We start from the raw sequence: 115,343 nt of genomic DNA, 5'->3' as shown, positions 1-115,343 counted from the left end.
GCCGTCGCCCGCCACCGTGGTGCTCAACCTGCTCACACTGGTGGCCGCGCTGCTCACCGTGGCGCTGACCGCCTCGCACGCCGGGCTCACCGGCTCCGCCGCCGTCGTGTCCGTGGCGCTGTTCCTGACCGCGGGTCTGCTGCCCAGGGCCGCGGGCCAGATCGCGGTGCTCGTGCCCTCGGGACCCGACGTCAGCGCGCCCGCGCTGGACGACGGGACCGTGGCCACCGTCGTCCACCGCAGCAACGCGCTGCTCACCCTGCTCAGCGTGGTGAGCGGGGTGTTCCTCGCGGCGGCCCTGCTCACCCTGAGCGCCTCCCACGACGTCTACGCCCTCGTGCTGGCGGGCTGCGTCAGCGTCGGACTGCTGCTCCAGGCCGCCACCGTACGCGTACTGAGCGCGGTGGTACCGCAGTTGGCCGCCGGGGTGCTGGGGCTCGTGGCGCTGACCGTACGGGTGCCGCTGTACGCGTTCGACTCGCGGCTGGCGGGCCCGCTGGCCGCCTTCGGCGTGGGCGCCGTCCTGGTCGCCTGCGGACTCTTCCTCGCCTTCGGCGCGGCTCTGCGGCCCATCGAGCCGGACCGCCCGACCTGGCCCGCGGCCGTCACCAGCGTTCTGTTCGTGGCCGCCGTACCGCTGGCCGCCGGGGTGTTCGGCCTCTTCGGCTGGCTGGCCGACCTGGGGAGCGGCCTGTGACCGAGCGACCCGCGACCCGGCACGTCCGCCCCGTGACGCGCTCCTCGACTCGCCCCTCGACCCGCCCCGTGACCCGGCCGGCGACCCCCGGGAGCGCCCGGTGAAGGCCGCCGCCCAGCGCGTGGCGCCGGGCAGTTGGGGCGGCCACCGCACCATCGCGGCGGCCGTGCGGAGCGCGGACACCGGCGCCGTCATCACCGTGCAGGCGGGCACGTACAGCGAGAGCCTGCTGCTTGACAAGGATGTCACCCTGGTCGCGAAGGGCGCCGTACGGCTGGTCGCCGTCCGCGGCCCGGCCGTCACCGTGCACGCGGGCCGCGCCGAGATCCGCGGCTTCACCCTCGTGTCCGCCGTGCCCCGCGAGGCCGCGCTGCTGGTGCGCGCGGGCGAACCGGTGCTGCGGGACTGCGAGATCACCGGCGGCCGGATCGAGGTCGCGGGCACCGCCGCCCCGCTGCTGAGCGGCTGTTCGGTACGGAAGGCCGAGGGCGCGGCGGTCCGGCTGACCGGCACCAGCCGCACCACACTGGAGAATCTGACCGTCGGCGGCTGCGTCGGCGACGGCCTGGTGGTCGAGGACGAGGCGCGCGCCGAGTTGACCGACGCCCTGGTGGACGGCGCCAGCGGGCGCGGCGTCCTGCTCACGGGCGGCGCGCACGCGACGCTGACCCGCTGCGACGTCCGCGGCAGCGGCGGCACCGCCGTCGTGGTCGAGGGACACGCCACCGCGGCGCTGCGCGACTGCCGCCTGCACGAGACGGGCGCCGCGGGCGTCTGGGTCCGCGAGACGGCGGGCCGCCTGACCCGCGCGGCCTCCGGCACGGGTCACCGGCCCCTCGCCCACGGCGAGGACGCCGAACCGGCCGCGCCCGCCACCGGATCCGCCGCCCGCCCGGGCCACGACACCCCGGGCGTACGGCTGCGCGATTGCGAGATCTTCCGCACCGAGGGCGCCGGCGTACTGGCCGACGGCAGCAGCTCCGTCCTGCTCGACGGCTGCCATGTGCACCACACCACCGGCGCCGCGATCCTGGTCACGGCCGAGGCCACCGCCGAGTTGACCGGCGTGCGGGCCGTCGACTGCCAGGACACCGCGCTGGCCGTCAGCGGGGCCGGCCGGGCCACCGCGCACGACTCCACCTTCGCCCGCAGCGGCGCCAACGGCCTGTACGCGGTGGCCGAGGCGGAGGTGACGCTGACCGGCTGCACCGTACGGGACACCGCGTACACCGGCGTGCACCTCGGCGGCGGGGCCCGCCTGCACGCCAGGGGCTGCACCGTCAGCGGTTCGCCCGAGTACGGCGTGCGGGTCACCGAACGGTCCGAACTCCTCGCGGACGACTGCGAGATGACGGACGCGGGCCTGGCCGGGGTGTACGTGCAGGGCGGCGACGCGGCCGTCCGCGGCTGCCGGGTGTCCGGCGGCCGGGAGGGCGTACACCTGCACACCACGCACCGCCCGCTGCTCGCGGAGTGCGAGATCACCGCCTCCGGCGAGACCGGCGTCCGGGTCGGCCGGGACACCGGCGCCCGGCTGGAGAACGTCACCGTCACCGGCAGCGGCACCGCGGGCCTGCTGCTGGAGGAGGGCAGCACGGCCGTCGTGGAAGGCGGCGCGGTCCGCGAGCCGCGCGGCAGCGGCGTCGTCGTACGCGCCGGGGCCCGGCCCCGCGTACGCGGCCTCACCGTCGAGGGCGCGGCGAAGAACGCGCTGTTCGTCGAGGAGGGCGGCGAGGGCCTGTACGAGGACTGCCACCTCACCAAGAGCCGCTTTCCCGCCGTCTACGCCGGTGCCCGCTCGCGTTTCCTGCTGCGCCGCTGCACCGTGGACGGCACCGACACCGACCTGCTGCGGGACGACGAGGCCGACGTGCGGGCCGAGGACTGCCTGGTCCATGACGCGACCGATCCGCTCCTGCCGGCCCTCGCGCCCCCGGCGGCGGGGGAGGAGGGGCGCGTCGCGGTGCCCGCCGTCGCCGGAGCGCCCCGCTCGGCCGCGGAGAAGGCCGAACAGGCCGCCGGTGAGACCGAGTCGACCGCGGAGGCGGCCCGCGCGAAGCTCGCGGAACTCCATGTGGAGCTGGACCGCCTGGTCGGCCTGGACAGCGTCAAACGCGACGTGGTCACGCTGACCAAGCTCATGCAGATGGTCAAGGTCCGCCAGGAGGCCGGGCTCGCGGCGCCGCCGCTGAGCAGGCACCTGGTCTTCGCGGGCAATCCCGGCACCGGCAAGACCACGGTGGCCCGCCTGTACGGCGGCTTCCTCGCCGCCCTCGGCCTGCTCGAACGCGGACACCTGGTCGAGGCCGACCGGGGCGACCTGGTCGGCGAGTACGTCGGCCACACCGCGCCCAAGACGACGGCGGTCTTCCGGCGCGCGCTGGGCGGGGTGCTCTTCATCGACGAGGCGTACTCCCTCGTGCCGCAGGGGCAGTTCACCGACTTCGGCTCCGAGGCCATCTCGACGCTGGTGAAGCTGATGGAGGACCACCGCGACGAGGTGGTGGTCATCGTCGCCGGATACCCGAGCGAGATGAACCGGCTGCTGGAGTCCAACGCGGGCCTGGCCTCGCGCTTCACCCGCACCCTGCTCTTCGACGACTACACCTCGGAGGAGCTGGTGCGGATCGTGGAGCACCAGGCCGTCGACCACGAGTACACCTTCGCGCCGCAGACGACGGCCGCGCTGCACGACTACTTCGCGGCCGTCCCGCGCGGCGAGCAGTTCGGCAACGGGCGCAGCGCGCGGCAGGTGTTCCAGCGGATGACCGAGCGGCACGCGTACCGCGTGGCCGAACTCGACCTGAGCGCCGTCGATCTCGCGGCGGCCGACGTGGAGTTGCTCACCACGCTGCTGCCCGCCGACCTCCCCCCGGGAGGCGCCGCTTGACCGCGCGGGCGGACGTACGCCCCGCTGCCCGGCGGGCGCACCGTACGGCGGCGGGCCCGGCACAGGACTTCGGCGCAGGACCGGCACAGGACTTCGGCACAGGACTTCGGAGCGGCTGAAAGGAAGGTGACCCGCGGATGTCGGACCAACCGACCCCGGAAGAGTGGCGCGCGGACCTCGCGGCGCTGAACGACGCGATCGGCGTGGTGAAACGCGAGTCCGGCACGATCACCACCACCATGAACTCGATCGACGCCAAGGTGAAGCAGATCGGCGCCGACTGGTCCAGCCCGTCGCACGAGTCGTTCGCGGCGATGATGACGTGGTTCCACAAGGTCCAGCACGAACTGGACGAGTTGCTCAAGGACATCGCCTCGCGGATGACGACGTCGTACAACAACTACCACGACTCCGAGCACGTCAATCTGAACAACCTCAGCGACGGCGGGACCCATGGCTGAGTGCCGCCGCCGCGCACCGCGTGGGCGGTACGCGGCGGCGCGTTCAGCCCGCGGGCGGCGGCGGGAAGCGCGACTCCCGGTCGGTGTGCGCGTACACCTGCCCCGAGTGGTTGAGCAGCGCGATGTACTCGCCGAGCTTCTCCAGCGTCGAGCCGATCTGGAGCAGGGCGCGGTCCTGGGCCGGATTCATGTCCGCGCCGAATTTCACGCCGGTCTCGGCGAACGGGTTGTCGTGCGTCTTGCCGACCGACGGGTCGTACCCGGACGAGAGCGAGGTGTGGCCCTCGCCCTCCGCGTTCTTGTCCTGGGCGCCCTGCCCGAAGACATGGCCCTTGACGGCCATGACCCGCTTGCGCAGCTCCTCGTACCGGTCGACCGCGCCGCGGGCCTCCGTGAGCATCGACTTCTCCGCGACGCGTACCGCGCTCAGGTCGATCTTCAGGTCCGCCGCGGCCTCGTACGAGTTCGGGTCGGGGCCGGAACCCTGGTCGGACTGGCTGTCCTTCGGGTCGATGTTGAAGGACGGCGGGGTGGACCAGATGACCTTGTCGGTCGGCACGAGACCGTCGAGGTTCTTGTCGTGGTCGGGGTTGGGCGTCTCCGACCCGTCCGCGGGCGGATCGGGCAGCGGAGTGGTGTCGTATTTCGAGGTGATCGGATCGGTCACGTCGTCTGCCTCGTCTCTCTCGCGCCGACCGCACGGCCGGTTCGCCAAGCATGGGCCCGGCAGGACACCGCCAGGTTTACCACTTATATGAGGAATTGTCAGCATGCAGGTGCCGCACCGGTATCCGCTCCCCGAGAAAGGCGCGTCATGGCCGACTCCGGCACCGCCGACTACGACACCTCCGTCCTCAACATCTCCCCGACGGGCCTGAAGTCCGACGCCAACGACCTGGTCACCCTCAGCAAGACCGTCCTGTCGAGCCTCACCACCATCCGGGGCCAGTTGGAGGGACTGCACGTCGCCTGGCAGGGCCAGGCCGCCTCGGACGCCGACGAGGTCAACAAGAAGTGGGTGTCGGTCATGACCGAGCTGTTCGGCACGGAGGACGACCCGCACAAGGGAGTTCTGTCCGCGCTGGCCGACGGGGTCGGCATGGCCGCGTACAACTACACCACCGCCGAGGACGGCATCGCCGACGCCTTCAAGTCGTTCCGCACGGCCTTGACCAGTGACGACGGGAAGTCCAGCGACAAGCCGCCCGCCGCGGTCACCGACCCCAACAAGACCGCGGTCACCATGGAGTTCTAGTGCCGGCGCACCGCCCCCGCCACCTCGCCCCCACCGCCCCGACAGCCCGCTAGGCAGCCATCGTGAGTCGAATCCCCTTCCACCGCCCCGTCCGCATCACGCCCCCGCCGATGCCGGAGGGCCGGACGAAACTGGCCGGCCTGCCCCAGCGGCCACAGCCGCAGGGCGCCGCGGGCTGGCTGATGCTCCTGCTGCCCCTGCTGTCCAGCATGAGCATGGCCGCGTACATGATCGCCTACGGCAAGGCGTGGATGATCCTGCTGGGCATCGCCTTCGTCGTGGTCTCCGTGGGCATCACCATCGGCGTCCGGATGCAACTGCGCAGCCACCGCCGCCGCAACCAGTACCGGCAGCGGGAGCGGTACCTGGAGTATCTGGCCGGGGTGCGCAAGCAGGTCATGCGCTCCCAGCTCGGCCAGCGCGCCGCCGACGCGTGGCGGCACCCGCACCCGGACCGGCTCTGGGCGATCGCCACCCGCCGCCGCCGAGTCTGGGAACGCCGCCCGGGCGACGACGACTTCCTGCACCTGCGGCTCGGCACCGGCACGGTGGCGGCGGCCGACGCGCTCCAGATGCCGGGGCAGAACGACCCGACCATCGACGTCGACACGCCCTGCCAGCACGCCGCGGCCGAACTGGTCCGCGCGCACGGCACCGTCGCCGACCAGGCCGCCTGGCTCGACCTGCGCGCCGCGGGAGTGGTGAGCCTGCTGGGCCCGCGCGACCGCACCCGCAAGCTCGCCCAGACCCTGCTGCTCCAGCTCTCCGTGCTGCACGCCCCCGACGACGTGCGGATCGCCGTCGTCACCGGCGGCAACTCCGACTGGGACTGGGCCAAGTGGCTGCCGCACGCCCAGCAGCCCGACCAGGCCCAGCGCCGTGAACAGGAAGTCGTGCCGCTGCTCGCCGACGACCTCGCAGGACTCCAGGACCACCTCCAGGCCACCCTCGACCGGGCGGTCGCCGCCCGCGCCGAGCGCAACGCCCGGCTGATCTCCCAGCGCGACACCAGGCCCCGTAGTCACGTGGTGGTCTTCCTCGACGGATACGAGCCCGACGCGCCGTGGGCCCGCTCGGCGCTGCTGTCCGACCTGCTCACCGAAGCGGGCCCCGACCTCGGCGTGCACGTGGTGTGCCTGGTGGAGGAAGAGGGCTCCGAGCCGGGCCGGGTGGACGTACGCGCCCGCACGGACGCCCGCGGCGGCCTCGCGCTGGAAGGCCGTACGGCCGCGCTGCACGCCCCGGTCGAGCAGGCCGTCGTGGACGAGGTCGCGCCCGGCGTCCTGGAGGCCACCGCCCGCTCGCTGGCCCCGCTGCGGCTGACCGGCGAACGCGAACAGGTCCTGTCGGAACACGTCTCCCTCTCCGACATGCTCGGCGTCCCCGACATCGCCCACTTCGACCCGGCCGCCCTGCGCCGCGCCCCCGACGACAGGGAACTGCTCTCCGTCCCCATCGGCGTCACCGGCACCGGCGAACCGCTGACCCTGGACCTCAAGGAGTCCGCGCAGGGCGGCATCGGCCCGCACGGACTGATCGTCGGCGCCACCGGCTCCGGCAAGAGCGAACTGCTGCGCACCCTGGTCACCGGACTCGCCATGGCCCACGCGCCGGAGCACCTGGCCCTGGTCCTGGTCGACTTCAAGGGCGGCGCCACCTTCGCGGGCGTCACCGAACTGCCGCACGTCTCCGGCCTGATCACCAACCTCGCCGACGACCTCGCGCTCGTCGACCGGATGCGCGACGCGCTGCGCGGCGAACAGCAGCGCAGGCAGCGGATGCTGCGCGAGGCGGGGAACGTCGACTCCGTCCGCGAATACCAGTTGCGGCAGGCGGCGGGCGCCACCGACATCAACGGCAAACCGCTGGAGCCGCTGCCCTATCTGCTCATCATCGTCGACGAGTTCGGCGAACTCCTCTCCCAACGCCCCGACTTCATCGACCTGTTCGTGCAGATCGGCCGGGTCGGCCGCTCGCTCGGCATGCATCTGCTGCTGGCCACCCAGCGGTTGGAGGAAGGCAGGCTGCGCGGCCTGGAGTCCCACCTGTCGTACCGGATCTGCCTGCGCACCTTCAGCGCCGCCGAGTCCCGCGCCGTCATCGGCACCTCCGACGCCTACACGCTGCCCGCCATCCCCGGCTCCGCCTACCTCAAGGTGGACGAGTCGGTCTACGAACGCTTCCGCGTCGCGTACGTCTCCGCGCCCTACCAGGACCACGACGCCGACAGCGCGGGACCGGCCCTGGAACCCGTGCCCTTCGCCGTGCACGGCGACCTCGCGCCGCTCGCCGCGGACGAGGCCGAGACGCCCGGCTGGGACTGGGACCCGGAGGGCGGCTCGACCGAACTCCAGCTCGCCGTCGAGCGGTTGGCCGACAAGGACACCGCGGGCCACCAGGTGTGGCTGCCGCCGCTGCCCCCGCGCTTCACCCTCGACCCGCTGCTCGGCGAACCGGAGGCCGACCCGGAACTGGGCCTGCGCTGCGCCCTGTGGCCGTACTCCGGCGAGCTGAAGTTCCCGGTCGGCGTGCTGGACGTGCCCTCCCGGCAGGAACAGCAGCCCCTCGTACTGGACCTGGCGGGCCGTCAGGGCCACATCGCCCTGGTCGGCGCCCCGCAGAGCGGCAAGTCCACCTTCCTGCGCACCGCGATGCTCAGCGCCATGCTCACCCACACCCCCGACGAGCTCCAGTTCTACGGGATCGACATGGGCGGCGGCTCGCTGCACGGCCTCGGCGACGCACCGCACGTGGCGGGCATCGCGGGCCGCCGCGACGACGAGCGGGTCCGCAGGGTGCTGGCCGAGATCACCGGCCTGGTCACCGCGCGCGAGCAGATGTTCCGCGACCTGGGCATCCAGTCCGCGGCCGAACTGCGCGCCCGCCGCGCCGCGGGCGAAGTCCCCGACGGCGTACGGTCGGCCGACGTCGTGCTGGTGGTCGACAACCTCGCCGCCCTGCACACCACCGACGAGAACGCCGTCGTCACCCTCACCGAGATCGCCACCCGCGGCCTCGGCGTCGGCGTCCACCTCTGGCTGACCGCCAACCGCTGGGCCGAGGTACGGATCGGCCTGCGCGACAGCATCCCCGGCCGCCTCGAACTGCGGCTCAACGACCCCACCGAGTCCGAGATCAGCCGCCCCGCCGCCCGCGCGCTCGGCCAGAGCATCCCCGGCCGGGGCCTTGCCGCCGCGGGCCTGACCCACCACATCGCGCTGCCCCGGCTCGACGCCGTCGACAGCGTCGAAGGGCTCGCCGAGGCCGGGCAGGCGCTGGTGGCCCGGCTCGCCGAGAGCTGGCGGCGGCCCGCCGCCCCGGCGCTGCGCGTGCTGCCCGCGCGGATCACCGTCCGCGAGCTGACGGCCGCCGCCGCGCTGCCGCCCGCCGAGCGCTGGGAGGGCCACGGCCCCGCCCTCGGCGCCCGCGAAGTGCCCATCGCCCTGCGCGAGTCCGACCAGCGCCCGGTCGGCCTCGACCTGACCGCCGACGCCCCGCACTTCGTCGTCTTCGGCGACTCCGGCTCCGGCAAGACCGCGTTCCTGCGCGCCTGGATGCGCGGCCTGGCCGCCCGGCACAGCGCGCGCGACCTGCGCTTCATGGTCGTCGACTACCGGCACAGCCTGCTGGGCACCGTGCCCGACGAGTACATCGGCGCCCGCGGCGGCAACGCCGACCTGGTCGCGGCCCAGGCGCAGGCCCTCGCCGAGACACTGCGCACCCGGATGCCCCCCGCCGACGTCACCGCCACCCAACTCGCCGCGCGCGACTGGTGGCACGGCCCCGAGCTGTACGTCGTCGCCGACGACTACGACCTGGCCGCGGGCACCATGGGCCACGGCCCGCTCGCCGCGCTCGCCGAATTCATCCCGCAGGCGGCCGAGTTGGGCTTCCACCTCGTGCTCGCCCGCCGCGTCGGCGGTGCCAGCCGCGCCCTGCTGTCCGACCCCCTGCTGAGCAAGCTCAAGGAGATCGGCACCGACGGGCTGCTGCTGTCCGGCGACCACCGCGAGGGCGTCCTGATCGGCGACCAGCGCGCCTACCGGCGTCAGCCGGGCCGCGGCACGCTGATCCGCCGCAGCTCCGCCGTCCCCGCCATCGTCCAGGTCGCCATCGACGAGCTGGGCGAGGAGGCCGCCGGCGAAACGGGCCCTGGCGGAACGGGCCCTGGCGGAACGGCTCTTCGTGAAGGTGGCGAGCCGGTGAACGTACCGGGCCCCGCCGCCGAGCCGGTGCCCGCGGGCGTCGTGGCGGGGCACGGCGACGATCCGGGTTCCCCCGAACCCGCCGCCAGGCAGCCCGACGTGGCCCGGTACGTCACGGGACCGGTGACCCGCCTGGGCGGCGGCCCCGAGAACAGCACCCGTCCGAGTAGCAGCGGTACGCCCGAGGAAAGCGGCCCCGACCATGGCTGACGCGGATTCCGTACTCAACACCATCAAGCTCGACGACATCTACGAACTGGGCAACGCCTGGATCCGGATGGGCGACGACCTCCACGAGCGCAAGGTCGCCGTCAACGGCTACGTCTCCGAGCTCGGCATGACCGGCAAAGCCGGTGACGAAGCGCGCCTGGCCTGGCAGGAGGGCGTCGCCCCGACCATCGACAGCGCCGCCGAGACCGCCTGGACCATCGGCCAGACGATCAACCGCTACGCCGACGAACTGCACAAGGCCGCGGCGGAGTACGCGAAGAAGCTCAACGCCGCGATGTGGGCCGACATCCTCGGCGCCCTGCTCGGCGCCGTGTTCTTCGCCCTCGGCCCGCTGCTCAGCGGACTGCTCGCCATGATCGGCCAGTTGCTGGCCCGGCTGATCCCGATCATGGCCCAGATGGCCGCCCGGATCGGCTCGGTGGCCACCGCGGTCATCGAGATCACCGGCAGCGCCGTCATCGGCGCCGCGTCCAACCTCGCCTTCGACATCGCCGTCGGCAAGATCGGCGCGGACATCGCCGGTACCGACTACGAGGTCGACTGGAGCATGGAGGCGTGGAGCCTGGGCATCGGCGGTGCCTTCGGCGGCATCAGCGGCGGGCTCGGGGCCTTCCACTACACCCCGCGTCCGGGAAAGCCGGGCTCCGGCCCCAAGACCGGCGCCCCGCCGCCCGTCTCACCTCCGCCTCCCACGCCGATCGGCGGCAAACCGCTGGGCGGCGGTGGCGGCGGGAAGTCCCCGATCGGTCCGCCCCCGTCGCGGATCGGCGGCGGCGACCACGCGACGCCGATCACCGACGGATCGGGCAAGGGCGGTCCCGCCCCCGACTCGGGACCGATCGTCACCAAGCACTCCTCCGGCGGCGAGTTCAGCGGCACCAACAGCGGACCCGGCGGCGGCCACCACAGCAGCGACGTCGGCGCGCCCGCCCCCAAGGGCGACGACTCCGCCGCGGGTTCGAAGGACCCCGGCAGGACGCTGGGCGCTCCGCCGGCCAATCCGTACGGGGTGAAGACCCGTCCGGTCGGCGACGGCGGTTCGAACGGGTCGTCGGGCTCGTCCGGTTCATCGGGTTCGTCGGGTTCGTCGGGCAAGGGCGAGTCCGATCCGGGCAGGACGCTGGGCGCTCCGCCCGCCAACCCGCACGGGGTGACGTCCCGCCCGTACGGTGACGGCGGTTCTAACGGGTCGTCGGGCTCTTCGGGCAAGGGCGACGGCTCACCGGGAGGTGCGAAGGACCCGGGCAGGACGCTGGGCGCTCCGCCCGGCAACCCGCACGGCGTGAAGGACCGCCCGTACGGCGAGAGTTCCGGCGATTCGAGCGGTTCCAACGGGTCCAACGGGTCCAAGGGGCCCGGTGGGTCGGCCAAGCCGCTGAGCCCGAATCCGATGGACAATCCGGGCAGGCGGCTGGGCGGTCCCGGCGAGAATCCGTTCCCCGGTCCCGGCACGAAGGCCGAGGGCGGCGGGCCGGTCAAGGCCCAGCCGACCGGGCCCGGTTACGACTACCCGGCGACCAGTTCCCACGGCCGTCCCGACGGTTCGGGCTCCGGCAACCCGATGGACGGGCCGGGGCACCGCCTCGGCGGTGGCAAGCCGGACCCCAACAGCCTCTGGAAGGAGCCGAATCCGGACGCGCCGGGCAGCAACGGTCCGTCGAAGGCGCAGCCGACCGGGCCGGGTTACGACTATCCCGCGACGAGTTCCCACGGCCGCTCCGACGGATCGTCCGGATCGGGCACCGAAGGGAAGCCCGGCGGGCCGGGCGGGTCGAATCCGATGGACGGGCCGGGGCACCGCCTCGGCGGCGACAAGCCGGACCCCAACAGCCTCTGGAAGGAACCGGGTTCTGGCAACCGCGGCGGTGGTCCGCGCGACAACGGATCGACGGCGCCGCCCGCGCCGAAGGCACCGGCGCGTACGGGGCCCGGCCATGACCAGCCCGCGACGCTCGGCGACAAGCCGGGCGGGCGGCAGAACGGCGGCGACGCGGCGGGCTCGGGCGACGGCGGCAATCTGCGGTCCAACCAGGGCAACAGCAGCCACACGCAGATCGAGACCGCGCCGCCACCGCACGAGCCCGGTTCCGGCACGAACTCCGGCTCCGGCAAGGGCAGTCACTCCGACAGCGGCCAGAGCGCGCCGCCGCCCCGGAAGGAGACGACGGAGACCGCACCGCCTCCGGGCGAGGCCCCGCCGACCCCGGTGGCCCCCGCGCCCAAACCGCCGGTGCCCTCCGGCAAGGAGGGCGGGAACCCGCAGGCAGGGAATTCCCAGGGCGGCAACACGCAGGGAGGCAACCACCAGAGCGGAAATCCGCAGGGCGGGAACTCCCAGGGCGGGAACTCCCAGGGCGGGAACCGTCAGGGCGGGACATCGAAACCCCCGGCTTCGAGCGGCACCGGCCCCGACCCGATGGCGAATCCCGGCCGGACGCTGGGCGACGGGAAGCCGGTGCCGGGCACGGAGCCGCGTTCGGGTGGTTCTTCTGAGTCGTCGCCGGTGCCGTTGAGTCCGAATCCGATGGACAATCCGGGGCGTCGGTTGGGTGGTCCGGGTGAGAATCCGTTCCCCGCGCCCGAGTCGAAGCCGCAGGGTTCCGGCGAGTCGCAGTTGCACTCCGACCCGATGGCGAACCCCGGCCGGACCTTGGGCGGCGCGAAGCCCGCGCCGGATTCGGGCTGGAAGGAGCCGGGTCGGGGCGGACCGTCCGGGACGTCATCCGGAACGTCGTCCAAGCCCGTCAGCTCCGATCCGATGGAGAATCCGGGACACCGCCTGGGCGGCGGCATCCCGGACCCGAACGGCCTGTGGAAGCCGCCCGGTTCAGGCAACCGGGGCGACGGCTCGCACGGGGCCGGACCGAAGCTGCCGCCCGCGCCGAAGCAGCCTACGCGCAAGGGTCCCGGTTACGACGGTCCTGCGACGCTCGACGACGTACCGGGCGGGCGGTCGAACTCCGGCAACGGGAGTTCGGGCGACGGCCCTGGCAATCTGCGTCCGAACCAGGGCAACAGCAGCCACACGCAGATCGAGACCGCGCCGCCGCCGCACGAGCCCGGTTCCGGTAAGGACTCCGGTTCCGGGAACGGCAGTCGGCCCGACGGCGGCCAGACCGTACCGCCGGTCGGCAAGGAACCCCCGGCCGCCGCACCGCACACGAAGGAGGCCCCGCCGACCACGGCGGCCCCCGAGCCCAAGTCGCCCGCTCCCTCCGGCAAGGAGGGCAAGCAGCCCCAGAACGGCAAGTCCACGTCGGAGACCACCACCGAGCCGGCCCCCGCCTCGTCGGACAAGGGCAAGGGCAAGGAGCCCGCGACGGACGAGGGCAAGGGCAAGGAGCCTGCCACGGACGGGGGCAAGGGCAAGGAGCCCGCGACCGATGAGGGCAAGGGCAAAGGCAAGGAGCCCACGTCGGAAGAGGCGCCGCCCTCGGAGCACGTGCCGCCGGGCGAACAGCCGCATGGGCAGGAGGGGTCGGGCCACGGTCCCGGTCTGAGCGAATTCGACAAGGTGATCCTGGCGCACGAGATCAACCGCGAATTGCACCGGCTCGATCCACGCCGCCCTCCGGTCCGCCCAGGAGACGTGGACGAGCTGCACGCCCAACTGCCCCACTGGCGGCAGCGCATGCCGTTGCGGCCACGCGGTGAGGCGATCGCGCAGACGATGGTGACGGGCAAGCCGCTGTCGCTCCCCGGCGGGTCCTCGCATTCGGGTTCGGGAGGATATTCCAGGACGTCCGTCTTCACCGACCCGAGGGAGCAGAGCAGGCCGCCGGTCTCGTCCTCCGGGCGCCGGTCGAGCCGGCGGTCCTATCCTTCCCCCGGGTCGGTCCAGCGGCCTGGCCTGCTGTCCTACCCCTCCTCCGGGCTCGGCCGCCGACCGATCGCGCCGCCCGCCCCCGCGCCGAGGAGGCAGCCCAGCAGCTCCGGGTCGCGCGGGCAGTCGTACGCCCCGCCGCCGTCGGGATCGAGCCGACAGCCGTACCCGCCGCCGAGTTCGAGCCGACCGCGCACCCCCGTCTCTGACATCGGGGACGTGGAGATGATGGACGCGCCGCCCCCGGAGCACGCCCCCTTCTACGCGCCGACCGCGACGGTCCGGCCCCACGGCATCTCCGACAGGCATTGGCACGACATCCTGGAGGCCCAGCGGATCTCCGAGCGATGGCACACCGACTACTACCGGCGAATGGGCCTTCAAGAGGAGGCGATCCGCCAGAACCTGCGGAATCAGGGAATTCCGGTCTCTCCGCACGACACATTGCCGTTCGAGCCGCTGCCGCGCGAGATCGAGTTGTTGAACTTCGGTCATGAGGTCTTCGCCGACGTACGCCGCATTCTCCACGGGGGCCAGTCGAATCAGGCGTCCTCAGTCGCGGCGACGGGCGGGGCGCTCCAGATTCGCCTTTCCCTGGCCCGGCAGGTCGCTCCCCGGGAGCAGCCCAGAAATACCATGGAACAACTGGGGCAGAGCGCGGCCACGGCATCCATCACCGGCACGGGCAACTGCGGTGAGCACGCGGCCTTGACCTACACGCTCGTGAACCGGCACAGGCTGCCCGACGGCATGCGTATCTGGTACGTGCCGCTGAATCTGCACCGGGGTGAACGCGGCGACAACCCCGTCGCCCCGTACACCGACCATGTGTTCATCGCGGTCGGTTATCCCGAGCGGCCCCGTAACATCGTCATGCTCGACCCGTGGGAGGTGAACGCGACTCCGATCTTCGCCGGGGATCCCGCTTTCCGCTTCCCGTTCCTGGTCGGTCCGCGCAATGCGCCGTCGATCAACCCGCGGGCCGTTCTTCTGCCGAATGACGGAATCGACTACCTGGCCATCGGCCATCGTCAGATCGGGCACGAAGTCCACGACATCATGGATTTCACCGGTACGCCTCTCCCCGCCAGCCAGTACCAGGGGGTGTACAACATGTATCAGGACTTCGCCATGCCGGCGCCCGTCCGGAACATGTATCCGGCCGGCCCCGCGTGGGACGCCTATTTCGCGCACCGGCACCCCCAGCAGCCCGGCTTGATCCGACCGGGCGGTTCGTCGGGTCAGCCGTCGGGGCTGATCCGGCCGGGTGGTCCGTCGGGTCAGCCGTCCGGCCTGATCCGGCCGAGCGGTTCGTCGAGCCGGCCGAGCAGCTCTTCGGGTCGACCGGCCGGGCCGTCGAGGCAGCCGAGCGGCATGTCGCGTCAGCCCAGCGGTTCTTCGCGTCGGCCCAGCGGCTCATCGCGCCAGCCGGGCAGCTCTTCGGGTCAGCCCAGCGGTTCTTCACGGCGGCCGAGCGGCTCGTCGCGTCGGCCGAGCATGCCGTGGGACCAGCCGGGCGGCCCGGCCCGTACGGTGGGCGGTTCGCCGGACACGGGGATCGATCCGATCCGGGAGCAGTGGGGCATCGGGCGGGTGGTCACGCTGGCGGAGCCGCGCTCCGGCACGGGTCTGGTGCGCGGTCCTGCCCCGGAGGCCGGTCCGCGTACGGCCGACAGGCCCGGTGAGTTCGCGGTGTTCGACCTGCCGCTGCCTCCGGCCGACACGCCGTCGTCGTCACGGCCGTTGGGGTACGAGGTCGATCCGGGCGGCTGGATCAGGCTCCCGGACGGCAGCGTGCTGTCGCCCGGCGGCTGGGTCAGCTTCGGGGACGACTTCATCCACACCCCCACGGGCGCGATCATGCACGGCGACAGCGGCTGGATCGGCGAGGTCGGCAACATCGAGCAGATCGCCGCGACCTGGCACCACTTCGACCCGTCGGCGGCCCCGCACCTGCCGGTGCCCTCCGGCGACGGCCTGCACATGGTGCCGGTACACCCCGGCGACCAGGCCGTGCACATCCCGCTGCGGCCCCGTACCGACTCGGAGACGCAGGCGGCGGCCCCGATCTCGCACCCCGGCTCCGAGACGCCGCGGCCCCGTGGCCCCGTGCCGACCGGCACGGCGGGCACGGCGGGCACATCGGGCACGGCGGGCACATCCGGTTCACCCGGTCCGTCCGCCAAGGGCAAGGAGCCCGCGACGGAGGGGACTTCCGGCTGGGACGAGACGCCCGCGGCGGCCTGGGCGCCCGTCGTCCGGCCGATGGCGCCGACGCCGTCCGCCGTGCCGTCGCCTCCCGCGCAGGGGACGTCCGGCCACGGTTCCGGCCTGAGTGAATTCGATCAGGTGGTCCTGGCCCAGGACATCAACACGGAACTGCACCGGCTGGACGCGACGCATCCGCCGGTGACGGTGGCCGATGTGCCGGAGTTGCACGCGCAGTTGCCCGACTGGCGGCAGCGTATGCCGCTGCGGCCGCGTGGCCAGGCCATCGCGCAGATGATCGTCACCGGTCGTCCGATGTCGCTCCCGGGCGGGTCATCGTCGTACTCGGGTTCGGGAGGGTATTCCAGGACTACGGTCTACACCGATCCGAGGGAGGAGAGCAGGCCGCCGGTGTCGTCTTCCGGTCGCCGGTCGAGCCGCCGGTCCTATCCCTCCTCCGGGTCGGTCCGGCGGACGGGCGTGTTGTCCTACCCCTCCTCCGGGTTCACCCGCCGGCCGAGCAGGGAGTCCTCCTTCGCCGAGCCGAGCAGGCAGCAGTACCCCTCGTCGGGATCGAGCAGGCAGCAGTATCCGCCGTCGGCGGGATCGAGCCGACAGCCGTATCCGCCGACCGCCGGATCGAGTCGGCAGCCGTACCCGCCGACCGCAGGGTCGAGCAGGCAGCCGTATCCGCCGTCCGCGGGGCCCAGTCGGCCGCCTGCGCGCTCCTTCGAGCCGGAGGACGTGGAGATGGCGGACGCGCCGCCCTCACCCCGCCTGCCGAGCTGGCAGCCCGCCCCCTTCTACGTACCGACCGCGACGGCTCCGCCGCCCGGCATGGCGCCCGAGCAGTGGTTCGCCATCGAGCGGCTCAACCGTCAGTCCGTGCAGTGGCACACCAACTACTACGCGCAGCGGGACGCGGCCGAGGCGGCGAGTCGCGGCGGACGGCGGGTGGGGATGGGCGAACCCCTTCCGCCCGACATGCTCCCGTCGGAGCCTTTGCAGAACGAGCTGTGGCTGATGGACCTCGGCCATGAGATCTTCGCCGGGGTACGCGAGATCCTGCACGGAGGCCAGTCGAATCAGGCGTCCTCGGTCGCGGCGACGGGCGGGGCGCTCCTGGTGCGCAACCACCTGGCCCGTCAGGTGCCCCGCGTTCAACCCCGCAATATCCAGGAGTCGTTGGGGCAGAGCGCGGCCCAGGCGTCGCTGGTCAACACCGGCAACTGCGGTGAGCACGCGGCCCTGACCTACGTCCTCCTGAACCGGAGGCAGCTGCCCCCGGGGATGCGGATCTGGCACGTGCCGCTCAACCTCCACCCGGGCGAACACCCGTTGCACGCCATCGCGCCGTACACCGACCACGTGTTCATCGCGGTCGGCTATCCCGAGCGGCCTCGCAACATCGTCCTGCTCGACCCGTGGGAGGTGAACGCGACTCCGATCTTCGCCGGAGACCCCGCGTTCCCCTTCCCGTTCCTGGTCGGTCCGCGCAATGCGCCGTCGATCACCCCGAGGGCCGTTCCGCTCCCGCACGACGGGGTGGACTACCTGAACGTCGGTCTCAGCCAGATCGACACGGGCGCGATCCTCAACATCATGGACTTCACCGGCACGCCCGTCGCGGCCAGTCAGTACGAGGGCTTGTACAACATGTACCAGGACCTCGCGATGCCGTCGCCCGTCCGGAACGTGTATCCGCCCGGGCACGCTTGGGACGTCTACTTCGCGCACCGGCACCCTCGAATTCCGGTCTCGAACCGGCCGATTGGCGGTTCGTCAGGTCGGCAGGGAGGGTCGTCGGGTCGGCCGGGAGGGTCGTCGGGCCGCCCGGGGAGTTCGTCGCGGCGGCCGAGCGTGTCCTTGAGCCAGCCGGGCGGGCTGTCGCGCCGGTCCAGCGTGTCCTCGGGGCGGCCGAGCGGACTGTCACGGCAGCCGAGCGGTATGTCGGGCCAGCCCAGCGGGTCTTCGAGTCGGCCCAGCGGGTCTTGGGACCGTCCGGGCGGGTCGTCGGGTCGACCGAGTGGGTCGTCGGGTCGGCCGGGCGGGTCGTCGGGTCGGCCGGGCGGGTCGTCGGGTCGGCCGAGCGGATCGTGGGATCTGCCGGGCAACCGGTGGGGAGCGCGGGGCGGTTCGCCGGACGTGGGGATCGATCCGATCCGGGAGCAGTGGGGCATCGGGCGGGTGGTCACGCTGATGGAGCCGCGCTCCGATACGGGTCTGGTGCGGGTTCCCGCTCCTGCGGCGGGTCCGCGTACGGCCGACAGGCCCGGCGAGTTCGCGGTGTTCGACCTGCCGCTGCCTCCGGCCGACACGCCGTCGTCGTCACGGCCGTTGGGGTACGAGGTCGATCCGGGCGGCTGGATCAGGCTGCCGGACGGGACGGTCCTGTCTCCGGGTGGGTGGGTCAGTTTCGGGGACGACTTCATCCACACGCCGACCGGCATGATCATGTACGGGGACAGCGGCTGGATCGGCGAGGTCGGGAACATCGAGCAGGTCGCCGAGGTATGGGACGAGTTCGATCCGTCCGCGACCGCGTACGTGCCGGTGCTCTCCGGCGACGGCCTGCACATGGTGCCGGCCCTGCCGGGGGACGAGGCGGTCCACGTTCCCGTGACGCCTCGCACCGGCACCTCTTTCGCGGCGCCGCGCGTGCGGGCGGGCGCGGACGTTCCGCCGGGGAAGGGCAAGGAGCCTGCTACGGATCAGGCCCCGGCGGCGGGCGAGGTCCCTGTCGCGTACGAGGCTCCTGTCACGGAGCAGGCGCCCGTGTCCCGTCCGGTACCGGTCGAAGCCGTGGCACCGGCGGTACCGGCGATGCCCGTGGCACCAGCGGCACCGGCGATGCCCGTGGCCGTACGTCCGTCGCACGCCGTCCCCGAACTCCCGTCCCCCGCACGCTCGCAGGAGGATCGGCTGGCCGAGCGCGGGCTGGCGCCGCTGTACATCCTCGACCAAGGGGACGCGGTGACACACGCGTTGACCGCCGTCGCGCCCGTGGAGAGCGGACGGCTCGTGGGGCACGGACGGCCCGCCGGGTCGCGGGAGTTGCGGGACACCCTGGCCGACGCGCTCGTGACCGACGCGCAACGGCCGCCGGGGGAGCGGCGGTTGTGGCCGCCGCTCACGGGCCTGACCGCCCCTGAACGGACGGCGCCGCTCGTCGGCTCCGAGGAAGCGGCCGTCGAAGCCGTACGTACGGGGACCGGTTCCGATGACGCGGACTGGCTCGTGCTCGCGGTGGCCGCACCCGTGCTCGGGCTCCGGGTCACCGTACTGACGCCGGACGGAACCCCCTGGACGGCAGGACCGGACGACGGCCGCCCCGTCCTGCTCTTCCAGCAGGCGGACCCCGCTCCGTACACCGCGCGGTGGGCGGCGACCGAGCCCGTCGGCGGCGTACCGGAGCAGCGGCCCGTACCGCCCGTATCGCCGCTGTCGGCACCGGAGTTGGCCTCGGACCAGGCCCCGGCCCCTGCCCCGGCTCCGGTGCCCTCTGCGCCCGACCGGCACGTGGCGGCCACCGTCCCGTCCTCGTCCCCGTCCGCGCCCCTGTCCGCGCCGCCGTCAGCGCCGCTGCGACTCGGCTTCGGTACGGCCGGTGGCCCGCGGCACCGGGCCGCCTCCGGCGGGGAACCGGCGCCCGAGGTCTTCTTCGGCTCCGAACCGCGCCCGGCCACGAGGCGGTGAGGGCGAGAGCGCCGATCGCCCCGGACGCCTCGGCGGATCCGGTGCCCGCACCGGCACCGGATCCGCGAGAGGAACCGCCGTAGCGGGGTGCGCGCGCCGTGTGATATTCGTGGTGCGCAAGGGGAGTGGGGGACTCCGGTCACCAAGCGGTACGGGCACCGCCGCGCACGGCACGCGGCCGGTGGACGCCGCACCGGGCCGGGCGGCGCCGTCCCGCCGGTCCTTCTGCTCATGCCGTGCCCATTCCGTGCCCATCCGGTTTCGGGGGCGGCCGTTGGCCTCGGTCCTGGTGCTTGACTGGCCGGGTGTGACCTGAGGGCCTTCATGTGCGTCTGAGCGATGGGCATCTCTTTGTTGGACTCTTGGCGAGTGGGGAACGGGCGTTGAGCGACACCGATCAGGACGAGGCGAAGCGGCGGCGGCGGGCACGGTTCGTCGAGGTGCTCACGAGCAGTGCCCGCCAGCCGGGGGAGCGTTCCCGGCTGGGCTCCAGGGTCGCGGGCGCCACGGCCGTACTGGCGCTCGCCGCGGGCGCCACCATGGGGATCGGCGCCTGGCGCGGCCACCAGGCCGACCAGGACGCGAAGGAGCTCACGGCCGCGCAGACCAAGGCGGCCGACCGGCTCGCCCACCTCCCCACCGGCTCCGTCAGCCCGACCGCGAAGAAGCCGACGCCGAAGCCGTCGCACTCCGCCACGCCCAAGGCGCCGGTCCACACCACCCACGCGCCGACGCCTTCGCCGAAGCGGTCCGAGAAGGCGACCGCCACTCCCACGCCGACCATCGCCGTCTACCCCTCCACCGCGCTGCTCCTGAACGCCGCGACGGCGCTGTGCGCCGACATCCCCTACTTCGGCGCGGGCAAGGTCGGCGGGTCCGTCAACACCCACAAGTGCGACGGCACCAGCAACGACAACCAGATCTGGAACATGCGCGTCCAGCCCGTCGGCAAGGGCCCCGGCGGCACCGACCTCGTCCTCTTCGTCAACGCCAAGGACGATCTCTGCCTCGACATGCCCAACCGCGGCCCCCAGCCCGCCGGCACCACCCTCAACGAGGCCAACTGCGACGGCACCCTCGCCGACAACCAGCTCTGGTGGCTCGAACCCGTCGGCAACAGCGCCGTCCACATCCGCAGCTTCATCAGCGGCAACCTCTGCATCCGCCCCGGCAACGTCAGCCCCGGCGGCTCCGACCGCCGCCTCATGATCGCCACCTGCGGCACCAACGACGAGTCCCGCTGGTTCCTCTACCCCGTCTCCGCCTGACCCCGCCGCCCGCCTCTCCCTCGCCAACGCGTGAACGCACTCCGGTGAGGTGCACAACTGGTGCGGTCCCCGTCAGCTTTCGCCGAATCCAATCGCGGCGGTTGAGCGTGAACAGATAGCATCCGCGCTGCCGAGGGGGTGCGTATGACATTGGTGAAAAAGGGATCACGACGGATCGTGGTCGACGGCGTGACCTACCGGTGGCGGCTGCGGCGCAGGCCGACGTACGACCAGCTCCTCGGCTGGGCGCCTTGCACATACGCGGTCGAACGCGCTGATCGGTCCGGCGCAGTTCTCACCGTCAGAACAGATCAACCGCACATGCGGAACGCGGTCCATTCGGCGGGCAGCCCGGTGCTCCCATCAGACGTCGCCTCCGCTGTGCGCGCTGCCCTCACACGTGGCTGGGCACCCGAGAACCCCGGTCCCCTGTTCCGTCTCGACCAGTCGGAAGCCTTCTCCCCTTGGCCTGGATAGACGTTCACCGACCCGTCGTGACCGGCGATCACTGGCAAACGGCCGCCGCGGTCCGCCGCATCCGACCGCACATACGCAAAGCCCCCGACCTCACCGCTGACGCTGCTGGCGGGGTGAGCCGGTGTGCCTGACCAGGGTCAAACGGGTGGCGGAGCTGCGGAGTTCACAGCCGATACGACCTTGGCCGCGTTGCGTGAGGCGTGCGCGTCGGCCGGCCTGGACCTGGGAAGCCTCCACCGGGCGGCTGCTGAACACCGCCCTGGATATGCAGTCCGGCGCCACCCACGTGGATGCAATTGCCTACACCTATGACCCGGCCGGGCAGATCACGTCCATCAGCGACGTACAGCACGGCGGCGGCACCGCGAAAACCGACACGCAGTGCTTCACCTACGACTACCTCCAGCGTCTGACGCAGGCGTGGAAAGCACGGCTGCCGTTGATTACGGCGGCGTCCAAGCCGTCGACGGCGCCAAAACCCTCGGGGATGGCCTCAATCAAGCCTTCGACGAAGCCCACGAATCAGGGATGCAGCCGCCCAGTGAAATGGCCCGGAGCATGAGAATTGTATTCACGAGAAGGTAAATTTACGGACGAGGTGACCGGGGCGGAAACTTGGCATGAGGCCAAATCCGGTAAATTTTTGGGACATGGCACAGGCGGACATTCCGGATTATTGTCTGAAGGCATTATCTCGTGGCTCGAAAGAAGGGCATTCCGTGGCAGATGGCCCCGAAGGAGAGTGGCTAATAAAGTATGAGTAGAGAATCGTCGATCGATTTTACCTTTGAAGTCCCGTTGGGCATTAAGGGGGTCATCTGTGGTTTGCGAGAGGCTGGGGTAGAGTTTGATCGTGAGGGTATTTCGTATTTTGTAAATGCCGAGGATGATCTGTACGATTGGATCCGGGCTGACTCCGCCGATCTGGATGCAGTGCTATGCCTAATCGAGAATTCATGGATCTCCGGATCGGTGAGCGGAGTTGCCGTAGGGATTCAAAATTCTGAAAGTGGTGGAGACCTGCTGTTCTTCCCGGGGTATTCTCGGGTGACTTTCTCGGCAAGTGTGAACAAGAGGCTCATTTCGGAGTCCTCTAAGTTCGCCGATCTGGGCTGGTACTGTAAGTTTTTCATTCCGATTCTTGAGCCATTCGGCCTCATTGCAGTAAATTCCTCCGATTTTTAAGAATACGTCCTAGTCCCGCCGCGAGGTTGTCTTCGTTGCGTTTCTGGTTTATTTCAGATAAGCGAAGCTTTCGTCAGGCGGGCGTCGTCCAGGCCAGCCGGACTGCTCACGACCCGAGCCCGGTCCTCCTCGAGGTACGCCACCCGCAAGTCGACCGCCCGCCACATCGCATCCACGAGCCACGGACCATCCGTCGTCGCCGTCCCGCCGCTCTGCCCCCAACTATCCGTCCGTCACCTGCGGTCCAACGACCTACCGACCTCTGATCCGAGACCGTCACGACGACGGCGTACGGTCCACCTCGGTCACACGAACCGACCGGATGTCGGCGATCTTCCCGTTCGGGATCTCGACGTCCAGCGGCGCGGCGTCGCCCGTCTTGGACTTGCCCGCCCCGAGCTTGTCAGCCGTGATCCCCGTGTTCCCCAGGTGGTCACCGTCGGCGTCCAGGAACTCCAACTGCGCGAAGCAGTCCGCCGCACCGGCCCCGTGGTTCGTCACCGTGTAGTGCACGACGTACGCGTGCGGCCCCCACACCGGGTCGTCCTCCACCCCGGCCTTCGTGATCCGTACGTCCGCCTTCGCGCTGGGGGCGGCTTGGGTGGTCGGCGCGCTGGACGAAGTCGAGGGCGCCGTCGGAGGGGGACGAGCCTTTGCCCGCGGCGTCCGACGAGCCGGACGAGGAGCACCCGGTCAGGGCTGCCATCGCAAGGGTGGCAGCCACGGCAAGAAACGAGCGGGACGGAGCACGCAGACCTCCATTAAGCGGATGCGTAGGCACAGAAGGCAACCGTCGAACCGACGTCCTGTGATCGGTTTGCCTCGGGGGCACCCCGAACGAGGCTGCGCCTCCTGGGCGTTGACTCACAGCTTTTGACTAATTCCGCAAAAGGTACGAATGCTCATCGCAGGCCTGTCCGGTGGAAGCAGACGCCACAGCACCTCGACGTCGACCGTGATCGATGCGCAGCCCGTGGCGTGCAGCTCGGTCGCCCATGAGGAGGAAACAGCCGTAAGTCCGACGCACCGCAACTGCAACGCGGGGGCCATGACGTCTCGTCTACTAGATGTTCGACGAGGAGGAGCTGCGTGGAGTTCGAGGAGTTCGCCCGCACGGAATGGGCTGCGCTGCGGCGTACGGCGTTCTGGCTGTGCGGCGACTGGCACACCGCCGAGGATCTGGTGCAGGCAACGTTTATCAAGGTGTACGTCCGCTGGTGGACGCTACGCCGGGCCGCCCGAGCCAACGCTTTCGCACGTACAACACTGACTCGCACCTGGATCGACTGGCAACGCAAAGGATCAGCAGGGGAACTCCCCGCCGAAGACTTTGCCGACCAGCTCCTCGACGACACCGACATAGCACTGCGTCAGACGCTGCTGACCGCACTGCAATCACTGCCCGCGATACAGCGCGCCGTCGTGGTGCTGCGGTACTGGGAGGACATGCCGGTGGACGAGGTCGCACGAATCGTGAACCGCAAACCCGCCACCGTCCGATCGGACGCGACGCGAGGCCTGGCCGCGCTGCGGGAAACGCTGGGGGAGAAAGGAACCGTCAGGTGATGAACGAGAATGACGTGAAGAACGCGATGCGGCAGGCCCTGAACGCCGAGCCCGACGACGGACCGGACATGGAGGAGATCATCCGGGGAGGCAGGAAGCAGCGGCGCGCGATCGTACGACAGGTCGCGCTGGGCACCGCGGTCCTGGCCGTTGCGGGGCTCGGCGTGGGATACAGCCTGACGCACGCCCAAGCAGGCTCGAAGGATCAGAGCGTGACAACGGATCTGGCGGGTCAGGCCCGAACCCCCTCGCTCCCGCCCCACGACAACAGCCGCGCCAACCTCGACGAGGCACACGCCGATTTGCGCGCGGCGCTGGTCGGCCGCTTGCCGGCGGGAATGACACTCGAAGACGGCTCCGGGCCAAGTGACTTCAACTTGGTGCGCTCCGATGGAACGGTGACAGAACTGGGGACGCTGGTCGGGCTGCAGAACCTCGCAGGCGCGAAGAACCCGTGCACCGATTCCCAGATCAACAGCAACTGCCAGCCCGTCTCGCTGGCGGACGGCTCCCGGGGCTGGGCCTGGGAAGCGGCCGCTCAACAGGACGGGTACACCGTGACCGTGCGGATATACACCCAAGACGGTCAGGCATGGGGTCTGTCCGACGGCGCCACGGCGGTGAATCCCAAAACGCTGTCCCTGGAGAAGGGCCAGCCTCTTACCGCTGCCCAACTGATTTCCCTCGTCTCCGACCCCGAGGTGATGGCCGCCCTCAAGGAGGTCCCGACCGACCAGATCACCCCCACGCAGGCCGGACAGCCCTACCACCTGTAACAACTCAACTGATGCGCAAACGCCCCAACGCCGCTTGCGTTTTCGAGGGCTCTCGCGGCATCGGGGCAGGTCATGGGCGGTTGCCCCAAGGAAGTGGCAGCCGGGCGCCCGGCCCGTCCGAGCGGCCCCTAGTGCCGGCCGTGCGCCCCGTCCACTTCGACGTGCAAGGCCGCTGACCAGCGTAAAGATGGGGGAGTGGCGGTTGGCACCGGCTCTGGGAGGCCCGAGCGGGCCCGAAAAGAGCAAAGGTCAGAAGACCGTGTGTCTTTTGGCAGGTACAAGAAAGGCTCTGACCGGCATTTCTGCTGGTCAGAGCCTTGTTTCCGGAGTGCCCCCGGCAGGATTCGAACCTGCGCACACGGCTCCGGAGGCCGAAGCTCTTTCCAGAGTTTCCGCAGGTCAGAGCGTCATATGATGCGCCGTCAAGTGCCTTGCGTCACAAATACGCCACTCGCTCTGAGCTCATATCTGATCGCCCGTCAGGCTTGCTCGCGTCGGTCGGTCACCCGGTATTCGTACCCCTCTTGGTGCGTCGGCAGTCCGTGCCGAGACCAACGTTGGGGGAGCGTGGAAGGTGCGATGGGGCGCACCTAGTTTCCGGTTGCACTGGGTGACCATGGGTTTCGGGGGCAGCACGGGGCCATCCCTGGATCGGGGTTGGGCCGTTCGGGGGCGCTGCGGATGGCGGTTTTGAGGGGTGGGCAGTCCTGAGTCCTCGACGTGAGTTGAATGGGCATGGTGCAGCTGGTGCAGGGCGGGGTGGTCGGGGTGGGTGGCGGGCTGGTGATCGGCCGCCAGCGGCAGCGGGAGTTCCGTCATGCCGTCCCGGCGGAGCGCGGCCAGGGTGTGACTCAGGTGGCGGGTGAGTTCGGTGCGGAGCTGGCGCGGGCGATCCGGGTGAGGCTGGCGCCGTCTGGCCCGGGGCACTACGGGTCGCGGGGGCCAGTTGACCTGGTACGCATGCGCTGTCGTCTATGCGCGCGTTTGGCCGAGTGAAGGCCAACGGTCAGGCGACGGGTCTGCTATTTGTGCGGTCGAGGGACAGTGATGATCATTGTCTTGAGACGGATCGCCCGTTGCTTGGTCAGGCTTATCGCTTGGTCTTGCAGTTCGGCCAGCAAACCGTCGTGCGTTCTTATGTCGGCTTGCCGCCTGCGGGAGCGATCGTCCGGGTCGTCCCAGAGCTCAAGGGGATACCAGCCGACCAGGTAGATGCCTGCGTCTGTGGCGACCTCGGGCAGGTATCGGTCCGCCAGTTGGGTCTCTTGGGACGTGATGAGACCCTGGTTCCAGGCGCCTTTGACCTCAATGACGAGTTTGAGAGGTCCCGTAGCCACGGTGTCGTAGGCGTCCGCCGGAGCAGGGTGAGTTTCGATGAGGATGTCTGTCCGCTCCCCAGCCCCGTATGCATCGGTGGGGCGTACAAGGACTTCTCGATTGACGGAGATGCGGTGGCCGGCCAGGCGGAGATCTAGCTCGTGAGCGACGTATGCGCACAGCGCTGCCTCGGGTTTGGGGCGCCAGGTGTCAGGGACCGCAGGGGGAGCGGCAGGTGTTGCGCTGTTCGTGGCTTTCTTCGCCGCTCGTTTTCCGGGCTTCCTGTCCCACAGCAGCTCGCCGTGCGAAGGCAGGTCCTTGCCGATTTGGTCCAGGACTTCGGTTACCGCGTCCAGGAGGTCGCTGGTCGTGCGGATCACACGTCGTGCGGGATCCTCCAGGACCTGGGCGACATGAGCTAGTTGCACTTGATGCCAATTTGAGGCGGCATGCTGCTTTGTGGCTGCAACGAGAGCCGATGTGATGGACAAGCGGTCGGGGTACTGGTCGGCGAGCCGGCGCAGTACGTGCACGGCATCGCGGGTGCCCCGCTGGCTCAGTTCCTGCAGAAGGCCGTCACGCCAGTGCTGGACGTCGTGGGCTGGTGTACCCCAGCCTCCTGAAAGGACTGGTTCGTCGTCTTCCGGGAGGTAGAGGCTGCACAGCCACAAGTACAGGTCGACGAGGTCGGTCTCCGACAGGGCTTCCTGCACGGCGTGATAGGTCCGGTCGTGTTTGCAGGCCGCCGCGATGCGGCGGCCGAGGTCGATGTCGTCCCGGGCGAAGGCCTCGACTCGCGGCCAGTACTTCACCGCGTCTGCCGCAAGTAGGATCCGCGACGCATGCACGGCGGCATCTGCAGCCGGCCGGGTAGACGGGGGCCCGGCGAGCGCGGCGTCGATGATGCGGTGAGCCGTTGGGCTCTCGACTGACAGCAGTGCCGCGAGCAGGCTGTACCAGGTGCGCAATACGGTCTGGTAAGTCTCCTCGGTCTCAGGGCGGCGCAGTCGGTCCTCCCCGTCGTTCCCGTCGATGCCGACGAGATCAACGTTGGGTTCGTCCGGAGGGGCCGGAACCACATCGAGCATAGGACAGAGCCGCAGTGCCAACCTCTCCATTGCACCAGCCACTTCGGGAGCCCAGCGTGGATCGATTGGATTGAGTGCGATCGGCGCCCAGCCCTGAGAGAGCGCAAGCAAAGCGAGTTGGTTCATCCGGTGGGCAAGGGAGCCGGGAGCATGGGCGGCGGCACGGCGCAGAAGTTCCACGCGTGGCTCTTCGGTGAAACTGCTCGAGCCTGTGGGCATTTCGGTGAGGATTGCGCCCGTCCACGCGCTCCACGCGGCCGCAGGCAGTTCATCGAGGCGTTCGGCGCGGTGCGCCTCGACCAGGAGAAGGTAGCCGGCCCATGACCGCTTGTCGTGCGTGGACTGAAAGAGCGAGGAGTCTGCGTGGTCATTCTCGGAGGTCAGATAGCGAAGGCCCAGATCCGCGAGGTCGGTCAGTTGGGTGCAGAAGGCTGCAGCGCCGGGCCACTGCCGGACGTCGTCCGAGGTGGGGCGACCGATCCGGCCGGTGTGGGGTTCGGCTTGCAGATTCCACAGGAATTGCCACAGGCTCTGATTGTCACCAGTCCGGACCTGGGCCAGCAGCTGCTCCTGCTTCTCGGCGAATTCATCAGCTTGCGGCCACCTGTCCTCTGCGTTCGCCTGGTAGCTGCGGCGCAGCGAATCGGCGTACTGGCTGTCGATTTCGATGGGGTCGTAGGAGCCGCTGATGTACGGCCAGACGGGATGGTCGGAGTCGTAGGCGGAGTCAAAGGCAACTTGATCGCTGGGTACGAACAACCGGGCTGCCAGCTCCCCGAAGCCGGCGACCAGTCCGTCACTTCCGGCTGCGGCAGCGATCTGCGCCCGTTCGCGAGCCCAGTCGAAGTCTCCTGCATCCAGCAGTTGCTGTCGCGCGGGCGCATTCACCCGTGCACCCTCGTACAGACTAAAGGGCCGCTCGTAATCCCACTCGCGCACGATCAGCCACGACGCCAGGCGCGGCTCGAGGCTGCCACGCACCGATGCCGTGACGAGAGAGGCGGCCAGTTCGCGCCGTAGTTGCTGGACCTGTGGGGCTTCCACGCCCTGGTCGTCCGGCTGCAACGACTCGGGAAGGCGGAGCCGGTGATGCTCGCGAAACAGGCTGATGGCGATGTCCGAGATCATCTCTAGGTGGAGCTGCGGGGTTGTACTCCGCAGAGTGCGATTGATCAGCGAGTTGACCCAGTCGAGTTCTGTGCTGTGGGGCTCGAAGTGAAACTCATTGCTTTTGGGGTCGGGGCGGCGAACCGCATCCTTGGCCCAGGTGAGGATTTCGGTCAGCTGTGTGTCAGTGCTTTTTCCCGCCATGGATCCCAGGAATTCGGTGTAGGCGTTGTAGTGCTGGGCGGACGGTCGACGCAGCGCAGCCAGCATCGTCTCCACATCCACCCGGTTCGGCCACAGCAGACCGAGGACGGTGCCGCGCAGATCATGGTCAGGGTCAGCCGAGGCCTCAAAAGCCGGGTCGTTGAGCGAAGCCAGGGTCTCCGCGAGCACGGGGGCGGTTTCGGCGGCGTCGCGGGCAAACGCGGCGCTGCTGGCCAAGCGCCGCTCCGTCTGATGCCAATGGCTGTCCGCCGCGATCTTCAGAAGACATCCCGTCAGCCGCGGATCGGCGTCACCGGCATCACGAGCGAGTTCAACAGCCAGCCGAACGCGCGCCCTTACCTTCCATTCGGCGGCCTGGTCAGCGGAGACCGCATCGAGGACATCGGCAAGCTGTACCGCCAGCAGAGGATGGCGCAGATCCCACCGAGACAGCTGCCAGTATGTGCCTCCCAGTTCCACCTCCAGGGCACGTTCAAGGAGTCTGGCCACCGTCAGGTGCCGTACTTCGTCTGAGCGCACGAGCGCGCTGTGCACGGCGAGGCTCTCGGGGTCTGCATCGGCCAGCCACGCGGTTGCTGTCGGATTCAGGGCCACCAGCCAGGCTGCTGTCTCCCGCAGAGGCGGCGGAATACTGGCCGTTTCAGCATCCGGAGATCCGACCAGGAACAAGTTCTCCAGCTGTGGCTGGGCGGTGCCGCGCTCGGTCAGGTAGCGGGCGGCCAGGTAGGCGGCCACCGATGAATGTCGGAACGCGAACCGGTGGTCATCCGGTGCCGTGAACAGGGCCGTCGCGAGCGTCTCCCTGAGCATCAACGCCGTCACCTCGTACCGACCTGCCGGACCCTGTTCCTTCCCGCCGACCAGGGCATCGCCCGGCACGTCAAAGGCCGTGAGATCGAAAGCACTGCCTGTCCAGACATTGCGCCGCCCGGACAGCAGCATCCACGCGGCGATGCGTCCTGCAATCCCCAGCCGCTGGGAAGCCGTCGTCGTCATAACGGCACCGAAGCGGAGCGGGTCCGGGTCCTCTGCCAGGTGCCTTACCCCCTGGGAGAACAGATCTACCGGCGTTCCCAACAGAGCACCGCCGGTCTTGCGAATACGTACGAGCAGTTCCAGGGTCAGCGGCACACTGGCCATGACCGCAGCCCCCGCATCCTCCGCTGCCGTGACCAGTTCTTCGCCGACGACGCCGGCGCTGTCCGCCAGTGCCACGGCCTCCTCACGACTCAGCGGAGCCAGGTCGACGCACCAGCACGCACCGGAGACCTCCGACAGCACAGGTGTCATCGCCTGCGGATAGTCCGCGGTACGACAGGCCATAAGAAAGCGGACACGGGACTGCTCGCGCGTCTTGAGTGCCCTCTTCAGCCACCCGGGCAGACGCAGACGCACAGCGCTCTCGTCCATCTGGTCCAGGACGACCGTGAGCAGCCCGGACGACTCCGACGGTTCACCGGTGTGCGGCAGACCTTCAAGATGACGTCCCAGCTCGTCGTGGTACGAGCTCTCTGTCAGATCCGCGCCGGAAACCCACAGGCAGGCGTCACTCTCACCGCGCCAGTGATCTGTAACGCGAGGCAGCCCGGTAGTGAGGTTCCTCAGCAAGGAAGTTTTTCCCGCGCCCGGCTCACCCAGCACGACCATCGCGCCTGCCTCCGTAACGTTGCGGGGCAGCGCCAAGGCTCCTGCACACAGTGCGACCGAGTCCGTGGCCAGCTGCTCAAAGTCCGGCCGAAACGCTGCGTTGGCCAGAGGAATCAGATCATCTGACGCGCCCTCGCCTCGGACTCTGCAAATGCGAGACACATGGAAACCGAACACATCACCTGCCATCCCTTCATCATCTCAGCCTCGGCGGACTCGCACCCCGATCTTGGCGGGAGCCGCTCGCTATCAGTGGCCGGTATGAGGGAAGGACGCTGGGCGCATCGTGATCCCACCGCCGCTATGCGTAGTTTCGGCACACCCACTGTGCTGAGGCGCCCGCAGTTCCTGGCGTGGACGGGCAGACCCGTCAGTGCGCTGCCTCGGTCGGCGGTCGTCCTGTGCGGGTGCGCTGGGCGTTGTGGTCCCACTTTGCCGCAATGATCCTGCGGTGCCAGGCCAGCAGCGTGCCAGGCGTGACCGGGAAGATCTCGGGCCAGCGGCAACGGGGTATCAGGCTGGACAGGGTAGCCAGCCAGAACCGGTCCGCGGGCTCGTAGCGGACCGGGCCGACGATCTGACGGCGGAGCACCGCGTTCTGATGCCGGAGAACAAGCAGCTCCGCCTCCTTGGCGGTATCTCGGCCCAGCAGCACCCCAGGGACGGACGACAGCTTGCGGGTTGCCTTGTAGAGCAGTGAGACGATCACGCCGACATGGTCTGAGCCCAGGCCTCGCTGTAGCTGCCGCCTGCAGCGATGACTTTCCGAGCCTGGGCTCCGTGAGTTGCCGCGGCGCCGGATCGTTCAGGAACTTGACGTCGGCGCGGTGTCGAGCAGTGGTCAGCTCCCGAGCCGGAACAGCAGCATGCCGCTACCGAAAACGCGCCGAGTTCACCAAGCTGCTCAAGGGTAGCGACACCCATGCGCCCCACAGCAACGTTGCGAGGCGGCCGACCGGGGCGAGGGCCCACAGCCCCGCCGCATCGCCAAGGTCGGGACGCCGCTAAGAGCGGCAATCACTCCTCAGGGGTCGAGCCGAAGCGGGCCCAGAACCCACGCCGTGAGGTTGCCTGCGCAACCTGCTGCGTGACCAGAGGCGTTGAAGCCGGGGACGAGTGGACCAGCACAGCAGTGCGTGCGGCCGGCCAATCCCGGGCACGCCACTAGCCGAAGAGGTCAGCGGTACTCAGTACCCAGGAAGGTCAGCGTGCAGACCAACTGCGCTCGCTGGTATACCTCCCGGGTCCGTTCCAGCTTGTGCTGGTGATTGACGACCGGCGCGGCACAGGTGACTGGCTGGGCGGGAGGAAGCTGAGGCCACGTGGTGAGGTGGCAGTTCAGGTGGGAGACGGGACTCTCCACGGCCGCACCGGCTGCCGACTTCACCTCGATCAGGCAGGTGCCCGCTCCGGAGACCGCCAACAGGTCGGCTGACTTGGTGGCGCTCAGGTCCTCGTCGAGGTCGGTGACCGTGAAGCCGGCAGCGCGCAGGACTTTGGCAACCACGTCGGCCAGTTCGCCGCCGGTCCCGCACAGCAGCCCGGAACGCATCGGCTCAGCGTCCTGACGTGCCCGTTTGAGATCAGCCTGGAGGCCGTTTCGATTCACGGCGTAGCTGCACTCCAACTCCGCCAGCGCGACGCGCGCGTCCGTCTCGGCAGCCGTCTCCAGGGCAGGCCCAATGCCATGGCCGGCACGGATCCGGTGGAGCGCGCCGGGGACGTGTTCGGGAAGGGCACGCTAGACGATCCAGTCTCTCACAGAGGACCAGTCGGCCTCGTCCGGGATCAAATACCAGACCTGTCGGCTGTCTTCCGCCGTCCATCGGACGGTCACAGGCTCGCCGAGACTGTCCGCCCGGATCGGTACGAGTTCCCCCTCCGGATCTCTGGCGGGGACGAACCCCCTCTGAAGAAGCGGCTGGAGGAGGATCATCGTCCACTACGGAGCGGCGGCCGGCCTGTTGAGCTGCCGCAGTCCCGGGTCTCGCTCCGCCGCACCGAGCCCGGGGACCAGGGAGATGTCCGAGCGGGCGGGCAGGCGCCTGCCCGCGATCGAGTAGTGATGGGAGCGGGAGCCGGGGAGTTCCACGCCGGCGTCGTACCGGCTCATCGGTGAACGGATCGTCTCCCCGGTTGCGTTGCCGAGGGTAGCAATGATCAGTGCCGGCTCGTCGCGCGAATCGGCCCTGGTCAGTAATCGATCGAACTCCTCTGCACCGTTGTTCCAGAAGCAGCTCGGGTTGATGGCGGCCACGCAACTGCTGAATTCCATGCCGAGCCAGCGCGGTTCGGCGCCCGCCTCGGCCCACTTGATGGGACGAAGTCCACGAGCGTGACTGGAATCTGGCCGGCACTTCGTCGCCGGACGCGGGCGGCCAGGTCGTCGTGGATCTGGACGGGGTACTGGTTCTGGCCCACTCCGACAAGCAGGACGCCGCCGCGACGTGGAAGAAGACCTATGGCCACCACCCGCTGACGGGGTTCGTGGACCACTGCCGCGGTGGCATCGGGGAGCCGGGTGCCGCACTGCTGCGACCCGGAAACGCGGGCAGCAAACCGCCGCCGACCACATCACCGCCACCCCTATCGCGCCGGCCCAGCTTCCCGAGCAGCGCCGACGGGGCCGGTCCACTCTGGTCCGCACCGACTCCGCCGGCGGGACGTATGAGTCCGTGGGCTGGCTCGCGCAGCGTGGGAAGTGGCTGTCGTACTTGGTCGGCATGACCATCAGCGACGCCGCTCACCAGGCCGTGCTGCAGGTTCCGGCCTCCGCCTGGACGCCCGCCGTCGAACCCGGCGGCGCCATCCGGGACGGCGCCTGGGTTGCCGAGCTCGACGGCGACCTGCTCAAGGGCTGGCCGGCGGGGATGAGGCTGATCGCCCGGAAGGAACGGCCGCATCCCGGTGCCCAGTTGCGGTTCACCGACGCCGACGGCATGCGGCTGACCTGTTTCGCGACCAACACCGCCGCCCAGGCCATCGCCGCTCTCGAACTGCGGCACCGCCAGCGGGCCCGGGCCGAGGACCGCATCCGAGCCGCACGCGCCACCGGCCTGCGCAACCTGCCCCTGCACGACACCGCCCAGAACCAGGTCTGGCTGGAGATCGTCTCCCTCGCCCTCGACCTTATCGCGCGGATGCCGATGCTCGTCCTGACCGGCGAACCCCGGCTCTGGGAACCCCGCCGCCTGCGACTGCGGATATTCTCCGCCGCAGCCCAGCTCGTCACCGCCGCCCGCCGCCGCCCCCTGAGATTCACCCGGCACCAGCCCTGGACCGACATCATCACCAGCGCCACCGAGCGACTGGACGCCCTCCCGACCCCGGCTGACCAGTAACAACCCACCCCTACGGGCCAGAAGCACCGGAGCCGTGGAACCCGGCACCCACCGACGCGACAGTCGGCCCATCAGCCTGTCCGCAATCAGTCTGGCCACCAGAAACAGACCACCGGAACAACGACCACCCATCACGAAAGATCGAGGTTAGAGCGGACCAATCGAGACGGACGCCAGTTCGGCTGAGGCGCGGCACCCAACCGGCAGGATCACGATCTACGGCTGGAGTAAGAGACCTGGAAGTTGCCGTAGTCGCCAGTGGATGCCGCTCTTTGGACTACTCTCCACGCTCATGGAGCGGAACAGGCGCGGGGAGGGTAACTCGATGGATGACTTGGTGGAGCATCGATCATTCCTGCTTATCGGGGCACAACGAGGTGACTCCGTAACGGCTAAGCTCAAGGCTCTCGGTATTCCGTACAGGATCAAGCTATTGGAATCGGGACATCAGAACTGGAAGTCTATCAACGATATTCTCACTGGCGGAAACGTGCGCGCTGTTGTTGCCCGACTCAGTGCGCAGTCTTTTCGGCAGATGTCGGAACCTGGATACAGGGATGCGGCCGAAGGAATTATGAGCGGGATAGGAAAAATTCCTCATGTTGTCTTCGTGCATGAGGATACTTTGAGTGGAGATTTCGACCCGGAGAGAGTTAGTAGGTCTTTCAGGGAGCCGCTGTCTCCGCACATGGTGGAGTATTACCGGCATATCTTCTCTCCACCTAGCGACGAAGAGAGAAAAGTCGTCAATGAATTGCTCAGTCGTAATCGAATTAGCATAATTCCGTACAGGACAAACGCCGAACTTTCTGTTCTAGCCTCTAGCTTCATCGACGACGCAGAGAAGAATCTTCTTTTCCGTGTGTATGTTCCGTCGGGAAGGCTTTACGCGGCCGAAGCCGAGAAATTACTATCCCTCTTTCATGAATGGCTCCAACGCACCGGACGTTCCGGAGTTCGCAGGGATGGATACAAGACTGCGGCGGGGCAAGTTTTTGAATTCCTTGGCGGAGATGATCTCCGTGTCGGAGGTCTATCTCAAGAGTTCGCTGACTTTTCGAAATTTCTAGATCTGTGCGTCGAAGACCCTTCAACGGCAGAAGCTTCGCTCTGTCAATTGGGGGTCGAGCGCAGTTCGAGTAATGAAATGGTTGCGCGGTACTCACGTGAAGTGCGGCGACTTCAGCTTGATCTCAAGCATGAGCGCGAATCGCGTATGCTGAGGATTCGGCACAATCTGGAGGCTGAGGTTCTTGACCTCAATACTCCGGCCCGCGACAGTTCGCGAGCTGTCCAGGATCTTGTCGAGTCACTGGTACCGCAGGTGCGGAGTGTTCGATCTGCATCTTTGCTGGGGGGGATGGGTGAGGAAGATTTTCCCTCTATGGTGGTTAATCTCAATCCTCAGTTCGTCCATGCCGTGGAGAGTACGGTTCTTCAAAATATTCAAGGAACGGTTCAGCTCGGAGTAGAGGCAAGGCAGCTTATCGAGCTGGCGCGACAGTATGGAGGTGCTGAAAGGGGGGAATTGGAGTCGGCGGTACACGAGCTAGAAGATCAGGACGCTAGAACGGTTGATCGCTTCGGTGCTCGTCAGCGTCTCAAGGGTTTCCTACGTAAAATTACAACAACCGTTGAAAGCGCGGCACTCGGCGCTCTCCAGGCCTACTTGGAGTCTAAGTTGAGTGTTTGATGTGTAGAACCTACTGAGATTAAACACGTGATGTCGTGATGCGGGTCTGATGGCCAGGCCGGTCTCGGTGAGGCAGCCGTCGATCAGGTTGCTGCGGTACTGGATGCTGCGGAGGCCATGACGAATGGTGCGGATGAGGTGTGCGGGGGCGGTGAAGGCGACATTGGACAGCCACCCGCGCATCCGAGAAAGGGAACCCTATGGTCGACGACTCCGCGAGGCATCCGATTCGGCGAAGCGTGAAGTTATTCGGAATACGGTGCGAGTCGGGACACTCCAGCAACGACGAGTGCATCGACAACCCGTTGCCAGTCAGAAGTCACGCCTGCGTCGGCGGCGGCTTGGCGTAGTTCGATCAGCCATGACGTTAGTAGATAAGTGCGATTCGCCACCCGGCTGGGATTGGCGAGGACAAGGTCCGCTACCCACGGAAGGCCGGTGCGTGCCTGGACATCGGCTGGTAGGGGCTTGATGAAGCCGATGAGTTGATCCACGCACGTGGCGTGGCCCTGAGCGATGGGCAACCACTGGGCGACGGTGTCCTGCCAGGCCAGCGGCTCCCACCAGACGATGGGTTGGCCCTGAACCTCCCGGTAGAGGTAGGCGATTTCGGGCGTAGCGTTGGGCAGGAGTGACGTGAGGGCGGAGCTGTACTCACTCCGCCCTGCGAAGGGCGTGTGGCCCGAGGCTTGCAGGGCGATCACATGGGCGACCACACTGGGCCACATCCGCCGTGCGGCGGCTGCCCTGTCCGCGGACTCCTCGGCAGCGGAACACAGCGCGCACAGGAAGCTGCCGAGGAGTGTCGCGTTGTCGGCGTAGGCGTCGATGTGCTGGAAAATGAGCGCGTCCTCGCCTGTGGCCGCCACAGCAAGTAGTGCCCGTGCAGCGTTCAGGGCGTGGGTGCCGCGACTGTCCATGTCGTCCTCGGAAGAGAGCAACGAGCGGCGGTGCGCGGCGAGGAGCACGGGGAGGAGTTCGCGGGCCGGGACCGAGACGCAGGTCGACGCCGCTGCTGCCGAGCCGAGAGCCCTGATGGTCCCATCTAGGCGGTCCACGTAGATTGAGTCTGCTGCTGCGGCGGCTAGTGAGTCTGTGACGGGCTCATCGAGCGCGACGACCTTCCGTTGGCCGATCTCCGGATCCCAGTCACCGAGAGTGCAGTCGCGCATCGCCTCGACTGCCAGATGAAAGGCTGTCTCGTGATGGCAGGTGCTGTTTGCTGCTGTGCACTCAGCGCGCCAGATATGGTCAAGGCCGCGGGCGAGGTGCACACGGATCTCGTTGGCGAGGGACCGCGCCAGTTGGCCTGCCGCTGCAGTGGCTCGACGGTATGTCGTGGAGCCGTCCCTGCCGTCGATCTGGGCGCGGAGTGAAGCGGCAGCGGGCAGAAGAAGGAGGGGCAGCGCCCGTGCGGCGCTGCGGTCCGCCCCTTGTTCGAAATAGGCGTTCTCGGAGTCGAATCGGCGCGGTGATGCTGCGCCCTCCCCGATGCGCAGAAGCGTCTCGACGGCGAAGCTCATTGCATTGATGGGGAGGTCGACGCCGTCCACGATGTTGGCTGTGAGTGCCGTTGCGGCCACCGCGGCAGGTGCGTCCTGCCGGCTGTTGAGGTCGAAGTCGAACGGGTTCTCGAGAAGTTTTCGCGCTGCAGCCAGGTCCGAGACCAAGTCATCAGCACTGAGTGCTTCGCCCTTGCCGTTTTTGGGATTGACGTAGTAGCGGACGTTAAGCCGCATTGCCTCATGGGCGTGTGCCGATTCGGCGTTCCTGGCTTGCAATGCTTCGACGACGTCGTTAGGAGGCATGCTCTGGATCTCCAGGCCCCCTTCGACTTGCTGCGCCTGGTAGGTACTGCGGTCGAGGGCGCTCGCCCAGGCCCGCACAGCGGCAAGCTGTTCTTGGACAGCTGTCTCATCGATCTCGCCGAACTCTTCCTCGATCAGTCGCCTGGCCGTTGCGACGAGCCTTTGCCCGATCAGTCGCAACTCGTCCGCGCGCTGGTCGTCCGCGCCGAGTACCAGAGTCATGGCCGTTTCCCGCAGCGACCAGCGTCGGCGCTCGGGAGCTTTCTGACCGTCGGCCGCTGACCTCAAGCCGCTCGCTTCGTGGACGACGCGTGTGAACTCCAGATCCCAGACCGCCGGCTCGGTGAGATAGCTGTCCAGCAGACGGTCGGCGTTTTCCAGATGGCGAACGAGTAGGCCTACGATCAAGCCGATCATCCCGAGGTTCTCGCAGTCCTCGAGCAAGATGGCGACCAGCGTGGCCAGGGAGATGTCCGCCTCGACCAGTTGGTCGCAGACCTGCTCCAGCGCTTGCAGCGCGCTCATGCAGGGATAGGGACCGACGCCGGTCCCGCGGTACCAGAGCCAGACGTGCTCGTCTCCGACGTAGGTTCGGCGAACTCCTGCAACGTCGAGTTCTGTGCGGTAGGCGTTGAGGTCGTGATCCTCGATCCCGCCGCTGTACTGCCGGTGACCGCCTGCGAGGGTGCGTGCGCGCGCCAGTGCGGAGTGGTTGAGCATACGGTTCAGCATCGAGACGCCGTTGCGGAAGTCCGACCGGAACAACCAAAAGAAGGGACCGCGGTACCACGCCGAAAGAGGTGTGGTCACGCCGCCGAGACTGCGAGCGCGATGATGCCGGATGCCGTCCTCGTGGAATCCTGTCCCGTCCTGGTCCTCATTGAGGTAATAAGCCTCGGCTAGCTCGGCAAGGAAGCCGCGCCGATACGTTGCCAGCGCTCGGCCGGTCAGCACCTCCTCGACGGCGGGACCGACCCATGCCGGTGCATCGCGCGCAACTCGACGCAGGACAGCCTCGCCGTCCTCGCCGAGATCCGGGCCGAGCAGCGCCAACAGTTCGACCGTGAGCGCATCGGTGATCTCACGAGGGAGTTCAGCGCGCGCACGACGGCGGGCGCGCTGACGCCCGTTTCCGGTCAAGCGCAGTCGCTGTTGCTCCAGGAATGTGCGTTCGGCTTCGACTTCCTCCGGCGGCAGTGCCGCCTGCTCGTCGCTGAGCCGGCGATCGGCTGCAGCGCAGGCGGCGATTAGAAGGTCATGCAGCCTGACCCGCAGCGGATAACCGGCGGGTTTACTGGCGAGGATGACTGAGTGGAGCCAATCGCGCAGGACTTCCTGAACGTGCTTGCCTTGCTGCCAGGGTTCCTTCTCGTCGAGCAGCAGGGCGATGAGCGGCTCGACTGCGACGATCCGCACCAGACCGGCTTCGTCGTGCAACCTTTGGTCCACGAGACGAATGAGTCGCCGAAGGCCACTGCCGGGGTCCGCGCGCAGCATCGGCCATGCCTCGCGCAGCACCGGCTCGGGTGCTCCGAGCGTCAGGAGAGCTTCGCCGGGCACATCCCCCCAACGGTCCCCGTGACCTGCAACGACCAAGTCGTCGAAGGCTCGCTGCAAGCCGGCGAACCTGCCGCGAAGAGGGGCCTTCGGGGTGTCGGGGCCGGTAAGCAGTGCCTGGCACGCAAGCCGTGCAGCGCTGAGCGCCCAGCGCGGCACGCCGGCGTCAACCAATTTCGCCGTGGGGTGGCTCGCCGACAGGAAGAGCCGGGCGATCGCATACCTGCGCACCTCGTCGTGTGCGAACTGCGGGCCGATAGCGAACGGGTCGTCCGTCTCAGTGCGCAGCAGCCCGTCCTGGCGCAGTCCCGCAAGCGCTGTGGGATCGATCGCTCCCACAACCTCCAGAGCATCCCCTAGGCCGAGTTCAAGGGAGGCCAAGCGGAGAAGCGCAATGTTCCGGGCGTCCGGGGAACCGCGCTCGGGCCGCTCCGGGCGGAGCACCAGTCCCGACCACACCTGCTGCATGGCGTCGGCGTCGCTGAGGGGTGTGCTTTTCACCCCTCCCCGGACGAGCAGGTCCACGACCACGGGGCGACGCAAGAGCTCGCGTGACCGCGCGTCCGCTGCGAGGGCCGACAACTCATCGAAAACTGCAACGGTTTCGGCGACCTGGGCATCGGTCAACAACGGGATCTCGAAGCCGGCCACCTCCCCAATGCAGCGATCATTGACCGTGTCGTGGACGACTTGGTGGGCGTCGTTCGCCGTGACGGCGACAATTTTGACGTCGGCCAGACCAGCGGCGTCGATCAGGTAGAGGAGGGGTTCGAGCGTGCCCTCGACAAGCGCGTCCGCCCCGTCGATCACAAGCAGGCGACGAGGAGCGCTCAGCTCGCCGAGAAGCGCAGCGAGCGAGGTACCGAGAACGGACTCCAACGCCAAAGTGGTGGCGGGCAGATGCCGCAGGTTGATGCACGCCACCTGCAGGGAATCGGGGTCCTGCGCAGCGTCGGCGAGCGTGCGGACGACCAGGGCGCTCTTGCCTACGCCGGAGTCACCGTGCACGACGACGGCTGCCGCCTGGGATTCCACCAGTTGGAGCAGCTGACATGCCGCATCGCCCCGGTCGAGGTGCACGGTGCGACTGCCGTCCCCTGCAGTGATCTCGTCGCGCACCGAAGCGAGCGCGCGCTCGTGAAGGTGGCCCAGCGCCCGCCACCCCTGCCGGTGGCGACGCGTGGCCGAGTCGAGGAGCTGGTGCGCATCGCGCCGCAGAAGACTCAGGTCGACGGTGGCCGCCTTCGGCGGGTACTCGTTGGCCAGAGCGACGAGCCGTTCCAGCAACCGCGTAGCCCCGTAGAGATCAGTGCCGCGGGCAACAGGGATCAAAGAGTTCGTTACTGGGGCCCAGTCCAATTCGTCCGGTGTCTCGAGCCTGGGCATGAGCACGGTCAGCCGCGACAACAGCTGCCAGGTACGCAGTTCGACGAACTCCCGGCTGGGATCGGCGGTACCAAGCGTAGACAGCGCGAGTTCGACGAGTTTTTCGATGTGCGAGAGGCGTACCCGAACGTCGGAGGGGAACTTTCGGTGCGTGCGGAGGAGCCCGAAGAAGTTGGCCGCATCATTTTGTTCGACGGCCTCGGCGGCAAGTACCGCCAACTGCTCCGCGTGCTCTTGCCGACCTGCGACGACCAGAGCCGCTCGGTATTCAGGCCCGTCACTGGGCGCGTTGACGACCTCCTGTACAAACGTGCGGATGAGCTTCCTGCTCAACTCGTTGCTCTGCACAAGGTCAGGGGCGCGTCGCACGGCGATTGCGAGTACCAGGGACGGCTGCGACTCGTCAGCACGGGCTGCGTGGATGACGAGGTCGTCGACCGCGTGTTCCGGTGCTCTCTGGAAGGCCACGCTTACGACTGACCGGCTGTCGCCCAGCTCAGCCGCGCCATCGCCGAGGAGCAGATGGGCAAGGTACTGGACGGCGACCTTGCGCTCGAAGGTGACGCCGCCGCCACCAGTCGCGTACGGACTCATCCCGGCAGGAGACGGATTGTCGGTGGCGCCCACCCGGGTCTCCTCCAGCCACGCGTGCAGCGTGCCGTTGCCGGTGTTGAGACGCCATTGCTTAGCACGCCCGACCTGGCTTGAGGTGGCGAACCCGGTCTCTCGGAGCTTGTCCAGCGCCGCAGTCGCAGTGGTTGGGGACACCTCCAACGTCTTTGCCATCATCCGGCCGGACATGGGCGCGGTCGCAGCGGCCAATGCCTCCAAGGCCCTATACGCGTTCGCGCCCAGCATGCCGCGGAGTAGGTCGACGGTTGAAGTCACGCTGCCAACATAGCATCATGTCCAATCTATCTGGACACCAATATCGAATGTGCGGTTGTGAAACATTTGTTCGCCTCAGCAGTCGAGACCCTGCGTACGCCGCAGGCAGCGACTCGTCTCCGCTCCGAGCCAGCCCAGTCCAAGGCGAGCTGTACTGTCGGTCGGATCAATGCTCTCTGGTGGGTGAAGGTGGCCCGGAGCGTACGTCGCACACGGGGAACTGCTCTTCGTGCGAACCAGACCGAGGTAGGCCGAATTGCCCATGGACTTGTGGTTGCAAGAGCACAGACCCCTCGACACATCTGTTCTGCTGAGCCAAAAGCTCAGGCGGCCGGTCAGCGGTTCCTGCGGCTCCCAGAGTCAGCGCCTGGTAGAGGCCTCGGGGCCCTGGCAGTCGGATGGCTGGTCGGCGTCTGGGCGATGGGGCCGCGTTGCTTGTCCTGTGACGGCGGCAGCTCGTCAGTTGGGGCGGGCGCCGAGTTCCAGTTCGTCGGCCCATGACTCCATTGCGGAACGCAGGCGGGTGACGGCTTCGGCGTTGAGGCCGTACTTCATGTAGTCCTCGTCGTCCCAGCGTCTTGAGGCGCGCAGCGCCTGAGCGAACATGGGGCGGTCGAAGCCCGGATCGCGCTCTTCGGCCAGGCGCAGAAGGTCCTCGGCCGAGTAGCGTCCACTGGTGAGGGCAGCGTGGACGTCGACGTAGTCCCGGGCTTCCGCGCGGGAGTAGAGGGCGGAGACCTTGTTGGCGACGGCGTCGTCGGGGTGCAGGACGGGGCCGATCTCCATCATGACGGGGGGCTCGGCACGCCAGTCGTAGCCCATTTCTACCTTCGTCTGCTGACCTTCTTCATCGGTTACCAGCAGGCGGGCGAAGGAGCCGCCGGATCGCATCACCTCGACCGTCAGTCCGTCGGACGTGTAGGCGTCCCGTACTGCGCTCACAGCAGCGTCGAATCTTTGCGGATCACCCTGATTGGTGAAGAGGTCGACGTCGTCGGAGACGCGGTTGAGGATGCCGTGGGCCTGGACGGCGTATCCGCCGGCGAGTACGAAGCCGTCCCCGGCTGCGGCCGCCAGGGCGAGGCGGGTCAGACGGGCGTGGAGGTGGTCCATGCGGATCACACTATGCGGCGGCAGCGGACCTCAGCTGGGGGAATCTCTCCTGCCACAGCGATTTCGCGCGTACGGGGAGCCAGAGCGAGGGCCACAGACGCAGCAGCAATCCTTCGTCGAGGAATCCACGCAGCTCAGTGACGTCCATGGCTTCGCGGATGACTGTCTCGTAGAGGCGACGCCTGTCCTTGTCGATGGCGAGGTCGTAGCGGCTCTGCTGGGACCAGTCCAGGCTCAGGGGCAGGCTGATGATCCCGCTCGTCGGCCCGGTCAGCTCGCTGAGCGACTCGGGAACCGTGTACGGGCGGATGTCCGCGTAGCGCACCCCTGGCTGCATACAGGCAGTATGCCCCTCGCGGCTGGGGAGGGGCGGGCCTGCGGGATGCGGTCTTGTACGGCGTTGCGCTGAAACGGTCAGCTATTGGATTTTCGCCAGCAGGTCGTTCGGGGTGCCGGCCCCGGGTGAGCGGCACGCCTCCTCCGCGTCGATCGTTGAACAGGTAGAGAGGTGGCGAGCGTCATGCGGAATGAGGCAGGACGTGCCAGAAAGGTGAGTGCGGGGAAGTACCCAGGGAGGCTGGGCGCGGTGAGGCGGGGCAGAGGCACGTCGGGGAGTGTCAGGCGCGTTGCCGATGAGCTGGCGGCTGAGTTGGTGAGCGCTGTGAGGCGCGAAGCCGGCGCGGGCCGGGGCGGTGGGGCGGCCGTGGCCGAGCGTAGCAGTTCGCCTTTCGCTGGACGGAGTTGGTATGACTTCGCGCTGGAGTACATGGACGTGCGCTGGCGGCAGACCGCGGCGAAGACACGTTGTGAAGACAACGACGGACTGTGCGCCCTCACTTTGGCCATGATCAGAGGACGGACGCTGCGGCCCGACGAGGAGCTGTTGCGCCGGGCGCTGCGGCTTCGGGCGTTTGTGGTGCCGCGTCCGGAGGACCGGGAGGTGCCGGGCGACGAACGAATGGCGTTGCGCTGGGTGGCTCGGGCGACGCGGCCCGTGGACGATCTTCTGGATCCGGAAGTGGTGAAGGGGGTCATCCGGTCGCTGAGCGTTCGAGCGGATGGATCTGCGGTGCCGGGAAGCATGCAACGGCACTGCAAGAAGGCGCTGGTGAGTGCGGTCGGCTACGCGTTCGGCGGGGGCGGAACCGGTGAGGATCTGGTTCCCGAGATTCGCTGGCAGGTGCCGGCGGACGACGAGGAGGTCGATCCGCGAGTTTTGGTGAATCCGGGCCAGGCACGCTCTCTGCTGGATGCCCTGTCGTACGTGGGGCTGTACGGGCGGGCTCGGGGACGACGGCTGGTGGGGTTCTTCGCGGGGATGTACTACGCCGGTCTGCGGCCCGAGGAAGCCGTGGCCGTGAAGTACCAGGACTGCATCCTGCCGGCACAGGGCTGGGGCCGGTTCGTGCTGCACGAGACTCGTCCGCAAGCCGGTAAGAAGTACACGGACAGCGGCCTTAACCACGACGAGCGCGGTCTGAAGAGCCGGAGGCGCGGAGCGGTTCGTGTGGTGCCACTGCCGCCACAATTGGTGACGATCTGGAGGCAGAGCGTCGACACGTTCGGCACGGCGGCCGACGGAAGAATGTTCTTCACCGAGCGGGGGCGGGTGCTGGGTTCCAGCGGCTATTGCACGACCTTGCGGGACGCGCGCGTCTTGGCGCTCCCACCGGATCTGGTGGAATCGCCTCTTGTCGCTCGTGCGTACGACCTGCGGCACTCAGCGCTGTCGACGTGGCTGAACGCGGGAGTGGATCCCACCGAGGTCGCCGAGCGCGCTGGCAACACCGTCGAGACGCTGCTGCGCACCTATGCGAAGTGTCTCTACGGGCGCCAGACGGTCGCGAATGACCGCATCGACAAATTCCTGGGCGAGTACGAGTAGCGCGACCCTTCGCTGCGGCTGACGCCGTCGCACTCCGTGACGATGCAGGCTCCGTTTCCGCAGCAAGAGAGCCGAGATTTCAAGGCGCTTCAGCAGGGTCTACCGGGGCACGTCTCGCTGTGTATACGCCCTGGGCATCCTGCCTGTCCTGCCCGGCGGTCTTCCTTCCGCGTCACGAATACGCCACAGGCTGCCGAAAGTGCCCCTCGCTTGCGTGGTCGATGAACCACTCGCGTCTGAAAGTACCTGGTCAGCGGCCTGGCCGACTGTGCGTGGCGAAAAGCGCAACGGCCTCGCCGGCCGTGTGCCTTGGCAAAAATAAAAGCCCGTCAGACTTGCGTTTCCGCAGGTCAACGGGCGTTTCCGGAGTGCCCCCGGCAGGATTCGAACCTGCGCACACGGCTCCGGAGGCCGTTGCTCTATCCCCTGAGCTACGGGGGCGACGGGAAGAACATTAGCAGGTTGGGGGAGGTGGGCTGGACAGGGTTTGGGTGGGGGAGGGGAGGTGGGGGGTGCTGGGGGGAGGGGGGTTCACCCGTGGCGGGGAAGAAATGGGCAAAACGCGGACGCATCGAGAGGGGCACGCCTACTCTTCGAGGTGTGGCGGGTGCGTCCGGCCGGGTGCTTGTTGTGGATGACAACAAGGTGATCCGGCAACTGATCAGGGTCAACCTGGAGCTGGAGGGCTTCGAGGTCGTGACCGCGGCTGATGGTGCCGAGTGCCTGGAGATCGTGCACAGTGTGCGGCCGGATGTGGTGACGCTGGATGTGGTCATGCCGCGGCTGGACGGGGTACGGACGGCGGCGCGGCTGCGGGCGGACCCGGACCCGGAGACGCGGCGCGTGGGCATCGTCATGGTGAGCGCCGGGTCTCTGCCGGAGGGGACGGGCGGGGTGGACGCCTATGTCGCGAAGCCCTTCGAGCCCGCCGACCTCGTGGAGACCGTACGTGGGCTGGTCCGGCGCGGCCCCGTGCCGCCCGAGCCCCGCGGGCAGACGGCTTCCGCACCCGGTTCCGCGTAAGCCCGGTGCCTGGGCAGGGTTGGGGGACCGTACCCGAGCCCGTTCGGCAGGGGCCCGTTCGGCAGGGGCCCGTTCCGTAGGGCGAGAGTGTCGCGCCCGCCCCGCCCCCGTAACGCCGCTGCGGGCGGTGGCTCCTGCCCCCGCGTAGAGCTAGCGCCGCACCCCGCACCGGCCCGTGCGGCCCCCGCCCCGCCCCCCCCGCGTCGAAAGACGCCCCCGCCCCGCCCCCACAAAGCCGCAGGCCGCGCCCCCCCCTGGGAAAACCCGGTCGCCCCCGGGCCCACCCCCTCGCCTAGGCTTTGCCGCGTGACCCCCGCTGAGCTGTCCCGCACCGTGCTGAGTACGGTGCGCCGTGCCGTCGCGGCGGGGGAGCTGGGGGTGGAGGTGCCGGAGCGAGTCGTGGTGCAGAGGCCCCCACGGCCGGGATGCGGGGACTACGCGACGAACGTGGCGTTGCAGCTCGCGGGAGCCGCGGGGCGCCCGCCGCGACAGGTCGCGGAGATCCTCAGCAGGCGGCTCAGCGCCGAGCCCGGCATCGCGCTGGTCGAGATCGCGGGCCCCGGCTTCCTCAACATCACCCTCAACGCGTGGGCGTACGCGGACGTTGTCCGGCAGGTGCGCGCCCAGGGCCCGGAGTACGGGACCGGGGACGGCCTGGCCGGTGAGGCCGGCGGCGTGGCCGCGGACGAAGGGGCCGTACGGGCCCAGGCCGTCGCCGAGGCCGTGAACCGGCTGCTGCGCGCCGCGGGCGCCGCACCCGGAGCCGCCGAGGAACGCGTGACGGCGGCCGAACCCCAGGACGACCCCGTCGCCCGCCTCGGCCCCGACGCCGCCCGCTGGTCGCTGCTCCGGCCGCCCGCCGAGGACCCGCCCCGTACGGACGACACGTTCCTCGCGCAGCGCGAGAGCAACCCGCTCTTCCGTATCCGCTACGCCCACGCCCGCACCCGCGCGCTGCTCCGCAACGCCCATGACCTGGGCGTGGAGATCGAGAGCACGGTGGACGACCCGTACCACCACCCCGCGGAGACCGAACTGCTCGGCCTGATCGCCGACTTCCCCCGCGTCATCGAGACCGCCGCACGGCGCCGCGCGCCCGACCGGCTCGCCCGCCATCTGGAACGGCTGTCCGACGCCTTCCTCCGCTTCCACGACGAGTGCCCCGCGCTGCCGAAGGGCGACGAGAAACCCTCGGCCGTCCACGCCGCCCGGATCCGGCTCGCCGACGCCACCGGCATCGTGCTCGCCAACGGCCTCCACCTCCTCGGCATCAGCGCTCCCGACCGCGTCTGACGGCCGGAAGCCCGGCGAACGACAGCGGGCCGACGACGAGGCCGGTCCACAACCCAGCACCCCATAAAACAACCCCCGATCTGCGAAGAAAGACGACACCGTGAGCCGTTCCGCACACCCCGCCGGGCCCCGCCACGCCGATGTGCTGCCCGAGGGCCACTACGCCGCCCCGCCCGCCGACCTCAACACCCTCGACACCCGCGTCTGGTCCCGCACCGTCACCCGTAACGCCGACGGCGCCGCCGAAGTCGGCGGCCTGGACGTGCGCGCGCTCGCCGAGGAATACGGCACGCCCGCGTACATCCTCGACGAGGCGGACTTCAGGGCCCGCTGCCGCGCGTGGCGGGCGGCCTTCGGGCACGACGCGGACGTCTTCTACGCGGGCAAGGCGTTCCTGTCCCGCGCGGTCGTGAAGTGGCTGTACGAGGAGGGGCTGAATCTGGACGTCTGCTCCGGTACGGAGCTGGCGGTGGCGCTGGAGGCGGGGATGCCCGCCGAGCGGATCGCGCTGCACGGCAACAACAAGTCCACCGCGGAGATCGAGCGCGCGGTGGAGACCGGCGTCGGCCGGATCGTGCTGGACTCGTTCCAGGAGATCGTCAGGGTCGCCGCGGAGGCGGACCGGCAGGGCAAGCGGCAGCGCGTGCAGATCCGGGTGACGGTCGGCGTCGAGGCGCACACCCACGAGTTCATCGCGACCGCGCACGAGGACCAGAAGTTCGGTCTCGCGCTGGCGGGCGGGCAGGCCGCGGAGGCGGTCCGCCGGGTGCTGAAGCTGGAGAGCCTCGAACTGGTCGGCATCCACAGCCACATCGGCTCGCAGATCTTCGACATGGCCGGCTTCGAGGTGGCCGCCCGCCGTGTCGTGTCGCTGCTGGCGGAGGTACGCGACGAGCACGGCGTCGAGCTGCCCGAGATCGACCTCGGCGGCGGCCTCGGCATCGCGTACACCACCGACGACGACCCGCGCGAGCCGCAGGAGATCGCCAAGGCGCTCGGCGAGATCGTCACCCGCGAGTGCGAGGCGGCCCGGCTCGCGGTGCCCCGGCTCTCGGTCGAGCCGGGCCGCGCGATTGTCGGACCGACCGCCTTCACGCTGTACGAGGTCGGCACGATCAAGCCGCTGGACGGCCTGCGCACGTACGTCAGCGTCGACGGCGGCATGTCGGACAACATCCGCACCGCGCTCTACGACGCCGAGTACAGCGTCTCGCTGGTGTCCCGTACGAGTGACGCCGAGCCGATGCTCAGCCGGGTCGTCGGCAAGCACTGCGAGAGCGGCGACATCGTCGTCAAGGACGCCTTCCTCCCCGCCGACCTCGCGCCCGGCGACCTGCTCGCCGTACCGGCCACCGGCGCGTACTGCCGGGCCATGGCCAGCAACTACAACCACGCGCTGCGGCCCCCGGTGGTCGCGGTCACCGACGGCCGGGCGCGGGTGATCGTCCGCCGCGAGACGGAGGACGACCTGCTGCGGCTGGACGTCGGCTGACCCCGAAGGTGCCGAAAAGGCCGCGGAAAAGCCGCAGAAGAGCCGCCGAAATGCCGCCAGACGCCGCCGGGACGCCGGGAGCGCGAAGCGCCCGCGATGGTGAAGAATTCACCGTCCCCGCAAGTACGTTGAGGCGATTCGGCAGTACGAGGGCCCGCTGACGCGTAATCTCACGGGCCGAACGCGCTCGGTGACGTGAAATATCGCCGGGTGAACGGCCGGTCTCACTCACCGGACAGGGCGTGGCATCTCCCGTCCGGTGAGTGAGACTGGTTCCCATCCACGAGCTGTACGGACCCCGGGTCCGCACGGAGCTGTACGAGAGACGAGGTCGGATGATGCGTACGCGTCCGCTGAAGGTGGCGCTGCTGGGCTGTGGAGTGGTCGGCTCAGAGGTCACGCGCATCCTCACGACGCAGGGCGCCGACCTCGCCGCGCGGATCGGTGCCCCCATCGAACTGGCCGGGATCGCGGTACGCCGCCCCAACCGGGTCCGCGAGGGCGTCCCCGCCGAACTCCTCACCACGGACGCGACCGCCCTGGTCAAACGGGGCGACATCGACGTGGTCGTCGAGGTCATCGGCGGCATCGAGCCGGTCCGCACGCTGATCACCACCGCCTTCGAGCACGGCGCGTCCGTGGTCTCCGCGAACAAGGCGCTGCTCGCCGCCGACGGCGCGAAACTGCACGCCAAGGCCGCCGAGCACGGTGTCGACCTGTACTACGAGGCCGCCGTCGCCGGGGCGATCCCGCTGATCAGGCCGCTGCGCGAGTCGCTCGCGGGCGACAAGGTCAACAGGGTGCTGGGCATCGTCAACGGCACGACGAACTTCATCCTCGACAAGATGGACTCCACCGGCGCCGGGTACAGCGAGGCGCTGGACGAGGCGACCGCGCTCGGATACGCCGAGGCCGACCCGACCGCCGACGTCGAGGGCTTCGACGCCGCCGCGAAGGCCGCGATCCTCGCCGGAATCGCCTTCCACACCCGCGTGACCATCGACGACGTGCACCGCGAGGGCCTCACCGAGGTCACCGCCGCCGACATCGCGTCCGCGCGGAAGATGGGCTGCACGGTGAAGATGCTCGCCATCTGCGAGCGCCGTCCCGACGGGCGCTCGGTGACCGCGCGCGTCCACCCCGCGATGATCCCGCTCAGCCACCCGCTGGCCTCGGTGCGCGAGGCGTACAACGCGGTCTTCGTCGAGGCGGAGGCGGCCGGGCGGCTGATGTTCTACGGTCCTGGTGCGGGCGGTGCACCCACCGCCTCCGCCGTCCTCGGCGACCTGGTGGCCGCCTGCCGCAACAAGCTGGCCGAGACCACCGGCGCCGGCGAGTCCGCGTACACGCAACTGCCGGTGAGCCCGATGGGCGATGTGGTCACCCGCTACCACATCAGCCTCGACGTGGCGGACAAACCAGGCGTCCTGGCTCAGGTCGCGACGGTCTTCGCCGAGCACGACGTGTCCATCGACACGGTGCGGCAGCAGGGTAAGGACGGCGAGGCCTCCCTCGTCGTCGTCACTCACCGCGCGCTCGACTCCGCCCTCTCGGCGACGGTCGCCAGCCTGCGGAAACTCGACACCGTACGCGGCGTCGCCAGCATCATGCGTGTGGAAGGGGAGTAGGGCCCGCTATGAACAGCACCATGAACAACGGAACCGTCGACCGGCCCCGAATGTCGGGCACCCACCAGTGGCGCGGCATCATCGAGGAGTACCGGGACCGGCTGCCGGTCGCCCCGGGCGCCCCGGTGGTCACGCTGCTGGAGGGTGGCACCCCGCTGGTCCCCGCCCAGCTCCTGTCCGAGCTGACCGGCTGTGACGTCTTCCTGAAGGTCGAGGGCGCCAACCCCACCGGCTCCTTCAAGGACCGGGGCATGACCATGGCCATCTCCAAGGCCAAGGAAGAGGGCGCGCAGGCCGTCATCTGCGCCTCGACCGGCAACACCTCGGCATCGGCCGCCGCCTACGCGGTGCGCGCGGGCATGGTCTGCGCGGTGCTGGTGCCGCAGGGCAAGATCGCGCTCGGCAAGATGGGCCAGGCGCTGGTGCACGGCAGCCGCATCCTCCAGGTCGACGGCAACTTCGACGACTGCCTCGACCTGGCGCGCGGGCTGAGCGAGAAGTACCCGGTGGCGCTGGTCAATTCGGTCAACCCGGCCCGTATCGAGGGGCAGAAGACCGCCGCCTTCGAGATCGTCGACGCGCTCGGTGTCGCCCCCGACATCCACCTCCTCCCGGTCGGCAACGCGGGCAACATCACCGCGTACTGGAAGGGGTACAGCGAATACGCGGCGGACGGTGTGTCCGCCGCGCGGCCGCGGATGTGGGGCTTCCAGGCGCACGGCGCCGCGCCGATCGTCAACGGCGCGCCGGTACGTCAGCCGCAGACGATCGCCACCGCGATCCGGATCGGCAACCCCGCGTCCTGGCAGCAGGCCGAGCAGGCCCGCGACGAGTCCGGCGGCCTCATCGAGGCCGTGACCGACCGTCAGATCCTGTCCGCCTACCGGCTGCTGGCCGCGAAGGAGGGCGTCTTCGTCGAGCCCGCCTCCGCCGCCTCGGTCGCCGGGCTGCTCAAGGCCCGCGAAGAGGGCAAGGTGGATCCCGGTCAGCGGATCGTCTGCACGGTCACCGGGAACGGGCTCAAGGACCCCGGGTGGGCCGTGGAGGGTGCTCCGCAGCCGGTGATCGTGCCGGTCGATGCCGATGCTGCTGCGCAGCGGCTCGGGCTGGTCTGAGCCGGGCCGTCTCCGGGGCGGGACGCGCCCCGCCAGGGGTGCGGGGAACTGCGCGCTCAGCCACCGACGGTGGGGCGGCCTAACAACCGGCCCCAGCGGGGCAGTTGCGGCTGTTTCCGGGCTGACAGCCCGGTGGGGGCTTGTCGCGCAGTTCCTCGCGCCCCTGAAAAGATCGGCTCGCCGTCCTCGGCGGTGCGGCGCCCCGGAAAAGATCGGCTCGCCGTCATGGGGAAGCGTGCCGCAGGCACGGGGCGCACAGGGGAGGGGCGACACGCATCACGCGCTCTTCGTGCGCCCTATGTCGCAGGAGAACCTTCCTTCGATAGGCTTACCTCAGCGGCACCGCAGTGTGCCCGACTCCGGCAGTTGCCAATGGGCAGTGCCTCCCCCGCCCCGCCGCCCGGCGATGACGCCGCGCCCGCAGGGCGAACCGCACGAGGAGATTCGTCGAACGATGGCCGGTCCCGCGTTCCGCGCCGCCGCAGTACGAGTGCGCGTCCCCGCGACCAGCGCCAATCTGGGCCCCGGTTTCGACGCCTTCGGCCTGGCGCTCGGCCTGTACGACGACGTCGTGGTCCGCGTCGCCGACTCCGGCCTGCACGTGGACATCGCGGGCGAGGGCGCCGACACCCTGGCCAGGGACGAGAAGCACCTGGTCGTACGGTCGTTGCGGACCGCCTTCGACCTGCTGGGCGGTCAGCCGCGCGGCCTTGAGGTGGTGTGCGCCAACCGCATTCCGCACGGCCGCGGCCTCGGTTCGTCCTCCGCCGCCATCTGCGCGGGCATCATCGCCGCCCGCGCGGTGACGATAGGCGGCCCCGCCGTACTCGACGACATCGCGCTGCTGGAGCTGGCCACCGAGATCGAGGGCCACCCCGACAACGTCGCCGCCTGCCTGATGGGCGGCTTCACCCTGGCGTGGACCGAGGGCGGCGCGGCCCGCGCGATCCGGCTGGACCCGGCGCGCTCGCTGGTCCCCGTGGTGTTCGTGCCCGCCACCCCCCTGCTCACCGAGACCGCCCGCGGGCTGCTGCCGCGTACCGTCCCGCATGTGGACGCCGCGGCCAACGCGGGCCGGGCCGCGCTGCTGGTGGAGGCGCTCACCCGGCGCCCCGAGCTGCTGCTGCCCGCCACCGAGGACCGCCTGCACCAGGACTACCGCGGGCCCGCCATGCCCGAGAGCCTGGCGCTGGTGAACCGGCTGCGCGCCGACGGCGTACCGGCCGTGATCTCCGGTGCGGGACCCACGGTGCTGGCGCTCACCGAGGAGGGCGCCGCCGACAAGGTCACCCGGCTCGCCGGCGAGGGCTGGGCGGCCAACCGTCTGGCGCTCGACACGGCCGGAGCCAGTGTCCTGCCGCTCGCAGGGGGGCAGTGACACGATTGCCGGTCGTAGAGAGGGGGAATGTTTGTTGGATCCGGTAGTGTTAACCTCAAGCCTGCATTCGACGCCCAATGGGCGCGATGCACTGTGTCCCTTCCGTGGGACCGCTTATCTTCCGGGAGCCTCCCACACCGCATAGGCAGCAGTCCTGCGCAGTGTCGAGCACGCTCCGGAGTCGGCACCAGAACCCTTGTCGTGCCGAGCCCCGAATGTATTTCTGCCGCCGTCAGGCGGACCACCGCCCCGGCTCTGAGCAGCGGAAACGCCCAGATCCGGACAGCACGACCGGTCGCCGAGCCAGACAGGCCGACGTCCGCTCCAGGGAAGGACCCTTCGTGAGCGACACCACCGATCTGATGGGCGTGCGCGCAGAGAACTCTGTCGCCGCGTCCGATGCCGACGCGCCTGCTACCGGTGCTGCCACGGCCAGTGCCTCACGGCGACGCCGGTCCGGGACCGGTCTTGACGGCATGGTCCTGGCCGAGTTGCAGCAGCTCGCCTCCGGTCTCGGGATCAAGGGCACCGCGCGGATGCGCAAGAGCCAGTTGATCGAGACCATCAAGGAGAGGCAGGCGGGCGGCGGCGCCGCGACGGCCCAGGCCGCCGCGCCCGCGGCAGAGGCCCCCGCGGCCGAGAAGCCCAAGCGCCGCGCGACGTCGCGGGCCCGGCTGGCCGAGGCGCCCGCCGAGGCGGACGGTGCGGCCAAGGCCGCCCCCGCCAAGGCCGCCGCCACCGCGCCCGCGGAGCCCCAGCAGATCGAGATTCCCGGCCAGCCCGCCGGTGAGCAGGCCAAGTCGGCCGCGAAGGCCGAGCGTGCCGCCGAGGCCGCCGCCGACACCGCGGAGGGCAAGACCGACAGCCGTACCGAGGCCAAGGACGCCAAGGGCGACGGCAAGCAGCAGCAGAACGGCGGCGGCGCCGCCGGGTCCGGTGACGAGCGCCAGGACCGGCAGCGCGGCCAGCGCGGCGACCGCCGTGAGCGGCAGCGCGACCGCCGCGGGCGCGGCGAGGACGGCGCCGAGGGCGGCAACCGCGACGGCGGCAACCGGCAGAACCGCGACCGCGGCGACCGGGGCAACCAGCAGCAGGGCGGCGGCCAGGGCGGCCAGAACCAGCAGCAGGGCGGCCAGGGCGGCGGCGGCAACGCGCAGGACGACGACGAGTTCGGCGACGGTCGCGGCCGTCGGCGCGGGCGCTACCGCGACCGCCGCGGGCGGGGCAACCGCCGTGACGAGTTCGGCGGCGGCGAGGTCCAGGTCTCCGACGACGACGTGCTGATCCCCGTCGCGGGCATCCTGGACATCCTCGACAACTACGCCTTCATCCGGACCTCCGGCTACCTGCCGGGTCCCAATGACGTGTACGTCTCGCTCGCCCAGGTCCGCAAGAACGGCCTGCGCAAGGGCGACCACGTCACCGGCGCCGTGCGGCAGCCCAAGGACGGCGAGCGCCGCGAGAAGTTCAACGCGCTGGTCCGGCTGGACTCCGCGAACGGGATGGGCGCCGACTCCGGCCGCGGCCGTCCGGAGTTCAACAAGCTCACGCCGCTGTACCCGCAGGACCGGCTCCGTCTGGAGACCGACCCGGGCGTGCTGACCACCCGGATCATCGACCTCGTGTCGCCGATCGGCAAGGGCCAGCGCGGTCTGATCGTGGCCCCGCCGAAGACCGGTAAGACCATGATCATGCAGGCCATCGCCAACGCGATCACCACGAACAACCCCGAGTGCCACCTGATGGTCGTCCTGGTCGACGAGCGTCCCGAAGAGGTCACCGACATGCAGCGGTCGGTGAAGGGCGAGGTCATCTCCTCGACCTTCGACCGCCCCGCCGAGGACCACACCACGGTCGCCGAGCTGGCCATCGAGCGGGCCAAGCGGCTCGTGGAGCTGGGCCACGACGTGGTCGTGCTGCTCGACTCCATCACCCGTCTGGGCCGCGCGTACAACCTGGCGGCGCCCGCTTCCGGCCGCATCCTGTCCGGTGGTGTCGACTCGACCGCGCTCTACCCGCCGAAGCGGTTCTTCGGCGCGGCGCGCAACATCGAGGACGGCGGCTCGCTGACCATCCTGGCCACCGCGCTGGTCGAGACCGGCTCGCGGATGGACGAGGTGATCTTCGAGGAGTTCAAGGGCACCGGCAACATGGAGCTCAAGCTCGACCGCAAGCTCGCGGACAAGCGGATCTTCCCCGCGGTGGACGTCGACCCGTCCGGTACCCGTAAGGAAGAGATCCTGCTGGACCGGGACGAGTTGGCGATCGTCTGGAAGCTCCGCCGCGTTCTGCACGCGCTCGACTCCCAGCAGGCGATCGAGCTGCTGCTGGACAAGATGAAGCAGACGAAGTCCAACGCGGAGTTCCTGATGCAGATCGCGAAGACGACGCCGGGCAACAACGACTGACCTTCCGGTCAGGACAGACGAGAAACAGCTCGGCCCGCCGGTTTCCCGGCGGGCCGAGCTGTTTCTTTGCTCAAACATGTGTTCCCGGCTACCGGTGAGGGTGGTCCGGGCCAAGCTGGCAGTCATATGATCTGCCAGTCGCAGGTGGGGGGAACCATCTTCGGACGTCCGACCCGGCCGCAGGGCTGTGCTTCAGCCTGCCCGCGCCCCTTTTCGCCGACGTCCGGTCAGCTACTCGCTCCTGTGCACATCTCCCGTGCGGCCACCGCCCGTTGGCGGCCGTCGCGCATTTCTACGACAGGAGTTCTGAGTGTTCTCTGCCCATGAGGGCCGGGGGCGCTGGCGGCGCAGCCGTACAGCGGTCCTCGCAGCCACGGTCGCCGCGGGCGCCGTGAGTCTGTTCCTGGCGACGCCGGCCCAGGCCGGCGACCCGCAGCCGCCCGTTCTCCACCCGGCCGGGCACCCCAGTGCGCCGTCCCAGGCGGAACTGCGCGCCCGCGTCGCGGGCGCGGTGGCGGCGGACGACGGCCCGTCCCGCACCAAGCTCTCCGCCAGCCCGCACACGGTCGACCCGAAGATCATCGGCGGCACCACCACGACGATCTCCAGCGCGCCGTGGATGGTCCAGCTCTGGTACTTCGACGACAAGGGCACCGACTCGACGAAGGACGACGACAGCTTCTTCTGCGGCGGCACCGTGGTGTCCCCGTCGAAGATCCTGACCGCCGCCCACTGCGTCGCGGGCCTCAACTGGAATCTGCACGGTGTCGTCATCGGCGGCACCGACCAGCTCCCCACCGACAGCGCCGACGGCACCACCACGGATCTGCACGGCGGTACCGCCACCGGCGTGTGGCGGCAGTGGAGCAACCCGACGTACGACAACCCCGAGTACGACAACGACGTGGCCGTACTGACGCTCGACGTCCCCACGACGGCCAAGCCGCTGCCGATCACCACGGCGACCGACAGCGCCTCGTACGTCACCGGCACCCAGGGAACCGTCTACGGCTGGGGGCGCACCAGCTCCGGCAGCCCGGACCCCTCGCAGACGCTGCGGAAGGCGACCCTGCCGGTCGCCGCGAACACCGCGTGCACAACGGTGTACGGGTCGAGATTCGTCGCGGGCCACATGGTCTGCGCGGGAGCGCCCGCTTCCGGCGCGGACGCCGGGACCACCGCGAGCTGCAACGGTGACTCGGGCGGTCCGCTCGTGGTCGCCGGGAAGCTGGTCGGCGTCGTCTCGTGGGGCACCACGGACTGTGTCGCGCAGGGCACGTACAGCGTCTTCAGCCGGGTCAGCGCCTACGTCGGCGCCGTCAACCCCCGGATCGACGACGCGAATCTCAGCCTGGACGACAAGGCCGACCTGGTCGCCGTGACACCGGCCGGATCGGCGTACGAGTACGTGTCGACCGGCGGCGCCTTCGCCCCGAAGGCGTCGATGGGCGACTTCAGCGGACTGAACCTGGTCCGTCAGAGCGACCTGGACCGGAACGACTACCAGGACCTGGTCGTCCGCACCACGGACGGCCGGCTGTTCTGGCTGGACGGATACAGCGGTAACAACGTGCTGATCGGTCCGGGCTGGAACGTCATGAAGTCGATCATCACGCCGGGTGACGTCAACGGCGACGGTCTGCCGGACGTGGTCGCCACCGACACCAGCGGGAACTCGTGGCTCTACCCCGGCAACGGCAAGGGCGCCCTCGGCGTCCGCGCCAAGATCGGCGGCGGCTGGGACATCTTCAACGGCCAGATCTACGGCAAGGGCGATCTGACCGGCGACGGCCGTCCCGACATCATCGCGCGGGACAGCGCGGGCGCCCTGTGGCTCTACAAGGGCACGGGCCTCGCGTCCGGGCCCTGGGCGGCCCGTACGAAGATCGGGACCGGCTGGAACGCGTACAACGCCTTCGCGGCCGTCGGTGACATCACCGGCGACGGCAAGGCCGACCTGGTCGCCCGGGACGCCTCGGGCACGCTGTGGCTGTACAAGGGCACGGGCTCCGCGTCCGGCCCCTACGCGGCCAAGGTCAAGATCGGGACCGGCTGGAACGCGTACAACCTGTTCGGCTGAGTTTCACGCAGGGTGATCAAAAGAGCGCCCGCGTACCCCCTGACCTGGGGGTACGCGGGCGCTCGCACGTCTTCTCCCGGTCTCCCCGGATGCCGGGAAGGGGAACCTCGGCGGAGGATGGAGCGTCTGACACTTCGGGACGAATGCCTGCGAAGCCCACGAAGCCCACGGGGACCGTGACGCCGGGCGAAGCCCACGAAGACCGTGCACGCCCACGACGCCCAGGAAACGGAGGGAGCCATGTCCGAGGACCAGCTGCCGACCGGGGCCACTGCCGTCAGCGACGGCAAGGGCAGCAGGCGGCACCAGCGCACCCGGCGCCGCCGGGTGCTGCGCGTGGTCGCCTGGGGCACCGCGGGCCTGGTGCTGCTCGGCGGCGCGGGCGCGGGCTATCTCTACTTCCGGCTCAACGGCAACATCAAGAGCGTCGACATCGACTCCGCGCTCGGCACCGACCGCCCCGCGGCCCTGGACAACGGCGCGATGGACATCCTCGTGCTCGGCTCGGACTCCCGGTCCGGCGCCAACAGCGAGTACGGCCACGCGGGCGGCGGCGCCCGCTCGGACACCGCGATGATCGTGCACCTGAACAAGGGCCACAAGGCCGCCAGCGTGGTCAGCATCCCGCGCGACACCCTCGTCCCCCGGCCCGTGTGCGCCAAGCCCGGCGGGGGCACCGCACCGGCCGTGCGGAGCGTCATGTTCAACAGCGCCTACGAGGTCGGCGGCCCGGCCTGCGCGGTCAAGACCGTCGAGGCCATGACGGGCCTGCGGATGGACCACTACATCGAGGTCGACTTCACCGGCTTCAAGAACCTCATCAACGCGCTGGGCGGCGTCCCGCTCACCACCACCCAGGCCATACACGACACCAAGAGCCACCTGGACCTGGCCGCGGGCACCCACACCCTCAACGGCGAGCAGGCGCTCGGCCTGGTCCGCACCCGGCACGGCGTGGCCGACGGCAGCGACCTGGGCCGGATCCAGCTCCAGCAGGCGTTCATGAAGGCGCTGATGAACCGGGTGAGCGGGCTCGGCCTGCTGACCAGCCCCACCAAGCTGATCGACGTCGCCGACACCGCCACCAGCGCCATCACCACCGACTCCGACCTCGCCTCGGTCGGCTCCCTGATGGGCTTCGCGGAGAGCGTGCGCGGCCTGGACTCCACGAATGTCCACATGGTGACACTGCCGGTCCAGTACGCGGTCAGCGATCCCAACCGGGTGGAACCGATGCCCGCGCAGGCCGCGATGGTGTGGGCCGCGCTGCGGGCCGACCGGCCGATCCCGGCCGCCGCCACCAAGGGCTCGGCCGCCGACGAGGTCAACGCCAAGAAGGTGGTCGGGGCCGGCGCCACCGCGGACCCGGGCACCTCGCCGAGCCCGGGCCTCAGCCCGAGCACCACGCCCTGACCTGGCCGGACCCGCCCCGGACCCGCCCCGGGCCCGCTCCGGGGCCCGCGCCCCGCACCCGCTCCGACCTGCGCTTTCGGGCCGGGAATTATCCGGGCCCACCCCTCGTTTTGGGAGATACGGCCAGTCCTGGCAGACTGGACCGCTGGCTCCGGTTCACGTGCACGCAAACCCGCGGTACGACCCGGCGCCCTCCCGAACCTAGGAGCATCCCTTGAAGCAAGGCATCCACCCCGAGTACTTCGAGACCCAGGTCACCTGCACCTGTGGCGCCTCGTTCACCACTCACAGCACCGAGAAGAGCGGCCAGATCCGCGCCGACGTGTGCTCCGAGTGCCACCCGTTCTACACGGGCAAGCAGAAGATCCTCGACACCGGCGGCCGTGTGGCCCGCTTCGAGGCCCGCTTCGGCAAGGCCGCCGGGTCCGCCAAGAAGTAGCGACCCGCAAGCGCCGGTTCCCGGTCGCCCAGTCATGGGTGACCGGACCGGCGCTTTGTCGTCCCGGGCCAGCCAGGCCAGGCAGCCACTTCATCCAGCTAGGGAACCGAAGATGTTCGAGGCGGTCGAGGAACTGATCGGCGAGCACGCCGACCTCGAAAAGCAGCTTGCCGACCCCGCGGTCCACGCGGACCAGGCCAACGCCCGCAAGCTGAACAAGCGTTACGCCGAGCTGACCCCCATCATCAGCACGTACCGCTCCTGGCGGCAGCTCGGCGACGACATCGGTACCGCCCGCGAACTCGGCGCCGACGACCCGGACTTCGCCGCCGAGGTGAAGGACCTGGAGAAGCAGCGCGACGAGGTGACCGAGCGGCTGCGGCTGCTGCTGGTGCCCCGCGACCCCAGCGACGACAAGGACGTCATCCTCGAGGTCAAGGCGGGGGAGGGCGGCGAGGAGTCCGCGCTGTTCGCCGGCGACCTGCTGCGGATGTACCTGCGCTACGCCGAGCGCGTCGGCTGGAAGACCGAGATCCTCGACGCCAACGAGTCCGACCTCGGCGGCTACAAGGACGTCCAGGTCGTGGTCAAGGCCAAGAGCAACCACGAGCCCGGCCAGGGCGTCTGGGCCCGTATGAAGTACGAGGGCGGCGTGCACCGCGTCCAGCGGGTGCCCGCCACCGAGTCGCAGGGCCGTATCCACACCTCCGCGGCCGGCGTGCTGGTCACCCCGGAGGCCGAGGAGGTCGAGGTCGAGATCGGCCCCAACGACCTGCGGATCGACGTCTACCGCTCGTCGGGCCCCGGCGGCCAGTCCGTCAACACCACCGACTCCGCGGTCCGCATCACACACCTCCCCAGCGGCCTGGTCGTCTCCTGCCAGAACGAGAAGAGCCAGCTCCAGAACAAGGAGTCGGCGATGCGCATCCTGCGCTCCCGGCTGCTGGCCGCCGCGCAGGAGGAGGCCGAGAAGGAAGCCTCCGACGCCCGCCGCAGCCAGGTCCGTACCGTCGACCGCTCCGAGCGCATCCGTACGTACAACTTCCCCGAGAACCGCATCTCGGACCACCGGGTCGGCTTCAAGGCGTACAACTTGGACCAGGTGCTCGACGGGGACCTGGACGCGATGATCCAGGCCTGCGTGGACGCCGATTCGGCGGCCAAACTGGCCGCCGCTGGCGACGGCAGCTAAGGGGGGAAGGCAGAGTGAACCTGCTGCTCGCCGAGGTGGCGCAGGCCGCCCAGCGACTGGCCGACGCGGGCGTGCCGTCGCCACGCTTCGACGCCGAGGAACTCGCCGCGTACGTCCACGGGGTCAAGCGCGGCGAACTGCACGGCGTCGCCGACACCGAGTTCGACGCCCGGTACTGGGAGGCCGTGGCGCGCCGCGAGGCACGCGAACCGCTCCAGCACATCACCGGCCGGGCCTTCTTCCGCTACCTCGAACTCCAGGTGGGGCCAGGGGTGTTCGTGCCCCGCCCGGAGACCGAGTCGGTGGTCGGCTGGGCGATAGACGCCGTACGCGCCATGGACGTCGCGGAACCGCTGATCGTGGACCTGTGCACCGGCTCCGGCGCCATCGCGCTGGCGCTGGCCCAGGAGGTGCCGCGCTCGCGGGTGCACGCCGTGGAGCTGTCCGAGGACGCCCTGGAGTGGGCCCGCAAGAACGTCGAGGGCAGCAAGGTCGACCTGCGGCAGGGCAACGCGCTGACCGCGTTCCCCGAACTCAACGGCCACGTCGACCTGGTGATCTCCAACCCGCCCTACATCCCGCTCACCGAGTGGGAGTACGTGGCGCCCGAGGCCCGCGACCACGACCCCGAACTCGCCCTGTTCTCCGGCGAGGACGGCCTGGACACCATCCGCGGCATCGAGCGCACCGCGCACCGGCTGCTGCGGCCCGGCGGCGTCGTCGTCATCGAGCACGCCGACTCCCAGGGCGGCCAAGTGCCGTGGATCTTCAAGGAGGACGCGGGCTGGGCGGACGCGGCCGACCACCCCGATCTCAACAACCGCCCCCGTTTCACCACGGCCCGTAAGGCGACACCATGACGGGGACACAGCATCTTCTGGAGGTCAGCTAATGGCACGGCGATACGACTGCTCGGATGCGACCGACCGGGCCACCGGCCTGCGCGAGGCCACCTCGGCCGTCAAGCGCGGTGAACTCGTCGTCCTGCCCACCGACACCGTGTACGGCATCGGCGCGGACGCCTTCGACGCCGAGGCGGTCGGCGACCTGCTGGAGGCCAAGGGCCGCGGGCGCAACATGCCCTCGCCCGTCCTGGTCGGCTCCCCGAACACCCTGCACGGCATCGTCACCGACTTCTCCGAGCAGGCGTGGGAGCTCGTCGACGCCTTCTGGCCCGGCGCGCTCACCCTGGTCACCAAGCACCAGCCGTCGCTCAACTGGGACCTCGGCGACGCCCGCGGCACCGTCGCCGTCCGGATGCCGCTGCACCCGGTCGCGATCGAGCTGCTGACCGCCACCGGGCCGATGGCCGTCTCCAGCGCCAACCTCACGGGACACCCCTCGCCGCAGGACTGCGACGCCGCCCAGGGCATGCTCGGCGACTCCGTGGCGGTCTACCTCGACGGCGGCACCACCCCGTCCGCCGTCGCCTCCTCGATCGTGGACGTGACGGGGAAGGTCCCGGTACTGCTGCGGGCCGGGGCGATCAGTGCGGAGGAGCTGCGCAAGGTGGTCCCCGACCTGGAGGAGCGCAGTTGACTGCGCCCGACGGGCGTGGCATACCGGGCCTCGCCGCCCGCGCGGGGACCCTCCCCGGACAGGGCGGTGACGCCTTCCGCATCCTCCACGTCTGCACCGGCAACGTCTGCCGCTCGCCGATGGCCGAGCGGCTGACGCGGCATGGGCTGGCGCGCCGCCTCGGCGACGGTGCCACCGGCATCGTCGTGGAGTCCGCGGGCACCTGGGGCCACGAAGGCGCGCCGATGGAGGCGCACGCCGCCGCCGTACTCGCCGAGTACGGCGCCGACCCGACCGGTTTCACCGGCCGGGAGCTGCTCGACGACCACGTGATCGACGCCGACCTCGTCCTGACCGCGACCCGCGACCACCGTTCCCAGGTGATCTCGATGGGACACGCGGCGGGTCTGCGTACCTTCACGCTCAAGGAGTTCACCCGCCTGGTGCGGGCCATAGACCCCACCACGCTGCCCGAGGGCAGTGTCACCGACCGCGCCCGCGCCCTGGTCGGCGCCGCCGCCGCGCTGCGCGGCTGGCTGCTCGCGCCCAGCCCCGACGCCGACGAGGTCCACGACCCGTACGGCGCTCCCATCTCGTACTTCCGCAGCATCGGCGACGAGATCCACACCGCGCTCGACCCCGTCGTCACCGCCCTGACGGGCATCCCCGCGGCCGTCTGAGCCCGCGACGGCACGCCCGGGACAACCCCTTCACATTCCCCGTACAGCCGGTGTGCAACCGTGGGCCCTCCCTGTGAGTCTTGATTGATGTTCGCCGTCTCGGCCCGGCCACCACTAGGGTGTGACGCTGTGAGGATCCCCCGGACGTGTGCGCAGCGCTGCTACGCCCCCGAAGTCGTCGGAGGCTGCTCGTGCGCGAGTATCTGCTGACCCTGTGCGTCGCCGCCGCCGTCACGTATCTGCTGACCGGCCCGGTACGGAAGTTCGCCATCGCGGCGGGCGCCATGCCGCCGATCCGCGCGCGTGACGTGCACCGCGAGCCCACGCCCCGGCTGGGCGGCATCGCGATGTTCGGCGGGCTGTGCGCCGGTCTGCTGGTCGCCGCGCACCTGAGCAACATCGGGGACGTGTTCTCGCAGTCCAACGAGCCGCGCGCGCTGCTGTCCGGCGCCGGGCTGATCTGGCTGCTCGGTGTGCTGGACGACAAGTGGGGCGTCGACGCGCTGGTCAAGCTCGGCGTGCAGATGATCGCCGCGGGTCTGATGGTCTTCCAGGGCCTGACCATTCTGTGGCTGCCGGTGCCCGGTGTCGGCCCGGTCGCGCTCACCCCGATCCAGTCGACGCTGCTGACGGTCGCGCTGGTCGTCATCACCATCAACGCGGTCAACTTCGTGGACGGCCTCGACGGTCTGGCCGCGGGCGTCGTCTGCATCGCCGCCATCGCGTTCTTCATGTACGCGTACCGCATGTGGTACGGCTACGGCGTCGAGGCCGCCGCGCCCGCCACGCTGTTCAGCGCGATCCTGATCGGCATGTGCGTGGGCTTCCTGCCGCACAACATCCACCCGGCGCGGATCTTCATGGGCGACTCGGGGTCGATGCTGATCGGCCTGGTGCTCGCCTCGTCCGCGATCTCCATCACCGGGCAGGTCGACCCGGACGCCATCACCGACTTCACCGGCTCCAGCCGCAGCACCGTGCACTTCATGGTGCCGGTCTACATGCCGCTGCTGCTGCCGCTGACGATGATCGCGATCCCGGCCGCCGACCTGGTGCTGGCCGTGGTCCGCAGGACGTGGAAGGGGCAGTCGCCGTTCGCCGCCGACCGCGGCCACCTGCACCACCGGCTGCTGGAGATCGGGCACTCGCACAGCCGGGCCGTGCTGATCATGTACTTCTGGTCGGCGCTGTTCGCCTTCTCCGCGGTGGCGTTCTCGGTGAACTCCTCCAGCCTCGGCATCGTCATGGTGATCGTCGGCCTGAGCGCGCTGGGTCTGCTGGTCCTGCTGCTGCCGCGGTTCCGGCCGCGCGCGCCGCGCTGGGCCGAGGCGTTCGTACCGCCGCGCTACCGGCGCCGACGCCGCCGGCTGGCCGCCGCCGCTGCCGCGGCCGAGCGGGAGATGCGCTCCGAGGACCGTCCGCCGCTGCACGGATCGACCGCGATCGGCGACCGTTCGCGGCTGCCGGACCGGCGTCCCGTCGAGAGCCGCCGGTAGGTGTCGGGCAGGCTCTGAGCGGCGTCGGCGGCCGGTAGTTGACCGTCATCGATAAAGTCCTTTAAGTCCGGCATATCCGGCAATTTCCCCGAAGTGGGCAAATAGGACGTCAGTTGAACGGCGTGTCGATACCTCTCCCGTGTGACAGTGAGCACATCTCCATGGTAAAGCCCTGGCTAAATACTTTGTGATACCGTTCACGAAACCCGGGAAACAAGCCGAAAGACCGTAGTGAGATGGTCTTCCGGCGTGAGGCACGTCCCCAAACCCGGATTACGCTCGTCTCCGACGACACCCGCTTTCCCCAACTCCCGCCGGAGGAGCTGCCACCATGCAGTCCAACGACGTCCGAACTCTCCTCAACTGCACCGTCCCCACTGCCGCGGCCGGTGTCATCGCCACCGCTGTGAGCGGAGCGGTGGCCGGTGGCAAGGGAGCGATCGGCGCCGCCGCCGGCACGTTGGTCGTGATCGCCTTCATGGCGATCGGGATGGTGGTGCTCCAGCGCACCGCCAAGGCGTACCCGTCGCTGTTCCAGATGATGGGCCTCGTGCTCTACACCGTGCAGATCCTGCTGCTGGCGATCGTGCTCGCGGTGTTCAAGCACACCTCGCTCTTCAACACCCGCGCGTTCGCCTTCTCGCTGCTGGCCGCGGCGCTCGTCTGGATCGCCGCGCAGGCACGCGCGCACATGAAGACCAAGATTCTTTACGTCGAGCCCGAGTCGGCGGGAACACCGTCGTGAGCCGCGGGTTCGGTAGGGCCGGTGTAAAGACCCTGCCGCTCGTTTGCTATCGTCCGGACTCAACTGCGGCGGAGCTGCCGCGAGCGGCGCTCAAGCCTGCCCTGCCGCTCGGTTCAGCGCCGACTCGCCGCGTACACATCCGACCCACCAGTCCAGTGCCGTTCCGTGGCCGTCAGGCCCGCCGACACATCGAGGTTGCCGTACCCATGCGCCACGCTGAAGGAGCTCGCGGTGAGTGCTGACCAGGTTCTCGCCTTCGAGACGAACTGCCACCTCTTCGACGGGTGCGGCTTCCCGGCCCCCGGACTGCACTCGTTCGTCTTCGAGCCGATCTTCTCGATCGGCAGCTTCCACTTCAACAAGCCGATGCTGCTGGCGCTGTTGAGCACGATCGTGGTCGTCGGATTCTTCTGGGCCGCGTTCAACAAGCCCAAGGTGGTCCCGGGCAAGGTCCAGATGGTGGGCGAGGCGGGCTACGACTTCGTCCGCCGCGGCATCGTCTACGAGACGCTCGGCAAGAAGGTCGGCGAGAAGTACGTCCCGCTGATGGTCTCGCTGTTCTTCTTCGTCTGGATCATGAACATCTGGTCGGTCATCCCGGTCGCCCAGTTCCCCGTGACGTCGATCATCGCCTTCCCCGTCGGGCTGGCCGCGATCGTCTACGTCACGTGGATGTACCTGACGTTCAAGAAGCACGGCTTCGTCGGCGGCCTGAAGAACATCACCGGCTACGACAAGACACTCGGCGCCGTGCTGCCGCTCTCCATGACCATCGAGTTCTTCTCGAACGTCCTGGTGCGGCCCTTCACCCACGCGGTCCGGCTCTTCGCCAACATGTTCGCCGGTCACACGCTGCTGCTGCTGTTCACCATCGCGAGCTGGTACATGCTCAACGGCATCGGCATCGCCTACGCGGGCGTCTCGTTCGTGATGACCATCGTGATGACCGCCTTCGAGCTGTTCATCCAGGCCGTTCAGGCGTACGTGTTCGTGCTCCTGGCCTGTAGCTACGTCCAGGGCGCGCTCGCCGAGCACCACTGAGCACCGCCCCCACGACCCGATAGATGTCCGGTGGCCAACCCCCACCGGTCCGAGAAAGATAAGGAAGAACCGGCATGTCCGCTCTCGCGCACGCGACGCTCGCCGCCACCCAGATCAAGGGCAACCTCGGCTCGATCGGTTACGGCCTCGCGGCCATCGGCCCCGGCGTCGGCATCGGCATCATCTTCGGTAACGGCACCCAGGCCCTCGCCCGCCAGCCCGAGGCGGCCGGTCTGATCCGCGCCAACCAGATCCTCGGCTTCGCCTTCTGTGAGGCGCTCGCCCTCATCGGTCTGGTCATGCCGTTCGTCTACCCGGCCACCTGATCCCGGCCGACGAACAGAAACCTAGACGGAAGGCACTGATGTGATCGCCCAGGTACCGCTGGCGACAGCGGAGAACCCGCTCATCCCGCCGATCCCCGAGCTCATCATCGGCCTGATCGCCTTCGCCATCGTCTTCTTCTTCCTCGCCAAGAAGCTCCTCCCGAACATCAACAAGGTTCTGGACGAGCGCCGTGAGGCCATCGAAGGTGGCATGGAGAAGGCCGAGGCCACCCAGGCCGAGGCCCAGCAGACGCTGGAGCAGTACCGCGAGCAGCTCTCCGAGGCCCGGCACGAGGCCGCGCGACTGCGCCAGGAGGCGCAGGAGCAGGGCGCCGCGCTGATCGCGGAGATGCGGGCCGAAGGCCAGCGCCAGCGCGAGGAGATCGTGGCCGCGGGTCACGCGCAGATCGAGGCCGACCGCAAGGCCGCCGCCGCCGCGCTGCGCCAGGACGTCGGCAAGCTCGCCACCGAACTGGCGGGCAAGCTCGTCGGTGAGTCCCTGGAGGACTCCGCCCGGCAGAGCCGCACCATCGACCGCTTCCTCGACGGCCTGGACAACGCGGCTCCCGCCGCCGGTTCCGCGACGGCCGAGGCGGCGCGATGAACGGCGCGAGCCGCGACGCGCTGGGCGCGGCCCGCGAACGGCTCGACGCGCTGACGGACGTCCAGTCCGTCGACGTGGCCAAGCTCGCCGAGGACCTGGCCGCCGTCACCGGGCTGCTGGACCGCGAGGGCACGCTCCGTCGCGCCCTGACCGACCCGGCGAAGTCCGGCGAGGCCAAGGCGTCGCTGGCGCGGCAGCTCCTCGGCGGCCAGATCGGCGGCGAAAGCCTCGACCTGCTCACCGGCATGGTCAGGTCCCGCTGGTCGCGCTCGCGCGACCTGGTCGACTCGGTCGAGGAGCTGGCGTCGAGCGCCGACCTCGCCACCGCCCAGCGGGCCGGTCACCTCGACGACGTCGAGGACGAGCTGTTCCGCTTCGGCCGGATCGTCTCCGGCAGCACCGAACTGCGCTCCGCTCTCACCGACCGCGTCGTCGGCGCTCCGGCCAAGGCCGCACTGCTGCACACGCTGCTCGGCGGGCGGGCCAATCCGGTCACCGAACGGCTGGTCGTCCGGCTGGTCACCACGCCGCGGGGACGTAGCCTGGAGTCGGGGATCGAATCCCTGTCCAAGCTGGCCGCGGCCCGCCGTGACCGGATGGTCGCGGAAGTGGTGTCGGCGACTCCGCTCAGTGACCAGCAGAAGCAGCGCCTCGGCGCCGCGCTGGCCCGGATCTACGGCCGCCAGGTGCATCTGAACCTGGACGTGGACCCCACGGTCCTCGGCGGAGTCCGGGTGCAGGTCGGTGACGAGGTCATCAACGGAGCCATCTCCGACCGTCTCGACGAGGCGGCCCGGCGGATGGCGGGCTGACAGCCGGTCGCTCCACCAGGACCGCGCGGCACCAGCCACGCAGAACGCAGTACGAAGCACGACGACGCAGTACGAGCGGCCCGAGTTGGGCCGACGGAGCCTAACAGAGCCTTTCTGGGGGTTGACCCCAGAAACCCCCAAGAAGACTTTCGGGCCCAACAAGGAGAGCAGGGAACCCAGATGGCGGAGCTCACGATCCGGCCGGAGGAGATCCGGGACGCGCTGGAGACCTTTGTCCAGTCGTACAAGCCGGACGCCGCCTCGCGCGAGGAGGTCGGCACGGTCAGCGTTGCCGGAGACGGCATCGCGAAGGTCGAGGGTCTGCCCTCGGCCATGGCGAACGAGCTGCTGAAGTTCGAGGACGGCACCCTCGGTCTCGCCCTCAACCTGGAAGAGCGCGAGATCGGCGCGATCGTCCTCGGCGAGTTCAACGGAATCGAGGAGGGCCAGCCGGTGCAGCGCACCGGCGAGGTGCTCTCCGTCGCGGTCGGCGAGGGCTACCTGGGCCGGGTCGTGGACCCGCTCGGCACCCCGATCGACGGCCTCGGCGAGATCGAGACCGACGGCCGCCGCGCCCTTGAACTGCAGGCCCCCACGGTCATGCAGCGCAAGTCGGTGCACGAGCCGATGCAGACCGGCCTCAAGGCCGTGGACGCGATGACCCCGATCGGCCGCGGCCAGCGCCAGCTCATCATCGGCGACCGGCAGACCGGCAAGACCGCCCTGGCGATCGACACGATCATCAACCAGCGCGACAACTGGCGTTCCGGCGACCCGAAGAAGCAGGTCCGCTGCATCTACGTCGCCATCGGCCAGAAGGGCTCCACCATCGCGGGCGTGCGCGCCTCGCTGGAGGAGGCCGGCGCCCTGGAGTACACGACGATCGTCGCCGCCCCGGCGTCCGACCCGGCCGGCTTCAAGTACCTCGCCCCGTACACCGGTTCTGCCATCGGCCAGCACTGGATGTACCAGGGCAAGCACGTACTGATCGTCTTCGACGACCTGAGCAAGCAGGCCGACGCCTACCGCGCGGTCTCCCTGCTGCTGCGCCGTCCGCCGGGCCGCGAGGCCTACCCGGGCGACGTCTTCTACCTGCACTCCCGCCTGCTGGAGCGCTGCGCCAAGCTCTCCGACGACCTGGGCGCCGGTTCGATGACCGGTCTGCCGATCGTCGAGACCAAGGCGAACGACGTGTCGGCGTTCATCCCGACCAACGTCATCTCCATCACCGACGGCCAGTGCTTCCTGGAGTCGGACCTGTTCAACGCCGGTCAGCGCCCCGCGCTGAACGTCGGTATCTCGGTCTCCCGCGTCGGCGGCTCCGCGCAGATCAAGGCCATGAAGGGCGTGGCCGGACGGCTGCGCGTGGACCTGGCCCAGTTCCGCGAGCTGGAGGCGTTCGCCGCCTTCGGTTCCGACCTGGACGCGGCGTCCAAGGCCCAGCTCGAGCGCGGCCAGCGGATGGTCGAGCTGCTCAAGCAGGGCCAGTACGCGCCGTACGCGATCGAGGACCAGGTCGTCTCCATCTGGGCCGGCACCACCGGCAAGCTGGACGACGTACCGGTCGAGGACGTCCGCCGCTTCGAGCGCGAGCTGCTCGACTACCTGCACCGCGAGCACAAGTCGCTGCTCACCGCGATCGTCGAGACCGGCAAGCTGCCGGACGAGACCGTCGAGGTGCTCACCGACGCGGTCGCCGCCTTCAAGAAGCAGTTCGAGACGTCCTCGGGCGCGCTGCTGGTCGAGGGCTGATCGCATGGGCGCACAGATTCGGGTTTACAAGCGCCGGATCAAGTCCGTCACCGCCACGAAGAAGATCACCAAGGCGATGGAGATGATCGCCGCCTCGCGCATCGTCAAGGCGCAGCGCCAGGTGGCGGCCTCGTCCCCGTACGCCGATGAACTGACCCGTGCGGTCACGGCGGTGGCGACCGGCTCCAACACCAAGCACCCGCTGACCACCGAGGCCGAGAACCCGACCCGCGCCGCGGTCCTGCTCGTCACGAGCGACCGCGGTCTGGCGGGCGGTTACTCGTCCAACGCGATCAAGGCGGCCGACCGGCTCATCGAGCGGCTGCGCGCGGAGGGCAAGGAAGTCGACTCGTACCTCATCGGCCGCAAGGCCGTGGCGTACTACAGCTTCCGCGAGCGGACGGTCGCCGAGTCCTGGACCGGCTTCTCCGACAGCCCCGGCTACGGCGACGCCAAGAAGGTCGCGGCGCCGCTGATCGAGTCGGTGCTCAAGGACACGGCCGACGGTGGCGTGGACGAACTGCACATCGTCTTCACGGAGTTCGTGTCGATGATGACGCAGTCCCCGGTCGACGCCAGGCTGCTGCCGCTCTCGCTGGACGAGACGGCCGTCGCCGGTGCCGAGGAGCGGGCCGCCAAGGGCGAGATCCTGCCGCTCTACGAGTTCGAGCCTTCCGCCGAGGGTGTGCTGGACGCGCTGCTGCCTCGCTACGTCGAGAGCCGCATCTTCAACGCGCTGCTCCAGGCGGCGGCTTCGGAGCACGCGGCCCGCCGCCGTGCGATGAAGTCCGCGACCGACAACGCGGAAGACCTCATCAAGTCGCTCACGCGGCTTGCCAATGCGGCCCGACAGGCCGACATCACCCAGGAAATCAGCGAGATCGTCGGCGGCTCCAGTGCGCTGGCCGACGCGAACGCGGGGAGTGACTAACCACTATGACCACCACTGTTGAAACCGCTACGGCCACCGGCCGCGTCGCGCGGGTCATCGGCCCGGTCGTCGACGTGGAGTTCCCCGTCGACGCGATGCCGGAGATCTACAACGCGCTGCACGTCGACGTGGCCGACACGGGCGCCGAGTCCGGCACGAAGACGCTGACGCTGGAGGTGGCGCAGCACCTCGGCGACGGCCTGGTCCGCGCCATCTCGATGCAGCCCACCGACGGCCTGGTCCGCCAGGCCCCGGTGACCGACACCGGCGACGGCATCACGGTGCCCGTCGGCGACGTCACCAAGGGCCGGGTGTTCAACACCCTGGGCCAGATCCTGAACGAGCCGGAGGCCGAGTCCGAGGTCACCGACCGCTGGGCGATCCACCGCAAGGCGCCGAAGTTCGACGACCTCGAGTCGAAGACCGAGATGTTCGAGACCGGCCTGAAGGTCGTCGACCTGCTGACCCCGTACGTCAAGGGCGGCAAGATCGGTCTGTTCGGCGGCGCCGGTGTCGGCAAGACCGTGCTCATCCAGGAAATGATCATGCGTGTGGCCAAGCTGCACGAGGGCGTCTCGGTGTTCGCCGGTGTCGGCGAGCGCACCCGTGAGGGCAACGACCTCATCGCGGAAATGGCCGAGTCGGGCGTGCTGCCGCAGACCGCGCTGGTCTTCGGTCAGATGGACGAGCCCCCGGGCACCCGTCTGCGCGTGGCGCTGGCCGGTCTGACCATGGCGGAGTACTTCCGTGACGTGGCCAAGCAGGACGTGCTGTTCTTCATCGACAACATCTTCCGCTTCACGCAGGCCGGTTCCGAGGTCTCCACGCTGCTCGGCCGTATGCCGTCCGCGGTGGGTTACCAGCCGAACCTGGCCGACGAGATGGGTCAGCTCCAGGAGCGGATCACCTCGACGCGTGGTCACTCGATCACCTCGATGCAGGCGATCTACGTCCCCGCGGACGACCTGACCGACCCGGCCCCGGCGACCACCTTCGCCCACCTCGACGCGACGACCGTGCTTTCGCGGCCGATCTCGGAGAAGGGCATCTACCCCGCGGTGGACCCGCTGGACTCCACGTCCCGCATCCTGGACCCGCGCTACATCGCGCAGGACCACTACGACTGCGCCATGCGCGTCAAGGGAATCCTGCAGAAGTACAAGGACCTCCAGGACATCATCTCCATCCTCGGCATCGACGAGCTGGGCGAAGAGGACAAGCTCACCGTCTTCCGCGCCCGCCGGATCGAGCGCTTCCTGTCGCAGAACACCCACGCGGCGAAGCAGTTCACCGGTGTCGACGGCTCCGACGTGTCGCTGGACGAGTCGATCTCCGCGTTCAACGCCATCGCCGACGGTGAGTACGACCACTTCCCGGAGCAGGCGTTCTTCATGTGCGGTGGCCTGGACGACCTCAAGGCCAACGCGGCGAAGCTCGGCGTCAACTGACGCGGGAGCCTCGCGCAGGCCGCGCGTCCGCGTCGGTAGGAGCGCGCGCGACAGCGTAAAAGGGGGGCGGTGAGTCCCGTGGCGAAGCCCCGGGGCGCCCGCCCCCTCTCGCACCCCTTATTCTGTGTCTTACGCATCCACTGAGGACGGTGGGTGCCAACCCGAGGAGCCGTCTTGGCCGATCTTCACGTCGAGCTGGTCGCCGCGGACCGTAGTGTCTGGTCCGGCGAGGCCACCATGGTCATCGCCCGTACCACGTCGGGTGACATCGGCATCATGCCGGGACACGAGCCGCTCCTCGGGGTGCTCCAGTCCGGCCCGGTGACGGTGCGCACCTCTGACGGCGGCACTGTCGTGGCCGCCGTGCACGGTGGCTTCATCTCCTTCTCCGACGACAAGCTCTCGATTCTCGCGGAGATCGCGGAGCTGGCGGACGAGATCGATGTGGCGCGCGCCGAGCGTGCTCTTGAGCGGTCGAAGTCGGAGACCGACGCCGCGGCCGAGCGCCGCGCCGAGGTCCGGCTCGCCGCCGCCGCGGGAGCGCACTGACCGGTCCGCAGGACGGTCCGCGGGTCGGCGCGACCGGCTGACCGGGCAACCGCACCACCACAACCGCATCAGCAGACGTACCAGGCGTGACCGAACGACCACGGTGCCGCGGACTGCCCTCCTGGGGCGGTCCGCGGCTCCGGTACAGCAAGGGCAGTAACCCATTTCTAGGCGAGGAGGTCGGTGGACGTGATCCTCTCCTTTGAGGTGGGTGGCGCGGTGATCGCCGCCGCGCTGCTCGGACTCTTCGTCTTCGGACTGCGCCGCCGGCTGATCCAACGGCCAGGCGGCACTTTCGACTGCAGCCTGCGCCCCGCTCCCGAGCAGGACGCGGAGCCGGCCGGCGGTGGCGGCAAGGGCTGGGTGTACGGAGTCGCGCGCTACAGCGGTGACCGGGTGGAGTGGTTCCGGGTCTTCTCGTACGCGCCCCGCCCGCGGCGGGTGCTGCTGCGTCCGGCGATCGAGGTACTGGGGCGCCGGGACCCGCAGGGCTCGGAGGAGCTGGCGCTGCTGTCGGACGCGGTGGTGCTCTCCTGCGAGCATCAGGGCACCCGGCTGGAGCTGGCGATGAGCGACGACGCCCTGACGGGTTTCCTCGCCTGGCTCGAAGCGGCGCCGCCCGGCCAGCGGGTCAACGTGGCGTAGCACCTGTTCCTTGCCGTGCCTCTGGGAGGCGCGGCTTCGCGCGTTTCAGGGGCCGGTGCGTCGCTCGGCGCGGGTTTCGGCCGGGCGGATTCGCGGGCGGATTCCCGGGCGCGCCCGGTGAGGACCGGAGGCCGACGGGCGGCGGTGTCGACCCCCGGCCGTATGGGTCAGCCGGAGCCTAGAAAGGTCTGGACCACCGGTCAAGAGGTCTGGACCATGTCGGCCCCCTGGTGTCAGCGGTTCTCGCCGGGGATCCACAAGACGTCCCCGCGGGACTTGTTGGCGGTGCGGGCGAGGATGAACAGCAGGTCGGAGAGCCGGTTCAGGTAGGTCGCGGTGAGCGGGTTCATCGTGTCCGCGTGGTCCTCCAGAGCGGCCCAGGTGGAGCGTTCGGCGCGGCGGACGATGGTGCACGCCTGGTGGAGCAGGGCGGCGCCGGGCGTCCCGCCGGGGAGGATGAAGCTGCGGAGCTTCTCCAGATCGGCGAGGAAGCGGTCGCACTCCTCCTCCAGCCGGTCGACATAGGTCTGCTCGACCCGCAGCGGCGGGTACTCCGGGTCGGGGACCACCGGAGTGGCGAGGTCGGCGCCGACGTCGAAGAGGTCGTTCTGCACGCGCACCAGGACGGTGGCGACCTCCTCGGGCAGCGCGCCGAGCGCGAGCGCCACACCGAGCGCGGCGTTGGCCTCGTTGGCGTCGGCGTAGGCGGCGATCCGGCTGTCGGTCTTCGCGGTCCGGCTCATGTCGCCGAGCGCCGTGGTGCCGTCGTCGCCGGTACGGGTGTAGATGCGGGTGAGGTTGACCATACGGTCGAGCGTAGAGCGTGCCCGCCCGACGGGCCGTCTCCCGCCCCCGTCCGACGGCCGGTTGACGCCCAGTGCGACGAAGGACACACGGTGACACCGCTTACTTCCTGCTGCGCGCGGAGGTGAACGGGCGTTAAGGTCCGGCGAGATCAGCGAATTCGGCCAGTCGGCCACAATGGCTCGGCCCCAATGGAGAGGTGTGTGCCGTGGCGAAGAAGCTCGCCGTCGTCGGAGCGGGACTGATGGGCTCCGGTATCGCGCAGGTGTCGGCCCAGGCGGGGTACGACGTGGTCCTGCGGGACGTCACCGACGCGGCGCTCAAGCGCGGCACCGACGGCATCCGCGCCTCGTACGAGAAGTTCGTCTCCAAGGGCAAGCTGGACGCGGCGGACGCCGAGGCGGCGCTGGCCAGGATCACCGCGACCACCGACCTCGACGCCGCCGCGGACGCGGACATCGTCGTGGAGGCCGTCTTCGAGCGGATCGAGGTCAAGCAGGAGATCTTCCGCGCCCTCGACACGATCGTGCGCGACGACGCGGTCCTCGCCTCCAACACCTCCGCGATCCCGATCACCAAGATCGCCGCCGTCACCCGCAACCCCGAACGCGTCGTCGGCACCCACTTCTTCTCGCCGGTCCCGCTGATGCGGCTCTGCGAGCTTGTCCGCGGCTACAAGACCAGCGACGCCACGCTGGAGCGCGCCCGCGCCTTCGCCGAGGAGATCGGCAAGACCTGCGTCGTCGTCAACCGCGACGTGGCGGGCTTCGTCACCACCCGGCTGATCTCGGCCCTGGTCGTCGAGGCCGTCAAGCTCTACGAGTCGGGCGTCGCCTCCGCCGAGGACATCGACATCGCCTGCAAGCTCGGCTTCGGCCACGCGATGGGCCCGCTCGCCACCGCCGACCTCACCGGCGTGGACATCCTGCTGCACGCCGCGGGCAACATCTACACCGAGTCGCAGGACGAGAAGTTCGCGCCGCCGGAGATCATGCGCCGCATGGTCGACGCGGGCGACCTCGGCCGCAAGAGCGGCAAGGGCTTCTACTCGTACTGAGTTTCCACCCGCACCGGGGCACCGTACGGAACGCGCATCCTGGGCACGCGTACTAAACAACGTCACCCCCAGGAGTGAATTCGGTATCGGTTCGCTCACAGACGGCAACTTCTCCATACGACGGACCGTCAGTTGTGTGAAGACATACGGATGATCCGTGCCGTCGCCGTCCCGCGGCGGCCATGCCACGAGCCGGGCCCACGAGCCGGCACTCCTCGGGGAGCGACTATGCACATCAAGGGCGACCACGCCGAGCTGGTCGTCGGGGGCCGCCTCGACGTCCGGAGCGCGGCGGACGCCCGTTCGGCCCTGCACACCGCCGTCGACTCCGGCCGCGGGGACCTGGTGCTCGATCTCACGGAGCTGGACTCGTGGGACGCCACCGGTCTCGGCGTGATCATGGGCGCCCACCGCAGAGCGGGCCGCGCCAACCGGAGGCTCGTGCTGCGCGGGGTCCCGCCGCGAATGCAGCGCCTGCTGGTCGCCACCCGGCTGCACCGAATCCTCGCGATCGAGGCCGAAAGGTGACGTAAGGGCGGCACCGTGGCCCCGGCACTTCATGAATACTGTGGCAGCCTTTAGAGTTTGCCGCAGATTGCCAGCAGGCGTGCCACCCCGTACGCCAGAAAAGGGGAATCGGGCCGGGTCCGGCAGCGGACACAGGGCGGCCCGATCGGGCCCCCGCACGTCACGCACCTGGGGGGCGTACGAGATGGACCACCGCACCGGCGAGTCGGGCGAACGCCCGATACCGGACGTCGACGACCTGACGGTCGCCGACGCCGACGCGCGCCCCGCCACCGGCCCCGACTTCGGCCAGGGCGTCGAATTCGGGCACGGCGCGGACTTCGCCGCCGACTTCGGCCCGGCCCCCACGCCCGGCCCGGGAACCGGCTTCGGCTCCGACTTCGCCGCGGGCTCCGGCTCCGATTTCAGTGCCGCCGCCGACCACGGCCACGGCAACGGCAGTGGCCCCGCCACCGGGTCCCTGCCCGCCCTCACGGACAGCACCCTGGCGCTGCGCGGCCCCCGCGCCTCCCGCGACCCGCTCACCCCGGAACTGGGCGGCACCTCCAGCGGCGGCAACGCCCGCGTGCTGCGCGTCACCACCTCCGACTACCTGCTGACCGTCAACCCGATCGACGGCACCGAGGTCACCCTCTGCCCGCCCGCCGAGCGCCCGCTGCCGCTGCGCCGCACCCCCGAGGAGCGCGTCGCGCACCTGGCCGCGGGCCGCCCGTCGCCGCCGCCGGGACCGCCCGCCCCCGAACTGCCGCTGCTGGAGCGCGACGAGGAGCGCGAGCGGCTGATCCGGCTGCTGGCCAGGGGCCGTTCCGTACGGGTCACAGGACCGTCCGGCGCGGGCCGCACCGCGCTGCTGGAATCCGTCGCCAACGCCTGCGCCGACCTCGCCCCCGACGGCGTGCTCTGGCTGTCCGGCTACCGCCGCACCCCCGCCGACGTGCTCCAGGAACTCTTCGCCACCGTCTACGCCACCGACGGCCACCGCCCCGACCGCGCGGACCTGCCGGGCCTGCTGCGCGACACCGGCGCCGTCGTCGTCATCGACGACCTGGAATTCGGCGGCGCGGGGCTGGAGGAACTGCTCTCCGCGGCCCCCGAGTGCGCCTTCCTGATGTCCGCGACGCCCGACGTCACCACACCGTCCGCCGACTCGATGATCGAAGAGGTCTTCCTGTCGGGCCTGACCCGCGTCGCCTGCGTCGACCTGCTGCAATTCGTCACCGGGCGGCCCCTCGGCGAGGACGAGACCGCGTGGGCGGCCGACCTGTGGTTCGAGTCCGAGGGCCTGCCGCTGCGCTTCGTGCAGGCCGGCGCGCTGCTGCGGCAGCGGGACGCGCTGCGCCAGCCGCCCGAGCCCGACTGGGACGACTCGGTGTGGGAGAACGGCTCGCCGACCGGCCCGCAGGGCGCCGGAACGCCGCCCATACCCGACCTCACCGGCTTCGACATACTCCAGGGTCCCGACGCACCCACCGGGCACGGCGCCGAGGACCCCACGGACGCGCTCACCGCCGGCCCGGACACCGCGGCGACCCCCGCGACACCGGAGATACCGGGGTCCGCCCCCAAGCCCGGCCCCGCCGGATACACCGGCCCGCCCGTCGACCTGCCGCTGCCGTCGCTCGCCGAGAGCGCGGCCCCCGCGGAACTGCTCGCCAGCAGGCTGAGCGAATCGGCCCGCGAAGCCCTCGCCTTCGCCGTGGCACTCGACGGCGAGTGCCCGCACCCCTCGCACCTGCCCGCCCTCGTCGGTGACACCCACGGCGACGCGGCCCTCGGCGAACTCACCGCGGTCGGCCTGGCCGTACCGGTCTCCGCGCACTTCCGCCTCGCCGCCGGAGTCGTCCAGCAGCTCGCGCCGCGGCTCACCGCCGACGGAGAGCTGAGCGCGGTCCAGTCGCACACCGCGGCCCTGCACTACGCCTGGTGGACCGGGCACCCCTCGGTCGGCCCCGAGCGCGCCGCCGCCGAGTCCGAGGCGATCCTCGCCGCGATGTCCGCCTGCCGCGACGGCGGCAACCCCAGCGCGGCCGTCCTGCTCGCCCGCACCGTCGCGCCCGCCTTCGCCGCCGCGCTGCACTGGGGCGCCTGGGAGCGGGCGCTGCGGATCGGCCAGGAGGCCGCACGGCTGTCGGGCGAGGTCGCCGAAGAGGCGTACTTCCACCACGAGCTGGGCGTCCTCGCGCTGTGCACCGGCAACACCGACCGCGCCCGCGCCGAACTGGAGGCGTCCATCGCCCTGCGCGGGGCCCTCGCCGACCGGCAGGGCACCGTCGTCGGCCGCCGTACGCTCGCGCTGGTCAACGACCGTGACGGCGGCGGCCTCCCGAACCTGCCCGCGCTGCTCGAACTCCCGCCGGGCGGCTCCGGCGGTACGGCGCCGCTCGCGATCACGGCGGCCACGACGCCGCTGACGGTGATCAACAAGAGCGGCGCCCCGGCACCGCAGGGCGAGGCCGGGCGCCCCGCCACGCACCGCCGACGCCGCAATCTGGTAGTGGTCGGCACCGGCGTCGCGCTCGCGGCGGCCCTCGCCACCATCGTCACCATGGGCGCCACCTCGGGCGACGGCCCCAAGCCCAACCAGGTCCAGCCGGTCGAGTCCGCCCAGCAGGACGACCCCTCGACCGACGCCCCGACGGACGATCCCTCGACGGACGGCCCCACGGCCGCCTCGCCGTCCGCCTCCGCCACGTCCCCGACGCCGTCGACACCGGCCGGGACGACGGGCGGCCCGACAACGGCCCCCGGAGCCCCGTTCACGCCCCCAGACGGCGGCCTGACGTCGGCACCGGGTGATACGCCGACGCCGCCGCGCAACACGCAGACGTCGAGGCCGCCGACGCGTACGACAAAGCCGACGACACCCTCGACGCCGCCGACAACTCCGACGACGCCGCCGCCTACGACGACTCCAGCGCCGACGGACACGACGACTCCGCCCATCGACCCCACCTCGGCCGACGTCTCCTCTCCGCCGAACCTCACCCCCTCCGGCGCCGCCCCCACCAGGACCGGCACCTTCACCCCGCCGACGACGGAAGCCGGAGCCACCGGCCCCGGAGCCACCGGCCCCGCACCCACGGAGACCGTCGCGCGCACCGGCTGAGGTCAGCCGCCCTCCGCCATGGCGGCGAGGCGGCGGGCCAGGCGGGCGGCGGCCTCGCGCAGCTCCGGCGGTTCGAGCACCTCGGCCTCGAAGCCCAGCGCGGCCACGCGGGCGGCGGTCACCTCCAGGGAATCCGCGCCGATGACGAGGACGCACCAGCCGTCGCGCTCGTCGTCCTCGACGCGTCCGACCTGCGGCGGCACCATGTCGCTCACGAGCTCCGTCCGGGCGCGCAGCCGGACGCGGGCCAGGTGCGCGTACGGGGACTCGGTCACGGAGCGCCGCACGTAGGCGACCGCGTCGGGGTGCTCGCGGGGCCGGAAGCGCCAGGTGGTCGTCTGCGCGTCGCGCATCCGGTCGAGCCGGAAGGTGCGCCAGTCGTCGCGGTCGACGTCCCAGGCCATCAGGTACCAGCGGCGTCCCGTGGTGACCATCCGCACCGGCTCGACCGTACGCTCGCGCGCCGTGCCGCCGTCCCGGCCGCTGTACGCGAACCGTACGCGTACGGTGTCCCGGCAGGCCCGCGCGAAGGTCATCAGCAGGTCCGGGTCGACTTCGTCCGTGGGGCCCACCAGGGTGTCGGTGGCGCCCTGGACGGCCCGCACCTCGGCGCGCAGCCGGGGCGGCATCACCTGGTCGAGCTTGGCGAGGGCCCGCAGCGCGGCCTCGCTCGCGCCCGCGACCGTGCCGCCCGACGCCAGCCGCAGCGAGACCGCCGTCGCGATGGCCTCGTCGTCGTCCAGCAGCAGCGGCGGCAGCCGGGTGCCCGCGCCGAGCCGGTAGCCGCCGCCGACGCCCGGGACCGCGTGCACGGGGTAGCCGACCGCGCGCAGCCGCTCCACGTCGCGGCGCACCGAGCGGTCGGTGACGCCCAACTCGGCGGCGAGTTCACCGGCCGTCCAGGACGAGCGGTGCTGGAGGAGCGACAGCAGCCGCAGCACCCGTTCGGTCGTCGCTTCTACGGTCATCGGGTGATCGTTCCACACCGCCCGGCCATCACGGAACGTATCTGTCCGCTATATGCGCCACGCTGGGATCATGAACGAGCACCAGGAAGTCCGCGACATCCAGATCACCTTCGACTGCGCCGACCCGAACGCGCTGGCCGTCTTCTGGGCCGAGGCCCTCGGCTACCGGCTCCAGGACCCGCCCGAGGGCTTCTCGTCCTGGGACGAGGCCCTGGAGTCGATGGGTGTACCGCCCGAGCTGCGCAACGAACGCTCCGCCGCCGTCGACCCCTCGGGCGTCAGGCCCCGGCTCTTCTTCCAGCGCGTCCCCGAGGGGAAGCAGGCCAAGAACCGCGTCCACCTCGACGTCCGCGCCGCCCCCGGCCTGGAGGGCGACGAGCGGATGGCGGCCCACGAGAAGGAGGCCGACCGCCTCGTCGCCCTCGGCGCCACCCGCCTCGCCCGCCACGAGCCCGCCCTCCTCAGTCCGGGCCACATCGTGATGACCGACCCGGAGGGCAACGAATTCTGCCTCGACTGACCCCCGCCCGGGCCGGCGCCCGCCTCCCGCGCCGGCTCGACTCCCTCGAAGCCGCGGACCAGCGCCGCGGGTCAAAGCGGTGAGGCAAAGGGGCGAGTCAAAGGGGCGGGCCAGCGCGGCGAGTCAATGGGGCGGGCTAGAACAGCCGCAGCTTGTCGTCGGAGATGCCGCGCATGCCGTCGTAGTCCAGGACGACACAGCCGATGCCGCGGTCCGTGGCCAGCACGCGGGCCTGGGGCTTGATCTCCTGGGCGGCGAACACCCCGCGGACCGGGGCGAGATGGGGGTCGCGGTTGAGGAGTTCGAGGTAGCGGGTGAGCTGCTCGACACCGTCGATGTCGCCGCGCCGCTTCAGCTCGACGGCGACGGTGGCACCCGAGGCGTCGCGGCACAGGATGTCCACCGGGCCGATGGCGGTGGGGTATTCGCGGCGGATCAGGGTCCAGCCCTCGCCGAGGACTTCCATCCGGTCGGCCAGCAGCTCCTGGAGGTGCGCCTCGACACCGTCCTTGATCAGGCCGGGGTCGACACCGAGTTCGTGCGAGGAGTCGTGCAGGACCTCCTCGATGGTGATGATGAGCTGCTCACCGGCCTTGTTGACGACCGTCCAGACACCGTCGTCGCCCTCTTTGAGCGTGCAGGGCGGGGACATCCAGTTGAGCGGCTTGTAGGCCCGGTCGTCGGCGTGCACCGACAGACTGCCGTCCGCCTTGATGAGCAGCAGCCGGGTGGCGGAGGGCAGGTGGGCGGAGAGCCGGCCCGCGTAGTCGACGGAGCAGCGGGCGATGACGAGACGCATGGTGCGCAACGCTACTGGACGCGCCGCCCCGTACGCGATTCGGCCCCGTGTGATTCACCGCCGCACCTTTCGCCCCCGCACGTCCCGTCCGCCCCTGTGCGTACGACTCCGGACGACTGCGGAAACTTGGCCGGTTAAGTGTGCTACCTCCTGGTGCGGTCGGACCAACGACCCTACGGTTGAAGCGGAGGCCGGACGTGCGGGAACGCTGGTCCGGCCGCTGGCAACCCGTCCGTCTGGCTCCGTGTGATCACGGGGTCACGAGAGGAGTACCCATGTCGCTCGACGTCTCACCGGCCCTCCTCGAACAGGCCGAGCGAGGCGAGGTCGACGAACAGGAATTCGTCGACTGCGTCAGGACGTCCCTCCCTTACGCGTGGGAGATGATCAGCTCGTTGGTGGCACAGCTCAAGGTCGACGGCGGAGCCTTCGCCGACAACCAGGTGCCGCCGCCGAGCGAGAAGGAACGCGGCCAGTTGCTCCGTGCACTGGCCAGCGACGCGATACGAGGGGCCCTACAGCGGCACTTCGGGGTGCGGCTCGCCTTCCAGAACTGCCACCGCGTGGCGGTCTTCCCCCTGGACACGGTGGACCCCGGGATCGCCGAGAGCTACGGCAAGTTCACTTCCGTCAGGTCCCAAGTGCTCAACCAGTCACCGGAGTTCAGGGACTGCTGACGTAACGCCCCGCCCGGCGAACACCGCCGGTCACGGCCCTAGCGCGCACTGGGCGTCGGCACAATGCGGCCCGCTCCCGCAACCGGACCCGCCCGCGTAATCAGGCCAGTTCCGGGAGCACGTCGGCGCCCAGCCTGGCCACATTGTCCAAGGTGGCGGTGAGGTCCCCCGAGCCTTCCACCAGGAGGGCGAACCGGGTGATACCGGTCCGTTCCGCGGTCGCCGCGAGGCGGTCGGCACACAGCCGCGGCGGACCCACCGGGTGCAGATCACAGAGCAGTTCGGTGTAGGCGTGCGGGTCGCGCATGGCCCGCGCGCTGCCGTCCACCGTGCGGTGGGCGCCGAGCCCGCGCTGGAGCCAGCCGGGCATCGACTTGAGCAGCGTCTCCACCGCGTCCGACCTGGTGTCCCCGACCTGGGCCACGCCCGCCGAGACATGACCGGCGGCCGACACGGCGTCGGGGCAGTGCCCGGCGGCCAGCGCCGTCTCCCGCCAGACCGCCACCATCGCGGCCTTCTCCTCGTCCCCGCAGTGCATCCCCAGCAGCATCGGCAGCCCGCGCTCCGCGGCCAGCCGGACGGTGGCGGGGGAGGTGCAGGCGACCACGACGGGCGGCCCCGAGCCCGCCACCGGCTCCGCCGCCGGGTCGTACAGCTCGTCGGGGCGCGGTACGACGGACACCTCGCGGAAGGCGTAGCGCGGACCGTCCGCGCCGACCGCGGGCTCGCGCAGCCAGCGCAGCAGCAGGTCGAGCGATTCGGGGAAACCGGCCTTGAAGGCGGCCAGTCCGGTGCCGAAGACCTCCAGGTCCACCCACGGGCCGCCGCGGCCGACCCCGAGGGTGAAGCGTCCGCCGGACGCCAGGTGCAGCAGCGCGGCCTGTTCGCCCAGCGCCACCGGATGCGCGGTCGGCAGCACGCTCACCGCGGTGCCCACGCCGATCCGCCGCGTACGCCCGAGCAGCAGCCCGGCGAGGGTGACGGCCGACGGGCACACGCCGTACGGGACGAAGTGGTGCTCTGCCAGCCATACCGTGTCAAGTCCCGCGGCGTCAGCGGCCTCGGCCGAGGATATCGCCCGGTGCAGCGCCTCTCCCTGGCCCTGACCGGGGAACTGGGCCGCTATGACGAAAGTCCCAACTCGCATTGCTCATCCCTCCTCCCTTGGTAACGCTTGGCACGTGCCAAAGGCACGGCTTTCTGGGACGTTTTCATGATTTTCGGCAGTCATATCGGAGATGAGCCGTTCTGGTGTGCGCGAGGCGGGTGTTCCGGTATGGACCGACCGGCCGCGTACCCTTGACGGAGAGTCCGCGAAGCCCAGCAGAGCGCGAGGTGTCCCGTGTCGCCGCGTCGAAACCGCCCGCCCGGCGGAGGCCGCCCCGCCGACCGTACGGAGCAGCAGGAGTCGGGGTTCGGCGCCGGCAGCACCGTGGAGTGGCAGGGCGAGGAGTGGGTGGTGCGCCCGGTCGCGGGCAGCGCCTCCGGCAAGCACTACCGCTGTCCCGGCTGCGACCAGGAGATCCCGCCCGGCGTCGGGCACGTGGTGGCCTGGCGGGAGTACGGGGGAGTGGACGACCGGCGGCACTGGCACCGGGCGTGCTGGAACGCGAGGGACCGCCGCACCAGCAAGGTGCAGCGGTCCCGTAACGCCCCCCGGCACTGAACCGGGGCCACGTCGTGCGGCGGCTGAAGCGGCTGAGCCGTCCGGTACGCCTCGGGCGGCGCCGGTGTTCAGCCGCCCCTGACGCTCAGACGCCCCTGAAGCTCAGACGTTCCTGGTACTCAGACGCCCTGACGCTCAGACGTCCCTGCTGTTGAGGGTCGCGTACGCCGCTCCCAGCAGCACCGCCGTGACGCAGGCCAGCGTGATGAGCTGGGGCAGGCCGTTCTGGTCGCCCTCGCCGATCATCGGGAAGTGGTAGAGCGAGGCCAGCGAGTTGGGCGCGGAGAACCGCACCAGCTTGTCGCGGGCCCCGTCCAGGCTGGACGGCAGGAAGATCGCGATCAGCAGCGGCAGCAGGACGACGCCCAGCATGGTGGTGATCGCCCCGGCCGAGTGCCGCAGCAGCGTGCCGACGGCGAGCGCCAGCAGGCCGAGCAGCGCCACGTAGAGGCCGACGCCGACGGTCGCGCCCAGCCATTCGGTGCCGCTCGCGGCGGTCACGCCGTCCTTGATGACGACGCCCGGGTGCGGGTCCTCCAGGTCGTATCCGGAGACCCGCTTGCCGGACATCACGCTCCAGCTGATGAGCGCGGTCATCGTGCAGGCGACCGTGGTGGTCACGAAGGACAGCAGGAAGAAGACGATCGCCTTCGCCGTCAGGACCCGCGAGCGCCGCGGGCACGCGGTCAGGGTGGTACGGATCATGCCGGTGCCGTACTCGGAGGTGATCACCAGCACGCCCAGCGTGATGATCGCCGACTGGCCCAGGATCAGGCCGAACAGGCCGGGCGCGAGCACCGGCACGCTGGTGTCGTTGCTGTGGTCGATCGGCACGACCACCAGCAGATTGATGCCGATGACCAGGACGAGCATCACGCCGAGCGTCCACACCGTGGAGCGCACCGTGCGGATCTTCGTCCATTCCGAGCGCACCGCCTGCCCGAGGGTGGTCTGCGCGACCGGCAACTGCGAGGCGAACTGCGGCTGCGGCGGCTGCTGTTGCTGGTAGCCGCCGTGGGGGACGGAGGCCGGGAACTGGGCCGGGGCGGTCATCGGGCGTCCTCGCTGTCGGACTTGTCCATGTTCAGGGCGGCGGGTGCGGGCGGTGCGGCGGGTGCGGGCGGTGCGGCGGCTGCGGCGGGCTGAGGCGCGGGAGCGGCGGGTGCGGCGGGCTGAGGCGCGGGAGCGGCGGGAGCGGCCGGCGGCGGCTGGGGAGCGTACGACTGCTGCGGTACGGGCGCGGCCATCGGCTGCTGCTGGTACCCCCAGCCGGGCTGCTGCTGCCCGTAACCCGGCTGCCCGTACGGCTGTTGCTGCCCGTACGGCTGCTGCCAGCCCTGCGCTCCCGGCGGCGGCGCGTAGCCGCCGGGGCCCTGGACGGCGTACGGCGCCGCGTGCTGGAGGCCCTGGCGCGGGTCCTGCGTCGAGCGGTAGTCGACCGCGCCGCTGGTCAGGCGCATGTACGCCTCCTCCAACGACGCCTGGTGCGGCGACAGTTCCCAGATTCGGACCTCGGCGTCGTACGCGATGTCGCTGATCCTGGGCAGTTCGAGGCCGGTGACGCGCAGCGCGCCGTCCTGCTCCGGCTGTACGGCGGCGCCCGCGTCGGTGAGCGCCTTGCTGAACTTCTCCCGCTCACCGCCCTCGGCGGGCGTGCGGACCAGCGCGTAGCCGGTCGAGTGGTGCGCGATGAAGTCCTTGACGCTCATGTCGGCGAGCAGTTGGCCGCGGCCGATGACGATGAGGTGGTCGGCGGTCAGCGCCATCTCGCTCATCAGGTGGCTGGAGACGAAGACCGTACGGCCCTCGCTCGCCAGCTTGCGCATCAGATTGCGCACCCAGTGGATGCCCTCGGGGTCGAGGCCGTTGACCGGCTCGTCGAAGAGCAGCACCTCCGGGTCGCCGAGCAGCGCGCCCGCGATGCCGAGCCGCTGGCCCATGCCCAGCGAGAAGCCCTTCGAGCGGCGGGAGGCCACGTCCTGGAGGCCGACGACGCCCAGCACCTCGTCGACCCTGCGGGCCGGGATGCCGGAGAGCTGCGCCACGCAGAGCAGGTGCTGGCGGGCGCTGCGGCCCCCGTGCACCGCCTTGGCGTCCAGCAGCGCGCCCACCTTGCGCGGCGCGTTCGGCAGCCGCCGGTACGGCACTCCGCCGATGGTCACCTGGCCGGAGGTCGGCTCGTCCAGGCCCAGGATCATCCGCATCGTCGTGGACTTGCCCGAGCCGTTCGGGCCGAGGAATCCGGTGACGGTGCCAGGCCGTACCTGGAACGACAGGTTGTACACGGCTGTTTTCGCGCCGTACTGCTTGGTCAGGCCGACTGCCTGGATCATGCTCCGCCCCTCGCTGCAACGGAGGCGACTCGCCCCCGTGAGGGAGGAAGCGTAGCCGGTGGGGGTTGGTTCCCCCCACAGTCCCCCGGAGTTGCACCCGGGAGGTGCCCCCATCGCGACAATCGGGACTCGGCCGACGTGCGGGGCCGCCCGGAGGCGGCCCCTTACCGCGTCAGGCGTCGCGCTTGGCCAGCACCACGTAACCGCCGACCAGCGCCACGATCACCCAGATCGCCATGATGCCGATACCGCCCCAGGGGCCGTACGCGGTGTGGTCGCCCGAATCCGGCACCACCTGCATGATCTTCTGGCCCGCCTGGTCGGGGAGGTACCTGGCGAACGTCTTCACCTTCGGCACCGCCGACAGGATCGGCGAGACCAGGAAGAAGAACGGCATCAGGATGCCGAGACCCAGCATCGGGCTGCGCATCATCGCGGCGGCGCCGACGCACAGAAGCACCATCAGCGTCATGTAGAGCCCCGCGCCGAAGACGGCCCGCAGCACCCCCGAGTCGCTGATCGACGTCTTGTGCGAGCCGAGCAGCGACTGGCCGAGGAAGAACGCGACGAAGCTGGTGGCCATGCCGACCACCAGGCCCAGCAGGCCCGCGATGGCGACCTTGCAGAAGTAGAACATCCCGCGCTGCGGGACGGCCGCAAGCGAGGTGCGGATCATGCCGGTGCTGTACTCGCTGGAGATCACCAGCACACCGAAGACGATCAGTGCCAACTGGCCGAGCGACATGCCGAAGAAGCTGGTGTTCGTGGCGTCGAAGGTCGCCCTGTCCGTGGCGGACCTGTCGTGGAAGGTGTTGTTGACCACCAGACAGATCAGCGCGCCCAGACCCACGGTGACGATGAAGGCGAGCGCCAGCGTCCAGACCGTGGACCGTACCGACTTGATCTTCGTCCACTCCGACTGGAGGACGGCGGTAGGAGACGCCATGTCAGTTCCCCTTCCCGGAGCCGGAGTTGCGCCAGTCCGCACCCCACTGCGGGGCAGGGGCGCCGGGTTGCGGCGCGGCACCACCCGGACCGGGCGGCGGCGCGAGCACACCGCCCGCGTGGTACTCCACCGAGTCCGCGGTGAGCTGCATGAACGCTTCCTCCAACGATGCCCGCTGCGGGCTGAGTTCGTGCAGCACCACCTGATGCTGCGCGGCCAGCTCGCCGAGCTGCGCCGTGTCGCCGTCCTGGATCTCGAACGTGCCGTCGCTCGTGGTCACCGGGGTGAACCCCGCCGTGGCCAGCACGTCCTTCAGCCGCTCCGGCTGGGGGGTGCGAATCCGCACGTAGGAGCGGGAGTTCTTCTCGATGAAGTCGGCCATCGAGGTGTCGGCCATCAGCCGGCCGCGGCCGATCACGATCAGATGCTCGGCGGTCAGCGCCATCTCGCTCATCAGGTGGCTGGAGACGAAGACCGTACGGCCCTGCGCGGCCAGCCCCTTCATGAGGTTGCGGATCCAGTGGATGCCCTCGGGGTCGAGACCGTTGACCGGCTCGTCGAACATCAGGATCTCGGGGTCGCCGAGCAGCGCGCCCGCGATGCCGAGCCGCTGGCCCATGCCCAGCGAGAAGCCCTTGGAACGTTTCTTCGCCACGGCCGTCAGACCGACCGTCTCCAGCACCTCGTCCACCCGGTGCCGCGGAATGCGGTTGGACTGCGCCAGGCACAGCAGATGGTTGTACGCCGTCCGCCCGCCGTGGATGGCCTTGGCGTCCAGCAGTGCGCCGATGTACTTCAGCGGCTCGCTGAGCTGCGCGTAGTGCTGACCGTCGATGCGTACGTTGCCCGAGGTCGGGTTGTCCAGCCCGAGCATCATGCGCATCGTCGTGGACTTGCCCGCGCCGTTGGGCCCGAGGAAGCCGGTCACCACGCCGGGGCGCACGGTGAAGGTCAGATTGTCGACGGCGGTCTTGTCCCCGTACCGCTTGGTGAGCCCCTGCAACTCAATCATGGTGGCGAGGCTAGCAACCGCCCCGGAGTAAACCGAAACCCCCGCCCGGGATGGGCGGGGGTGTCGGGCGACCCGTCGGCGAACGTTCAGCCCGTGTTCAGAGGCTTCAGCCCGTGTTCAGACGCTTTGGCCCTTCCCGCGGCCGCGGCTCCTGACCGGGCCCGAGCTTCCGATCGGGAGATCAGCGGGACTGCTGCGCCGGGACGCCACGCGAGATCGGCTCGTCGTCGGCCGGAGCACCGGCCGCGGCGACCGCGGCACCGGTCAGCGTCGCCAGCATCTCGCGGACGTTGGTGAGCTGAGCGTTGATGCTGTCGCGGCGGTTGGTGAGCGCCGCCAGCTCGCGCTCGGACTCGCTGCGGATCCGGTCGGCCTTCGCGTTCGCGTCCGCGACGATGTCCTCGGACTGACGCTGAGCGGTCTCCACCGTCTGACGCGCGCGACGCTCGGCGTCGGTGCGCAGCTTCTCCGCCTCCAGGCGGAGCTGCTCGGCGCGGTGCTCGATCTCCGCCAGGCGCTTCTCGGCCTTGGCCTGACGGCCCGCCAGGTCACGCTCGGACTGCTCGCGGCGCTTGGCCAGGTTCGTCTCGAAGTCCGCGGCGGCCTGGGCGGCCTTGGCGCGGGTCTCCTCGAAGAGGGCGTCCGCCTCCTCGCGCTTGTTCTGCGCGTCCTTCGTGGCGTCGGCGCGGAGCTGCGAAGCGTCGCCCTTCGCCTTGTCGACGATACGGACGCCCTCGTCCTCGGCCTTCGACTTGCGGTCGGCGGCGAACGCCTCCGCGTCGTTGCGCACCTGGTTGGCGGCCGACTCGGCCAGCTCGCGGTGCTGCTCGGCGGCGCGGCGGGCCTCCTCGCGCAGGTCCTTCGCCTCCTCCTCGGCGAGGCGCAGGATCTTCTCGACACGGGCACCGAGACCCGCGTACGACGGCTCCGAGTCATTGACCTGGGCCTGGGCGTTCTGGGTTTCGAGGTGCAACTCCTCGATGCGCTTCTCCAGCGCGGTGATCCTCGTCAGTGCGCTGTCACGGTCGGCGACGAGCTTCGTGATGCGGTCGTCCACCTGTCCGCGGTCGTATCCGCGCCGAACGAGCTCGAAGCCGAAGGGGGAGGAAGTGTCGCTCATGGGGATCCTGTCGATTCAGACCGGTTGAGGTGATAGGGGGAATCCTAGGGGCCCAGGCGGCGTGTCACCGAGCCATTGCCTATTAGGTATGGAGAATGTCCGCTCAATCGAGTGGAGCATCGTCGATGCGCTTGCCACTCGAACGAGTGGTTCCCGCGCCCGCACCAGCGGTGACACCGCCACCGGGTGCCTCGAACGACTCCAGCGCCTCCAGCACGTCCTGGACGCGAGAGATCTCCGCGTTGATGTCTTCTCTGCGGCGCACGAGGATCTCCAGCTCTCGTCTGCCCTCGGTCACGATGCGATCGGCTTCGCTGCGGGCCTCCCCCTTGACCCGCTCGGCCTCGCGCTCGGCCTCGGCCTTCTTCTGCTCGGCCTCCTTCAGGAGGCCCTCGACCTTCTTCACCGCGGCGATACGGACCTTGCTCGCCTCGGAGGTGGCCGTGGACTTGATCTCGGCGGCCTTCTGCTCCGCCTCGGCGAGCTGCTCGGTGGCGGCGGTGACCAGCTTGTCGACCCGCTCGCCGACGGTCTTCATCGCCTCCGCGGCCTCCTTGCGGGCCCGGTCGTGCAGCTCCTCGACCTCGGACTCCACGCGCTGGCGCAGCTCCTCGGTACGTTCCCTTATGGCCGTCGCGTCGTGCCTGGCCTCGCCGAGCATGGTGTCCGCGTCGGTCCGCGCCCGCTCGACCAGGCCGTTGCCCTCCGCCGTCGCCTCGTTGACCAGCCGCTCGGCCTCGCCGCGGGCCGCGCCGACCATCGCGTCGGCCTGCTCCTCGGCCGTCGCCGCGGTCCTGCGGGCCTCCGCCTGCGCCTTGCCGATCAGCTCGTCCGCCTGCTCCGCGGCCTCGCTGCGGCGCTTGTTGGCCGCCTCGCGCGCCTCGTCGAGGATGCGCTGCGAATGCGTCCGCGCCTCCTCGGCCTCGCGCTCCGCGGTGTCCAGCGCGTCCTTGGCGAGGATACCGAGCCGTTCGGCCTCCTCGCGGGCCTTGGTGACCAACTGGTCGGCCTGGCCCGCCGCGTCGGTACGCATCCGGTTGGCGTCGTCGCGGGCCTCGGCGCGCAGCCGGTCGGACTCCTCGATCGCCTCGGTGACCGTACGGTCGGCCAACTGCCGTGCCGCGTCGGCCTCTTCCTGGCTCTCCCGGCGGATCCGCGCCGAGTCCTCCGACGCCCGCTCCCGCTCGGAGTTGGCGTCCGCGCGCAGCCGGTCCGCCTCGCCCTGGGCCTCGCCGCGCACCCGCTGGGCCGCGTGCTCGGCCGCCGAGCGGAGCCCGGCGATCTCCTCCTCGGCCTCCTGGTGCAGATGCGCGACCGAGTCGCGGACCTGCTGCGCGGTGGCCTCGGCCGCCGCGACCGCCTCCGCGGCCCGCTGGTCGGCCTCCGCGCCCAGCCGGTCGGCCTCCGCCGCCGCGTCCTCGACGCGCTTGCGGGCGGCGGCCAGCAACTCCTCGCTCTCGCGGCGGGCCTGCGCGCGCTCCTGCTCGGCCTCGCCGCGGGCGGCGCCCAGCAGCTCCTCGGCCTCGCGGCGGCGCCTGGCCGCCTCCTCCTGCGCGGCGGCCAGCGCCTCCGCGGCCTCCGTACCGAGGCGCTCGGCCGCCGCGGCGGCCTCCGCGCGGACCCGGTCCGCGTGCTCCTTGGCCTCCGCGCGCCGCTGCTCGGCCTCCGCCGCCGCCTCCGCCTGGAGCCGTACGGCGACGCTCTCGCCCTCCGCGCGGGTCTGCGCCGCGTCCGCCGCGGCCTCGTCCCGCAGCCGTACCGCCTCGGCCTCGGCCTGCTCCTGGAGGGCGCGGACCCGCTCGGCGGTCTCCTGGCGCAGCCGCTCGGCCTCCTCGGCGGCCTCCCGGCGCAGCCGCTCCGCCTCGGTGTCCGCGTCGCGCAGCGACTGCTCGGCGGCGGCGAGCCGGGTCTCGGCCTCCTCGCGGAGCCGTACCAGGTCGGTCTCGGCCTCCTCGCGCATCCGGGCGACGAGCGTCTCGCCCTCCGTGCGCTGCCGCTCGGCGGCCTGCTCGGCCTCCTCCTTGACCGTCGCGGCCTGCCGCTCCGCCTCCTGGCGCAGCTCCTCGGCCTCGGCGCGGGCGTGCTGGAGGGCCTCCTCGGCCTTGGTGTTCAGCGCGGAGGCCCGCTCGACGGACTCGGTCCGCATCCGGTCGGCCTCGGCGGCCGCGCCCTGCCGCAGCTCGTCGCCGTCGGCCTTCGCCTTGGCCAGCAGCTCCTCGGCGCGGCTCGCGGCCTCCTCGATCTGCTGGACGGCCTCCCTGCGGGCCTCACCGCGGATCCGCTCGCCCTCGGCGACCGCGTCGGCCCGCAGCTGCTCGGCCTCGCCGCGCAGCCGCCTGGCCTCCTCCTGGAGCTCGACGGTCCTGGCCCGGTACTCCTCGGTGTCGTCCTGGGCGGCGCCGCGCAGCTCCTGCGCGGACGCCTCGGCCTCGCTGCGCAGCCGCTCGGCCTCCGCCTCGGCCTCGCGCCGGATCCGCTCGGCCTCCTCGCCCGCCGACTTCGTGGTGGAGCGGGCGTCCTCCGACGCCTTGGTCAGGATCTCCTCGGCCGACCTGGCGGCCTGCGCCAGCTGGGCGGCGGCGTCCTCGGACGCGGCGGCGCGGGCGGTCTCCTGCGCCTCGGTACGGATGCGCTCGGCCTCGGCGCGGGCGTCGGCGACGGTCTGCTCGGCCTCGGCTTTGGCGCTGTCCACCTGCTTGGTGGCCTCGCCGACCATGCGGGCGATCTCGGCCCTGGCCGTACGGGTGCGCTGCTCGTTCTCCGTCTCGGTGGCCGCCAGGCGCTTGGCGGCGCCGGCCGTGGCCTCCTCGCGCAGCCGCTCGGCCTCCGCGCGGGCGGTGCGCAGCGCCTCGTCGGCCTCCCGCAGCCGCTCCTCGGCCAGCCGGGACAGCTCGATCGCCCGGCTTCTGGCCTCGTCGGACTCGCTGCGGGTGGAGGTGCGCAGCTGCTCGGCCTCGCTGGTGGCCTCCTGCGCCTGCGTCGAGGCGGCGGTCAGCAGCCGCTCGGCGTCGGTGCGGGCCCGGCGCAGCAGCTGCTCCGCCTCGTTGCGCGCGGCCTGCGCCTCCGAGGTCAGCCGCTCGCGGGTCTGCTCGGCGACCCGGGTGGCCTCGGCGCGGGCGGCGGCCAGCGCGGCCTCGGACTCGGCGCGGGTCTCGTCCAGCAGGCGGCGGGCCTGCGACTCGCTGCGGGCCCGCAGCTGCTCGGCCCACGCCACGTTCTCGTTGACGTGCGTCTCTACGGTCGCGCGGCGCTCGCCCAGCTCCTCGTCGAGCTGCCGCCGCCGGGCGATGGCCTCGGCGTGCCACTCCGCCTCGAAGCGGGCCTGGTGCTCGGCCTGCTCCTGGAGCAGCCGCTGGGTCTGGGCGCGGGCGTCGCGCAGCTCGCGCTCGGCGTCGGCGCGGAGCTGGTCGGCCTGGATCTGGGCGTTGCGCAGGAGCTGGTCGGCCTGGTGGCCGATGTTGTCGTAGGCAGGGCGGGACGCCAGATTGCGACGCGCCTCGTGCAGCTTGGCGCGCAGCACCTCGACCTGGTATCCGAGGTCGTCGGCGTGGTCGACGGCCTTGCCCCGCTCGGTACGAAGCCGCTCCATCTCGGCTTCGAGCTGAGAGAGGTGGTCGTCAGCCTGGTAGCTGTCGTTGCCCCGCACTCCGCGGTCCCATCGGTCTCCTGGCGTACTCACCCGCCAACCGGGTGAGATTCCTCGTCACTCCGTTTGAAGACAGAGCTCTACGAAGAATGGTGTCAGATCAACGTCGCGGAGCGCGAGCGTACCCGCGTGCCCACCCCGGTCGGCCCGGTCACTCTACCGGGCAGGACGGGGGTTGGGTCAGTGGTCCCGGGAGCCCTTCGCTGTCTCTGCCGTGGTCTTTTCCGCCGAGGTGACCAGCTCGGTCAGTACGCCGTGGCAGTCCTTGGGGTGCAGGAACGTGATCCGGGAGTCCATCGAGCCCCTGCGCGGCTCGTCGTAGAGCACCCGTACGCCCTTGTCGCGGATCGCGGCGGAGTCGGCGTCCACGTCCGCGGTGCCGAAGGCGATGTGGTGCACGCCCTCGCCGTTCTTGGCCAGCCACTTGCCGACCGCGGAGTCCTCCCGGGTGGGCTCCAGGAGCTGGAGGTAGCTGGCGCCCCCGTCGGAGGTGCCGTTGATCCTGAGCATGGCCTCGCGTACGCCCTGCTCCTCGTTCACCTCGCTGTGCGCCACTTCGAAGCCGTAGGTGGCACGGTAGAACTCGACGGTCGCGTCCAGGTCGAAGCAGGCGATGCCGATGTGGTCGATGCGGGTCAGCCCAGTAGCCATGGACACAGTGCACCGCACCGGTATGTGGTCACGCAACGTGCGCGCCGTCACACGTTCCGACGGGTGACCGAGCGGCCTACCCCTCAGTACATTGACGATAACCCTCGTTAACTTCTCTCTTCAGCCGAAGGGGCCGCACCATGACCAGCCAGGCACGTACATCCGTGATCGTCGCAGGTGCCCGAACCCCGATGGGCAGGCTCCTGGGCAGCCTGCGCACCTTCTCCGGGTCGGACCTCGGCGGTGTCGCGATCAAGGCCGCGCTCGACCGCGCCGGAATCGGCGGCGACCAGGTGCAGTACGTGATCATGGGCCAGGTGCTCCAGGCGGGCGCGGGCCAGATCCCGGCCCGGCAGGCGGCGGTCAAGGCCGGCATCCCGATGAGCGTGCCCGCGCTCACCGTCAACAAGGTGTGCCTGTCCGGCCTCGACGCCATCGCGCTGGCCGACCAGCTCATCCGGGCCGGCGAGTTCGACATCGTGGTCGCGGGCGGCCAGGAGTCCATGACCAACGCCCCGCACCTGCTGCCCAAGTCCCGCGAGGGACACAAGTACGGCGCGATCGAGATGCTGGACGCGATGGCGTACGACGGGCTGACCGACGCCTTCGAGAACATCGCGATGGGCGAGTCGACCGAGACGCACAACGGGCGGCTCGGCATCGAGCGCGCGCCGCAGGACGAGTTCGGCGCGCTGTCCCACCAGCGGGCCGCCGCCGCGCAGAAGAACGGCGTCTTCGACGCCGAGATCACCCCGGTGGAGATCCCGCAGCGCAAGGGCGACCCGGTGGTCTTCAGCCAGGACGAGGGCATCCGCCCCGAGACCACCGCCGAGTCGCTGGGCAAGCTGCGGCCCGCCTTCAAGAAGGACGGCACGATCACCGCCGGTACGGCCTCGCAGATCTCCGACGGCGCCGCCGCCGTGGTCGTCATGAGCCGCGCCAAGGCGGAGGAGCTGGGGCTGGAATGGCTCGCCGAGATCGGCGCCCACGGCAATGTCGCCGGCCCGGACAACTCGCTCCAGTCCCAGCCGTCCAACGCCATCAAGCACGCGCTCGGCAAGCAGGGCCTGACCGTGGACGACCTCGACCTCATCGAGATCAACGAGGCGTTCGCGGCCGTCGCCGTCCAGTCGATGAAGGACCTGGGCGTCACCCCTGAAAAGGTGAACGTGAACGGCGGCGCCATCGCCCTGGGCCACCCGATCGGCATGTCGGGAGCACGTATCGTGCTGCACCTGGCCCTCGAACTGAAGCGGCGCGGCGGCGGTACGGGAGCGGCGGCGCTGTGCGGCGGCGGCGGACAGGGCGACGCGCTGATCATCACGGTCGCGGGGAACTGACGGGCCCGGCCCTTCGGCTCCACGGCTTTTCCGGGTTCTTCCCGGGTCTTTTCGGGCTTTTTCGGTAGTGAGCGGGAAGAGGGAGCGAACAGACGTGGTGGACGTCCTCACCTTGGTCGAGCAGGCGCGGCAGGGGCGGCCGAGGGCCGTGGCCCGGCTGATCTCGCTCGTGGAGGGGGCGTCCCCGCAACTCCGCGAGGTGATGGCCGCACTCGCGCCGCTGACCGGCGGCGCGTACGTGGTCGGCCTCACCGGGTCGCCCGGCGTCGGCAAGTCCACGTCGACCTCGGCGCTGGTCACCGCGTACCGCAAGGCGGGCAAGCGGGTCGGCGTCCTGGCCGTCGACCCGTCGTCGCCGTTCTCCGGCGGCGCCCTGCTCGGCGACCGCGTCCGTATGTCGGAGCACGCCTCCGACCCCGGCGTCTACATCCGCTCCATGGCCACCCGCGGCCACCTCGGCGGCCTCGCCTGGGCCGCCCCCCAGGCCATCCGGGTGCTGGACGCGGCGGGCTGCGACATCGTCCTCGTCGAGACCGTCGGCGTCGGGCAGTCCGAGGTCGAGATCGCCGCGCAGGCCGACACCTCCGTCGTGCTGCTCGCCCCCGGCATGGGCGACGGCATCCAGGCCGCCAAGGCCGGAATCCTGGAGATCGGCGACGTCTACGTGGTCAACAAGGCCGACCGCGACGGAGCCGACGCCACCGCCCGCGAGCTGAACCACATGCTCGGCCTCGGCGAAGCCCGCGAGGCGGGGGACTGGCGGCCCCCCATCGTCAAGACCGTCGCCGCGCGCGGCGAGGGCATCGACGAAGTCGTCGAAGCCCTGGAGAAGCACCGCGCCTGGATGGAGGAGCGCGGCGTCCTGGCCACCCGCCGCCGGGCCCGCGCCGCCACCGAGGTCGAGCACATCGCCGTCACCGCCCTGCGCTCCCGCATCGGCGACCTCCGCGGCGACCAGCGCCTGGACTCCCTCGCCGAGCGCGTCACCGACGGCACCCTCGACCCCTACGCGGCGGCCGACGAACTGATCGCCGGCCTCACCTCGAACGAGCCCCGGGACCTCTCCTGAGGACTGAGGCGCTGAGGCGCTGAGCCCCTGAGCCCCTGGGACCCGCGGGGCTACTTCTCGCGGACCGTGCGGAGGTGGTCGGCCACCGGGGCCATGGCGCGGCGGTAGGTCGCGAGGTCCTCCGGCGCGATGAGGTCGATGAAGTGCGCGCGGACCGCGGCGACATGACGGGGGGCGACCTGGCGCATGGTGGCCCAGCCCTGGTCGGTGAGGACCGCGTAGAGACCGCGGCGGTCGGACTCGCAGTTCTCGCGGCGGACGAGACCGGCCGCCTCCATGCGGGTGATCTGGTGCGAGAGGCGGCTCTTGGACTGGAGCGTGGAGCGCGCCAGATCGCTCATGCGCAGCCGCCGCTCCTCGGCCTCGGAGAGGTTGACCAGGATCTCGTAGTCGTTGTTGGTCAGGCCGAAGGACTGGAGGTCCCGCTCGAGTTGGTACATGAGCAGCCGGCTGACGTCCAGATGGATGCGCCAGGCGCGCTGCTCGTCCTCGGTGAGCCAAGCCGTAGCGCTTTCAGCTTCTGCTGTCACGGTCTCCATAGAGTGAATTCTACCGGCGGTCACACCGCGGATGATCGTCAGGGTAGCGGGACGGTCACCGTCCGAAACGGCCCTGCCCGGGTGCGCCCGCGCCGGGGACGCCGGGTCCGGCCTGTCCCGGCACGCCGCCGGTGTCGACCTCGGCCATCAGCGTCTCGGTGGACTGGAGCAGCACCTGCCCCGCGCCGACGAACTCGAACTGGTGCTCCTCGCCCGACGCCCCGCCGATCCCGGTCATCGCGCGGATACCGCCGAGGACACCGCGCAGATACGCGTGGTCGTAGTGGTGGCAGGGGGACGGGCAGTCCGCCCAGCCGACCAGCGCCTGCGGGTCGACCCGGATGGGCGGCTCCACGAAGTGCACCGCGCCGTTCGACGCGGCCACGAACTTCCCCGTGCCGATCAGCGTCAGAAAGCCGGGAATGATCGACTGCTTGAGCGCCAGCGTGGGCTCGAAGGCCAGCAGATTCCCCGACCTGATGGTCAGATTGCCGTCCTCCAGATCGTACGAATTGATGTCGTACGACCGGTCGGCGAGCAGCATCTTGCCGCGCCCCTGCGCCACCACCCAGTCCGCGGCGTGCAGCGGCGAGTGGAAGCTGGTGGCGACCAGCCGGTCCAGCGGGCCGTGCCCGATCGCGTGGAAGTCGACCTGCCCGTAATAGGCGATCATCTTCCCCTTCTGGAGGAACCACTGCCCGTCCAGCTCCACGCAGAAGGCGTACGGGTTGACGTTGTCGTTCACCGGCAGCGTGTACGGGTCGTACACCACGGGACCGCCGCTGTCGCCCGGCGCGCCGCCCGGTACGCCGCCCCCCGGAGGGCCCCAGCCCATCGGACCGCCGCTCACAGCTTCTCCTCCGACGCCTGTACGTAGACCATTCCCTGCCCGGACAGCTCCAGTTGGAACGCCTCGCCCGAACCGCGCCCGACCATCTCGCGCCAGCCGAGCGCCGCGGACAGCTTGTTGCGTACGTCGCCGCGGTGGGCGACATACGCCTGCGGGTCGACGTGCACCGGGCGCTGCGGGGCGATGGGCAGTTCGATGACACCGCCGTGCGCCATGACGGCGACCGACCCCTTGCCCTGGAGCGTGGTGGTGAACAGGCCCTGCCCGGTGACCTGACCGCGTATGACGCCCATGACACCGCCCTGCGAACCCATGAACATGGTGCCCTGCCGGAGCGAGCCGTCGAAGGCGAGCAGCCGGTCGGCCTCGACGTACAGCGTCTCGCCCGCGAGGTCGATGGAGTGGATGTGGTGCCCGCCGTGCCCGAACATCACCGAGCCGTCGCCCTCGATGGTCATCAGCGGCGTCGCCTCGTTGGCGACCCGGCGGCCGATCATCGACATCACACCGCCCTGCCCGCCGGTGATGCTCGGCGTGAAGGAGACCTCCCCGCGGTACGCCAGCATCGCCCCGCGCTGGCTGAACATCCGCTGGCCCGGGGCGATCGCGGCCTCCACCATCTTGGAGTTGATCCTGGTGAACGGCATCAGAGCTGACCCCCGATCGTGGTGCGCTCGCTGGGCTGCACGTACACCAGCCCCTCGCCCTCGAAGCGGATCTGGAAGCTCTCGCCCGACCCCTCGCCGATCACCGTGCGCCAGCCCACCGACTGCTGGAGCTGCTGCCGCAGATTCCCGGTGTGCGCGATGTACGCGCCCGGGTCCACGATCAGCGGCGTCGCGGCCGACACCCGCAACACGATCGCGGGCCCGTCGGACATCACGGCCGCCTGCCCGGTGCCCTCGACGGTCGTGGTGAACAGGCCGTTGCCCTGCGAGGCGCCGCGCAGCCCGGTGAAGGTGGTGCCGGTGCGCAGCGCGGAGTCGGTGGCCAGCAGATTGCTCGCCTCGACGTACAGCTTCTCGCCGTTCAGCCGGACCAGATTGATCTCGGTGGCCCGGTCGGCGAAGTAGCACGTGCCGTGCCCCTTCACCTCCATGACGGCCATCGACTCACCGGTGATCCGGCGGGTGACCAGGCCGCGCAGGCCCTCGCCGCCGCCGGTCATCTTCTTGAACGTCATCTCGCCCTCATAGGCGACCATCGCGCCGTTCTTCGCCTTGACGGTGTCGCCGGTGAGGTCCACGGCGAGCACCCGGGTGCCCTGGAGCCGGAAGCGTGGCATCGCGGATCAGACGCCGTCCGCCGTGGACCGCTGCCGCACCGGCAGCGGCGGCTTGGGCGCGTGGTCGCCCGGCACCTCGCCCGCGGCCTCCTCGACCTCCAGCAGCGACGCGCTCCGGCGCTCGGCCTCGAACGCCTTGTGGCCGCCGCGCAGCCCGAACAGCCGCTTGCCGAGCAGGATGTAGAGGACGGCCAGCACATTGAGCGTGATCGTGGCGACCTTGAACCAACTGACCCGCTCGGTCAGCTCGTAGCCCTCGATCGGCAGGAACGCGGCGGTCGCCACCACCGCCAGATACTCCGCCCAGCGCTTGCCCCACCACAGGCCGAAGCCCTCGATGATCTCGATCAGCGCGTACGCCAGCAGCAGCGCGGCGACGAGCTGGAGGGTGGAGTGCTTGTAGTCGAAGGTCTTGCGGATGGTGTCGACGACCGGCGAGTGGTCCAGGTCGTAGTGGAAGTGCTCGGCGACCGGCTTGAAGACGGTGAGGTCCTTCTCGAACAGGTCGCGCACCGCGTTCTGCGAGTTGCTGAACCGCCAGACCGCCCAGGCGGCGATCAGGACCAGCAGGCCGCGCAGGATTCGCTCGACGGCCAGGAAGCGCAGGATGAACAGGTCGCGCAGCGCCCGGCCGCGCGGCACCTCGGGGGCGCGGTCGGCGGGGCCGGCGCCGTGCGGGTCGCCGAGGACGAAGTCGCCGCAGCGCAGACAGCGCCACACCGTGCCGACGGCGGTGCTCGCGTGCAGCTTCTGCCGCAGGTGGTTCTCGTCGGGCGCGTAGGTGATGTGCCCCTTGCGGGCGCAGTGCCGCCGGTCCCAGTCCATCGTCATCGTGTCTCGGTCCCCGTTGGGTGGTCGGTCAGGTCGTGCGGATCACGTCGTGCGGGTGGTGCGTACGGGTCGTGTCGTGGACAGGGACGCTATCGCCCGCCCCGCGGTTTCCTACCCCCGGGGCGGACCATCGATACGGGCCGGTGATAATGGGGTGGTCTTGTGATCACGTTCACAAGCCTGTTTCCCGTCACCGACAGTGAGGTTCTCGTGGACCTGAAGACCGCCACCGCCCTGCGCAGACTCCGTCTGATCTCCGCCCCGGAAGCGGTGTCGTTCCTGCTGCTGATGGTCTGCTCGGTGCTCAAGCGGACCACCGACTTCAACGCGGTGCCCGTCATGGGCATGGTGCACGGAGTCCTGTTCGTCCTCTACGTCGTCTTCTGGGCGGACGCCTGGCGCCGCGCCAGGTGGTCGCCGGCCCGCGGCGCCCTCTTCTTCGTGCTGTCCGTCCTGCCCACCGGCGGCTTCTTCGCCGAGCGGATGCTGCGCCGCGAGTCCGAGGAGTCGGTCGTGGCCGCGCGCGGCGCTCAGGGCGAGGCGGTCGGCGCATGATCGTCGCCTTCTCCGTCACCCCGCTGGGCGTCGGCGAGGACGTCGGCGAGTACGTGGCCGACGCCGTCCGCGTGGTCCGCGAGTCCGGGCTGCCGAACCGTACGGACGCGATGTTCACCTCCGTCGAGGGGGAGTGGGACGAGGTGATGGACGTCGTACGGCGGGCCGTCGCCGCGGTCGAGGCGCGTGCGCCCCGGGTGTCGCTGGTCCTCAAGGCCGACATCAGGCCGGGCGTGACGGACGGACTGACCTCGAAGGTCGAGACGGTGGAGCGCCACCTCTCCGAGTAGCGGAGCGGCGGGGCGGCGGAGTGCCGCGATGGCGGACGCCCGGATGGCGGCGGGCGCCGTCAGCGGCCCGTTGTCCCGCGTGCTCAGAACAGCCCGCCGGTCGTGAGCGCGATCCCCAGCGGCGTCCGTTCGTACAGCACCTGGTGCCCGTAGCGCCGGGACGCCAGCAGACCCGCGTCGCGCAGCACCGCCAGATGCGCGGAGACCGACGACAGCGCGAGGGCGTGCCGGTGGGCCAGCGCCGTCGTGGTGCTGGGCGCGTCGAGGTCGCTGAGGATCGCGGCCCGGTTGGCGCCGAGCAGCGCGATCATCGCGGCGGACGCGGTCGGCCCGGTCTCGGCCCACAGCCCGCCGATGCCGCGCGCCGGATAGACGACGGTGGGCTGCCAGGGCGGGTCGAAGGCGTTGCCCGCCTCGGGCCAGAAGAAGACGCTGGGCACCAGCACCAGCCCCTGGCCGCTGAGATCCGGCAGGTGCGAGGTGTGCCCCGCCGCCGTCAGCGCGCCCTCCGACCAGCTCAGCTTCGGGTGCAGCGCGGTGAACAGCCGCTGCATGCCGCCGTCCGCCAGCCGCCGCGCGTGATAGGCGATGTCCGCCTCGAGCACCGCCCGCAGCCGGGGCCAGTGCGGGGCGAGCAGGGCAGCCCACACATGCTCGTACAAACCGGCCAACTGCCGTACGGTTCCGGCCGGATCGGCGAGCATCGCGCGGCCCCGCTTGCCGTGCTCCGCGCCCGGGGTCTGGGCCAGCGCGGCCTGGATCTGGCGGTGCGCCTCGTCCGGGTCCGTGGCCCGTACGACGTCGAGTTCGTCGTCCAGGGTGCCCAGGGGCGCCTGGGGCGGGGGGTGCAGAAAGTCCGGGGGGTGCCCGTGATCCGGTGCCAGCAGCCACAGCGGAGCCAGGTCGAGACCGGCCGCGGCGGCCCTGACCTGCCGCAACCAGGGCAGGTGGTAGCCGTGTCGGTCCGGCCGGGACAGGGTACGTATCGCCCCCTGGGTCTCCCGCAGCGGTGAGATGGCGAAGCGGCACCGCAGAAGGTCCTCAGCCGCAAATCGCATACGAAACGACATCACGACCCCCAAGATTCGGCTCAGTCCGAAACACTACGATATGCAGTGCTCATGCCACCAGGGTGATGTCATGACAACGGACAGCGAGCACCCCCCACCAGGTGGACGCACCCCATCGCCGACCGGTTCGCAGCCCGCTCCCACCACCCACGGGAAGGGCGACGGCACGCCTCCTACCAGCGGCGCGACCGCCACCGGCGACAGCACCCCCACCGGCTACGGTGCCGTTTTCGCGGTCAGGGAATTCCGCCCGATCTTCGCCGCGCATGTCCTGTCCGTCCTCGGCAGCGTCTTCGCCGAGGTCTCGCTGGCCGTCCTCGTCTTCCGGCAGACCGGCTCCGCCGTCCTCACCGCGCTGATCTTCGCGCTCGGTTTCCTGCCCTACGCGCTCAGCGGCATCCTGCTGTCCGGAATCTCCGACCGGTACCCCACCCGCCGCGTCCTGGTGGCCTGCGATCTGCTCTGCGCGGCCTTCGTCGCGGTGATGGCCGTGCCGGCCACGCCGCTCGCCCTTCTCTTCGTGCTACGCGTGTCCGTCTCGATGATCACACCGCTGTTCACCGGCACGAGGGCCGCCAGCCTGGCCGACATCCTCCACGGCGACGTCTTCGTGCTCGGCCGCTCCCTGGTGCGGATCGTCGGCCAGAGCTCGCAGATCATCGGCTACGGAATCGGCGGTCTCGTCCTGGTGTGGCTGTCGCCGCGCGCCGCGCTGCTGGTGACGATCGGCACCTTCCTCAGCTCCGCGCTGCTGCTGCGCTTCGGCACCCGCGACCGGCCCGCCCGGGTCACCGGGACCGGCGCCATGATGCGCGACTCGATCGGCTCCGCGGGGCGACTGTTCCGCAACGCGCGAATCCGCTCGCTGATGCTCATGTGGTGGGTGCCGCCGATGTTCTGCGTCGTCGCCGAGGGCGTCGCCGCGCCCTACGCGGACGCGGCGGGCGCGGGCTCCGCGGGCTTCGGCATCCTGCTCGCCGCGATGCCCGCGGGCACCGTCGTCGGCGAGGTGCTGGCGGGCACGCTGCTCACCCCGTCCGCCCGCGAACGGATCGCCATCCCGCTCGCCGCCGTCTCGATGCTGCCCTTCGTCTGCTTCCTCGTGCACCCCTCGCTGCCGCTGGCGATCGTGCTGCTGCTGATCACCGGGGTCACCACCGCGTACGCGCTCGGCATCGACAAGTGGTTCGTGCACGACGTGCCCGAGGACATGCGCGGCCGGGCCATGTCGCTGCTCGGCGCGGGGATCATGACGCTCCAGGGCGTCGGCATGACGGTCGGCGGCGCCGTCGCGGAGTGGGTGCCGCCCTACGCGGTGATCGCGGGCGCGGGGATACTCGGCACGCTCAGCGTCGTGCCCGTGCTGCGGTCGGTACGCCGTACGCAGCCGATGGGCGCCGCGGCCAGCCCCGCCTGAGCGGCAACGGCCCTTTCGGGGCTACGCGTTGAGCCCGTGAGCCCGTGGGCCCGTGAGCCCGTGAATTTGTCAGCCCGTGGCCCCCGAGCGTTCAGCGCCGGGTCAGATACGCGTGCATCGCCCGGTGCAGCGTCTTGTTGACCGCGCCCTGGAGCGGCAGCTCCCACTCGCCCACCGTCTCCACCGCCTCCCCGCCGGTGCCCAACTTCCAGCGCAGCAGCCCGTAGGCGCGCGCCGCAGGGTCGAGGCCGTCGGGCACCCCGCGCATGTCGTAGACCGCCGCGCCCATCGCCTGCGCGTCGCACAGCATCCGCCACTGGAGCGCGTTGCTCGGCCGCACCTCGCGGCGGTGGTCGGCCGAGGCACCCGTCTGGTACCAGACCCGGCCGCCGTCCGGCGCGGTCAACAGCGTGTGCGCGGCGAGGAGTTCGCCCTCGTGCCGCGCGGTGTACAGCCGCATGCGGCCCGGCTCCTCGGCGTTGAGCGCCTCGTACTGCCGCCGGTAGTAGTCCAGCGACCGGCCGAGGTCGAAGCCGTCGCGGGCCTCGGTGACCCGCAGCAGCTCGTGGAAGGCCGGCAGCGCCTCCGGGCCCTCGACACCCGTGCGCACACCGCACTTGGCGGCCTTCTTCACGTTGCGCCGCCACTCCTGGTTGAGGCCGGTCCACAGGTCGTCCAGACCGCGCCCGGCCAGCGGTATCTCGAACACCAGCCGCGGCTGCGCGTCCCCACCCTGCCCGTCCTCGCCGCAGCGCCGCCAACCGCCCTCGCGCAGCCGGTCGGAGACCGCCGCGCCCAACGGCTCGACCAGGTCGGGCAGCACGTCACCGACCCGGCGCCCGGGACCCGACGCGTCCTTCAACGTCCGCGCCGTCCACCGCCGGTACGCCAGCGGCGGCCCCATCCGTACCGCGAACGCCCCCGTACCGCGCAGGTGTTCCAGCAGCGGGTCGAGCCAGCGGTCCAGGCGCGGATCGGCCCAGTCCACCGCGGGGCCCTCCGGGAGGTACGCGAACGACCGCCGTACGCCCGGCAGTTGGCGGTACAGGACCAGCGCGGAGCCGACCGGCCGGTCGTGCTCGTCCAGCCAGGCCAAGCTCTCCGCCTGCCAGCCGGACTTCACCCGCGCCCAGGCGGGCGTCTGGAGGAAGCTCGCGGTGTACGGGCCGGGGCGGCGGACGAAGTCGGCGTGCGCGGAGGCGGGCATCGGCAGCAGCCGCAGAGCACCGGTGCCGGTGCCGGTGCCGGTGCCTTTGTCGCTCGCGGCGCGGTCGGAGCCGGAGCCGGAACGCTGGTGAGTGGTCATCGTCAAGGCGTCGTCCTCCGCGCTGCGGGGCGGGCCGGGGCGGCCCGCTCACGAAGGACACGCCCGGCGCGGCCGTCAGGTGACAGAGACTTTTCCGACACCCGCCGTACCGCCCCGCGACTTCCGTCAGCCGTGACCGCCGGGGCAGACTGCGCGTCTGCCCAGGGGACGGGGACCCGCGCGACCAGCCGGTACCGGGCACAGGACGATCAGCGTGAACAGGGGACCGACGGGTGACTTCAGCAGTGGACGGCTCCACGCACCGCAAGGGGCGGCGGGCGCACGCCCGCGACACCAACTCCCTGCGGCGCAGCGGCGGTCTGATGATGGCCGGGTCACTGGTGTCCCGCGCCACCGGCTTCCTGCGGCTGGCGACGATCACCGCAGCGCTCGGCACGGCGGCGGCCGGAGACGCCTTCGGGGTCGCCAACACCGTGCCCAACATCATCTACGCGCTGATGATCGGCGGCGCCCTCCAGTCCGTCTTCGTCCCCGAACTCGTCCGCGCCGCCCGCGAGCACGCCGACGGCGGCCAGGCGTACACCGACCGGCTGCTCACCCTGTGCGCGGTCGCGCTGCTCGCCGTCACCGCCCTCGCGGTGCTCGCCGCGCCCTGGCTGGTCAGCGCGTACGCGCCCGGCTTCAGCGGCGGCCAGCGCGACCTGACCGTGTCGCTGGCCCGCTACTGCCTGCCGCAGATCCTCTTCTACGGCCTGTTCACGCTCCTCGGCCAGGTCCTCGGCGCCCGCGACCGGTTCGGCGCCATGATGTGGACGCCGGTGCTCAACAACCTCGTCGTGATCGCCGTCTTCGGCCTGTACCTCGCGGTCGCGAGCGGGGGCATCGGACACCGGGACGCGCTGCTGCTCGGCCTCGGCAGCACCGCGGGCATCGCGGTGCAGGCCCTCGCGCTGCTGCCGTCGCTGCGCGCCACCGGCTTCCGCTGGCACCCGCGGTTCGACTGGCGCGGCGCCGGACTGACCCAGCCGATGCGGGCCGCCGTGTGGACGCTGCTGCTGGTCCTGGTCAACCAGGGCGCGTACTGGGTGGTGACCCGGCTGTCCACCTCCGCCGGACTGCGCGCGCTGGCCTCGGGCCACTCCACCGGCGTCGGCTACGCCGCCTACAGCAACGCGTACAGCCTGTGGGTCGTCCCGCAGGGCATCGTCACCGTGTCGCTGGCCACCGCGCTGCTGCCGCGCATGAGCCGGGCCGCGGCCGACGGCGACCACGCGGCGATCGGCGCCGACCTCACGCGCGGCCTCACCGTCTCCGGCACCGCCGTCGTCCCCGCCGTCTTCGCCTTCCTCACGCTCGCCCCGCAGATCACCGGCGTCGTCTTCCAGCACGGCGCCACCAGCGAGGCGGACGCGCGCGCCATCGCCTGGATGCTGGTCGCCTTCGCCGTCGGCCTGCCCGCCTTCGCGGGCCAGTACCTGCTCGCGCGCGGCTACTACGCGCTCGGCGACACCCGTACGCCCTTCTTCCTCAACGTCCTCATCGCCGCCGTCAACGCCGCGAGCGCCGCCGCCTGTTACGCGCTGCTCCCGGCCCGCTGGGCGGTCACCGGCATGGCCGCCGGATACGCGCTCGCCTGTACGGTCGGCCTGCTGGCCACCGCCGCGCTGCTGCGCCGCCGCCTGGGCTGGCGGCCCCGCGTCCTGGGCCACCACGTACGGCTCACCGCGGCCTTCCTGCCGGGCGCCGCCCTGGCGCTGCTCACCGCCCACGCCGTCACCGCCCGGCTCGGCGGCGGCCCGGCAGGCGACCTCACGGGCCTGCTGCTGGGCGCCGCCGCCCTGTGCCTGCCCGCGCTGGTGCTGGCCCGGCCGCTCGGGCTCGACCTCGGACCGGTGTCGCGGCTCACGGGAGGGCCTGCCAAGAGGCGCGGCGCGGCCACGGAAGAAAACTCCCGTCCGCCTGTCACATAAGGCCGCCGCCGCGCGTGTAGTTCTGAGGGAGGGAAGAACCACATGACCGCACAGCCAGAACCGGCGGCGGACTTCGACCAGTTCTACGCCGCCACGGCGAAGCGCATGGTGGCCGTCGTCTACACGATCACCGGGGACCTGGGTGAGGCGGAGGACGCCGTGCAGGAGGCGTACGCCAGGGCATGGCAGCGCTGGCCGAAGCTCACCGCGGAGGGCGACCCCGCGCCCTGGGTGCGTACCGTCGCCGTACGTCTGGCGGTGAGCACCTGGCGCAAGGCCCGCAACCGGGTGCGCGCGCACTTCCGGCACGGGCCGCCGCCCGACGCCCCGGCGCTCGCACCCGACCGGGTCGCGCTGATCGACGCCCTGCGCGCGCTCGGCGACGACCAGCGCACCGCCGTGGTCATGCACCACCTCCTCGACCTGCCGGTGGAGGAGATCGCCCGGCAGACCGGCGTGTCCAGCGCCGCCGTACGGACCCGGCTGAGCCGGGGGAGGAGAGCACTGGGGGCCCTGCTCAAGGACGACCCGGCGGACGACGCGGAGCCCGAACCCGCCGCGTACGCGTCCGCCGCCCACGACACCGCCGGTCGCGGCGCTCACGACCCCGCCGGTCGGGACGCCGCCACCGCTACCGCCACCGCCGACGACGCACGCCACACACGTGCGGCGCGCCACCGCACCGAGGAGGTGCCCCTCCATGGCTGACCCGTTCGGCCGCCCGGCCGGTCCCGACCCCCTCGGCACCGCCGCCGACACCCCCGCCGCCGACATGGACACCGACATCGGCTCGGACTCCGACATCGGCCCGGGCTCCGCCGATCCGCTGGACGAGCGGCTGCGCGGACTCGCCCGCGACACCGAGCCGTTGGTCGTACTCGCCGGGGCCCCGGCCGCCCGCAGGCTCGGCGAACGGCGGCGCGCCCGCCGCAGGACCGGGGCCGTGTCGCTGGTCGCGGCCCTCGCGGTCGCCGTCGGCACCTGGCAGTTGCTGCCCGGCTCCGACGGCCCGCGCGGCACCGGCGCGCTGCCGGGCACCGTCGCGTCCACCACGCCCCCGCCGGAGCCGCCCGACCCGGCCGCCCTGGCCCACCGCCTCACCGACGAGCTGCTGCCGCCCGGCGCCCTGCCGTTCTTCCCGGTGGCCCCCTGGAAGACCCTCGCCCCGGGCACCGCGCTCAAGCTCATGGGGGCCTGCCCGGTACCGTCTCCCGCCGGAGACGTACGGGCCGGCGCGGTGCGGCTGTACGGCGCGTCGGCGGGGGAGGAGGCGGAGTACCTGCTCTACGCGTTCACCGACGCCGAGGCCGCCCGCTACCGGACGGAACGGTTCGGCGAGGCGGTGAAGGACACGTGCGGTGTCGAGCTGACCACCGACCTCGGCACGACCGGTGAGGCCGCCGACAGTCCGGTCACCTACCAGGGCAGCAGCAGAACGGGCACCGGGGTGCAGATCCTGATGAACCGGCAGGGCGCCTACCTCGCCGTGCTGCTGATCCGCGGGCTGGGGAACCCGCTGGGCTCCGGGAGCGACTATGCCAACAAGCACCCGCAGCCGATCGCCTGCATCGCGGCGTCGCTGAACCGGCTGACGGAGGCCGGCGCGCGACCGAGCGCTTCCATGTCGCCGCCGGACGTCTCCATCGACGGCACCAGCGGCGGGGTCGGCAGCGGGGTCGGCGGCGGGTCCACGATGTCGCGCGGCTTCGTCGGCGACGGGAAGTCGTGCTGAGCCGCCGCGTTCTGTCCTGACCTCATCCGCCGCCGACCTGCCCGCCGCCGATCCAAACACTCTTCGCCCCGACCACCTCTGACAAGGAACCGACTGCCGTGTACCGCACTCGCATACGCAACCCCCGACCGCGGGCGCTCGCCGTGCCCGCCCTCCTGCTGGCCGTGGCGATGGGCGTCACCGCGTGCGGCGGCCACGACGGCGACAAGGCGGGCGGCTCGTCCGACGGCAAGGGCGCGGGCCGGTCCGCGTCCGCCGACTCCGCCGCGCGGATCACTGTCACACCGGCCAAGGACACCGCGGACGTCGATCCGGCCGCGCCGGTCAAGGTCACCGTCGAGGGCGGCACACTCGGCACGGTCACCGTGACCCCCGAGGGCACGTCCAAGGACGGCGTGACGCCGATCGAGGTGACCGGCGCCCTGGACGCCGCCAAGCACACCTGGACCTCCGACCGCACGATGACCCCCGGCACCGCCTACACCGTCCAGGTCACCGCGGCCGACAGCGCGGGCAAGCAGACCCGTACTACCAGCGCCTTCCGCACCCTGACGGCGGCCAAGGTCAACGGCGTCACCCCGACCCCGCTGAACAACGCGGTCGTCGGCGTCGGCCTGCCCGTCTCCCTCGCCTTCGACAAGCCGGTCACCGACAAGGCGGCCAGGGCGGCGGTCGAGAAGGCGCTCACCGTCACCACCAGCCCGGCCGTCCAGGGCAGTTGGGGCTGGATCACCGACCCGCTGACCGGCATTCAGCGGGTGGACTGGCGGCCGGACGCGTACTGGACGCCGAACACCAAGGTCACGCTGACCGCCAGGCTCAGCGGCATCGACACCGGGGGCGGGCGCTATCTGCGCCGCGACATCCACGACACGTTCACCATCGGCACCGCCCGGATCTCGTACGTCGACCTCAAGGCGCACACCATGCGGGTCACCGAGAACGGCAAGACCGTCAAGAACTTCAAGATCTCCGGTGGCAAGCCCGCCTTCCCCACCTGGAACGGGCAGATGGTGGTGATCAGCAAGCAGTCCACCGTGCGGATGACGTCCTCGTCGGTCGGCATCGCCACCTCCGAGGACTCGGCGGACTTCTACGACAAGGACGTGAAGTACGCGGTCCACATCACCACCTCCGGCACGTACACCCACGCGGCGCCCTGGAACGACGCGATGATGGGCGTGCAGAACGGCAGCCACGGGTGCATCGGCATGCACACCGCGGACGCCAAGTGGTTCTTCGACCGGGCGGTCCGCGGCGACCTGGTGATCACCTCGGGCTCCACGCGCGCCACCGTCGACAAGGGCAACGGCTTCGGTGAGTGGAACCTCGGCAAGGACGCGTGGCGCCGGCTCAGCGCGCTCGCCTGACGAGACACTTGTGCCCACTATGTGACCGACGGGTAGGCTCTTCGCCGTGTCAAAGCCGCTGAGCCTGCCCTTCGATCCGATCGCCCGCGCCGACGAGCTGTGGACCCGGCACTGGGGCGGGGTCCCCTCGATGGGTGCCATCACCTCGATCATGCGCGCCCAGCAGATCCTGCTCGGCCAGGTCGACGCGGTGGTCAGGCCGTACGGGCTGACCTTCGCGCGGTACGAGGCGCTGGTGCTGCTCACCTTCTCCAAGGCGGGCGAGCTGCCGATGTCCAAGATCGGCGAGCGGCTGATGGTGCACCCGACGTCCGTCACCAACACCGTGGACCGGCTGGTCTCCGCCGGTCTCGTCGCCAAGCGCCCCAACCCCAACGACGGCCGCGGCACCCTCGCCTCGATCACCGACAAGGGCCGCGAGATCGTCGAGTCCGCCACCCGCGACCTGGTCGCCATGGACTTCGGCCTCAGCGCCTACGACGCGGAGGAGTGCGGCGAGATCTTCGCGCTGCTGCGCCCCCTGCGGATAGCGGCGGGCGACTTCGAGGAGTCCTGACCTGCGGTCGGCTCCGCGCGTCCCGTCGTCCCCCGACCCGGATGAGCCCGGCATTTCGGGGCGGCTAGGCTCGATGCCATGAAATCCAGCGTGCTGACCCGCTACCGCGTGATGGCCTACGTGACAGGCGTGCTGCTGATCGCGCTCACCCTGGGCGTGATCGCCAAGTACGTGTTCGACATCAATGGCGCGGGCACCTTCACCAGCGCGGTGGGCTTCGCCCACGGCTGGCTCTATGTCGTTTACCTCGTTATGGCCTTCGACCTGTGCAACAAGGCGAAGTGGCCGATCGGCCGGATGGCCTGGGTGCTGCTGGCGGGCACCGTCCCGACCGCCGCGTTCTTCGTGGAGCGCCGCGTGACGCGTGAGCTGGCGCCGAAGGTGATCCAGCCGGAGAAGCCCGAGCCCGTCAACGCCTGAGCCCGTCGACGCCTGGGCGCGTCAAGCCCGAGCCCGTCAAGGCCGTCATGCCTGGGCCCCGGCCCTCTGAGACCCGGCTCACCCCAAGGGTGAGCCGTGTTCCCATCGACATTTACTAGGACGTCCTAGTAAATTCAAGGGTATGGACTCCCAAGGCATCGAGACAGGCCGCCAGCGCTGGCAGGCACGGTACGACTCAGCCCGTAAGCGGGAGGCCGACTTCAGCACGCTCTCGGGCGACCCCGTGGAGCCGGTGTACGGCCCGCCGGCGGGTGCGGACGTCCCCGGGTTCGAGCGGATCGGCTGGCCGGGCGAGTACCCGTTCACACGCGGACTGCACCCGACCGGCTACCGGGGGCGTACGTGGACGATCCGGCAGTTCGCCGGATTCGGCAACGCGCGGCAGACCAACGAGCGCTACAAGATGATCCTGGCCGCGGGCGGCGGCGGCCTCTCCGTCGCCTTCGACATGCCGACCCTGATGGGCCGCGACTCCGACGACCCCCGCTCGCTCGGCGAGGTCGGCCACTGCGGTGTCGCCATCGACACGGCCGCCGACATGGAGGTCCTGTTCGACGACATCCCGCTCGGCGACGTCACCACCTCGATGACCATCTCCGGACCCGCCGTCCCGGTCTTCTGCATGTACCTGGTCGCCGCCGAGCGGCAGGGCATCGACCCGGCCGTGCTCAACGGCACGCTCCAGACGGACATCTTCAAGGAGTACATCGCCCAGAAGGAGTGGCTCTTCGAGCCCGCCCCGCACCTGCGGCTGATCGGCGACCTGATGGAGCACTGCGCCGCCTCCATCCCCGCGTACAAGCCGCTGTCCGTCTCCGGATACCACATCCGCGAGGCCGGGGCGACGGCCGCGCAGGAGCTGGCGTACACCCTGGCCGACGGCTTCGGCTACGTGGAACTCGGCCTGTCGCGCGGCCTGGACGTCAACACCTTCGCGCCCGGCCTGTCCTTCTTCTTCGACGCGCACCTCGACTTCTTCGAGGAGATCGCCAAATTCCGCGCCGCGCGCCGCATCTGGGCCCGCTGGATGCGCGACGAGTACGGCGCCACCAGCGACAAGGCGCAGTGGCTGCGCTTCCACACCCAGACCGCCGGGGTGTCGCTGACCGCGCAGCAGCCGTACAACAACGTCGTACGTACCGCCGTCGAGGCGCTGTCCGCCGTGCTCGGCGGCACCAACTCGCTGCACACCAACGCCCTCGACGAGACGCTGGCGCTGCCCAGCGAGCAGGCCGCCGAGATCGCGCTGCGCACGCAGCAGGTGCTGATGGAGGAGACCGGCGTCGCCAACGTCGCGGACCCGCTGGGCGGTTCCTGGTACGTCGAGGCGCTGACCGACCGCATCGAGGCCGACGCGGAGAAGATCTTCGACCGGATCAGGGCGCTGGGCGCCAAGGCCGTGCCGAGCGGCGAGCACCCGATCGGGCCGATGACCTCCGGCATCCTGCGCGGCATCGAGGACGGCTACTTCACCGGCGAGATCGCCGAGTCCGCCTTCCAGTACCAGCGCTCCCTCGAAAAGGGCGACAAGCGCGTCGTCGGCGTCAACGTGCACCACGGCTCCGTCACCGGCGACCTGGAGATCCTGCGGGTCAGCCACGAGGTCGAGCGCGACCAGGTCCGCGACCTCGCCTCCCGCCGTACCGCCCGCGACGACGCCGCCGTCCGCACCGCCCTGGACGCCATGCTCACCGCCGCCCGCGACGGCTCCAACATGATCCCGCCCATGCTCGACGCCGTCCGCGCCGAGGCCACTCTCGGCGAGATCTGCGACGCCCTGCGCGCCGAATGGGGCACCTACACCGAGCCCGCCCGCTTCTGACCCGCGGTGGTACGCCGCCGGTCGGGCCGTGGCCTGTCGTCCGTCCGGCGCGCCGTGTAGTCCGTCGTCGTCACGGCCCGTTCCGTTCGCTGTTCGCTGGGTAGCCTCGACATCTCGTGCGCAATCCACCGGCCCTCCAGCGAAAGGACGTTCGTGGCCCTTGAAGCGACCGTCGGCGACGACGGGATGATTCACATCCGCGAAACCGAGCAGCCGGAGATCGTGGCCGTGACCACCCCCGCCAAATGGGAGGCCTTCGTCAAGGGCGTCCGCGCCGGGGAGTTCGACCACTTCGTGGCAGGCGTGGAGACCCCGGAGTGCGGCGCTGTGAACGCGACCCCCTGACGCCGGGGCCGGCCGCCTCCGGCCCCCTGGCTCCGGCCCCCTAGCTCCTGACGCCGGTGAGGCCGGTGGTCAGGAGGAGGGCGAGGCGGTCGGCCCAGTCGGGGTCGACCGGGCCGGCGCTGACCATCACGCGGTGGACGACGGTGCCGGCGATGACGTCGAAGATGAGGTCGGCGTCGCGGCCGGCGAGGGCGGGGTCGCACGGAGCGGGCGGGTCCGGGGGGAGTTCGCCGCGCTGCTGGGCGCGGTGGCGGCCGAGGAGGACGAGGTGCTTCTGGCGGTCGACGATCGCCTCGCGGATGCGCATCCGCAGGGCGTCGTCGTGGGTGGCCTCGGCGACGACGGCCATCAGGCCCGTTCTGATGGCGGGCCGGTTGAGGAGTTCGGCGAAGCGCAGGACCACGCCGCGGATGTCGGCGTGCAGGCTGCCGAGGTCCGGGAGGTCGAGCTGCTCCTCGAACAGGGCGGCGATGGCGTCGACGACCAGCTCGTTCTTGCCGTTCCAGCGCCGGTAGAGGGTGGTCTTGGCGACGCCCGCGCGGGCCGCCACGTCGCTCAGCGTCAGCTTTCCCCAGCCCAGTTCGACCAGCGCCTCGCGGGTGGCGCCGAGGATCGCGCGGTCCGCCTCGGCACTTCGCGGGCGGCCGGTGCGTCTGTGAGGGGCGGGGGGCTCCACGAGCGGCTCCATAAGGCGGACCATACCGGCCGGTAGGTTACGTGACGAGTGACCGGTATCACATCGGGCGGCTTCCGCCGGGCAGCTCAGGGCAGTTACGCTACGACCCGTAGCGAAACGTGCGACAACCACGGGTGCGGATGGGGATCCGTACCGACAGCACCGCTCAGCACCACCAGATCCGGGGTCTATCCGGGGTCTGTGCACGATCGGCTCCGGTAGGGGGGAGGATTGACCTCATGCAGCCACGGAACATGTCCATGAGCGGCGTGGTCGACCTCGCCGCGGTGAAGGCGGCCGGTGAGGCCAAGGTGAAGGCCGAGCAGGCCAGGGCGCAGCGGCAGGACCCCGCGAACGCCGACGCCCACACCGCTTCGCCGCTCGTCATCGAGGTGACCGAGGAGACCTTCGAGAGCGACGTCCTCCAGCGCTCCGCCGAAGTCCCGGTCGTCATCAGCTTCTGGGCCGACCAGGCCGACGCGAGCAAGCAGCTCAACGCGGTACTGGAACGGCTCACCGCCGAGTACCGCGGGCGCTTCGTCCTCGCCACCGCCGAGGTCTACGCCAACCAGATGCTCTTCCAGCAGTTCGGTGTCCAGGGAGTGCCCGCGGTCTTCGCGGTGCTGGCCGGGCAGGCCATGCCGCTCTTCCAGGGCAGCGCGCCCGAGGACCAGATCACCGAAGTGCTCGACCAGTTGATCGCCGTCGCCGAGCAGCGCTTCGGCATCGTCGGCCCCGAGGTCGACACGGACGCCGCCGCCCAGGGCGCGGCCCCGGCCGCCGAGGCGCCGCCGCGCCCGGCCACCCCGCAGGAGCTGGCGCTGTCCGCCGCGCACGACGCGCTGGACGCCGGTGACCTGGGCGGCGCCATCCAGGCGTACCGCAATGTGCTCTCCGACGAGCCGGGCAACGCCGAGGCCAAGCTGGGCCTGGCCCAGGCCGAGCTGCTCGACCGCGTGCAGGGCGCCGACCGGCAGGCGGTCCGCGAGGCCGCCGCCGCGTCACCCTCCGACGTCACCGCGCAGCTCGCCGCCGCCGACCTCGATCTGGTGGGCGGTCATGTGGAGGACGCCTTCTCGCGTCTGGTGGACACCGTGCGCCGCACCGCGGGCGACGACCGCGACGCGGTCCGCGTACGGCTGCTGGAGCTGTTCGAGGTCATCGGCCCCGACGACCCCCGGGTGGTCGCCGCGCGTACGGCGCTGATCAGAGTCCTCTTCTGAGGCGGCCGGGCGGCTGAACGGGACGCTCCGCCGAGCTGACCCTGCGGTCAGTTACCGCCGGTTCCCCGAGTGCCCGCCCCGGTTTTACTCAGAGATTTAGCGATACGGCGACCGCACTTTATCAAACCGTGACAATGAGCGGTCGCCGTTACCTCCGGTAAGAAATCAGCTCCGTTTCGACCGCTGATGTTCTTTATGCCGGATTTACCTGCCCCGGTCTTCCTCACTCTGCGTGAAATCGCCCCGTCCGGGGCGCACGGCCGCGACACCCATCCGTTACTCGCTAGTAATGAGCCCCTTGTGCGGCGCGCCCGAATGGACCACGATCGGCCAAGCTCGGTCCGTTGCCACAGCCCGGCCGCCAGTCGGCGCCACGGTCCGCGGGTCCCCGCCGAGTGGGTGCGTACGGCTCATGCCGCCGCTCCGGGACAGGGGGGTCTTCGCCTACCGGCGGAGCCTGTCCAGCAGGTTGCGCGAGAGCGTGGCCAGTGGTTGTCGCTCGGGGGTGATCGCCGAAGATTCGGACACCGCCGTCCGTACTCCTTGCTTCTTCGTGGGGAGGGACGGTCCGCCGATCACCGGCGCTCTCCTTCCCGAGGACGTAGCACTTCTCCCATCCCAGGCCAGGACCCGAACATCCCGGCCGGAGATGTACGTCCGAGAAGGAGGAAAAATGGAGTCGCTCGTTCGTGGCGGTACCAGATGGCGGCGGTTCGCCGTCGTCATGGTGCCGAGTGTCGCGGCTACGGCCGCGGTGGGTATAGCCATCGCTCAGGGCGCGCTCGCCGCGTCGTTCAGCGTGTCAGGTCAGCAGTTCAAGGTAACGGCGGATCACCTGGACGGCACCGGCTTCGAGCAGTACGGCGCGCTCGACGTTCAGCACGGTGGCAAGTACATTCCGGTCGCGGTCTCGGCGTTCACCGACGCCACCATCAACGGCCTGTGCCAGTCCGTGGTCGTCCCGACGCCGATCGGTGACGTGACCCTGAAGTTGACCGCCGGCAAGGACCCGAAGAAGCCGGTTGTGGCACACAACCTCTACATCGACCTCGACCAGCTCGACGCCGATGCGGAGTTCCGGAACATCAACATCGGTGTCGCGGCCGGTGACAGTCACAAGGGTCCTGGCATCAAGGACAAGGACGCGACGGACCCAGGGTCGTTCGCCCAGGAGGCCGACCGGGCCATCCTCGACGGCGTGCACCAGACCGCCTGGGCCACCAGCGCGGGCACCTTCAAGCTCGCGGGCCTCAGCCTCGGCGTCAAGAAGGGCTCCGGCGCCGGGGTGGAGTGCTACTAAGCACCGCCTGAGTGGTCCGGGTGAGCCGCGCGGGACGCGGCTCACCCGGCGCCACCGATCGATCTCTCAGCAAAGCCAGTCCCAGGGAGCTGTTTCCTATGAGCGCCGAGTCAACAGGACTGAGTGCCCGGATCCGTTATTGGCGGCTGTCGTTCCGCCACTGGCGTTGGGGGCGCCCGTTCTGGGCGGGTCTGCTGACCCTCCTCGCCGGAGTGCCGATCGCCTACTTCCCGTACGCGAACCTCACGCTCGGCCAACTGACCGTCCGGATGGCGACGACCGCGGGCTCCGGCTCGCTGATCATCGGTGTCCTGCTGTTCGTGCTCGGCCTCACCATGTGGTTCCAGAGCGCGGTACGCATCTTCGCCGGTGTCGCGTCGATCCTGCTCGCCCTGGTGTCGCTGGTGGTCTCCAACTTCGGCGGCTTCCTCGTCGGCTTCCTGCCCGCGCTGCTCGGCGGCGCGCTCGCCGTCTCCTGGGCGCCGGGTGTCCCGGCGGCCGACGAGCCGGGCGAGAAGGCGGAGCTGCCCGACGGCGCCCCTGAGGGCGGCGGCGACGAGAACGCTCCGCCCACCCTGCCCGCGCAGTCCCAGGGGCCCCACGAGCCCGCTGAGGCGTACGGACAGCCCGAGCCGGTCCACGCCGGAGCGCGGCCCGACGAAGAGAACACCGAGGAGAACGGGAGGCACCGTGCTGGGTGACGACGCTCAGCAGGCCGAGAGCGACGGGTCCCGTAACCGGGCCACCTCGGGACCGCGGCACGCGGCTCCCCGCAAGTCCCTGCTGACCAAGCTGCACGTGCCCGCCGGGAAGGCGGTCGCCCTGGCCGCGATGCCCACGGCCGTGCTGATGGGCATGGGCTTCACGCCGCATCTCGCGCAGGCCGACGAGATGCCCAAGAACCCGTACAAGCCCGGCCCCTGCGTGACCCAGTCGGACACCCCGAGCCCTTCGGCCTCCAAGAGCGCGGCGGACGGCAAGGCCACGGACAAGCCGGGCGGGCAGGAGACGTCGAAGCCGACGACCGGCCCGAGCCCGTCGAGCAGTCCGAGTCCTTCCACGAGCCCGGAGGCGCCCGCGCCGACCGACTCGGCGAAGGCCCCGTCGTCCGACAGCGGCGCCGACAGCAAGACCGAGAACACGTCCCGGGCGACCGGCACGCCGAGCGCGACCCCGAGCCCGACCAAGTCGGTCAACCCGTGGGACCCGCTGGGCCTGGGCGACCTGGTGAGCGGGCTGCTCGGCGGCGGCAAGACCCCGACCGCGACGCCCACCACCCAGGCCCCGCAGCCGGACCCGGCGCCGACGACCGCGAAGCCCGAGCCGAGCACGTCGCCGTCGGCGAGCGCGCCCGCCAAGGGCGACGACCCGGTGGGCACGGCCGGCAAGACCGTCAAGGACACCGTGGACACCGCCGTCGGCGGTCTCGACAAGACGGTGAAGGACGCCAAGGACGCGGCCAAGGACGCCAAGGACGCGGCCAAGGACGCCAAGGACAAGGCGTCGCCCAGTGCCACCCCGAGCGCGGGCGGCACCGACGACCCGCAGTCCTACCCGTGCCCGGTGTACGACGCGAAGGCGCTCGCCGACGCCGATGTCGAGCAGGGCATACCCCTGCTGCCGGACACCCCGTGGGTCCTGAAGACCACGAAGCTGACCCTGCACGGCCTGTCGTACCACGGCATAGTCAAGGTCAAGACGCACAACGGCACGGTGAAGGACGTCCTGAAGTTCACCGTCTCCGGCATCGACATCGACAAT

Annotated in this window: 89 protein-coding genes, 1 tRNA gene and 2 pseudogenes (2 of these 92 cut by a window edge); 62 read left to right on the top strand and 30 right to left on the bottom strand. The window is 70.4% G+C overall.

Features of this window, described 5'->3' with window-relative positions; genetic code table 11:
• The 3 genes from ACIQCJ_RS08035 to ACIQCJ_RS08025 all read left to right on the top strand — a co-directional run.
• Positions 1-697, top strand: the 3' portion of a protein-coding gene (locus tag ACIQCJ_RS08035; RefSeq protein WP_355344263.1) for an EsaB/YukD family protein. 650 nt of this gene lie to the left of the window's left edge; 697 of the gene's 1,347 nt are visible here — the last part of the coding sequence; its start codon lies off the left edge, out of view; it ends in the stop codon at positions 695-697.
• Between the two features lie 100 nt (positions 698-797).
• Complete coding sequence (locus ACIQCJ_RS08030) at positions 798-3,587, top strand: right-handed parallel beta-helix repeat-containing protein (RefSeq protein WP_402711000.1); 2,790 nt, start codon at positions 798-800, stop codon at positions 3,585-3,587.
• A gap of 137 nt (positions 3,588-3,724) precedes the next feature.
• Entirely contained in the window at positions 3,725-4,048 is a 324-nt protein-coding gene (locus ACIQCJ_RS08025; protein ID WP_355344257.1) for a WXG100 family type VII secretion target, read from the top strand.
• A gap of 43 nt (positions 4,049-4,091) precedes the next feature.
• On the opposite strand, the gene ACIQCJ_RS08020 is transcribed toward ACIQCJ_RS08025, so the two are convergent.
• Complete coding sequence (locus ACIQCJ_RS08020; RefSeq protein ID WP_355344254.1) at positions 4,092-4,715, bottom strand: hypothetical protein; 624 nt, start codon at positions 4,713-4,715, stop codon at positions 4,092-4,094.
• A gap of 147 nt (positions 4,716-4,862) precedes the next feature.
• On the opposite strand from ACIQCJ_RS08020, the gene ACIQCJ_RS08015 reads away from it, so the two are divergent.
• The 6 genes from ACIQCJ_RS08015 (at position 4,863) to ACIQCJ_RS07990 (ending at position 22,396) form a co-directional block, all read left to right on the top strand.
• Positions 4,863-5,303 carry a hypothetical protein gene (locus ACIQCJ_RS08015; protein ID WP_355344251.1) on the top strand — a complete coding sequence of 147 codons (441 nt, stop codon included), beginning with the start codon at positions 4,863-4,865 and terminating at the stop codon, positions 5,301-5,303.
• A gap of 62 nt (positions 5,304-5,365) precedes the next feature.
• Positions 5,366-9,718 (top strand): type VII secretion protein EccCa, encoded by a 4,353-nt coding sequence (eccCa, locus tag ACIQCJ_RS08010; RefSeq protein ID WP_402710999.1) that lies wholly within the window; start codon positions 5,366-5,368, stop codon positions 9,716-9,718.
• Positions 9,711-19,466, top strand: a complete 9,756-nt coding sequence (locus tag ACIQCJ_RS08005) for a hypothetical protein (RefSeq protein ID WP_402710998.1) — start codon at positions 9,711-9,713, stop codon at positions 19,464-19,466. Before eccCa ends, ACIQCJ_RS08005 begins: the two co-directional genes overlap by 8 nt.
• Before the next feature lie 383 nt (positions 19,467-19,849).
• Entirely contained in the window at positions 19,850-20,734 is an 885-nt protein-coding gene (locus tag ACIQCJ_RS08000) for an RICIN domain-containing protein (protein WP_402710997.1), read from the top strand.
• A gap of 670 nt (positions 20,735-21,404) precedes the next feature.
• A complete protein-coding gene (locus ACIQCJ_RS07995) occupies positions 21,405-21,773 on the top strand; it encodes a hypothetical protein (protein ID WP_402710996.1) in 369 nt (122 codons plus the stop codon).
• A 194-nt stretch (positions 21,774-21,967) separates the two neighbouring features.
• The gene (locus ACIQCJ_RS07990; protein WP_402710995.1) at positions 21,968-22,396 is read left to right on the top strand and encodes a hypothetical protein; all 429 of its coding nucleotides are present in this window, start codon (positions 21,968-21,970) and stop codon (positions 22,394-22,396) included.
• Between the two features lie 276 nt (positions 22,397-22,672).
• On the opposite strand, the gene ACIQCJ_RS07985 is transcribed toward ACIQCJ_RS07990, so the two are convergent.
• Positions 22,673-22,948 (bottom strand): hypothetical protein, encoded by a 276-nt coding sequence (locus tag ACIQCJ_RS07985; protein ID WP_402710994.1) that lies wholly within the window; start codon positions 22,946-22,948, stop codon positions 22,673-22,675.
• 537 nt (positions 22,949-23,485) lie between these two features.
• Between ACIQCJ_RS07985 and ACIQCJ_RS07980 the strand changes: the two genes are divergently transcribed.
• A complete protein-coding gene (locus ACIQCJ_RS07980; protein WP_355344230.1) occupies positions 23,486-23,962 on the top strand; it encodes a SigE family RNA polymerase sigma factor in 477 nt (158 codons plus the stop codon).
• A complete protein-coding gene (locus ACIQCJ_RS07975; protein ID WP_402710993.1) occupies positions 23,962-24,738 on the top strand; it encodes a hypothetical protein in 777 nt (258 codons plus the stop codon). Before ACIQCJ_RS07980 ends, ACIQCJ_RS07975 begins: the two co-directional genes overlap by 1 nt.
• 1,022 nt (positions 24,739-25,760) lie before the next feature.
• Here ACIQCJ_RS07975 and ACIQCJ_RS07970 read toward each other — a convergent pair.
• From ACIQCJ_RS07970 to ACIQCJ_RS07955, 4 genes are all read right to left on the bottom strand, one after another.
• Positions 25,761-30,311: an NACHT domain-containing protein gene (locus tag ACIQCJ_RS07970; RefSeq protein ID WP_402710992.1), complete on the bottom strand. Its 4,551-nt coding sequence runs from the start codon at positions 30,309-30,311 to the stop codon at positions 25,761-25,763.
• A 181-nt stretch (positions 30,312-30,492) separates the two neighbouring features.
• Entirely contained in the window at positions 30,493-30,831 is a 339-nt protein-coding gene (locus ACIQCJ_RS07965) for an integrase (RefSeq protein ID WP_402710991.1), read from the bottom strand.
• A gap of 468 nt (positions 30,832-31,299) precedes the next feature.
• Positions 31,300-31,674, bottom strand: coding sequence for a hypothetical protein (locus tag ACIQCJ_RS07960; RefSeq protein WP_402710990.1), 375 nt, complete (start codon positions 31,672-31,674; stop codon positions 31,300-31,302).
• A 390-nt stretch (positions 31,675-32,064) separates the two neighbouring features.
• Positions 32,065-32,397 (bottom strand): hypothetical protein, encoded by a 333-nt coding sequence (locus ACIQCJ_RS07955; RefSeq protein ID WP_402710989.1) that lies wholly within the window; start codon positions 32,395-32,397, stop codon positions 32,065-32,067.
• 47 nt (positions 32,398-32,444) lie between these two features.
• Here ACIQCJ_RS07955 and ACIQCJ_RS07950 point away from each other — a divergent pair.
• Positions 32,445-33,463, top strand: a pseudogene (locus tag ACIQCJ_RS07950) (IS1380 family transposase); the annotation flags it as partial.
• 325 nt (positions 33,464-33,788) lie between these two features.
• A complete protein-coding gene (locus ACIQCJ_RS07945) occupies positions 33,789-35,156 on the top strand; it encodes a hypothetical protein (RefSeq protein ID WP_402710988.1) in 1,368 nt (455 codons plus the stop codon).
• A gap of 39 nt (positions 35,157-35,195) precedes the next feature.
• On the opposite strand, the pseudogene ACIQCJ_RS07940 reads toward ACIQCJ_RS07945, so the two are convergent.
• The 4 genes and pseudogenes from ACIQCJ_RS07940 to ACIQCJ_RS07925 form a co-directional block, all read right to left on the bottom strand.
• Positions 35,196-35,336: pseudogene (locus ACIQCJ_RS07940) on the bottom strand (IS630 family transposase); the annotation flags it as partial.
• A 65-nt stretch (positions 35,337-35,401) separates the two neighbouring features.
• A complete protein-coding gene (locus tag ACIQCJ_RS07935; RefSeq protein WP_402710987.1) occupies positions 35,402-40,795 on the bottom strand; it encodes a hypothetical protein in 5,394 nt (1,797 codons plus the stop codon).
• A 459-nt stretch (positions 40,796-41,254) separates the two neighbouring features.
• The gene (locus ACIQCJ_RS07930; protein ID WP_402710986.1) at positions 41,255-41,908 is read right to left on the bottom strand and encodes a nucleotidyl transferase AbiEii/AbiGii toxin family protein; all 654 of its coding nucleotides are present in this window, start codon (positions 41,906-41,908) and stop codon (positions 41,255-41,257) included.
• A 10-nt stretch (positions 41,909-41,918) separates the two neighbouring features.
• Positions 41,919-42,245, bottom strand: a complete 327-nt coding sequence (locus ACIQCJ_RS07925) for a hypothetical protein (RefSeq protein WP_402710985.1) — start codon at positions 42,243-42,245, stop codon at positions 41,919-41,921.
• Between the two features lie 366 nt (positions 42,246-42,611).
• Here ACIQCJ_RS07925 and ACIQCJ_RS07920 point away from each other — a divergent pair, with 366 nt between their 5' ends.
• A complete protein-coding gene (locus tag ACIQCJ_RS07920) occupies positions 42,612-43,793 on the top strand; it encodes a site-specific integrase (protein WP_402710984.1) in 1,182 nt (393 codons plus the stop codon).
• A gap of 369 nt (positions 43,794-44,162) precedes the next feature.
• On the opposite strand, the gene ACIQCJ_RS07915 is transcribed toward ACIQCJ_RS07920, so the two are convergent.
• Positions 44,163-44,234, bottom strand: a tRNA-Arg gene (locus ACIQCJ_RS07915).
• A 189-nt stretch (positions 44,235-44,423) separates the two neighbouring features.
• Between ACIQCJ_RS07915 and ACIQCJ_RS07910 the strand changes: the two genes are divergently transcribed.
• From ACIQCJ_RS07910 to ACIQCJ_RS07790, 25 genes are all read left to right on the top strand, one after another.
• Positions 44,424-44,816, top strand: coding sequence for a response regulator (locus tag ACIQCJ_RS07910; RefSeq protein WP_391122650.1), 393 nt, complete (start codon positions 44,424-44,426; stop codon positions 44,814-44,816).
• A 306-nt stretch (positions 44,817-45,122) separates the two neighbouring features.
• Positions 45,123-46,109, top strand: coding sequence for an ArgS-related anticodon-binding protein NrtL (nrtL, locus tag ACIQCJ_RS07905; RefSeq protein WP_391161548.1), 987 nt, complete (start codon positions 45,123-45,125; stop codon positions 46,107-46,109).
• A 100-nt stretch (positions 46,110-46,209) separates the two neighbouring features.
• Complete coding sequence (lysA, locus tag ACIQCJ_RS07900) at positions 46,210-47,601, top strand: diaminopimelate decarboxylase (RefSeq protein WP_402710983.1); 1,392 nt, start codon at positions 46,210-46,212, stop codon at positions 47,599-47,601.
• Positions 47,602-47,936: 335 nt separating this feature from the next.
• Positions 47,937-49,229 carry a homoserine dehydrogenase gene (locus ACIQCJ_RS07895; protein ID WP_355344218.1) on the top strand — a complete coding sequence of 431 codons (1,293 nt, stop codon included), beginning with the start codon at positions 47,937-47,939 and terminating at the stop codon, positions 49,227-49,229.
• 8 nt (positions 49,230-49,237) lie between these two features.
• Entirely contained in the window at positions 49,238-50,344 is a 1,107-nt protein-coding gene (gene thrC, locus ACIQCJ_RS07890) for a threonine synthase (RefSeq protein ID WP_402710982.1), read from the top strand.
• Positions 50,345-50,798: 454 nt separating this feature from the next.
• Entirely contained in the window at positions 50,799-51,722 is a 924-nt protein-coding gene (gene thrB, locus ACIQCJ_RS07885; protein WP_355344212.1) for a homoserine kinase, read from the top strand.
• 341 nt (positions 51,723-52,063) lie between these two features.
• Positions 52,064-54,130 carry a transcription termination factor Rho gene (rho, locus tag ACIQCJ_RS07880; RefSeq protein WP_402710981.1) on the top strand — a complete coding sequence of 689 codons (2,067 nt, stop codon included), beginning with the start codon at positions 52,064-52,066 and terminating at the stop codon, positions 54,128-54,130.
• 310 nt (positions 54,131-54,440) lie between these two features.
• A complete protein-coding gene (locus ACIQCJ_RS07875; RefSeq protein WP_402710980.1) occupies positions 54,441-56,210 on the top strand; it encodes a trypsin-like serine protease in 1,770 nt (589 codons plus the stop codon).
• A 240-nt stretch (positions 56,211-56,450) separates the two neighbouring features.
• Positions 56,451-57,623 carry an LCP family protein gene (locus tag ACIQCJ_RS07870; protein ID WP_391161544.1) on the top strand — a complete coding sequence of 391 codons (1,173 nt, stop codon included), beginning with the start codon at positions 56,451-56,453 and terminating at the stop codon, positions 57,621-57,623.
• Positions 57,624-57,837: 214 nt separating this feature from the next.
• The gene (rpmE, locus tag ACIQCJ_RS07865) at positions 57,838-58,062 is read left to right on the top strand and encodes a 50S ribosomal protein L31 (RefSeq protein WP_188281959.1); all 225 of its coding nucleotides are present in this window, start codon (positions 57,838-57,840) and stop codon (positions 58,060-58,062) included.
• A 112-nt stretch (positions 58,063-58,174) separates the two neighbouring features.
• Positions 58,175-59,254: a peptide chain release factor 1 gene (gene prfA / locus ACIQCJ_RS07860; protein WP_355344200.1), complete on the top strand. Its 1,080-nt coding sequence runs from the start codon at positions 58,175-58,177 to the stop codon at positions 59,252-59,254.
• Between the two features lie 14 nt (positions 59,255-59,268).
• A complete protein-coding gene (gene prmC / locus ACIQCJ_RS07855) occupies positions 59,269-60,114 on the top strand; it encodes a peptide chain release factor N(5)-glutamine methyltransferase (protein ID WP_188281957.1) in 846 nt (281 codons plus the stop codon).
• Between the two features lie 31 nt (positions 60,115-60,145).
• Positions 60,146-60,793: an L-threonylcarbamoyladenylate synthase gene (locus tag ACIQCJ_RS07850; RefSeq protein WP_402710979.1), complete on the top strand. Its 648-nt coding sequence runs from the start codon at positions 60,146-60,148 to the stop codon at positions 60,791-60,793.
• On the top strand, positions 60,790-61,452 hold the full coding sequence (locus tag ACIQCJ_RS07845; protein WP_188281955.1) for a protein-tyrosine-phosphatase: 663 nt from the start codon (positions 60,790-60,792) through the stop codon (positions 61,450-61,452). The genes ACIQCJ_RS07850 and ACIQCJ_RS07845 overlap by 4 nt, the downstream gene beginning before the upstream one ends.
• 191 nt (positions 61,453-61,643) lie before the next feature.
• Positions 61,644-62,948 (top strand): MraY family glycosyltransferase, encoded by a 1,305-nt coding sequence (locus ACIQCJ_RS07840; RefSeq protein ID WP_391161540.1) that lies wholly within the window; start codon positions 61,644-61,646, stop codon positions 62,946-62,948.
• 331 nt (positions 62,949-63,279) lie between these two features.
• On the top strand, positions 63,280-63,693 hold the full coding sequence (locus tag ACIQCJ_RS07835; RefSeq protein WP_188281953.1) for a hypothetical protein: 414 nt from the start codon (positions 63,280-63,282) through the stop codon (positions 63,691-63,693).
• Between the two features lie 216 nt (positions 63,694-63,909).
• A complete protein-coding gene (atpB, locus tag ACIQCJ_RS07830; protein WP_391044822.1) occupies positions 63,910-64,734 on the top strand; it encodes a F0F1 ATP synthase subunit A in 825 nt (274 codons plus the stop codon).
• A 74-nt stretch (positions 64,735-64,808) separates the two neighbouring features.
• A complete protein-coding gene (gene atpE, locus ACIQCJ_RS07825; protein WP_188281952.1) occupies positions 64,809-65,060 on the top strand; it encodes an ATP synthase F0 subunit C in 252 nt (83 codons plus the stop codon).
• Between the two features lie 40 nt (positions 65,061-65,100).
• On the top strand, positions 65,101-65,664 hold the full coding sequence (locus tag ACIQCJ_RS07820) for a F0F1 ATP synthase subunit B (protein WP_188281951.1): 564 nt from the start codon (positions 65,101-65,103) through the stop codon (positions 65,662-65,664).
• Complete coding sequence (locus tag ACIQCJ_RS07815) at positions 65,661-66,476, top strand: F0F1 ATP synthase subunit delta (RefSeq protein ID WP_355344188.1); 816 nt, start codon at positions 65,661-65,663, stop codon at positions 66,474-66,476. The genes ACIQCJ_RS07820 and ACIQCJ_RS07815 overlap by 4 nt, the downstream gene beginning before the upstream one ends.
• Positions 66,477-66,656: 180 nt before the next feature.
• Positions 66,657-68,228, top strand: a complete 1,572-nt coding sequence (gene atpA / locus ACIQCJ_RS07810) for a F0F1 ATP synthase subunit alpha (RefSeq protein ID WP_355344185.1) — start codon at positions 66,657-66,659, stop codon at positions 68,226-68,228.
• Positions 68,229-68,232: 4 nt separating this feature from the next.
• On the top strand, positions 68,233-69,159 hold the full coding sequence (locus ACIQCJ_RS07805) for a F0F1 ATP synthase subunit gamma (RefSeq protein ID WP_402710978.1): 927 nt from the start codon (positions 68,233-68,235) through the stop codon (positions 69,157-69,159).
• Positions 69,160-69,164: 5 nt separating this feature from the next.
• The gene (gene atpD / locus ACIQCJ_RS07800) at positions 69,165-70,607 is read left to right on the top strand and encodes a F0F1 ATP synthase subunit beta (RefSeq protein ID WP_355344179.1); all 1,443 of its coding nucleotides are present in this window, start codon (positions 69,165-69,167) and stop codon (positions 70,605-70,607) included.
• A 174-nt stretch (positions 70,608-70,781) separates the two neighbouring features.
• Complete coding sequence (locus ACIQCJ_RS07795; RefSeq protein WP_355344176.1) at positions 70,782-71,156, top strand: F0F1 ATP synthase subunit epsilon; 375 nt, start codon at positions 70,782-70,784, stop codon at positions 71,154-71,156.
• 189 nt (positions 71,157-71,345) lie between these two features.
• On the top strand, positions 71,346-71,801 hold the full coding sequence (locus tag ACIQCJ_RS07790; RefSeq protein WP_391044592.1) for a DUF2550 family protein: 456 nt from the start codon (positions 71,346-71,348) through the stop codon (positions 71,799-71,801).
• A 233-nt stretch (positions 71,802-72,034) separates the two neighbouring features.
• Here the strand turns inward: ACIQCJ_RS07790 and ACIQCJ_RS07785 are convergent, their stop codons facing one another.
• Positions 72,035-72,607, bottom strand: a complete 573-nt coding sequence (locus tag ACIQCJ_RS07785; RefSeq protein WP_355344170.1) for a cob(I)yrinic acid a,c-diamide adenosyltransferase — start codon at positions 72,605-72,607, stop codon at positions 72,035-72,037.
• Positions 72,608-72,813: 206 nt separating this feature from the next.
• On the opposite strand from ACIQCJ_RS07785, the gene ACIQCJ_RS07780 reads away from it, so the two are divergent.
• From ACIQCJ_RS07780 to ACIQCJ_RS07770, 3 genes are all read left to right on the top strand, one after another.
• Positions 72,814-73,662, top strand: coding sequence for a 3-hydroxyacyl-CoA dehydrogenase family protein (locus tag ACIQCJ_RS07780; RefSeq protein WP_401306290.1), 849 nt, complete (start codon positions 72,814-72,816; stop codon positions 73,660-73,662).
• A 228-nt stretch (positions 73,663-73,890) separates the two neighbouring features.
• Positions 73,891-74,190 (top strand): STAS domain-containing protein, encoded by a 300-nt coding sequence (locus ACIQCJ_RS07775; protein ID WP_188281939.1) that lies wholly within the window; start codon positions 73,891-73,893, stop codon positions 74,188-74,190.
• 184 nt (positions 74,191-74,374) lie between these two features.
• Positions 74,375-77,296, top strand: coding sequence for an ATP-binding protein (locus ACIQCJ_RS07770; RefSeq protein ID WP_402710977.1), 2,922 nt, complete (start codon positions 74,375-74,377; stop codon positions 77,294-77,296).
• 2 nt (positions 77,297-77,298) lie between these two features.
• On the opposite strand, the gene ACIQCJ_RS07765 is transcribed toward ACIQCJ_RS07770, so the two are convergent.
• On the bottom strand, positions 77,299-78,264 hold the full coding sequence (locus ACIQCJ_RS07765) for a helix-turn-helix transcriptional regulator (protein WP_402710976.1): 966 nt from the start codon (positions 78,262-78,264) through the stop codon (positions 77,299-77,301).
• Positions 78,265-78,334: 70 nt separating this feature from the next.
• Between ACIQCJ_RS07765 and ACIQCJ_RS07760 the strand changes: the two genes are divergently transcribed.
• Positions 78,335-78,784: a VOC family protein gene (locus tag ACIQCJ_RS07760; protein WP_355344157.1), complete on the top strand. Its 450-nt coding sequence runs from the start codon at positions 78,335-78,337 to the stop codon at positions 78,782-78,784.
• Positions 78,785-78,920: 136 nt separating this feature from the next.
• On the opposite strand, the gene nucS is transcribed toward ACIQCJ_RS07760, so the two are convergent.
• Positions 78,921-79,583, bottom strand: a complete 663-nt coding sequence (gene nucS, locus ACIQCJ_RS07755; RefSeq protein ID WP_355344154.1) for an endonuclease NucS — start codon at positions 79,581-79,583, stop codon at positions 78,921-78,923.
• Positions 79,584-79,858: 275 nt separating this feature from the next.
• Here nucS and ACIQCJ_RS07750 point away from each other — a divergent pair, with 275 nt between their 5' ends.
• On the top strand, positions 79,859-80,260 hold the full coding sequence (locus tag ACIQCJ_RS07750) for an SCO5389 family protein (RefSeq protein ID WP_188281928.1): 402 nt from the start codon (positions 79,859-79,861) through the stop codon (positions 80,258-80,260).
• 100 nt (positions 80,261-80,360) lie between these two features.
• On the opposite strand, the gene ACIQCJ_RS07745 is transcribed toward ACIQCJ_RS07750, so the two are convergent.
• Positions 80,361-81,407, bottom strand: coding sequence for an LLM class flavin-dependent oxidoreductase (locus ACIQCJ_RS07745; RefSeq protein WP_402710975.1), 1,047 nt, complete (start codon positions 81,405-81,407; stop codon positions 80,361-80,363).
• Positions 81,408-81,602: 195 nt separating this feature from the next.
• Between ACIQCJ_RS07745 and ACIQCJ_RS07740 the strand changes: the two genes are divergently transcribed.
• On the top strand, positions 81,603-81,926 hold the full coding sequence (locus tag ACIQCJ_RS07740; RefSeq protein WP_355344147.1) for an ATP/GTP-binding protein: 324 nt from the start codon (positions 81,603-81,605) through the stop codon (positions 81,924-81,926).
• A 135-nt stretch (positions 81,927-82,061) separates the two neighbouring features.
• Here ACIQCJ_RS07740 and ACIQCJ_RS07735 read toward each other — a convergent pair whose 3' ends face one another.
• From ACIQCJ_RS07735 to mce, 7 genes are all read right to left on the bottom strand, one after another.
• Entirely contained in the window at positions 82,062-82,979 is a 918-nt protein-coding gene (locus tag ACIQCJ_RS07735) for an ABC transporter permease (RefSeq protein ID WP_402710974.1), read from the bottom strand.
• Positions 82,976-84,259: an ABC transporter ATP-binding protein gene (locus ACIQCJ_RS07730; protein ID WP_402710973.1), complete on the bottom strand. Its 1,284-nt coding sequence runs from the start codon at positions 84,257-84,259 to the stop codon at positions 82,976-82,978. The genes ACIQCJ_RS07735 and ACIQCJ_RS07730 overlap by 4 nt, the downstream gene beginning before the upstream one ends.
• Before the next feature lie 172 nt (positions 84,260-84,431).
• Entirely contained in the window at positions 84,432-85,205 is a 774-nt protein-coding gene (locus tag ACIQCJ_RS07725; protein ID WP_401852317.1) for an ABC transporter permease, read from the bottom strand.
• Position 85,206: 1 nt separating this feature from the next.
• Positions 85,207-86,217: an ATP-binding cassette domain-containing protein gene (locus ACIQCJ_RS07720; protein WP_355344135.1), complete on the bottom strand. Its 1,011-nt coding sequence runs from the start codon at positions 86,215-86,217 to the stop codon at positions 85,207-85,209.
• A 181-nt stretch (positions 86,218-86,398) separates the two neighbouring features.
• A complete protein-coding gene (locus ACIQCJ_RS07715; protein ID WP_188281921.1) occupies positions 86,399-87,337 on the bottom strand; it encodes a cellulose-binding protein in 939 nt (312 codons plus the stop codon).
• Between the two features lie 103 nt (positions 87,338-87,440).
• Complete coding sequence (gene scy / locus ACIQCJ_RS07710; RefSeq protein WP_402710972.1) at positions 87,441-90,983, bottom strand: polarized growth protein Scy; 3,543 nt, start codon at positions 90,981-90,983, stop codon at positions 87,441-87,443.
• A gap of 180 nt (positions 90,984-91,163) precedes the next feature.
• Positions 91,164-91,634 (bottom strand): methylmalonyl-CoA epimerase, encoded by a 471-nt coding sequence (gene mce, locus ACIQCJ_RS07705; protein WP_355349668.1) that lies wholly within the window; start codon positions 91,632-91,634, stop codon positions 91,164-91,166.
• A 140-nt stretch (positions 91,635-91,774) separates the two neighbouring features.
• Here mce and ACIQCJ_RS07700 point away from each other — a divergent pair, with 140 nt between their 5' ends.
• Together ACIQCJ_RS07700 and meaB are read left to right on the top strand one after the other, a co-directional pair.
• Complete coding sequence (locus ACIQCJ_RS07700; RefSeq protein WP_355349665.1) at positions 91,775-92,974, top strand: acetyl-CoA C-acetyltransferase; 1,200 nt, start codon at positions 91,775-91,777, stop codon at positions 92,972-92,974.
• A gap of 94 nt (positions 92,975-93,068) precedes the next feature.
• On the top strand, positions 93,069-94,043 hold the full coding sequence (gene meaB / locus ACIQCJ_RS07695) for a methylmalonyl Co-A mutase-associated GTPase MeaB (RefSeq protein ID WP_355349662.1): 975 nt from the start codon (positions 93,069-93,071) through the stop codon (positions 94,041-94,043).
• A 50-nt stretch (positions 94,044-94,093) separates the two neighbouring features.
• Here the strand turns inward: meaB and ACIQCJ_RS07690 are convergent, their stop codons facing one another.
• From ACIQCJ_RS07690 to ACIQCJ_RS07670, 5 genes are read right to left on the bottom strand one after another with little or no spacing between them, the layout of a single operon-like run.
• Positions 94,094-94,582, bottom strand: a complete 489-nt coding sequence (locus ACIQCJ_RS07690; protein ID WP_355349659.1) for a MarR family transcriptional regulator — start codon at positions 94,580-94,582, stop codon at positions 94,094-94,096.
• A 55-nt stretch (positions 94,583-94,637) separates the two neighbouring features.
• The gene (locus ACIQCJ_RS07685; RefSeq protein WP_391161739.1) at positions 94,638-95,417 is read right to left on the bottom strand and encodes an AIM24 family protein; all 780 of its coding nucleotides are present in this window, start codon (positions 95,415-95,417) and stop codon (positions 94,638-94,640) included.
• Between the two features lie 11 nt (positions 95,418-95,428).
• A complete protein-coding gene (locus ACIQCJ_RS07680) occupies positions 95,429-96,079 on the bottom strand; it encodes an AIM24 family protein (protein ID WP_355349656.1) in 651 nt (216 codons plus the stop codon).
• Entirely contained in the window at positions 96,079-96,717 is a 639-nt protein-coding gene (locus tag ACIQCJ_RS07675; RefSeq protein ID WP_355349653.1) for an AIM24 family protein, read from the bottom strand. The genes ACIQCJ_RS07680 and ACIQCJ_RS07675 overlap by 1 nt, the downstream gene beginning before the upstream one ends.
• Before the next feature lie 6 nt (positions 96,718-96,723).
• Positions 96,724-97,548, bottom strand: a complete 825-nt coding sequence (locus ACIQCJ_RS07670) for a DUF2127 domain-containing protein (RefSeq protein ID WP_355349651.1) — start codon at positions 97,546-97,548, stop codon at positions 96,724-96,726.
• A 210-nt stretch (positions 97,549-97,758) separates the two neighbouring features.
• On the opposite strand from ACIQCJ_RS07670, the gene ACIQCJ_RS07665 reads away from it, so the two are divergent.
• Together ACIQCJ_RS07665 and ACIQCJ_RS07660 are read left to right on the top strand one after the other, a co-directional pair.
• A complete protein-coding gene (locus ACIQCJ_RS07665) occupies positions 97,759-98,103 on the top strand; it encodes a DUF3817 domain-containing protein (RefSeq protein WP_402710971.1) in 345 nt (114 codons plus the stop codon).
• A complete protein-coding gene (locus tag ACIQCJ_RS07660) occupies positions 98,100-98,393 on the top strand; it encodes an MTH1187 family thiamine-binding protein (RefSeq protein ID WP_189873200.1) in 294 nt (97 codons plus the stop codon). The genes ACIQCJ_RS07665 and ACIQCJ_RS07660 overlap by 4 nt, the downstream gene beginning before the upstream one ends.
• 83 nt (positions 98,394-98,476) lie before the next feature.
• Here the strand turns inward: ACIQCJ_RS07660 and ACIQCJ_RS07655 are convergent, their stop codons facing one another.
• The gene (locus ACIQCJ_RS07655; RefSeq protein ID WP_355349647.1) at positions 98,477-99,463 is read right to left on the bottom strand and encodes a DUF5937 family protein; all 987 of its coding nucleotides are present in this window, start codon (positions 99,461-99,463) and stop codon (positions 98,477-98,479) included.
• A 70-nt stretch (positions 99,464-99,533) separates the two neighbouring features.
• Between ACIQCJ_RS07655 and ACIQCJ_RS07650 the strand changes: the two genes are divergently transcribed.
• Positions 99,534-100,880, top strand: a complete 1,347-nt coding sequence (locus ACIQCJ_RS07650) for an MFS transporter (RefSeq protein ID WP_391044621.1) — start codon at positions 99,534-99,536, stop codon at positions 100,878-100,880.
• A 91-nt stretch (positions 100,881-100,971) separates the two neighbouring features.
• Here ACIQCJ_RS07650 and ACIQCJ_RS07645 read toward each other — a convergent pair whose 3' ends face one another.
• On the bottom strand, positions 100,972-102,087 hold the full coding sequence (locus tag ACIQCJ_RS07645; RefSeq protein WP_355349677.1) for a peptidoglycan bridge formation glycyltransferase FemA/FemB family protein: 1,116 nt from the start codon (positions 102,085-102,087) through the stop codon (positions 100,972-100,974).
• A gap of 332 nt (positions 102,088-102,419) precedes the next feature.
• Here ACIQCJ_RS07645 and murJ point away from each other — a divergent pair, with 332 nt between their 5' ends.
• From murJ to ACIQCJ_RS07605, 8 genes are all read left to right on the top strand, one after another.
• On the top strand, positions 102,420-104,117 hold the full coding sequence (gene murJ / locus ACIQCJ_RS07640) for a murein biosynthesis integral membrane protein MurJ (RefSeq protein WP_402710970.1): 1,698 nt from the start codon (positions 102,420-102,422) through the stop codon (positions 104,115-104,117).
• Between the two features lie 42 nt (positions 104,118-104,159).
• The gene (locus ACIQCJ_RS07635) at positions 104,160-104,825 is read left to right on the top strand and encodes a SigE family RNA polymerase sigma factor (protein WP_402710969.1); all 666 of its coding nucleotides are present in this window, start codon (positions 104,160-104,162) and stop codon (positions 104,823-104,825) included.
• The gene (locus ACIQCJ_RS07630; RefSeq protein WP_402710968.1) at positions 104,818-105,849 is read left to right on the top strand and encodes a hypothetical protein; all 1,032 of its coding nucleotides are present in this window, start codon (positions 104,818-104,820) and stop codon (positions 105,847-105,849) included. The genes ACIQCJ_RS07635 and ACIQCJ_RS07630 overlap by 8 nt, the downstream gene beginning before the upstream one ends.
• Positions 105,850-105,947: 98 nt before the next feature.
• On the top strand, positions 105,948-107,219 hold the full coding sequence (locus ACIQCJ_RS07625; protein WP_402710967.1) for an Ig-like domain-containing protein: 1,272 nt from the start codon (positions 105,948-105,950) through the stop codon (positions 107,217-107,219).
• Positions 107,220-107,265: 46 nt separating this feature from the next.
• Entirely contained in the window at positions 107,266-107,775 is a 510-nt protein-coding gene (locus ACIQCJ_RS07620; RefSeq protein WP_188282203.1) for a MarR family winged helix-turn-helix transcriptional regulator, read from the top strand.
• Between the two features lie 78 nt (positions 107,776-107,853).
• Entirely contained in the window at positions 107,854-108,195 is a 342-nt protein-coding gene (locus ACIQCJ_RS07615) for a DUF3817 domain-containing protein (RefSeq protein WP_355349631.1), read from the top strand.
• Between the two features lie 142 nt (positions 108,196-108,337).
• Entirely contained in the window at positions 108,338-110,038 is a 1,701-nt protein-coding gene (locus tag ACIQCJ_RS07610; protein WP_391044635.1) for a methylmalonyl-CoA mutase family protein, read from the top strand.
• Positions 110,039-110,191: 153 nt separating this feature from the next.
• On the top strand, positions 110,192-110,383 hold the full coding sequence (locus ACIQCJ_RS07605; RefSeq protein WP_355349625.1) for a DUF397 domain-containing protein: 192 nt from the start codon (positions 110,192-110,194) through the stop codon (positions 110,381-110,383).
• A gap of 40 nt (positions 110,384-110,423) precedes the next feature.
• On the opposite strand, the gene ACIQCJ_RS07600 is transcribed toward ACIQCJ_RS07605, so the two are convergent.
• A complete protein-coding gene (locus tag ACIQCJ_RS07600) occupies positions 110,424-111,071 on the bottom strand; it encodes a TetR/AcrR family transcriptional regulator (protein ID WP_402710966.1) in 648 nt (215 codons plus the stop codon).
• 227 nt (positions 111,072-111,298) lie between these two features.
• Between ACIQCJ_RS07600 and ACIQCJ_RS07595 the strand changes: the two genes are divergently transcribed.
• The 4 genes from ACIQCJ_RS07595 to ACIQCJ_RS07580 form a co-directional block, all read left to right on the top strand.
• Complete coding sequence (locus tag ACIQCJ_RS07595) at positions 111,299-112,282, top strand: co-chaperone YbbN (protein WP_402710965.1); 984 nt, start codon at positions 111,299-111,301, stop codon at positions 112,280-112,282.
• Positions 112,283-112,955: 673 nt separating this feature from the next.
• Positions 112,956-113,582, top strand: a complete 627-nt coding sequence (locus ACIQCJ_RS07590; protein WP_355349616.1) for a DUF6230 family protein — start codon at positions 112,956-112,958, stop codon at positions 113,580-113,582.
• A 98-nt stretch (positions 113,583-113,680) separates the two neighbouring features.
• Positions 113,681-114,283 carry a DUF6114 domain-containing protein gene (locus tag ACIQCJ_RS07585; protein WP_401852293.1) on the top strand — a complete coding sequence of 201 codons (603 nt, stop codon included), beginning with the start codon at positions 113,681-113,683 and terminating at the stop codon, positions 114,281-114,283.
• Positions 114,273-115,343, top strand: the 5' portion of a protein-coding gene (locus ACIQCJ_RS07580) for a hypothetical protein (RefSeq protein WP_402710964.1). Its footprint extends 276 nt past the window's final position; 1,071 of the gene's 1,347 nt are visible here — the first part of the coding sequence; it begins with the start codon at positions 114,273-114,275; its stop codon lies off the right edge, out of view. Before ACIQCJ_RS07585 ends, ACIQCJ_RS07580 begins: the two co-directional genes overlap by 11 nt.

Source organism: Streptomyces sp. NPDC093221 (genome assembly GCF_044753885.1).
Lineage (GTDB): Bacteria > Actinomycetota > Actinomycetes > Streptomycetales > Streptomycetaceae > Actinacidiphila.
The sequence above is the reverse complement of the archived record's forward strand: the minus strand, read 5'-3'. Positions and strand labels throughout refer to the sequence as shown.

Excerpts from the sequence above, each read along its gene's own strand:
- ACIQCJ_RS08025 (WP_355344257.1), top strand. The coding sequence starts at position 3,725 with ATGTCGGACCAACCGACCCCGGAAGAGTGGCGCGCGGACCTCGCGGCG.
- ACIQCJ_RS08015 (WP_355344251.1), top strand. The coding sequence starts at position 4,863 with ATGGCCGACTCCGGCACCGCCGACTACGACACCTCCGTCCTCAACATC.
- ACIQCJ_RS08005 (WP_402710998.1), top strand. The coding sequence starts at position 9,711 with ATGGCTGACGCGGATTCCGTACTCAACACCATCAAGCTCGACGACATC.
- ACIQCJ_RS07990 (WP_402710995.1), top strand. The coding sequence starts at position 21,968 with ATGAGTAGAGAATCGTCGATCGATTTTACCTTTGAAGTCCCGTTGGGC.
- ACIQCJ_RS07975 (WP_402710993.1), top strand. The coding sequence starts at position 23,962 with ATGAACGAGAATGACGTGAAGAACGCGATGCGGCAGGCCCTGAACGCC.
- ACIQCJ_RS07970 (WP_402710992.1), bottom strand. The coding sequence starts at position 30,311 with ATGGCAGGTGATGTGTTCGGTTTCCATGTGTCTCGCATTTGCAGAGTC.
- ACIQCJ_RS07960 (WP_402710990.1), bottom strand. The coding sequence starts at position 31,674 with ATGCGTTCCGGGCTGCTGTGCGGGACCGGCGGCGAACTGGCCGACGTG.
- ACIQCJ_RS07955 (WP_402710989.1), bottom strand. The coding sequence starts at position 32,397 with ATGGAATTCAGCAGTTGCGTGGCCGCCATCAACCCGAGCTGCTTCTGG.
- ACIQCJ_RS07945 (WP_402710988.1), top strand. The coding sequence starts at position 33,789 with ATGGATGACTTGGTGGAGCATCGATCATTCCTGCTTATCGGGGCACAA.
- ACIQCJ_RS07930 (WP_402710986.1), bottom strand. The coding sequence starts at position 41,908 with ATGGACCACCTCCACGCCCGTCTGACCCGCCTCGCCCTGGCGGCCGCA.
- ACIQCJ_RS07925 (WP_402710985.1), bottom strand. The coding sequence starts at position 42,245 with ATGCAGCCAGGGGTGCGCTACGCGGACATCCGCCCGTACACGGTTCCC.
- ACIQCJ_RS07895 (WP_355344218.1), top strand. The coding sequence starts at position 47,937 with ATGATGCGTACGCGTCCGCTGAAGGTGGCGCTGCTGGGCTGTGGAGTG.
- thrC (WP_402710982.1), top strand. The coding sequence starts at position 49,238 with ATGAACAGCACCATGAACAACGGAACCGTCGACCGGCCCCGAATGTCG.
- thrB (WP_355344212.1), top strand. The coding sequence starts at position 50,799 with ATGGCCGGTCCCGCGTTCCGCGCCGCCGCAGTACGAGTGCGCGTCCCC.
- ACIQCJ_RS07870 (WP_391161544.1), top strand. The coding sequence starts at position 56,451 with ATGTCCGAGGACCAGCTGCCGACCGGGGCCACTGCCGTCAGCGACGGC.
- prfA (WP_355344200.1), top strand. The coding sequence starts at position 58,175 with ATGTTCGAGGCGGTCGAGGAACTGATCGGCGAGCACGCCGACCTCGAA.
- ACIQCJ_RS07850 (WP_402710979.1), top strand. The coding sequence starts at position 60,146 with ATGGCACGGCGATACGACTGCTCGGATGCGACCGACCGGGCCACCGGC.
- ACIQCJ_RS07835 (WP_188281953.1), top strand. The coding sequence starts at position 63,280 with ATGCAGTCCAACGACGTCCGAACTCTCCTCAACTGCACCGTCCCCACT.
- atpE (WP_188281952.1), top strand. The coding sequence starts at position 64,809 with ATGTCCGCTCTCGCGCACGCGACGCTCGCCGCCACCCAGATCAAGGGC.
- ACIQCJ_RS07815 (WP_355344188.1), top strand. The coding sequence starts at position 65,661 with ATGAACGGCGCGAGCCGCGACGCGCTGGGCGCGGCCCGCGAACGGCTC.
- atpA (WP_355344185.1), top strand. The coding sequence starts at position 66,657 with ATGGCGGAGCTCACGATCCGGCCGGAGGAGATCCGGGACGCGCTGGAG.
- ACIQCJ_RS07805 (WP_402710978.1), top strand. The coding sequence starts at position 68,233 with ATGGGCGCACAGATTCGGGTTTACAAGCGCCGGATCAAGTCCGTCACC.
- atpD (WP_355344179.1), top strand. The coding sequence starts at position 69,165 with ATGACCACCACTGTTGAAACCGCTACGGCCACCGGCCGCGTCGCGCGG.
- ACIQCJ_RS07785 (WP_355344170.1), bottom strand. The coding sequence starts at position 72,607 with ATGGTCAACCTCACCCGCATCTACACCCGTACCGGCGACGACGGCACC.
- ACIQCJ_RS07775 (WP_188281939.1), top strand. The coding sequence starts at position 73,891 with ATGCACATCAAGGGCGACCACGCCGAGCTGGTCGTCGGGGGCCGCCTC.
- ACIQCJ_RS07770 (WP_402710977.1), top strand. The coding sequence starts at position 74,375 with ATGGACCACCGCACCGGCGAGTCGGGCGAACGCCCGATACCGGACGTC.
- ACIQCJ_RS07765 (WP_402710976.1), bottom strand. The coding sequence starts at position 78,264 with ATGACCGTAGAAGCGACGACCGAACGGGTGCTGCGGCTGCTGTCGCTC.
- ACIQCJ_RS07760 (WP_355344157.1), top strand. The coding sequence starts at position 78,335 with ATGAACGAGCACCAGGAAGTCCGCGACATCCAGATCACCTTCGACTGC.
- nucS (WP_355344154.1), bottom strand. The coding sequence starts at position 79,583 with ATGCGTCTCGTCATCGCCCGCTGCTCCGTCGACTACGCGGGCCGGCTC.
- ACIQCJ_RS07750 (WP_188281928.1), top strand. The coding sequence starts at position 79,859 with ATGTCGCTCGACGTCTCACCGGCCCTCCTCGAACAGGCCGAGCGAGGC.
- ACIQCJ_RS07745 (WP_402710975.1), bottom strand. The coding sequence starts at position 81,407 with ATGCGAGTTGGGACTTTCGTCATAGCGGCCCAGTTCCCCGGTCAGGGC.
- ACIQCJ_RS07735 (WP_402710974.1), bottom strand. The coding sequence starts at position 82,979 with ATGACCGCCCCGGCCCAGTTCCCGGCCTCCGTCCCCCACGGCGGCTAC.
- ACIQCJ_RS07730 (WP_402710973.1), bottom strand. The coding sequence starts at position 84,259 with ATGATCCAGGCAGTCGGCCTGACCAAGCAGTACGGCGCGAAAACAGCC.
- ACIQCJ_RS07725 (WP_401852317.1), bottom strand. The coding sequence starts at position 85,205 with ATGGCGTCTCCTACCGCCGTCCTCCAGTCGGAGTGGACGAAGATCAAG.
- ACIQCJ_RS07720 (WP_355344135.1), bottom strand. The coding sequence starts at position 86,217 with ATGATTGAGTTGCAGGGGCTCACCAAGCGGTACGGGGACAAGACCGCC.
- ACIQCJ_RS07715 (WP_188281921.1), bottom strand. The coding sequence starts at position 87,337 with ATGAGCGACACTTCCTCCCCCTTCGGCTTCGAGCTCGTTCGGCGCGGA.
- mce (WP_355349668.1), bottom strand. The coding sequence starts at position 91,634 with ATGGCTACTGGGCTGACCCGCATCGACCACATCGGCATCGCCTGCTTC.
- ACIQCJ_RS07700 (WP_355349665.1), top strand. The coding sequence starts at position 91,775 with ATGACCAGCCAGGCACGTACATCCGTGATCGTCGCAGGTGCCCGAACC.
- ACIQCJ_RS07690 (WP_355349659.1), bottom strand. The coding sequence starts at position 94,582 with ATGGAGACCGTGACAGCAGAAGCTGAAAGCGCTACGGCTTGGCTCACC.
- ACIQCJ_RS07685 (WP_391161739.1), bottom strand. The coding sequence starts at position 95,417 with ATGGGCTGGGGCCCTCCGGGGGGCGGCGTACCGGGCGGCGCGCCGGGC.
- ACIQCJ_RS07680 (WP_355349656.1), bottom strand. The coding sequence starts at position 96,079 with ATGCCGTTCACCAGGATCAACTCCAAGATGGTGGAGGCCGCGATCGCC.
- ACIQCJ_RS07675 (WP_355349653.1), bottom strand. The coding sequence starts at position 96,717 with ATGCCACGCTTCCGGCTCCAGGGCACCCGGGTGCTCGCCGTGGACCTC.
- ACIQCJ_RS07670 (WP_355349651.1), bottom strand. The coding sequence starts at position 97,548 with ATGACGATGGACTGGGACCGGCGGCACTGCGCCCGCAAGGGGCACATC.
- ACIQCJ_RS07660 (WP_189873200.1), top strand. The coding sequence starts at position 98,100 with ATGATCGTCGCCTTCTCCGTCACCCCGCTGGGCGTCGGCGAGGACGTC.
- ACIQCJ_RS07655 (WP_355349647.1), bottom strand. The coding sequence starts at position 99,463 with ATGTCGTTTCGTATGCGATTTGCGGCTGAGGACCTTCTGCGGTGCCGC.
- ACIQCJ_RS07650 (WP_391044621.1), top strand. The coding sequence starts at position 99,534 with ATGACAACGGACAGCGAGCACCCCCCACCAGGTGGACGCACCCCATCG.
- ACIQCJ_RS07645 (WP_355349677.1), bottom strand. The coding sequence starts at position 102,087 with ATGCCCGCCTCCGCGCACGCCGACTTCGTCCGCCGCCCCGGCCCGTAC.
- ACIQCJ_RS07635 (WP_402710969.1), top strand. The coding sequence starts at position 104,160 with ATGACCGCACAGCCAGAACCGGCGGCGGACTTCGACCAGTTCTACGCC.
- ACIQCJ_RS07630 (WP_402710968.1), top strand. The coding sequence starts at position 104,818 with ATGGCTGACCCGTTCGGCCGCCCGGCCGGTCCCGACCCCCTCGGCACC.
- ACIQCJ_RS07615 (WP_355349631.1), top strand. The coding sequence starts at position 107,854 with ATGAAATCCAGCGTGCTGACCCGCTACCGCGTGATGGCCTACGTGACA.
- ACIQCJ_RS07610 (WP_391044635.1), top strand. The coding sequence starts at position 108,338 with ATGGACTCCCAAGGCATCGAGACAGGCCGCCAGCGCTGGCAGGCACGG.
- ACIQCJ_RS07600 (WP_402710966.1), bottom strand. The coding sequence starts at position 111,071 with ATGGAGCCGCTCGTGGAGCCCCCCGCCCCTCACAGACGCACCGGCCGC.
- ACIQCJ_RS07595 (WP_402710965.1), top strand. The coding sequence starts at position 111,299 with ATGCAGCCACGGAACATGTCCATGAGCGGCGTGGTCGACCTCGCCGCG.
- ACIQCJ_RS07590 (WP_355349616.1), top strand. The coding sequence starts at position 112,956 with ATGGAGTCGCTCGTTCGTGGCGGTACCAGATGGCGGCGGTTCGCCGTC.
- ACIQCJ_RS07585 (WP_401852293.1), top strand. The coding sequence starts at position 113,681 with ATGAGCGCCGAGTCAACAGGACTGAGTGCCCGGATCCGTTATTGGCGG.